The organism is Rheinheimera sp. 4Y26 (assembly GCF_025245835.1).
Lineage (GTDB): Bacteria > Pseudomonadota > Gammaproteobacteria > Enterobacterales > Alteromonadaceae > Pararheinheimera.
Window position 1 is genome coordinate 400,129 of record NZ_JAOBWS010000001.1, and the last position, 115,343, is coordinate 515,471.

Here is a 115,343-nt window from a genome sequence, read left to right on the forward strand (position 1 = left end):
AGCGCCATTGCCACCATAAGTAATCAGCTCTTCCGGGTGCTGCGCCACTGCAGGGTCTAAGTTATTGTCTATCATCAGCATAATGGCGGCCGCTTGCTGGCATTTGGCTGGATAATCGCTGATAGCCCGGGCTTTAATTTCATAATCCGGCTTAAAGCGGTACATATAAATACGGCCAAAGTCGTTGAGTTCTTTGGCAAATTCTATGGCGAGCTCTGCATGCCAGGCTTTGGGGAAATACCGCAGTGCATTACGCACCGCCAGCTGTTTTTCCGCTTTGGTTAAAATGTCTTTGCGCTTGGGCGCACGGTTCGCAGCCACAGGGTAAGCTTTGGCGGCTGGCAGTTCGGCCGGAATACCTTGTTTGATTTGATCCTGAAAAGTCATCTGTTGCACCCCTTATTCATTCACCGCAAAGTCGACCTTCAAGGCCTGGGTTTTGACCAGTTTGATCATGGCGTCGATATCCGGTTTTAACAGCCGGTCTTCTTCCAGTTTGGCCACTTTGGCACGGATAATGGCATGATTTTCTTCAATTAAATCTGAGCAGGTGTTAGGGCGGCGGAACTCAATGGCCTGGGCTGCGTACATCAGCTCTATTGCCAGAATTTTTTCCAGGTTGCCTAAAATCTGGTTCAGTTTACGGCCTGAGATACTGCCCATCGACACGTGATCTTCCTGACCCATAGAGGTTGGTACGCTGTCGGCTGAAGGCGGGAAACATAAAGATTTGTTTTCAGTCACCAGTGCAGCAGTGGTGTATTGCGGGATCATCAAACCCGAATTTAAGCCACCGGCTTTGGTCAGCAAACGGGGTAAACCGTGCAGGCCTTCGAGCAGCAAATAACAACGGCGGTCGGAAATATTGCCAAGTTCAGCGGCGGCAATCGAAGTGTAATCCAGCACCATGGCCAAAGGCTGACCGTGGAAACCACCACCTGACAGCGCTTCTTCGCTGCTAATCACAATAGGGTTGTCGGTCACTGAATTCATTTCAATTTCCACCAGCTCTTTGAGGTGGTTAAAAGCGTTGCGTGAGGCGCCATGTACCTGCGGAATACAACGCAGTGAATAAGGGTCCTGCACCCGGGCGCAGCCGGTGTGAGAGGCCATATTTTGTGAATCTTTAAATAACCGGCGCATGCGTGCGGCTACCTGAATATTGCCGGCAAAAGGGCGGATTTCGTGCAGTTCCGGCCGGAACGGCGAGCCGCTGCCTTGCATACCTTCAATACTCATGGCGCCTGCCACATCGGCTAAATTCAGTAAGTACTGCATTTTGGTCAGCGCAGTAATGCCGTGAGACAAAATAAACTGGGTACCGTTAATCAGGCCCAAACCTTCTTTGGCTTGTAATTCCAGCGGTGCTAAACCGTGCTGTGCTAAGGCTTCGCGCGCTGTAATGCTGCCATTGCCTGCCCAGAACTCACCTTCACCAAGCAGTGGCAGGAATAAATGTGACAGCGGGGCTAAGTCGCCGGAAGCGCCAACAGAACCTTGTTCCGGCACCACCGGGATCAGATCCAGTTCAACAAACTTCAGCATGCGCTCTATCACTTCCAGCCGCACGCCGGAATAACCCTGGCTCAGGGCATGTACTTTGGTGATCAGCATCAGCTTGGAAATAGCTTTAGCAATAGGTTCGCCCACGCCAACAGCGTGAGTAATCAACAGGTTTTTTTGCAACAGCGCAGTTTCAGCAGGAGAGATTTGGGTGTCGCACAAAGGGCCAAAACCGGTATTAATGCCATAAATGGCTTTACTGGACGCTGCCATTACATCCACACAGCTGCGGCTTTGGTTAATTTTTGCGATAGCTTCAGCACATAGTTCCGCTTTAATGCTGCCATCGGCAATGCCGTTGACTGTGGTTAAGTCCAGATGATCAATACCGTATTTAAATGCCATGGTTTGTTCCTTAAATCTCTTGTGGAGCTGGTGCCAAAAAGGCGCTTGATAACCAAATGCTAGCTTGTGCCAGATGTTTTATAAATACATAATAATCGTATCTTATTCCGGATTTATCGAACTAAAAGGCGGTTGAGCAATGCAGGTGCATGACGTTGATTTACGGCTATTGCGTATTTTTGTCACTATTGTCGAATCCGGTGGTTTGTCAGCAGCCGAATCCAGGCTGAATATTGGCCGTTCTACCATCAGCACCCATTTATCTGATTTGGAAATCCGCTTAGGCCTGACGCTGTGCAAGCGCGGCCGTAGCGGTTTTGAACTGACAGACGCTGGCCGTATTACCTATCAGGCATCATTAGAGCTTCTGCAACAATGCGAAACCTTTGCCAGCACAGTGGCGGGCTCCAAACACCATTTATCGGGCCGGGTCACTATTGCCATTATTGATACTCTGGTCAGCGACCCGCGTTGTGGTGTGGCACAGGCGATAGCGGCGCTGAAAGATAAAAGTAACAATCTGCAGTTTGATATCCATGTCTGTGAAGCGCGGGAAGTGGAAACCTCGGTGGCCAATGGCCGTGCTTTGGTAGGTATTGGCGTCAGCCGCCATCATATCCGCGGTTTGAATTATGAGCCTTTGCATCTGGAAACCAACTATCTGTATTGTGGCCATGGCCATCCGTTATTTGATTGTGATGCCAAAGATATCAATACCTTACTGGCACAGGCTGAAGTCATTACCAGTAACTATATGCGCGATAAAGAAATCCGGAACGACGGCCTGAATTACCAGCACAGCGCCAGTGCTTATCACGACGAAGGCATTGCCCATTTAATTTTATCCGGCAAGTTTATTGGTTATTTACCGGAGCATTACGCCAGTTATTGGGTGGAAAAAGGCCTGTTTCAGGCCATCAGACCAGAAAAATATCATTATCAAATTCCGGTGGTGTTAATCACCTCCAAAACCAATGCCACCTCACCGCTGGCGCAGGCCACTATTAAAACCATCAAGGCTTGTCATAGTGGTTAAGGGCTATCAGCAGAGGCCAAAGTTGTAAACTTATCACAGGGCCGGTTTCAGCTGGAGATGAGCTCAGCTGCAGCCCTGAGCCCGGATAAATAAGCACCATGGGCAGTGCCGGCATAATTGCGCTCTGTGGCTTCGCCGGCAAAAAACAGCTGATTATTCACCGGACTTGCCAGTGCATCGCGCATTTGTGGGTTAGAGCCAAGCGCCTGATACGAATAAGAACCACGGGCAAAAACATCAGACGCCCAGCGGGTGATTTGATAGGCCACAGGCTGGGGGATGTTATTGCCAAAGATGGTTTTAAGTGTGGCCATGGCACTGGCTACTATCCCGGCATCGCTTAATTTTTCAATGGCACGTCCATGCTCTGCGGCATTAAAACCCAATAATACCGGCACTTGTGCCGCACGCATAAAACTGACCCATTCAGTCCACTCGCCATGCTTTGGCGCAATATATTCAAGCCAATCAACATCTTTTGGCCAGAATGCCTGGTTAAAGCGCAAATAACATTTGTTTAAAACGCCCATGCCAAGCTTGTCGATGGCCGCAAGCTTGGCCGCCGGCAATTCAGGCACAAAGCGCACTGATTGGTGCTGTAACACGCCAAGGGGTAGGGTGATTAACACCTGATCGGCAACAAAGCTGGCTTGTGTTGTTCGCACCTGTACAGCTGTTGCGCTGTAATCAATGGCAGTGACCTGTTGCGCCAGTTTGACAGCCAAGTTTTTGGCCAGATAATCGGTGATCACGCCAAAGCCCGCGGCAAAAAGTGCATCATCACCGCTGAAAAATTTGCCGTTGTCAAACCAATGTGCAGAAAGCTCACTGGCACTGCCGGCATATTCCTGTTCATAGCCGGACGATAAACAAAAATTGAATAACGCCATTGCTTCGGCATCGTGTTTGAACTGCTGCCTTAGCCCGGCAACCGCTTGTTGCAGCGACAGATCCTGCTCTGCTTGTTGCGCCTGCGCCAGTGTTTTCAACAGCTGTTGTTGTATGCTGTCGAGCGCTGTTTCTTCCTCGCCACTGAGTAAATGCCCTTTGCCATGGTAAGTAGCGGCGCGCTGATAACTGGTCAGCCAGCGTTTGGCGTTTATTTCATCGGCCAGCGTTGTCAGCGGATTGCCGTTTACACCGTGGATCCAGCTGGCTCCCAGGTCCAGGGGCAGATCCGGCCAGGCTCTGCTGGTGTTGATACGCCCGCCAATGCGTTCGCGTGCTTCGAGCACAGTCACCTGATGGCCATGGCGCTGACATTCGCGTGCAGCTGCAAGCCCGGCAAGACCAGCCCCAATCACCAGAATACGCTTTTTGCCTTTGCCGGCGGATTGATGTTGCTTGTTCATTGTGATGCCGCAGGCAGCTGTGCTGGTGGCGCCAAATACCAGCAGCAACAGTTCAATAAAATCACGTCTGTTCATATCGCCTCTTTTTACAAAAACCGCCAAAACGCCAATCACGCAAAAAACCGCAAACAGTTGCCAGCGCAGAACCGGTAGCTCAGCAACTGTAGCAGCGGGCCAGCATTACAGTTGAGTTTTAGTTATAGCCGCTGTTGCCTTTGCTTGTTTTAGCTGCCTGAGCATGCCTGAACGGAGTTGCCACTTTTTCGCGGCAGCAGATTGAGTATAAAAAAAGCCCGGCATTTGCTACCGGGCTTTGTCGCTAAAGGCTGCGGCTGATTTTTAGAAGCTGATATTGTAACGCACACCAAACTCGCTGGCGTCGTTGCTTAAAATACGCAGTACATAATCACCAGTATTTAAGCGGGCGTTGTCGTAACGTTCGTCAAACACGTTGTGACCGTACAGTGCTAAAGTCCAGTCGGCGTTGGCTGGGCTGTAGGCAATATCAAAGTTGACCAGCTCGCGGCTTTGCACCAGCGTTAAACGGCCAGGGTCTGAGCTTGGTTCGCCGTACATGTCGTCACGGAACGAATAGTCGAGGCGGGCTGTGATAGTTGCGCCACTTGCTAAGGCAAATTCATAAGAAGGGCCAATGGCGGCGGTGAGTTCTGGTGTCAGTGGTGCTACCGGCTTCACCCCGTCTTTTTCGTCAACATCCACATCTATCCAGCCAATGGCGGTGTGCAGTTTAAAAGCGTCTGTGGCGTACCAGGTACTTTCCCATTCCACACCGCGTGAGGTTTGGCTCACCACCAGGTTGGTGGTGCTAAAACCACCGGCAGCCGTGGTGCTCACCTGATAAGGTAAATCTTCAAACTCGGTATTAAACAGTGCAATACTCATGCTGAAGGTGTCGGTGAGCTGGCCTTTGATACCGGTTTCGTAGTTCACAGCGGTGATGTTGTCGCTCGCCACTAAACAAGCCGGGTTACCAAATAAACAATAAGGCCGCGCCGGGAACTGACCCGACTGATAACCACTCTGGATGCTGCCGTACAGGTTCATGCCGTTTTCCAGGCGGTAGCTGGCCGATAAGTCGTAACTCATCTGGCTCCATTCGTCGCTGGCAGCAAATGGGCCTATGCCAACATCTGCCAGCACTTCTTTTTTGTCTTTGTTAAAACGCAAACCACCGGCGAGGCGCAGTTCGTCCGTCAGCTGATAACCCACGTTGGCAAATACAGCGCGGCTGGTGGAGGTTTGATCCAGCTCCAGTTTGTTGGCACCGCCGTTAAAACGTGAATCGGCGCCCTGACGGTTTTTGCCTTCTTCTTCAAACCAGTACAAACCAGACACAAAATCCCAGTCACCGTACATACCACTTAGTTGCCATTCCACTGAAGTTTGGTCGGCTTCGCCGCGTTCCGGATAGTGGTCCAACACATAAATAGTACCGTCATCATCTAAACCTGCTTTGTATTCTGAACTGCGGTTACTGAACACCGCTTTGGTCGTCAGCTCATCATTCAGATTCCAGTCGGCGGTCAGTGACAAACCGCTGGCTTTATTGTTGACCTCAGTTACTTCTTTGGTGCCGGTGGCATTGTCATAAATATTGGCGGCCAAATCGGCGTTACGCAGCGGGCCTGTTGGGGTTGGTGCACCAAAACGCATACCGCTGTAATAAGCGCCGGTCGGCACTTCGTCAATCAGCACAGTGTAAGGGCGCAGGCCGCCGTCGCCGTCATTGGCATCTGCGGTGAACACCAGGCTAAAGTCGTCATTGGGTGTTAATTTTGCCGAAAAACGGCCGTGCGCTTCTTTGGTTTCACCCACATCATATTTAGCGTCCGGCACATTAATAAATTTGCCTAAACCATTACGCTGGTTGTAACCGGCGTTCAGGTTCACCGCCAGCATGTCGTTTACTTCGCGGTTGGCAAAAAGTTCGGTTTTTAACCGGCCACGGCTGCCGCCCTGCAGCGTCAGTTTGGTGAGCGCCACTTCATCCGGTTGTTTGGTAATAATATTAATGGCACCGCCAATAGAGTTACGGCCATATAAAGTGCCTTGTGGGCCACGTAATACTTCGATTCGTTCAATGTTACCCAGGTTCCAGTTCTGACCGACCTGACGGCCAAGATAGACCCCATCTACATAAACGCTGACGCCAGGATCAGTGGTAATTAAGTGATCCTGCAAACCAATGCCACGGATAAAAGGGTTGGCCGATGAGGTATGGCCGGCAGAAAAACCAGTGACATTGAGGTTGGGCACAAATTTACCCACGTCGGTTAAATCGCTGATGCCTTGTTTGGCCAGCGCATCACCATTAAAAGCGCTGATAGCCACAGGCACTTCATAAATGACCTGGGTGCGTTTAGTGGCGGTAACCTGAATGGTCTCAATTTTCTTTTCTTCGTTTTGCTGCACCTTCTCTTCGTCGGCCAGCGCCATGCCGGAAAAAGCAGTGGCAATAGCAACAGCGGCAAGGCTGAGGCGGGTATTCACCTTGGGTAGAGTGTTGGGATGCTGTTTCATGCAGAGCTTCCTTGTTATTTTTTCGGGGGGTTGTGTGATCAGCAATCACGGATGTGCTGCGGGCAAAAACAAGGCGCCTGTGGCGCCTTGTGTTCTGTCATCACAGCATCAATGCATCAGCTGTTAATAAAAGCTTTTCTTAAACTCAATGCCCACCATGCGCGGTTCGTTGACAAAACCGGTCAGGTTGGCAAAGTCCACTGCACCTTTAACGTTATCTTCGTCGGTAATGTTGCGGCCGTATAACGCCACTTCGTAGTTACCGTCGTAGTTCTGATAACCAATACGCAGGCCTGCTTCCATATTGTCGTCGGTTTTGAATTCAACAGAGTCATACAGGAACAGGTTGGTTTCGCCCTGGAAAGCCACATCAGTGTAGAAGTAGATTTCACCGGTTTTAACCGGAATGTCGTAACGGGCGTTCAGCGTCAGGATAGTTTCAGGCGCTTGTGGGAATGGGTTGCCATTGACATAAGCCAGTGTTTTGGTAAAGGGTGGCGTACCCACCGTGATGGTGTCGTCCAATGCCGTACACATGCCTGAACCGCAAACACCAACACGCAGGTTAGGGTCTTTTAACTCAGTTTTGTTGTAGCTAAAACCACCACCCAGCGTCAGGTTGCTCAGTGCACGCCAGTCTGCGTCAATTTCAAAACCATAACCTGTGCCTTCTTCCGCGTTCACCAGCGAGTTGCCGTTGTTGTTGCCACCAATAGCTGACAGCTGCATATCGTCGATGTTGTAATAGAACACAGCACCGTTTAAGCGCAGCGTGTTACCCAGTAAGTCTGATTTGGCACCCACTTCAATAGAATTGATGGTTTCAGATTTGGCTGTGGTTGGATCTTCTTCAAACGCCACGTTACGACCCTGAATAGACTGGGCGCGGAAGCCATTGGCAAAACGGGCGAATACTGAAGTTTGATCTGTAACACGGTAGTTAGTGGCAAGCTCCCAGCTCACCTGGCCGTCGCTTAAGTTTATAGGGGCGTAGTTTTGAATTTGCGCCACACCAATCACTAAAGCAAAACCATTCACATTCTGCTCGCCGACATCAAAAGATTTTTTGTCGTGGGTGTAACGGATACCACCAGTCACATCCCAGCGGTCATTCAGGTTGTAGGTGCTCTGGCCAAACACAGCCCAGCTTTGGTTGTCATGGTAGACTGAAGTTTGACCAAAAAAGCCGTCGATACTGGTGACACCAAAAGAAGAGTCAAAATAAAAGGCACCGACCTGCCATTCCAGCGCAGCGGCAGTGTCGCTGGCTAAACGGAATTCCTGGGTAAACTGTTTTAAGTCTTTCAGTTGATCTTCAGTCACTGCATTGCCAACAGCAGAAGGACCCGGACCAGCCTCAGTACCACCGTCGATATCACCACGGCCATTACCGTCGGCCTGTTCGTGCGCGGTAATAGAAGTGAAGGTCATATCATTCAGATCAAAATCCAGTTTTAACGACGCACCTGAGTTGTCATATTTCTGGAAGTTGTTGCCGCCATCATATGCCACGTTGTCGCGGTCATAATTGGCATTCAGTTCATTGCTGCCTTTGGTAAAAACGTTACGGCGGAAAATAGACGAGGTACCGTCTAATTTACGACCATGCACGTTTAGTAATGCGCTGAGGTTACCGGTTTCATATAAAAATTGCAGGCGGCCGGCCGTTTCATCAAAACCACCCATCACGTCGTTTTCATTGGTAAAGGTGTTGTTGATGTAGTGGTCGCGGTGTTGTGACAATACAGAGACCCGGGCTGACAGCTCGTCAGTCAGGCCAGAGCCAACAGCGGCTTCCACATTACGGGTGCCATAGTTACCTAAAGAAAATTTGGTATAAGCATCAAAATCCTGCCGTGGTTTAGCGGTGCTGAATTTGACAATACCGGCAGTGGTGTTGCGGCCGAATAAAGTGCCTTGTGGGCCACGTACTACTTCCACCTGCTCAATATCAAACAGCGGGAAGCTTTTTAAAATCACGTTTTCCAGCACCACGTCGTCCATAATCACCGACACCGGCTGTGAAGCGGCCAGGTCGAAGTCGGTGTTACCTAAACCACGGATATAAAAACGCGGCGCGGCACGGCCGTTCGATGATTCAGCAAATAAACCCGGTACTTTTACGCCCAGCGCCTGAATGTCATCACCGGCAGAAAAAATAGCATCAAACTTTTCGCCCGATAAAGTGGCGACCGAAATAGGCACTTCCTGTGTACTTTGCACGCGTTTTTGCGCTGTCACCATAATACGTTCAAGTTGTTGATCATCCTGTTTGGCTTTGTCACTTTCCTGCGCCAGAGCGGCAGGAGAAAGACCAACAGTGGCAGCGATTAAAGCGGCCTTGATCTGCAGAGCTAACAATGATTGTTTGCTTTTCATCAGTGGATACCCTTAGTTTGAGCCCGATTGGGGTGGAGCGTCTGTGCGCTTTTTCAGTTATGACCTGAGCGATAACAGTGTATTGAAGCAACTGCTTAGGTGTAGCAGTTTTCACGCTGCCCGCCAGCCCGACAGTATTGGAGTGACCACAATACTGTCTGATAATCAACAGCTAATATACCATTAATTCGTGATAACTGCTTGTTATTGCAGGAGTTGGCAGCATTTGGCTGCATATTCGGGATAAATGTCAGAAAAAGGCTAACTGCAGGGAGCAGGCTTTAATCTGTTGTTGAAAAGAAGGAAGCCAGCGGTCGCCGGCGCAACTCAGGGGGTGGTTATTTCGGCTGCCATAACTCAAATTTATTGCCTTCGGGGTCATAAGCCCAGCCAAAATCGCCGTAGTCACCGGACTCGCGTTGTTCATCCACCCGCACACCTGCGGCTTTGAGTTGCGCCAGCATGGCGTTTAAATCCGTCACTCTGTAGTTCAGCATCATTTGTTGTTCCGGTCGGCCAAAATAATCGCTGCTGTCGGCAAAAGTTGACCAGACAGTTTCATCCTGACTTTGCGCGATAAAACTGCCATAAGGACTGCCCGGCAATAAAGGTACGCCCAGATGTTGCTGATACCAGAGCGCCAGTGCCATAGGGTCACGCGCTTTTAAAAACACACCGCCTATCCCTGTTACTTTTTGCATTGCAGAGTCTCTTTTGCTGTTGATACCGGGCTCAGTTGTAGCATGTTTCACCTGAAAAACCAAAGCGCGTGCAAGTGCGGGGGGAAGGGGAAGTGCGGGGAAGTGCAGCCGGTGCTGAAGCTGCTATCTACAGTGCGCACCTTTAGCTTGCGGCACGCCATCGCTAAATTGCCGCTTCTGGTGGTAAAAAAATGACCAGCTATTTATCTGCCAAACGGAATGCAGTACCTTGTTTTATTAAAATGCTGTGATTTGCCGGAGATGTTGTTGTGAAAGGATGGCCAAAGTCTGTATTAGCGCTGTTATGTGTTGCATTTAGTCTGCAAGCCAACGCTTGTCAGCTGCGCTTTGCAGCTGAAACCGATTTTCCGCCGCATCTGATTAAAAACGACGAGCAGCACTGGCATGGACAAACTGCGGAACTACTGCAGGCCCTGGCAGCAAAAGTGGGTTGTGACATTGACTATCGCTCAAGCCCCTGGCTGCGTTCGCTGATGCAATTAAAAAGTGGCGAACTGGATGTGATCAGTCACCTGTACCGTAACGCCGAGCGTGAAAAAGATTATTATTTTCTCGGTCCGCATCATCTGGAAGCCATTTGGTTGATTGGCAAAGCGGCGGATTTTAAAGAAGTCAGAACCTTAACCGATACCGTCAATCTGAAGCCGGCCCCCCGTATTGCAGTATTAAACGGCGCTTATTATGGTGAGGATTTTGCTGCGGTTCAGCGCAACCCGGGCTTTGCGGCTTTATTGGTGCCCATCAGCAGTATCCAGGACAAATTAGCGCTGCTCAATGCCGACCGGGTGGACGCCATTCTGGAAGACCGCTCAGTGCTGTACTACTGGCAACAGCATAAACAAAAAAGTGCCGATTTATACCAGCCTATAGTGCAGGTTTATCAGGCGCCGGTTTATTTTGGCTTTAGCAAAAAAAGCATTAGTGCGGCAGAGTTTGCCAAACTGCAACAAGCCTGGCTGGCGATGGAAAAAGACCAGACAGTGCGTCATATTCAGCAAAGGTATCAACCACAACTCTAATAACAAATACACCGACAGCCAGTTTTGGGGTCAGCGGTTTGAGTTGTTATGCGTAGTACAGTGCTGTGGTTTCTGTAATTATGAATAGTAGTTCTGAATAAGAGTGGCTACCCATCAGCAGCCTTTTGTCCTGCTACTCCTCTTGTCACAGACTTTATTGTGTTTGCAAATCCTGCAACGGACTTAGCAACTGACTGATGCTGTTGGCTTCAGTGTGCAGCATGATTAAACGACAGCCCAACTGAATGGCTTGTTGCTGCGCCTGTTGTCTGACTGTGGCATTGGCAATTTGTTTAAATTCGGCAGCAGGAAAGGCGCCTATCACCCGACGGATTAATTCAGCGCCGGCAAAGCCAATGCTATAACGCAGCACCTGTTGCAGAAATTTTTCCTGATAAGCGCTGTTACTAAACAGCGGATCGCGGCAATGCTGCCGGCACAAATTTAAAAAGGTTTTGGCAAAATGCAACCAGCATTCTTTGATTTGGTTGTGCAGATAGTTTTGTTGATCCTGAGCGCGTTTGGGTTCGCTAATGACTCCGGGCGCAGCGCAATATTGCAGCATCAGACTGCCAAAAAATATACCTAAATCAAAACCGACCGGGCCATAACAGGCAAATTCGGCGTCTATCACTTTAATGTCGTCACCACAGACAAAAATGCTGTTACAGCCTAAATCACCATGTTGCAGAGCCTGTGGGCAACTGCGATAAGCGGCGCGTAACGAGGCGACCTCCGCCTGCAGTTTTTCGTCCTGCCACAGCTGACGGGCCAGTTGTTGTAAATGTTGCTGATGCTGGTTGCGCTCATGATTGATATAAGGGTCGCTTAATAACAAATCCTCCACTACCTGCTGCGCCTGTGGGTTATTAAATTTTTTCAGTGCAGTATTTTTACCGGCAATATCAGTGGCAAAGTCGCTGCTGAAAAAACTGTTGTGCGCCAGTAGTTGCGCCAGCTGTTCGGCAAGTTGATGAAATTGCCGGCCACTGGCCAGGGTCTTACTCAGTAGCTCGTATTGATCTAAATCCTCCAGCAGCATAGCGGCCTGCTCCGCATCATAATGCAGCACTTCCACCACATGGTCCGGCGAGGCTTTGCCCAGCTGAATTAAAGCTTCGGCTTCAATCCGTAACCGGTCCAGGCTCAGTGGCCACTGTTCGCTTAAACCACGCGCCACCGGCAGTGCCTGTTTCACAATCAGGCTGGTGCCAAACTGATTTTTTACCCGAAATACCTGATTCATATGGTTGTCGCCAAAGCTGACACTGGTCAGTTTGCTGTGTACACCAAATAACTCACTGTGGTCATTGGCAAAAATTGCGGCATCATCCGGGGTAAAACGTTGGTATTGCGGCATAAGGTTAACCTGTTTTCAAAGATAAATTATCATCGCAAAGCTCAGGGGCTGCGGCAATGGCTTTGTGACCAGCTTTGTTGTTGCTGTGGGGTTGATGTTGCGCCAGAGCGGTGCAGGCTATCGTCTGGCATGATGGCGGCATTGGGAAAAATCGGTGACAATAACGCCAATTTCAGCACAAAAGCGTGGAGTAAAAGATGTACGCCAGCAATTTTAGTCTTGAACTGTACCTGCAACGTATTGGTTATCAGCAGCCGGTACAACCGGATATTGCCACTGTCACAGCGCTGATGCAGCAGCAGCTGCGCAGCATTGCCTTTGAAAATCTTGATGTGCAGGCGAAAAAAGTGGTGTCGCTCGAGCCTGAGCAGATAGTTGCAAAAATTGTCGGCAATGACGGCAAAGCACGCCGCGGTGGTTATTGTTACGAAGTGAATGGCCTTTTTGCCATGGCGATGACGGCGCTGGGGCTGGAGTATCAGTTTGTGTTCTGCCGGCCGATGTTTTACCCGATGCGCCGGCCCAAAACCCATATGGCGCTGCTGGTGAAAGTAGAAGGGCAGCAGCTGTTGTGTGATTTAGGTTTTGGCAGTTATGGTTTGCGGGCGCCTATTGCTTTGTCGCAGGTGAATTTAGCGCAGCAACAGGATTTTGACCTGTTCCGCTTAATCAGTCCTGAGCCTGGCCAGTATGTGCTGCAGGCGCAGCTGGATAACAACTGGGTCAATCAATACGGTTTTGATTTATACCCGGCTGACTGGCTGGATTTTATGCCGGCCAATTTCCTGAATTCGACCCACCCTGACACTATTTTTGTGCAAAAACTGCTGATTATTCTGCAAACAGCACAGGGCCGTAAAATGCTGGTGGGTAACGAATTTAAACAAACAGTGGCCGGGGTGACTCAGGTGCAGCAGGTGGAAGCGGCGCAGGTTGCTGCTTTGCTGGAAGCTGAGTTTGGCTTAAAGGCCTGACGTCTTTGCCAAAGCTCTCCATCAATGTCTGGTGTGGCGCTCGGTACAAGGTGCTTTTGCCCAAAGACAAAGCCTTGCTTCGGCCAGGTGCAAAAAATAACAGGCCAACGCCATAGTGTGGCCTGTTATTTTTGTTTTATGCTGCTGTGGCAGATAACCAAACGATTGCTAAAACAATCGGCAAAACAAGCAACAAAACAACAATAAATCAGTGTTTTTGTGCTGCTGTAGCAGCCAAAAATACTGAAGTTGCCGGCAAAACCGGCTTTTCCAGAAGGACTATCCAGTGTTTAAACCATCTCTGATTGCGTGCAGCCTGACGCTGCTGCTGGCCGGTTGTGCCAGTACGTCCGGCACTTCATCAACCAGCGCTGTGGCCACAGACCCAGCCGGGCGCGCCCAGCAACTGGCCCAACAAATGTTGATTGTGGATACCCATATCGATGTGCCTTATCGTTTGCAGGACAAATGGGAAGATGTCAGTGTGGCCGCGCCCGGTGGTGAGTTTGATTATCCGCGTGCCAAAGCCGGTGGTTTAAATGCACCTTTTATGTCGGTGTATATTCCGTCCAGTTATGAAAAATCCGGCGGCGGTTATCTGCTGGCCAATCAGTTGATTGACAGTATGGAAGCGCTGGTTGGCCGGGCGCCGGACAAGTTTGCCATGGCTTATAACGCCGATGATCTGGCTGAGCATTTTAAAGCTGGCAAAATTTCGCTGGCGCTTGGCATGGAAAACGGCACGCCTATCGATGGCAAACTTGAGAACCTGCAGCATTTTTATCAGCGTGGTATTCGTTACATCACGCTGGCGCATTCGGAATCAAACCATATTTCCGACTCCAGCTATGATATGCGTCGCAAATGGAAAGGTTTAAGCCCCTTTGGTGAACAAGTGGTGGCTGAAATGAACCGGCTTGGCATGATGATCGATATTTCGCATGTGTCCGATGACGCTTTTTATAAAGTGATTCAGCTGACCAAAGCCCCGGTGATTGCCTCACACTCGTCGCTGCGCAGTTTTGTGCCGGGTTTTGAACGCAATATGGACGATGCCATGATCAAAGCTCTGGCGAAAAACGGCGGTGTTATTCAGATTAACTTTGGTTCATCTTTTGTGGTGTCACAGGCCAACCAATGGGGTTTGCAGTTTAAAGCTGCGCTGGCTGCCGCGCCCAAGGGTACTGACGAAAAAACCTTCAGAGCCGAATATCTGAAAAAACATCCTTATCCATTTGCCAATGTTGACACTGTGCTGGATCACATTGATTACGTGACCAAACTGGTGGGCGTGGATTACGTTGGCATAGGCTCAGATTTTGACGGTGTTGGTGATTCGTTACCTGAAGGCTTAAAGGATGTGTCTATGTATCCGAATCTGATTGCCGGCCTTATTCGCCGTGGCTATAGCGAAACCGACATAGAAAAAATTCTGTCCGGCAACTTGCTGCGGGTTTGGCGTCAGGTGGAAGCCCAGGCCAAAGCTCTGCAAGGGCGCTGATCGTCAGCAATAACACAAAGGCGCCTGGTGGCGCCTTTTTTATCTGTTGCACTCAGATTGGCCGAGCCGCAATTCTGCCACTAAGCTGATTAACAAAGCTGTGGTATGGAACTGTTGATGATGCGCCGTTTTTTACTGTTGTTAATCATTGTACTCAGCTGGCCTGTGGCGGCAGATAATATCAGGCTGATGACCAAAAGCTGGCCCGGTTACACCAATGAAGATGGCAGTGGTGGTTATTTTGAACTGGTGCAGCTGGTGTTAAAGCCCAAATCCGGTGAACTGCAACTGGAGTTCAGTAATTTTAACCGCGCTCTGGGACTGGTGGAAAAGCAGCAGGCGGATCTGGTGCTGGCGGTGACCAAAGAAGATGGCCATAAGCTGTTATTGTCGGAAGAACCTATTGATTTAGATACTATTATGGCTGTATACGGCCCTGGGGTGCAGCTAAGGGCGCCGTTAACCGTAAAGCAGCTTTCTGAGCTGAGGCTGGCCTGGGATCTGGCTTATAACTATGGTGCAGCGCTTGGGTTGTCGGTGCCAGGCTACGAAGTACACTCGGTGCAGCAAGGTCTTGAAATGGTAATTAAAGGCCGCATTGATGTGTATCTGGCCGAACAGGCTGATTTAAAAGAAAGTGGCCAGCCGCTGTTGCAAAAGCATCAGCTGGTGCAACAAGAAATACTACAGGTGCCTGTTTACGTTGGTTTTTCCCGCTCTGTACGCGGCGCTATGCTGAAAAAACGCTGGGATAAAGGCATGGCGGCATTACAGCATTCCGGCGCATTACAGCAGTTGTATCAGCGTTATCCGGGAATGCGTCTGCCAACACTTGCAGCAGCCCTGTGATTGAATATTCCGGAGTTCGTTTGTTATTAGCTATAGACCACGTTGCCATTATTTGCAGCGATTACCAAAAATCAAAAGTCTTTTATAGTCAAACGCTTGGGCTTAAAGTCCTGGCGGAACATTACCGCGCCGAACGCCAGTCCTGGAAACTTGATTTAGCCTTGCCGGATGGCAGTCAGCTGGAGTTATTTTCATTTCCCGATGCGCCGTCAAGGCCAAGCCGGCCTGAAGCTCAGGGTTTGCGCCATTTAAGTTTTGTGGTGGCTGATGTAGCGCAAACAAAAAGCTGGCTGGAAGCGCGGGGCATAGTGGTGGAACCTATCCGTGTTGACCCTTATACCGGCAAAGAATTTACTTTTTTTGCCGATCCGGACGGCTTGCCGCTGGAAATTTACCAGCGCCGTTAACCGCGCTTTTTCTGTCTTTGTGCTTTCCGGAGCTCTGGTTCCGCAGTTTAAGGTGCTGTCGCCTGCAGACTATTGCTGCGCTGTGCCAGTTGCTGGCTGTTACCCGCTACCGGCAAGGCGGCCTGGGCTTTATATTGAAAACGCTGAAAATCATAACCCAGCAGTTCAGCCACTGTGCTCGCCACCTGATGTTGCCACCAGGTGGTGCCGGTGTTTTTGATACCCTGAGCCACAATGGCCGGGCCAAGCGCGGCCAGCCAAATCTCGTCCGAACCTTCGACTGCAGCCGAAACTGTTAGTTTTTGCAGATAACCAGCCATAGCCCGCACACTGCCGTGATGCGACCAGCTGTCAGCATGGCGGCCGCGGCCGTGATCTGTGGTAATCAATAAGGTGGTTTGATCGCGGTAAAACGGGTCGTTTTGCAGTTGCTGCCACAGCTCAGCAATAAACTGGTCGCTGCGTTTGGCCGCCCATAAATACTGATCGTACTGGCGGTCGTGGGCAAAATCGTCGGTTTCACCATAAGCCACATACAACAGCCGGGGTTTTTTCCGCTTCAGATATTCCAGTGCAAACTGGTGGGTAAATACATCCAGCCGCACCGAAGCCCATGGGCTTGGGGTTTGGCGTTGTAGTTTATTCAAAAGTATCAGCTCTGGGGTCAGCTCGCCGCTGGCACTGCTAAAACCGGCATTCACCGGCAATTGGCTGCGTGGCACATTCAGAATAAAAGGCAACATATCCCAGGAGCCAAAAGCCGCGACCTGACCCTGTAAACCCGGTTGTTGATTCAGCCATTCCAGCACTGTGACATTGGGGTTGTACCTGCGGGCATTGCTGTGCAGGTTGGGATCGGCCACCCCGCTCAGCATTTCGTTATAACCAGGGTAAGACACCCTGGCTTTGTTACTGACATTCATCAAGGATCCCTGATGACGGTCGCCGACTAATAAACCTTGTTTTTTAATCACCTGATGAAAAAACGGCAGTAAATTTTCCGCTTTATTGCCCTGAAGCAGCGGGCTTAATAAGCTGCTGTTGCGCACATAACGACTGTCATTGGCAAGCTCCGCGTCGGCGCCATAAAACAATTCCTGCCAGCGCAAGCCGTCGATACTGACCAGCACCACTTTGGGGCTGAAGTTGCTGTTTTTTAGCTGCGCGGCCTGTGCCTGCTGGCTCAGGGCACACAACAATATCAACAGCAGTGGCCAGATCATGTGCTGCCAACATCTTTGGATAGCGCCTGCGGATAAGGGCAAAACAGTTGGCGCATCACACAAATTTTGCGGTTGGGTGAAAAGTGCAAAGCAGATTCGGTTCATCAGTTATCCCCGGTTGATGCAAGGTTTCACGTGCAAAGTGTTGCGCCCGGGCATGACAATTTGGTGCGATTTTTATAACCAAATGATGAAGTTTCAAAAAGTTGGCAGGGCAAAGGCAGGAAATTCTGTGATAAGGTGCTGCTTTTTGCAGCCAGAGATTTCCAGATGTCCAGCGAGTTCAGCTTTCAGCAGGCTTTTGAGCAATTCAGCACGGCCCTTGCCAGTGTGGTGTTTTATTCATTTGAGGTGCAGGGGGTGGCCATACCGGTCACAGTGTTATGGCTGATGTGTGGTGCCATTGTCTTTACCTGTTATCTGGGGTTTATCAATATCCGTGGTTTTCGCCATGCGCTGAGGGTAGTGCGCGGTGATTTTGCCGATAAAAACGACAAAGGTGAAATCAGCCAGTTTCAGGCTTTATCAGCTGCGTTGTCGGGCACTGTTGGCACCGGCAATATTGCCGGTGTGGCTGTTGCTATTACCCTGGGTGGGCCTGGCGCTACTTTCTGGATGATAGTGGCTGGTTTTCTGGGCATGACCACCAAATTTGTCGAATGTACGCTGGCGGTAAAATACCGGCAGATTTTGCCCGACGGTACTGTGGCCGGTGGTCCTATGTATTACATCAAAGCCGCTTTGGAAAAATACCATTTGCCGAGGCTTGGTAAATTTCTGGCCGGCTTTTTTGCCGTGGCCTGTGTCTTTGGCTCTGCCGGTTTTGTACATGTCAATCAGGGTTTTGTGCAGGTAAAAACAGTGACAGGTTTTGATAATGCCTGGCTCTTTGGTTTTATCTATGCCGCGCTGGTGGCACTGGTGATAGTGGGCGGCATTAAAAGCATAGGCCGGGTCACCAGCAAACTGGTGCCTCTGATGTGTGGTATTTATCTGGCCGCAGCCCTGGTGATTATCGGCCTGCACTGGCAGGACATTCCGGCCGCGCTCTGGACCATCCTTAAAGGTGCTTTTGCCCCTGAAGCCGCTTATGGTGGAGTGATTGGCGTGTTAATTCAGGGCTTTCGCCGTGCCGCTTATTCCAATGAAGCCGGTATTGGCTCCTCGCCTATTGCCCATGCAGCCGCCCGCACCAATGACCCTGTTTCCGAAGGTTTTGTTGGTTTGTTAGAGCCTTTTATCGACACTGTGGTGATTTGTACTATTTCCGCACTGGTCATTATTTTAACCGGCGCCTATCTGCAAACCGGGCTGGATGGTGTGCAGCTCACATCTTCGGCTTTTGCTTCTGTGTTTGACTGGTTCCCGCTGGTGCTGATGGTGGCTTTGTTGCTGTTTGGTTACTCCACTGTGGTGAGCTGGGCTTATTATGGCCAAAAAGGCTGGGGCTTTTTGTTTGGTGAACACAAATACAGTATCCGCGCTTATAAGGTACTGATTTGTGCTGTGGTGGCCATAGGTGCTGTGCCTAACGTATTGGCAGTGTTTGATTTTATTGATTCGATGATTTTCCTGATGGCGGTGCCGAACATTCTGGCCTTGTATTTGTTATTGCCGGAAGTGAAGCAGGATCTGCAGCTGTATTTACGTAAAATGGCCAGCGCAGCACAACACAAATCAGCGTCAGTGGCAGAGCTCAGATAATTCCACGCCGTGGCTCGACAAAGTTCTGTGTGGCAACAACACTGAAATCATAACCTGGAGGTGATTGTGCAGAACTTGGGAATTTTGTGGCAACAGTATGGACGCTGGATTGGTTTAATTTTGTTATTGCTGGCGGCAAACCTGGCGCTGTTGCTGGTCAGCAAAACCAGTGAGGTGGGTCTGGGGTTTGAACTCTGGGCTTATCTGCTGTTTGATCTGCTGTTGGTATTGCCGCTCTGGTTATTGCTGGCGCGGCTGGAACATTACCAGCAACAACAACAGGAAATCGCCGCTTTATCGGCCCAGCTCGATGCCTTAATGCAGCAGGCACATTTACCGCTGTCACAACAAGACAGCCTGATCGGCAAACTGACGTTATTACAGCAAAATCAGCAGGCTCAGGCGCGCCGTGAGCAGGAAATCCGCCATCTGGTGCGGGTGCAGGGCCTGATAGACCACGACCTTGCTATTGGTAATCGCATCTATTTTGAAAGCAAGCTGCAGCATTATCTGAACGATCCACAGGAAGCCTCGTCCGGCGCTTTGTTTTTAATTCAGGTCAGTCATCCGGAAATGTATCTGGAATTGCCGTTGCAGGTGCAGCGGCTGGCCGGTTGTGCCGAGTTATTAACCCAGCTTTGTGCCCATTTGCCCCAGACTGTGCTGGCCCGCATTGCCGATAACGATTTAGCTGTGTTGCTGCCCGGGCTGACGCAAAAAGATGCCGAAACCATGGGCGACCGGATGGCCTCTATTCTCAGCCGCTCCAGTTATTTTGCCGATTATCTTGATTTTGACGTGCTGCATATTGGTTATGTGATTTATCAGCAGGGGCAGGGCAGCTATCAGCTGATGGCCGAAGCCGATATGGCGCTGAAAACAGCACAGTTACAGGGGCCCAATGCCGCTTATGGCTTTTACCCAAGCCACAAACCAAAAATTAAAGGGTCGGTCTGGTGGCGCACTGAGCTCAGTAACGCCTTAAAAGAACAGCGGCTGATTTTATCTTTTCAGCCGGTGTTTTCGTGGGAGCAACATGATGTGATCCAGCATGAGGTACTGGTGCGGCTGCAAAGCAGTGAAGGCGATAAACTCAATGCCGCAGTGTTTTTGCCGATGGCGGCCAACTGTGGTTTAACCCAGGCTATTGACCAGTATGTGCTGCTCAAAGCCGCAAAATTATGCCAGCTGGAAAACTTCGGCAACAACAGGTGTAGCGTCAATCTGGCGGTGGAAACCCTGCTCAGTAAAGACTGGTTGCAATGGCTGGGTGAGATGCTGGCGCAAGGGCAAATTAACGGCCGGCAGTTTGCACTGGAAGTGGACGAATACCATCTGCAAAAAAATTACCGCAAGTTAAAACCTGTATTAGCCCATTTGCAGCAACAGGGTTTTGCGCTGATTATCGACCATGTGGGACTGTCGATTGAAGCATGCCCTTATCTGGATGAGCTGAAAATTGAAGCCATTAAATTGCATCCTTCTGTGGTGCGGCATCTGGATTTACAGCTGGAGCAACAGTTGTTTGTGCGTGGTTTAATCAGCTGCAATACCAGCAAAGGCGTGCGGGTCATCGCCACTGGGGTGGAAAATCTGAAAGAGTGGCAGGTGCTGCAAAAACTCGGTGTCAGTGGCGCTCAGGGTTATTATTTCAGTCAGCCGTTGTCGCGTATTATTCCGCAGGACCAGCCGCATTAAGTTGTGGCTGTAACTGTTGATACTGCTGCTGGTTAATCAAACCGCGATAATAAAGGCCTGCGAGCCCCTGCAAACCGCCGGTGTGGAAAAATGCAATATTGCTACCCGGCGCAAAATCTCCTTGTTGTGCCCATAACACTAAACTTTGCAGTGCTTTGCCGCTGTATACAGGTTCGGTGTAAATCTGCTGCTGCGTTAAATCCAGACAAAACTGCAGGGTTTGCGGCGTAAATTTGCCATAAGGCTTTTGGCTTTGCTCCTGGCGCAGCTGCCAGTTCTGCGGCGCAGCAACCGGCACTAACTGGCGGATGCGATCCGGCAAAGAGGCATCTTTCACCACCGAAATCCCCAGTACTGCAGTGTTTGGATGAGCGGCGCTTAAGCCGGCTAGAGTGCCGCCGCTGGCGCTGGCGCAGGCAATCAGGCTGGCGGAGCCTGAAGGCGTTTGTAAAATGGGAAGTTCAGCCAGCCCGGGCAGCGCCAGAGCACTGCTGCCGCCTTCGGGAACCATCAGATAATCCGGGTATAAAGTGCAAAGTTCAGCCAGAAACTCAGCCTGCTGCCTGTTGCGGTATTGTTCAGGCGACACAAACTGCAGCTGCATGCCGAGTTCAGTACAACGTTGTAACGTTGGATTATGCAAATCAGCCTGATGGGAACGCACTATACCAACAGTGGCAAAACCAAAATGCTGACCGGCTGCAGCTAAAGCAACCAGATGATTGGAAAAGGCTCCACCAAAACTCAGAATTCCTTTTTTGTTATGTTGTTGTATTTGCTGGATGTGATACTTTAGTTTTAACCATTTATTCCCGGCGATGTCAGGCACCCGGCAAGCGAGTGTGGCAATCCAGATTTGGACTTGCCGCGCCCTTAGTTGGGGGTCAACAAGGAGCTGCCATTGCAGCTGATAAAACGGATCGGACATTTCAGCACCCCGGGGAACAACAAGCAGCAGATTATACATAGTCTCAGGACTGAATCATGTTTGAAAAGTTAACCGGTATGATCAAGTTTGGTCAGTCCCGTACCAAAACTGCGGCACATGTGGCGGCCGTGCATTTGCACAATGATTATCTGAAACTGGTGTTATTACAAAGCGCCGGTTTAAAAGTGCTGAAAGTAGAAACCCTGCTGCCCGGCAATAACGACAGCCCGCAGAGCATGCTGCTGCAGTTGTGCAGTGAGCTGCCCGCTGGCACCGAACTTTGTCTGGTACTGAGCAGCGATAGATATCAGCTGGTGCAGCTGGATAAACCCGCCGTCAAAGCCGAAGAAATGTTACAGGCGCTGCCCTGGCTGGTGCGGGAACTCACCACAGTGCCGGTTGAAGATATGTTATTGGATTATCTTGACTTACCCGAACATACCAGCACTCAGGGCGCCCGCATCAACGTGGTGGTGACGTCCAAAAGCAGCCTGCTGGAGCTGTGCCGTGCTTTGCAGCGTAAAAATATCCATCTTGCCAATATTCAGCCGGAAGAGTGGTTGCCGCGTAACTTTATTCCGGTACAAAACAGCGCTGTGATGTTGTTGGTGCATCAAGCAGGGCAGGAACTGAGCCTGCAGATCATCAAGCAGGGGATGCTGTATTTTTCCCGCAAATTGCGTGGTTTTAACCGTATTGATCAATACGAAATGACCGAACTGCGCCAGGGCATGCTGGATAATTTATTGCTGGAAGTGCAGCGTTCACTGGATTATTTCGAAGGGCAGCTGCGCCAGGCGCCGGTGAAAGAAATTTTATTCCAGATAGCCAGCCCACAGCTGCCGGACATAGTGCGTTATTTTGCCGACAATGGTTTTAGTCAGGTTGGTATGCTGGATTTAGCCAGCCAAATGCCCAAACTCAGCGCAGCTGAACAACAGGATTATTGGTTAACCATGGCAGGCGCCATGGAGTTGATCCTAGCCGGGGAGCAGACCAATGAAGCTCAGGGTTAATTTATATCAGGCGGCATTACAGCCGCGCCACGACAAAATGACGCTGCCTGAGCTGATCAGAGCCACATCACTGGTGCTGTTGTTATTGCTGGTTGGTGGTGGTTTTGCTTATCAGCAGTTAAGCACAGCCAGAGCACAATTTGAGCTGGCGCAGACCCAGCAACAGCACAAAGTCAAAGAGCTGGAGCTGTATCAGCAGGCGCTGTCGGCCCGTCAGCCGTCGGCGCAGTTACAGCAACAAGCCAGTGTGCTTAAGCAAAGTATTGCGCAAAAGCAGCAGCTGCTCGGTTATCTGCAACAGGAAAATAATAAAACGCCACCGCAATATGCCAAAGTGATGCAGCATCTGTCTGACATAGACCCCAAAGGGCTGTGGCTGACCGGTTTTGCTTTAGGCGGCAGTGAACAATTTGAAGGCATCACCAAAGATGCTGAGCTCGTGCCGCGCTGGTTAACAGCTCTGGGCGCAGCGCCAGGGTTGCAGGGGCTGGAGTTTAGTCTGGTCAAACTGGAGCCGGTGGCCGAAGGTGCATACCGGCAGTTTTTGGTGTCGGCCAAAGCAAAAACAACGCAGCATTTAACCGGTTTATTGCAACAACCGGCAGCTGCAACACCTGCAAACACAAAGGCAGAGCCGGCAACGTCCACGCCTGCAGCAGAAGCTGCACAGCAGCTTAATCAAAACGCTAGCAGCGGGGGGCAACCATGAGCCTGATGCAACAGTGGGAAGAGCGTTTTTTACAGTTTCAGCTGCGCGAACGTTATTTCATCAGCGCCGCAGTGCTGGTGCTGCTGTTATGGTGTGGTCTGTTGTATGGGGTTGAGCCGCTTTGGTCAGAAGCGCAAAAACAGCAGCAACAATATCAGCAAACCAGCAAACAGCTGCAGGTGCTGCAACAGCAGATAGATGCAGTGCAGCAGGTGTTACAGCAGGATCCTGATGAGCAGCTGCAGTCAGAAATTAACGCCATGAATACACAACAACAGCAGTTGCTGGAACAAATCCGCGCTATGACAGGCCGTTATATTAGCGGTGCACAAATGGTGCAGCTGCTCAAAGACGTGCTGGCCAGCCAGCAGGGCGTCAGCCTGCTGGCGCTGGAAAATCTGCCGGCAGAGGCTGTGGCTTTGCCGGGCATGGAGAGCAGCCAACCGCTGTTATACCGCCACGGCACCAAACTGGTGTTTGCCGGCAGTTATGCTGCTTTACAACAATTACTGACGCGACTGGAACAATTGCCATGGCAACTGCACTGGTCGCAACTGCGCTATAAAGTCAGTCAGTTTCCCAAAGCTGAGCTTGAGCTTGAACTTGAAACGGTAAGTGAACATGACAGCTATCTGCAAATTTAAGCTGGCGGCGCTGTTGTTGCTGTGCAGCAGCGGCAGTATTGCCGATCCAACAGCACCTGAAGCCCAGTTGCAGCCAGAGGGGGCAACGGCACAAGCGCCCGAGTCCGTACCCAGGCTCAGCTTGATCCGCAGTGATGGTCGCAGCTATCAGGCGCTGATTAACGGCGTGCTGGTCAAAACCGGCGACAAAGTGGGGCCTTATCAGGTGCAGCGTATCAGCGCCGGCCAGGTGATACTGCAGCAAGGTGAAAAGCGGCTGCAGCTGAATTTATTTAACAGCACAACAAAGTAGTGAACCTTATGCGCACAAAACTTAGTTTACTTGCCAGTATCATCGCGCTTAGCGCCTGTCAGAGTATTGAAGCTCCGAAGGCGGCCAGTAACACCAGTGCTGAACTTGGCAAATTACAACAACAGCAGGCCGCGCCAAAAGCTGCGCCGCTGCAGGTGCCGGCCGCAGTCACAGACGACCTGCTGACCCCCATGGCGCCGCCAACAGCCAATTTGCTGTTGCCGCGTATCAATGTGTCGGCGCTGAATGTGGCGATGCCCGACTTTTTTGCCTCCCTGGTGGCTGACACTGAACAAAGCATAGTGGTGCATCCTGATGTGCAGGGGCAAATCAGCCTGCAACTGAAACAGGTCACTTTGCCGGAAGTGATGCAGGTGGTGCAGCAGATGTACGGTTTTGATATCCGTCAGCAAGGTAACGTCTGGCAGGTGTATCCGGCCGGCCTTCGTACTGAAACCATAGCGGTCAATTATCTGTTGATGCAGCGCATGGGCATGTCGTCTATTGCGGTGAACTCAGGCGGGGTGTCGCAGGACAGCCAGAGCAACAGAAATGGCAATAACCGCAATAACCAGAGCGGCCAGAATAACCAGAATGGTTTTAACGACAACAACCTCAATAACGGCCAGCAGAATAATCAGCAATTTAACGGCAGTATGATCCAAAGCGGCAGCAAAACCGACTTCTGGAAAGATCTGGAAAAAGCGGTGGCCGGTATTCTGGGGGGCGGTGAACAACGCACAGTAGTGGTGTCGCCGCAGGCCGGTTTAGTGACAGTGCGCGGCATGCCGGATGAAATTGCCGCAGTCAGGGCTTTTTTAACCCAGTCAGAGCAACATCTGCAGCGTCAGGTGATTCTGGAAGCCAAAATTATTGAAGTGACCTTAAGTGATGATTATCAACAAGGCATCAACTGGCAGAATGCGCTGACCAATATCGATTCCACCAGCTTGCGTATCAGCAATGCCGCCGGTAACTTTGGCAACCCTATTAATACCGCCATTGGCGGCCTCACCAGCATTTCGTTCCAGAATGCTGACTTTAACGGTGTGATCAGCCTGCTGGAAACCCAGGGGGATGCACAGGTGCTGTCAAGCCCACGCGTGACCGCAATTAATAACCAAAAAGCGGTGATTAAAGTGGGGCAGGATGAATATTTTGTCACTGAAATTTCCAGCAATACCACCACGGCCGCCAATGGCGTGCAAAACACTACACCTACTGTGATTTTGCAGCCGTTTTTCTCCGGCATAGCGCTGGATGTGACACCACAGATTGACCAGAACGGTCAGGTGATTCTGCATGTACATCCGTCTGTCACTGAAACAGCGGAGCAAACCAAAACAGTACAGCTCAGTGATGAAAAAATTGTGTTGCCACTGGCGCAAAGTAATATCCGCGAGTCGGACACTATTATCAAAGCCAGCAATGGCGAAATTGTGGTGATTGGCGGCCTGATGCAAACGGTGATCAACGACACCGAAAGTGGTGTGCCTGGCCTGATGTCGATACCTGTGGTGGGTTCGTTATTTAAATCGATGAGCAAAACCGAAAAGAAAAAAGAGCTGGTGATTTTACTCAAACCTACAGTAGTGCAAAGCGGCGTCTGGCAGCAGCAAATTCAGCAGTCGGGCAGTCAGGTGCAGGACTGGGCGGCGCAGCGGTAGCAGCCGATGATGTACCTTGCGCACTACGGCATGAGCGCAGCGCCTTTTGGTCTGACGCCCAACACGGCATTTTATGTGGATTTACCTATCCATCAGCAGGCGATGGCCGTGCTGAGTGTGGCGCTTTCGCAAGGTGAAGGTTTTATTAAAGTCACGGGCGAAGTAGGCACAGGTAAAACCCTGCTGTGCCGCAAATTATTGCAGGAAGCGCCGGAGCATTTTGCGCTGGCTTATATTCCGGATCCGCATTTGTCGCCGCTGGAGCTGCGCTGGGCTTTGGCGCTGGAGCTTGGCTTAAAACATTCCGCCAATATCGACCCGCAGCAGCTGACACAACTGCTGCAACGCCAGCTGGTGCTCCTGGCGCAACAGCAAAAACAGGTGGTGCTGCTGATTGATGAAGCTCAGGCATTGCCCGATGAAACTTTAGAAGCCTTGCGGCTACTGACCAATCTGGAAACCGAACAACGCAAATTGTTGCAGGTGGTGCTGTTTGGCCAACCTGAGCTGAATCAGCGTCTGGCCTTGTATCAGTTCAGGCAGCTGCGTCAGCGCATCAGCTTTTCTTATGATTTGTCGGTATTAAACCGCAATCAGGTGGCCTGTTATGTCAATGCCCGATTGCAGCTGGCTGGTGCGTCGCCGCTGTTTAGCCACAGCGCTTTGTGGTTATTGCATTATTACAGCCGGGGTATTCCAAGGTTGATTAATATTCTGGCGCATAAAGCGCTGATGCTGGGCTATGGCAAAGCCTTGCAACGTATTGGTTGTTATCAGATTATGCAGGCCGCCCGCGACACCGACGATGTGCGCTCAGGCACTGGTTCAGGTTTTTGGTGGCCGCTGCTGGCACCAGCAGCGCTGTTGGTGTTGTGGTATTGGTTACCGGGAGGCGGGTGGTGAGTGTTATTAACCAGATGCTGAAGGACCTTGACCAGCAACAAGGCAAAAAAGGCCCGGCTGTAGTGAGCCAAAGGCCCAGCCTGCCGAGGCCACCAGGGCGCAGCAACCAGTTGTTATGGGCGTTTGGTGTTTTGCTGGTGATTGGCGGTGGCTTTAGCCTGCTGGCGCCAGAACGGCTAAGCCACATGCTGGCGCTGTTATCGCCACAACCAGAGGTGGCTGCGCCTTTACATACAAGTCCAAATACAGGCCCAATTACAAGGCAAGATGCAAAGTCTGACAGCAGCCAGAGCCAGGCGTCCGTCGCTATAGCGGAGCAAGAGCCGGTGGCAACAGCACAAAGCCAAAATGCAGCGCCGCAGCAAAACCAAAGCATATCCAATCAGTCAGAGCCTGCGGCAACAAACGCGGCCGAAGCTGGAGCAGAAGCCCCGGCAGCGCCGCAGGCCGGGACCGCTGCAGCCCAAACCGCGACGCCACAAGCTGAATCAGGACCAGCTGAAGTGCGCTCAACCGAAACTGCAGCAGCCGAGCCCGTCACGGCCGCAGCCGCACTGCCTGAACCAAAAGCTTTGGCAGTCTGGCCTTCAGAACCAGAGGGCAGCAGTCAGTTATATCCGGCAGCCAAAGCCGAAACCTTTGCCGCTGAACAAAGCCCAACCCAAGCGGTAGCGCCTTCCTCGATGCAGGTGGAGCAGGTGGTGTTTGATAAAACCATGCAGTTAGCGCAGCTGAAACAACAGGCAACCGCGGCCCTTGCCAGCGCCAGTTATGCTGAGCTTGGTACAAAAGCACAGCAATATATTGAGCTGTCGCCCAATGAGGTGTTGGGTTATGAGTGGCTGGCGGAAAGTTACCGCCAGTTGCAGCAGTGGCAGGCGCTCGGGCAGTTATTGCAGCTTTGTGCCGGCACCGGCTTAAGCTCTGATGGCCTGCAGCTACAGCAGGCCCGGCTTTTTAGTCAGCAAAAAAACTGGGGTGGCGCTGAAAGTGCGCTTGCCCAGCTCAGTAGCAAAGCTATCACGCCAGAAGTATTACAACTCAAAGCCAATGCACTGCAGCAACAACAAAAACTGCCGGAAGCTTTGCTGGCCTGGCAACAACTTACCAGCATTCAACCCGGTTTTAGCCGCGGCTGGCTGGGGCAGGCGCTGGTGCTGGAGCAACTTGGCCAGTTAGCGCAGGCCAAACAGGCGTATCAGCAGGCATTAACAGCAGGTGGTTTGTCCGCCGCCACAGTGCAATTTATTCAGCAACGTTTAGCCACAGCAGAGTGAACCGATGCAAAGACCCCGTTTAAAAATGCGACTTGGTGATTTGTTGGTGCATGAAGGCATCATCACCGAACAACAACTAAGCCGTGCTCTGGCCGAACAAAAAACCACAGGTCGCAAACTTGGCGCCAGTCTGATTGATTTGGCGTTTTTAACTGAAGACCAGTTATTACAGTTTCTGGCGCAGCAGCTGAATGTGTCCTTTTTAGATATCAGCCAGCGCCGTATCGACCCCAAAGCAGCGCAGTTATTGCCGGAAGTGCATGCCCGCCGGTTAAGAGCCCTGGTGCTCGAAGACAGAGGTGAGTCGGTATTGCTTGGCATGAGTGACCCGGCCGACTTATCCATTCTGGATCAGATAGCGCCGCTGCTAGAACCCAAAATGATTGAAATTGCCGTGGTCAGGGAAAGCCAGTTGATTGAGGCTTTTAACAATTTATACCGGCGCACTAAAGAAATTGAAAGCATTGCGCATCAGCTGCAGGAAGAATACGAAGACACAGATGCCATTGATTTTTCTGCATTAAGTAGCGACAACGACAAAGACAACACCATAGTGCGGTTGTTGCAGTCGTTGTTTGAAGATGCGGTGCAGGTGCGGGCGTCCGACATTCATATTGAACCCGATGAGCAGGTGCTGCGCATCCGGCAGCGGGTGGATGGTGTGCTGCAGGAAAGCATTTTAAAAGAAACCGGCATTGCCTCTGCTTTGGTGCTGCGGTTAAAGCTGATGGCTTCTTTGGATATTTCGGAAAAACGCCTGCCGCAGGATGGCCGTTTTCAAATTAAAGTCAAAGGCCACACCATTGATGTGCGGATGTCGACCATGCCGGTGCAGTATGGCGAGTCGGTGGTAATGCGTTTGCTGGACCAGTCGGCCGGTTTATTGTCGCTGGATGAAACCGGTATGCCGGAGCATTTATTAACGAAGCTGCGGCGTATTATCCAGAGCCCACACGGTATGGTGCTGGTCACAGGGCCAACAGGTTCGGGCAAAACCACCACTTTGTATGGCGTGCTCAGTGAGCTAAACCAGGCCGGCGTAAAAATTATTACCGTGGAAGATCCGGTGGAATACCGCCTGCCACGGATTAATCAGGTGCAGATTAACCATAAAATTGGCCTTGATTTTGCCAATGTGCTGCGTACCAGCTTGCGGCAAGACCCGGATATTCTGATGGTCGGTGAAATGCGCGACCAGGAAACGGCCGAAATGGGTTTACGCGGTGCTTTAACCGGTCACTTAGTGTTGTCTACTTTACACACCAATGACGCTGTCACCAGTACCTTGCGCCTGATTGATATGGGCGCGGCGCCTTATCTGGTGGCCAGTGCTTTGCGCGCTATTTTGGCGCAGCGGTTAGTGCGGCGTATTTGCCCACATTGTAAACAGCCGTATCAGCCTGATGAGCTCGAACACACCTGGTTAAAACATTTTAAAGCACGGGATGGTCTGAAATTCTGGCAGGGCCGTGGTTGTCAGTCCTGTAATTACAGTGGTTATAAAGGCCGGGTTGGGGTGTTTGAACTTTTGGTGATCAACAAACCGCTGGCCGATGCCCTGAGGCGCAACGACGCCGAAGATTTTGCCCATATTGCCTATCAGAGCAGTGACTTTAAAACTCTGGGCAATATGGCGCTCGACTACGCCCAGCAAGGTATTACCACACTGGAAGAAGTGATTAAAGTGTCGGAATATGTTGAGCTTGATGATTTGGCGCAATCAGAAGGAGCCGTGAATTAATGGCCAATTTCCGTTATGCCGCCCGTGACAGTCAGGGTCAGCTGCAAAATGGCGTGCTGGACGCGCCCAGTGAAATGGCGGCAGCGGATTTACTCAGCAGGCGCGCTCTTATTCCGCTGAAAATAGAGCAGCTGCCTGAAGCCGGTAGTTCGGTCTGGCAATTGAAGCTTGGCGGCCCACAGGTAGGGCTGACGGAGCTGATTGTATTTTCGCGCCAGATGTATTCACTGATGAAAGCCGGTATTCCTATTATCCGCGCTATCCGTGGTCTGGCTGACAGCACAGCGTCGAAATCGCTGCGAGTGGTGTTATCTGACCTTGCCGATCAGCTGGAAAAAGGCCGCAATTTGTCGGTGGCGCTGGCCAGTCACCCCAAAGTATTTAACCGGCTTATTGTCAGTATTGTGCATGTGGGGGAAAACACCGGCCGGCTGGACGAAGCGTTTTTGCAGCTGTCGGATTATTTTGAGCAGGAGCAGGAAACGCGCAAACAAATTACTCAGGCCACCCGTTATCCGATTTTTGTGTTAACCGCTATTGTGATTGCCATGGTGATCCTGAACATTCTGGTGATCCCACAATTTGCCAATATGTTTGCCAAATTTAATGCCGAGTTGCCCTGGGCCACTCAGGTGCTGCTCGCTACCTCCGGCTTTTTTATTAACTACTGGCCCTGGTTATTGCTAGGCACAGCAGCCGGCGCTTTTGCGTTATTCCGTTATTTACAAACCCCTTCCGGCAGTTATCGCTGGAGCAAGCTCAAACTCAGGTTGCCTATTATGGGCGACATTATTAACAGAGCCACCTTGGGTCGTTATGCCCGCAGTTTTTCGCTGATGCTTAAAGCCGGGGTGCCGCTTACTTCAGCGCTTAGTCTGGTGGCAGATGCTGTGGATAACGACTATATGGGCGAAAAAATCCGTGAAATGCGGCGCAATATAGAAAGAGGCGAAAGTCTGGTGCGGGTGTCGGGCCAGAGCAATTTATTTACCCCGCTGGTGATGCAAATGCTGGCGGTTGGTGAAGAAACAGGGCAAGTCGACGATATGCTGCAGGAAGTAGCGCTGTTTTATGAAAGGGAAGTGGCGTTTGATTTAAAAAGCCTGACCGCCAAAATCGAACCTATCCTGATAGTGATAGTGGCGGTGATGGTGTTGATCCTGGCGCTGGGTATCTTTACCCCAATGTGGGATATGCTCAGTGCCTATAAAAAGAGTGGTTAAAACAGCACTTGGCAATACAGCCAAAAGCTGTCATTAATTACTGATATAACACAAAATAACTTAACTTCTAATTTTCTGGAGCAGACCATATGAACAGCATGTCGGGCCGGCAACAAGGTTTTACCTTAATTGAGCTTGTGATCGTCATTATTATTCTCGGTTTATTAGCAGCCACTGCTTTGCCACGTTTTTTAAATGTGACTGAGCAGGCGGAAAACGTTTCAGTAGAAGGCACAGCCGGTGGTTTTGCATCCGCTGTTGGTTTAGTTCGCGCTGCCTGGGAAGTGGCAGGTCGCCCTGTCGGCACAGGTGGTGTGGTTGATGTGAACTACGATGGCGTCAATGTGTCAGTTGCTACCGCCAATGGTTTCCCGGCTGGTGGTGTTACAGCTGCCAACCTGACAGCAGCTGCTTGTCAGACGGTATTAAATACCATTTTCCAACAATCACCGAGTTCCAGCACCACAGCGGCCACTGCTGCTGAGTTAGCCGCTGTGAGTTTTTATGTGCGCACTGCTGGTGGTCTTTGTATTTACCACCAGACAGCAGGTTTAACGGCAGCGCCAACAGACAATAATTCCAGCAATGGTTTTACCTATAACCCGGTTACCGGGCAAGTGACTTCATTTTTAGAAAAACCATAATTGGTCGATAAAGTTGTGCTGCAAGGCTGTTCTGCACCTTGCAGCAGTTAATCTAAGTACAGAGAGTCGTTATGAAAAAAAATCAGGGTTTTACCTTAGTTGAGCTGGTGATTGTGATTGTGATTCTGGGCATTTTAGCCATCACAGCTGCACCTAAGTTTTTAAATTTATCCGGTGATGCCAAAGCCTCGACCTTAAGCGCGTTAAAAGGCTCGCTGGAGTCGGCCAATGCCATGGTTTACAGCAAAGCCATTTTGCAGAGCAAAGAAAAGGGCGCTACCGGCACTCTGACCAACCCGGCAGTTAATGTGGTTTATGGTTATCCAAAAGCGACTGCGGCTGATTTGGGATTAGTGATTGAGCTGTCAGCTGACGAATGGACTGTTGATGCCACAAGCCTTGCCGGAAAGGTGGTCATTACGCCAAAGCCGCTGGTTTATAAAGCTACAGCAGCTGAAGCTTGTCAGCTGATTTATTCAGAATCAACTGCAGCTGGTGTGAAACCTGTGCTTGAACTTCAAACACAAGGCTGTTAATCCAGCCTGCAGGTCAGGATGTTGCTGATGAATGCAAAAACAACCGGCTTTACTTTGGTGGAACTGGTGGTGGTTTTGCTGATTGGCGGCATTCTGGCCGTCACCGCTTTACCCAAATTTTTTAGCGCAGATGCAGAAACAGTACTGGCACAGCGTGATCAGCTGTTAAGTTTAAGCCGGCAAATTCAGCTGCAAAGTATGCAGGATACTGCAAGCCTCAATAGCACTTGTCCAACACTGGTGATTACTTCTGCAACAGCAGGCCCTGCCAGCACAGATCCTTGTTTACCAGCCGCCGGTTTTTCCTTTGATGCCAATAATCCACAACACATTGATTTAAGCCAGGCGAACGTAAGCGTCATCACTGGTGTATTGCCGTTGTTATTAAGATTTGACAGCTGGGGCCGGCCGCAAGGCAGCTGTGCCGGTGGTTGCCAAATCGACCTGACCAGAGCAGGGCAGCAGGCCAGCATTTGTATTGCCGCCAGCGGATATCAAAGCTCATGCTAAATCCCATGTTCAGGCTAAAGCCGATGTCAAAGCTGATGCGAACACCAGCGCAAAAAAGGCAACGCGGTTTTACCCTGATTGAGCTGATTATTGGCATGGTGGTGCTGGCGATTGCCATTTTAATGATTAGCCAGATTATGGGGCCTATGCTGGTGCGCAGCACCGAACCCTGGCATCAGGTACGTGCTGCCGAACTGGGCCATAGCCTTATGAACGAAATTATGGCGACGAGTTTTGATGAAAATTCCAGTCGTGGTAATACTTTATTACGCTGCAACGAAGCAGGTGCCAGCGCCTGTATTACCACTTTACCCAGTTGTCCTGCCTCTGGTTTATCTTTTGCCACTGAAGAGGCCAGCCGTGATCTCTATGACGATGTTGATGATTTTCATTGCCTGAATGTAAATGGCGCCAGCCTGGTCAATGTGCTGAACCAGAGTCTGGCAGCTCAGTATCAAAATTATCAGGTGGCGGTGCGGGTCAGTTATGCCGGCAGCGAGCTTGGCCTGGCCAACAACAGAGCAAAAAAAATAACCCTGACAGTAACCACTCCTGGCGGCGAACCTATTGTGTTTGCCGGTTATAAGGGGAACTGGTAATGCCGTTGCCTAAGCCTGGTCACTTAAACTGGTATCAGCGGGGAGTCACCCTGGTAGAGCTGATTGTGGTGATGCTGCTGTTGGGCATTCTGGCGGTGGGGCTGACCAGTTACTTGCGCTTGGGCGCCGGTATGTATATGGATGCCAATGCTGTACAGCAGGTGTTGCAACAAAGCCGTTTTGCGCTGGAGCGGGTGGTGCGTGAAGTGCGTGCTGCGGTGCCCGGCAGTGTGCGGGTGAGCGCCAATGCCGATAATTCAGTGAGTTGTGTTGAATTTGCGCCATTGGCACAAAGTGGCATTTACCGCGACTTGCCGCTGTATCCGGACCGTCGTAACTGGATAGGTGTCACCAGTTTAAATACCAACTGGGAGGCCCAGCCAGGCCAGCGCCTGACAGTGTATGCAACTGATGCCAGTCATCTTTATGCATTAAATCAGGGCCGCAGTGCTGATGTGGCTGCGGTGCAAAATGCACCGGATGATGCCGACGGCAATGCCCATACCAGCAGGGTGAGTCTGGCTAATGTCGGCGCGCTGCAGCCCAGTTTTGTCACTGAATCGCCGCAGCGGCGCTTTTATCTGGCGGACCAGCCGGTCAGTATTTGCCGGGTTGGCGCTGAGCTTCGCCGTTACAGCAATTATGGTTTTTTAGTGGCGCAGCCGTTACCGCCGCTGGTCAGTGGTGAATTACTGGCAGTAGGGCTTAACAACAGTAGCAGCGAGGCAGTGTTCAGTTATAGTGGCGCCAGCCTCAACCGCAGCGCTATTTTGCATTTATTCTGGCGTTTTAGTCCGGCGGTATCACAAGGGCAGGATTTGTTTTTTAACCATGAGGTGCATATTCCGAATGTACCCTGATCAGATGTACCCTGATGTTTTATGGCAAAAACAACACCAGCGCGGCAGCGCTCTGGTGATGGCGCTGTTTGTAATTGTGCTGATGTCGGCGCTGATTTTATTTTTAGGCCGGCAGCTTATCAGCAGCAGCATTGCTGTCAGTTATGAAGTGCAGGGCAACAGGGCCTTTAATGCGGCGCAGTCGGGTTTGCAAGCCGGTTTAGTGCAGCTGTTTCCACTGACAGGCACTGGCAGCTGTGCAGCAGTCAGCCCCAATATTAGTTTTACCACCCCAGGCCTGAGCGGCTGCAGCGCCACTTTAAGCTGCCAGCAGGTGCAAAACCCCGATAACAGCAGCCGGCCTTTGTATGCATTGCAAAGTGAAGGCCGTTGTCTGGCAGGTGATATCAGTACCAGCCGGGTGGTGCGGATGGAGGCTTATTAATGCGTGTATTGCTGCTGCTATTAACATTCTGGTCGGCCTGGCTTCATGCCGAAGAATGTGCCGATATCTGGCCAAGGGCAGTGACTGAATACAGTGCTGTGCCGGCATCTGTGAGTTATGCGCCGGCCAATCCAACCAGTATCAGTAGTTTTTCCGGCCAGTTTGGCCCGGGCGACTACAGCACCGGCAGCAGGGTGATCCCTAATAATACGGTGCTGACCACAACGGGCGCCACCACCCGGATTTTTGTTAATGGCGACCTGCAACTCAATAACAGCGTGTTATTAAATGCCGGTGGTCCGCCGGAAAATCTGCTGATTGTGGTCACTGGTAATCTGACGGTTTTTAATAACTCAGTGATCCGTGGTTTTGTGCTGGTGGGTGGCGCTGTGTTCTTCAGTAATAACGCCAGTATCAATGGCGGTTTAACCGCCAAAGGGGATATCAGCGGTTGGAACAATTCCAATGCCATCTATAATGCGGCGGCTCTGGGGCGGCTGGATGGTGGTGTGGTTTGTGGTGCCACTTTGAGCTGTTTTAACGATGATTTTCAGGCCGGCAGCTTAAATCTCAGCAACTGGTCGGTGAGCCGCAGCAGTGGCAGTTACACACCAGCCATTAATAATGGCCGGTTAAGAATGACGGAAAATGTTGGTAACCAGTCTACCGCAGCCAGTTTTCAGCGGTTGTTTCCGGGTGATCAAAACCTGGTGGTAGTTGAGTTTAATCAATACGCTTATGGCCGTACCACGGCTGAAGGTGCAGATGGCATGGCGGTGGTGTTGTCTGATGCCGGTATCACACCACAACCCGGTGCTTTTGGTGGCCCGCTGGGATACGGCAGTAAACCTGGTATTGCTGGTTTTGCCGGCGGCTGGCTTGGTATAGGGCTGGACGAATATGGCAATTTTTCGGCCGAAGGCGGCCCCAATAGCCCGGGCCGGCGCAAACAGTCAGTGGCTTTGCGGGGTTCCGGCTCTGGTACCACCGGCTATCGTTATCTGGCGGGAACCTGTAGCAACGGCACCACCAACACCAATACCGATTGTTTATCTCCTACTGTGGATAACAATAATAACGCCGCACATCGTTACCGTGTGACGATAGATTCCCGCCTGAGCGGCCAGGCCATGGTGAAGGTGGAGCGGCGCGTCAGCGGCACTTATCAGACGCTGATTGATAACTTTAATGCGCTGACCGCCACCGGACAGTCGCAGGTGCCGGATAAATTTATTTTGTCTGTCACCGGCTCCACCGGCGGCTCCAATAACATTCATGAACTGGACGACTTGCAGATTTGTGCGTTAAAAAGCGAGCCTGTCGGAGAGCAGATTGACCACTTTGAGTTTGTCTATTCAGGTCAGCCGTTAACCTGCAAAAATGAAACCTTGACCATTAAAGCCTGCAAAAATCCGGCTTGTACTGAATTAGTGACCGGCACTGTGACTGCCACCCTAAGCCCAACGTCGGGCTGGGTGAGCGGCACCGGTTTATCCGGCAATGTCATCACTTTTAGCGGCGGCAGCGCCACCGCCACCTTACAGCAGACCACGCCAGCCACAGTGAGAGTGGGGGTGAGTTCCTCTGTACCTATGACCAAACCGCTGAGCACAACCTTGTGCAACAACGGCAGTTCACTGTCAGCCGCTAACTGTAATCTGACTTTTGCCGATGCCGGTTTAGTGTTTGAAGTGCTGGATAAACTGGCAGCCAAACCGGAAACTGGTATTAAAATAAAGGCGGTAAAAACTGCGGACAATAGTCAGCAATGTGTGCCTTCTTTTACCAATGTCAGCCGCACTGTGCGTTTTTGGTCGGATTATGTCAGTCCCGTCACACCAGCGGCCAGCCCGCTGCAGCGGGTTACAGTGAATAATCAGACCATTGAAAGCAGTTTTGCGACAGGCCGGGATTTAACACTGAGTTTTAATGCCAGTGGTGAAGCCACTATTGCGGTGAATTACAGCGATGCTGGTCAGCTCAGACTCAATGCCCGTTATACTGGTTCTGTGGCCACTGGCGACAACGGCCTGATACTTGATGGTAAAGATTTATTTGTCAGTTACCCGGCTGGTTTGTGTTTGCAGGCGGCTGTGCATTGTGCGGTAGCAGACGAAAACTGTACAGTGCTGAGCAAAGCCGGTGTGAATTTTAATACCACCATCAGCGCCCATGGCTGGCAAAGCGACGCTGACCCCAATTTTTGTGATAACAGCACCACCCCATCTTTTAGCCTGAATAATATTCCGCTCCAACATAAACTGCTGGCGCCCGCTGGCGGTGTTGCCGGCAATTTAACCCCAGGCCAATACAATCACACAGCCTCGGCCAGTGCCAGTACCACAGTAGCGGTGAATATTGATGAAGTTGGGGTATTTCACCTTGGCAGTAACGAGCTGAGTAACCTGCCTTATCTCGGCGCCAGTATCAAATTAAAAAGCTCAATGCCAAATGCAGTGCCTGCGCTTGGCCGGCTGGTACCGGCCAGTTTTGTGCTGGCGAGCAGCAGTGTAAATCCGGCCTGCGGCAACTTTAGTTATATGAATCAATATGCAAATTTAAATTTTGAGCTGGAAGCCCGCAATCTGGCCGGCGTGGTGACCAGCAATTACCGGGATGGCTTTGCCAAAGCCACAGCCGCTTTAGTGGCGGAAAATAATAATGATGGGGTAAACCGCGGTAACAGAATGATCGTCGGTAATCCGCCGCTGCCCAAGTTGCTGAACTGGGATGCAGGCAAAGCCCGTCGAACCAATTTACCTTTTACTTTAGCCAGATTGGCAGTGCCTGCTACTACGCCCAGCACAGCGCTGCCGGACGGGCCATTTACCAGGCTGAAATTAGGTTTATTGCTCGACGATCAGGATGGCGCTCAAACCAAACTCAATAATTTGGATCTAAATGCCAGCACCACAGCGGATTGTGAGGCAGCAGGTAATTGTGACGCCAAAGCCTTACATAACAACACCCTTGACTGGCGTTATGGCCGTTTGCAGCTGATGAACGCACTGGGCTCGGAGCAGCATAATCTGCCGGTGCAACTTAGAGCCGAATATTTTAATGGCAGTTTATTTGTGCTGAACGATCAGGATTCCTGCAGCCCGGTGCAGCCCACGCGTTTAATCATCGACAGCACGGGCCGGCCTGCGATCACAGCATCAGGCACAAACGCTCAGTTGCAGCAAGGTTTAAGCAGTGCTTTTGATTTGTTATTAGGCGCGCCCGGGGTAGAAAGCCGTTATCCGCTTGAGTATCAGTTAAGTGACGCGCCCTGGCTGCAGTACGACTGGAACCCAAACAATGGCCCGACGCTGGAAAACCCCAAAGCTGAAGCTGTGTTTGGCAGTTTCCGGGGTAATAACAGGCAAATTTTCTGGCGGGAGAATTAAAAACGCAACCAAAATGCGGCGCTGCAGTCATAGCTGCAGCACCTGCTATGCAGTGCATTGGCGCGGTGCTTGGTTTAATTTTGTAAATGTGTAAGATAGAGCTATTTTCTTGGCGCATTGTTACTTAAAATATGCGCACTTTTTTGTCTTGTCGGGACCCACTTGGCTGATTTCAGCGCCCCCGACCGTTGTTGGCGCCCCATTAAGTAGGATTAATTCTTTTCATGTTAAAAAAATTACGCGGTTTATTTTCCAACGACCTGTCAATTGACCTGGGCACTGCCAACACCCTGATTTATGTAAAAGACCAAGGCATAGTGCTGAACGAACCTTCAGTGGTTGCGATTCGTCAGGAACGCGCCGGTGGTCCAAAAACAGTGGCTGCGGTAGGTCATGCTGCCAAACGTATGTTAGGCCGTACCCCTGGCAATATTAAAGCTATCCGTCCAATGAAAGACGGTGTTATTGCCGACTTTTATGTCACCGAAAAAATGCTGCAGCATTTTATCAAACAGGCACATAGCAATAGTTTCCTGCGCCCAAGCCCGCGCGTGCTGGTTTGTGTGCCTTGTGGCTCTACCCAGGTAGAACGCCGTGCCATCCGTGAATCTGCCCAGGGCGCCGGTGCCCGTGAAGTGTATTTAATTGACGAGCCAATGGCAGCGGCCATTGGTGCCGGTTTGCCGGTATCTGAAGCCACAGGTTCTATGGTGGTGGACATTGGTGGTGGTACCACTGAGGTCGCTATTATCTCGTTAAACGGTGTGGTGTATTCATCTTCAGTGCGCATTGGTGGTGACAAGTTTGACGACGCCATCATCAACTATATCCGTCGTAACTACGGCATCCTGATTGGTGAAGCCACAGCGGAGCGGATTAAAACCGAAATTGGTTCTGCTTACCCAAGCGACGAAATTCTGGAAATTGAAGTGCGCGGCCGTAACCTGGCTGAAGGTGTGCCTCGCAGTTTCACCATGACCAGCAACGAAATTCTGGAAGCCTTACAAGAACCTCTGGCCGGTATTGTATCTGCCGTGATGGTCGCGCTGGAGCAGTCTCCGCCAGAGCTGGCGTCTGATATTTCTGAGCGTGGTATGGTGCTGACCGGTGGTGGCGCTTTATTGCGTGACTTAGACCGTCTGTTGATGGAAGAAACCGGTATTCCGGTGGTGGTTGCCGAAGATCCACTGACCTGTGTGGCCCGTGGTGGTGGTAAAGCCCTGGAAATGATCGATATGCACGGCGGCGACGTGTTCAGTTACGACTAACTGAACACGCAGCGCAGGGTTAGCCATGAAACCTTTACTTGATCGTGGCCCATCGTTGCCACTGCGGTTGTTTTTTGCCCTGCTGGCGAGCATTGGGCTTATTACCCTTGATCATTACACCAATAGCTCAGTACAACTGCGGGGTTACCTGACGGCAACCGTCAGCCCGCTGTTTTATCTGGCCAACCTGCCACAGGACATGGTGTTTGGTGCGTCCGAACAATTTATGTCCCAACAAAAACTGCTGGAAGAAAACCGCACCTTAAAAAACACCCTGCTGTTACAAAACGGTCAGCTGCAACGTTTTCAGTTTTTGCAGCAGGAAAATGACAAATTACGCGCTTTGCTTGGCGCCAGCCCGGTGACTGAAGGCAAAAGATTAATTGCCGAAGTGCTGGCGGTGTACAGCCATCCGTTTAGCCATCAAATAGTGCTGAATAAAGGTTCGCGCGACGGTGTTATTGTCGGTCAGCCTTTGCTTGATGATTTAGGGGTGCTCGGGCAAGTCGTTAGTGTTGGCCCTACCAGCAGCCGGGCTCTGTTAATTGCTGATAACACCCACGCTATGTCAGCCCGGGTAGAACGTACCGGCCAGAGTGTGGTGGCTGAAGGTATTGGCCAGTCGGACTCGCTGCGGCTGATTCATTTACCTCACAGCACTGATATTACCGAAGGCGACAGGTTATTAACCTCGGGGCTGGATGGGGTTTTTCCGGAAGGTTATCCGGTGGCCAAAGTGGTACGGGTGCATCGCGATGCCCGTCAGCCGTTTTTGCAGGTGACAGCTGAACCTTATGCCAAACTGGACCGCATTCGTTATGCCTTGTTAGTCTGGCCACACCGTGGCATCAGCAGCGCGGACCCACAAATAGTTGAAGAGCTGAAACAAGCCGAACAAGGACAGGACTGATGCAAAACTCCTGGCGTTTTTTAATTATTCATCTGACCTTGTTGCTGGCGTTATTGCTGAACGTGATGCCGCTGCCTTCAGCAGTGAAGTTATTCCGCCCTGACTGGCCTTTGCTGGTGCTCTGTTATTGGGTGCTGGCGCTGCCCAACCGCGCCAGTATCGGCACTGCTTTTGTGCTGGGTTTTCTGGTCGACGTGATGGTGGGCACAGTGCTTGGCGTCAACGCTTTTGGTTATTCGCTAATTTGTTTTATTGTGGCATCTAACCATTTGAAAATAAGAAACTTTTCGGTGCTGCAACAAAGCCTGTTGGTAGGTTTATTGCTGGCGCTGTACCATCTGGTGGTGTTCTGGTTCAGTCATTTCCTGACCGGTGTGTATTTCCGGGCTGCTTATTTGTGGCCTGTGGTCACCGGCATGATTGTCTGGCCTTATTTATTCTGGTTTTTACGCCGCACCAGGCGTCAATTTAAAATTCAATAATATGTCCAAAATAGCCCTTGCTTCTGCTTCCCCCCGTCGCCGTGAACTGTTATCCCAGCTTGGGGTTGAGTTTGAGCTGGTGCGTGGTGATATCGACGAAACTCAATTGCCCGGTGAAGCCGCCACCGACTACGTGCTGCGACTGGCCCGGCAAAAAGCCGCAGCCGGCCTGGCTGCCCAGCAAAGTGCCAGCAAATTGCCGGTGCTGGGTGCCGACACTATTGTGGTGGTGGACGGCGAAGTGCTGGGGAAACCTTTGGATCAAACCGACTTTTTACGCATGATGCGGTTATTGTCCAACCGGCAGCATCAGGTGTACACCGCCATTGCACTGGCAACAACAGAGCAAATCTGGTCGGACACTGTCAAAACCGAAGTGTGGTTTTGTGAATTGTCTGAGCAGCAGATGCTGGATTACTGGCACAGCGGCGAGCCGGCCGATAAAGCCGGTGGTTATGGCATTCAGGGGCTGGCCGGGCGTTTTATTCCCAAAATTGCCGGCAGTTATTTTGCGGTGGTCGGGCTACCCTTATACGAAACCGCACAACTGCTGACCAAGCTGCAGGACAACTGATGAGCGCAGAACTGTTATTAAACGTCACGCCAAGTGAAACCAGGGTGGCGCTGATTGAAAACGGCGTATTGCAGGAAGTGCATATTGAACGTCAGGCTAAACATGGCCTGGTTGGCAATATTTATATCGGCAAAATCAGCCGGGTATTGCCGGGCATGCAGGCTGCTTTTGTCGATATCGGCCTGGATAAAGCCGCCTTTTTACACGCATCTGACATAGTGCAGCGTGATGCCAACGACATTGAAATGAAAGTCAGTGCCGTCAAAGACATCCGCTTGTTGGTGCATGAAGGCCAATATTTGCTGGTGCAGGTGGTGAAAGACCCGCTGGGTACCAAAGGCGCACGGCTTACCACCGACATTACGCTGCCTTCGCGTTATCTGGTGTTTATGCCGGGTTCCCCTCATGTCGGTGTGTCACAGCGCATTGAAAGTGAAGAAGAACGTCAGCGGTTAAAAGACATAGTCAGCAGCTGCCTGGACGATGACAACGGCGGTTTTATTGTGCGTACCGCCGCCGAAGGCGCTTGTGAAGTCGAGCTGGTGCAGGATGCCCGCTTTTTGAAAAAGCTGTGGAGCAAAATTCAGAAACGCAAACAAAAACACCGCAAAGAAGCCATGTTGTATGAAGATTTAACTTTGGCTTTTCGTATTCTGCGGGATTTTGTTGGCAGTGACTTAGAGCGGGTGCGGGTGGATTCCAAACTGACCTATCAGGCGCTGCACGCTTTTACTGAAGAATTTGTACCAACCATGACGCCCAAGCTGGAATATTATCCGGGTGAAAGGCCGGTCTTTGATTTATTTGACGTGGAAAACGAGATTCAGCGGGCGCTGGATAGAAAAGTGCCACTGAAAAGTGGTGGTTATCTGATTATTGATCAGACCGAAGCCATGACTACCATAGACGTCAACACCGGTGCTTTTGTTGGCCATCGCAACCTCGAAGAAACCATTTTTAACACCAATATTGAAGCCACTCAGGCCATAGCGCGCCAGCTTCGGCTGCGCAATTTAGGCGGCATTATCATTATCGACTTTATTGATATGCAAAGTGAAGAACACCAAAAACGGGTGTTACACAGCCTGGAAGTAGCGCTGGCGCGGGATAAAACCAAAACCAATATTCATGGTTTTTCTGCCCTGGGTCTGGTTGAAATGACCCGTAAACGCACCCGCGAAAGTTTAGAGCATGTACTTTGCACTGAATGCCCGGTTTGTGATGGCCGCGGCACCTTAAAAACAGTGGAAACCGTTTGTTTTGAAATTTTGCGTGAAATTGTCCGGGTCAACCGCGCTTATGCCGCTGATAAATTTACTGTTTATGCGTCACCTGCTGTTAAGGATGCGCTCATTAACGATGAGTACCATAGCATGGCGGAACTTGAGGTATTTATTGGTAAACAAATCAGTGTGGTGATAGAGCCGCAGTACACCCAGGAACAATTTGATGTGGTGATGATGTAGTGCAAAAACTGCAGCGTTTTGCGTTTTTATGCCTGCACCATGGCTGGCCTTTGCTGGCTATGGCGCTGGTATTATTGGCCACAGTAGTCACACTGCTGCGTCTTGGCCTGCCTTACGCTGAAGGTTATAAAACCGATATTGAACAACTGATTGCCGAGCGCTACGGCGCCAAAGTGCAAATAGGCCAGCTCAGCGCCGGCTGGCAAAGCAGTGGCCCGGCTTTATTGCTGCAGCGCTTGGCAGTGCAGGATGGCAAGGGCCAACCCTTGTTGCAGGTGGGCGAAACCCGGATCCGGCTGGATTTTTGGGGCAGCCTCAGCAGTTTGTCACTTAAAGCCGAACATTTTGAACTCAGCGGCCTGAAGTATCAGCTCGACAGCCGGCAGTTATTAACGCAAAAAACCGACAACAGCAGCGACGAACCTTTACTCGGCGCTGTGGAACAACTGTTATTCCGGCAGCTGAAAAACTTTACCCTGGTCGACAGCGAACTGCGGCTGAAAAGTGAATTTACCCCCGATATTGTCATCGCCATTTCGCGGCTGGCATGGCGCAATGAAGGCCGCCGTCATCAAGGCTCAGGTGAAGTGGCTATTCATGGTGTGACCACTAACACCAGTTCTTTTGTACTTGATTTATATGGTGATTCTTTAGCAAAAAGCCGGGGCCAGTTGTATTTGTCCAGCCGTGAGCTGGACGTATTGCCCTGGTTTGAACAGCTGCTACCGCAAAGTAAAAAACTCAGCCGCGCCGATATTAACTTTCAGGCCTGGGGGGATATTGAAGCCGGCACCTTACAGCAAATTCAAATTCAGCTGGCGCAAAACCGCCTGGTATGGCGCCATGAAGGCAAAACGGAGCAGCTGAGTCTGGGCCAGGGCCAACTGTTGTGGCGGCCAACAGCAACAGGCTGGTTGTTGTCATCATCGGCCTTAACTTTGCAAAGTGGCGAACAAAGCTGGCACGATTTACAGCTGCAGCTGTCGCATGAACAAGGCGTTTACAGTGGCGCGCTGCAACAGTTTCAGCTGTCCGCCATGGTACCACTGGCGCGTTTATTGGCAGAAGATTTATCGGCGTTACAATCAATTCTGGCCTTTGAAGCCGACGCCAGATTAACCCAGCTGGCGCTGCGCCTGAGCGACAACGGCTGGTTTCTGGGCGGCGATTTTATTGATTTAACCTCAAAGCCGGTGGACGATGTGCCGGGGTTAACCGGCGTCAGTGGCCACTTTAGCGCCAGCAAAGATTATATCCGCCTTGATTTAACCGCCCAGGACGGTGAGCTGCGTTGGGGCGATGCTTTTAGCCGTGCCACCCCTTATCAGCAGCTGACAGGTCAGCTCGAAGTGGTGCAGCAGGACGGCCAGTGGCGGGTGCAAATTCCAAGGCTGGCGCTGCGTCACCCACAGCTGGAACTGGATGCCGAAATGGTGCTTGAGCTTGGTGACAAAGCCGGTATGACCTTGCTGGCTGAACTACGCTCTGTGCCGGTTGCCGACGCGCAGCACTATTTCCCGGTGCGGCATATGCCATCCTCTGTCATTGATTATCTGCGCCCGGCGCTTATCAGCGGCCATATTCCACATGCCAGGGTGTTGTGGCAGGGCGCTTTTGCCGATTTCCCTTATCGCGGTGGCGAAGGTAAGTTTCAGGCCTTAGCGCTGGTCGACAATGCTGAGTTTTCGTTTGATGCCAACTGGCCCGACATTAAACAGATGCGCGCTGAGCTGTTGTTTGAAAACGCCTCGATGTTGATCCAAAGTCAGGCTGGCTTGTTGTTTGAGCTGGAACTCAATGACGGTGTCACCGCCAGTATTCCGGATTTATTTCATGCCGATAACCTGTTGATTGATATTCAAACCCAGACCAGAGCTGAAGGAGTGACAGCGCTGATGCTGGCATCGCCACTCAGTAGCTCAGTGGGAGCCACCCTGGATTATCTTGGTGTGGATGGCCTGCTGGATGCCAAAGTCAGGCTGGATATTGGCTTAAAAGAAGCTGGTGTAGTGGCGCGTGGCGATGTCGACTTTTTTGCCAACAACCTGCATATCAAAGCCCCGGCAGTTGCGGTGGAGCAGGTTGAAGGACGGCTTAGTTTTATCAACGACCAAATCAGCAGTGAGCAGCTGAAACTGGTCAGTCAGGGCATTCCTTTGCTTGCCAGTTTAAAAGGTGCACAGCAGCAGGATGGTTATCAGCTGAATTTAACCGCCAAAGGTGAACATGAAACCGGCAAGCTGCTGGCGCTGGTGGCCGAACCCTGGCAGGAGCTTGGCACAGGTACGGCATTTTTTGACTGGCAGCTGGATATCAAGTTGCCGGATGAAGGTTTTACCTATCAGTCGACTGTGCTGGTGGATTTAGCCGCGGCTGAACTGCGTTTACCCGAGCCTTTTGGCAAAACACCGGCCGATGGCGCCACAGTGCTGATTGAAGCTAAAGGCAATCAGCAAGGCTCGGATATCACCCTCAAATATGGCGACGCTTTACGTTTTCTGGCACGGCTGGAGCAGGACAGCGGTCAAATCAGCGCAGCTTTATTAAGTCTGGGCCAGGCCAGTGCCCAGCTCAAACCGGGTTTTGAAATTGAACTGGATTTAGCCAAAGCCGACTTTGTGCCCTGGCTGAACTTGATTGAACAACAAATCAGTTCTGCCGGCGATGACAACAACATGCTGCCGCCTTTGTCGCTGGTCAGCGGCAAAGTGGCGGAGCTGCATTTATTTGATGACGTGTTTTTGCATAAAACCCGTTTTAACCTGACGCCGGCCAACGATCACTGGCTGCTTGATTTAACCGCCACCGAAGCCAAAGGGCAGCTCAAGCTGTTTCATGATCTGCAAACTCAGGGCATTCAGGCCAACTTAGAGCGACTGGCGCTGGTATTTGCCGATCAGGAAGCCAAAGACTTAGCCGCAGCTGAGTTAAAAGCAGCGCTGTTACTGGACCCGGAAAGTGCAGAAAAACCCGATTATGCCACGCTGGAAGCTGAAGCTTTTGCCAAACTGACGCCGATGAACTGGCTGACCGAGTTACCGCCGCTTGAAATCAGCTGTCAGCAATGCACCATAGGCCATTTCCGACTGGGGGAGCTGAAGCTGAAAAGTGTCAGTGATGGCCAAAGCTGGACGTTGCAAAGTTTTAATAGCAATTACCAGGGCCATCGCTGGGACATTCGCGGCCAGTGGCAGCGTGATCAGCACATAGGCCAGTCCAGTTTCAGCGGTAAGCTCAGCAGCCCGTCTTTTGGTCAGTTGCTCAGTGAATACGATATCAGCAGCAGTTTGGCCGGCAGCAAAGCAGAGCTGAGTTTTAGCGATGTGGCCTGGCAGGGCGCGCCATTTCAGTGGAACCGCCACAGTCTGAATGGTGAGCTCAGCTGGCAGTTTGGCGATGGTTCTTTGTCGGATGTCAGCGACGGCGGCGCGCGGATTTTTTCGTTGTTAAGTTTAGATTCGCTGGTGCGTAAGCTCAGGCTGGATTTTCGTGATGTGTTTGCCAAAGGTTTTTTCTTCAGCAAAATGAGCGGCAGCATGACGCTGACCGAGGGTGTGGCTTATACCAATAACACCGAAGTGATTGGCGCGGCCGGCGACATCGAGATGCGTGGTTTTGCCAATTTAAAAGCGCGGCAGCTGGATTATCAGATGAGTTTTTCGCCCAAAGTCACTTCCAGCATTCCGGTGATTCTGGCCTGGATGGTCAACCCTGTTTCTGGTGTAGCGGCTTATGCACTGGATGAAATGTTTCAGTCGGCGGAAGTCATTTCAAAAATTAATTTTACCGTGACCGGCGATTTGGATAACCCTGTGGTGACCGAAGTGAAAAGGGACAGTAAACAAATTACCCTGCCCAAAACCACACCTGAAGCGCCCAAACCATTATTGCCGGTTGACCCGGCCGCGCCTGTGCCGCTCAAAAGGGAGTTATTACAGGAGCAGCCTGCGGCCACCAATAACGACAGCTTTCAGGCCTTACCGCTGATGATAGAGGCGAAGCCGCAAAATCAGCCAGAAGCTCAGTCAGAAGCTCAGCCGGCAGCAGATGAACCTGTGATTGAGCCTTCAGAAGCACAGCAACACCAGAGTTACCAAAGCCAGCAGGAGCCAGCCGGATGAACCAGAGCCAGACCTCAGCGCACAAAGTGGCAACAACTCAGTGGCGGCTGGTGGCGCTGCAAATGTGTAGTCAGCCTGATGCACAGCAAAACCTTCAGGCGATTCGCGCGCAGTTGCAGGCACTTCCCCAAAAACCAGCAGGGCTACCACAGCTGGTGGTATTGCCCGAAGGTGCTTTATGTTTTGACGGTGCGGCCGATGCCAATTTACAGTTGCAGGAGCCGTTAGGTCAGGGCCAGCTGCAACAGCAGCTGGCAGCGCTGGCGGTAGAGTTTGACACTTATTTGCTGGTCGGTACCTTTCCAACCACCACCAGTGATGCGCAGCGTTTTGCCGCCAGCAGCCTGTTGTTTTCACCTGCTGGCGAGCTGGTGGCAGATTATCAAAAGCTACATTTATTTGATGCCGCAGTGGCCGATAGCACAGGCCGTTATCTGGAGTCAGCCAAAACCCAGGCCGGCGCTAAACTGACAGTGGCCGATTTAGGCGAGCTGAAGCTGGGGCTGGCCATTTGTTACGATATGCGTTTTCCGGGGCTGTTTCAGGCGCTTAGCAAAGCTGGCATGAATGTGCTGGCCTTGCCTTCTGCCTTTACCACAGTGACGGGCGAGGCACATTGGCATACACTGCTCAGAGCGCGCGCCATTGAAAACCAGAGTTTTGTCATAGCACCGGCGCAAACCGGCACTCATGCCAATGGTCGTCAGACTTATGGCCACAGTTTAATTATCGACCCCTGGGGTGTGGTGCTGGCCGATGCCGGTACTGCCGTGGGGGCAATCAGCGTTGATATTGATTTACAACAAGTTTTCAGTCTTCGTCAGCGGATGCCGCTGGCTGAGCATAACCGTTTTTTAAGTGAGCTTTTATGAATAATGCCGTCATTATGCAGACCGTTGAACAGAACCTGATTGAGGCCAGTGACTTAACTGCCGCCGATCTGAATCAGACTTTGGGTTTTCTGTTTTCACATCAGCTGGATTATGCCGATTTATATTTTCAGTCCAGCGTGCATGAATCCTGGGTGCTGGAAGATGGCCTGGTGAAAGACGGCTCTTTTAATATTGAACGAGGGGTGGGTGTACGCGCCATCAGCGGTGAAAAAACCGGTTTTGCTTATGCCGACGACATCTCTGCGGCTGCGTTAAAGCAGGCGGCCAGTGCTGCCCGGGGTATTGCTGCTGTGGGTCAGCAAGGCCAGGTGCAGGCGTTTAAAAAATCCGGCAACAGCCAGATTTACCTGCCGGTGGAGCCGCTGCAAAGCCTTGGTAACACTGAAAAAGTAGCGCTGTTACACCAGATTGAAGCTTTTATCAGAAGCCTGGATGCCAAAGCCGAACAGGTGATGGTGAGCCTGTCCGGTGTCTATGAAGAAGTGCTGGTGGCTGCCAGCGACGGTACTTACGCCTCTGATATCCGCCCGCTGGTGCGGCTGAATTGTTCGGTGTTATTAAACGACAATGGCCGGCGTGAACGTGGCGGCGCCGGTGGTGGTGGCCGTACCGACTACAGTTATTTTTCTGAGCTGGTAAACGGTGAACCCCGCTGGATGGGGTATGCCCGCGAAGCGGTGCGTCAGGCGCAGGTGAATCTGATAGCGGTGGATGCGCCGGCCGGTATGATGCCGGTGGTGCTGGGTTCAGGCTGGCCTGGTGTGTTGTTGCACGAAGCTGTCGGTCATGGCCTGGAAGGGGATTTTAACCGCAAAGGGGCTTCCACTTTTTCCGGCCGAATTGGTGAACAAGTGGCGTCCAAACATTGCACCATTGTCGATGACGGCACTTTGGCGCATCGCCGTGGTTCGATGAATATTGATGATGAAGGCACGGTGAGTCAGCATAACGTGTTGATCGAAAAAGGTATTCTCAAAGGTTATATCCAGGATAAACACAATGCCATGCTGATGAATGTGGCGCCGACCGGCAATGGCCGGCGTGAGTCTTTTGCCCATTTGCCAATGCCACGGATGACCAATACCTATATGCTGGCCGGCGACTATGAGCCGGAAGAAATTATCGCTTCGGTGAAAAAAGGCATTTATGCGCCCAACTTTGGCGGTGGTCAGGTGGATATTACCAGCGGTAAGTTTGTGTTTTCAGCCTCAGAAGCTTATCTGATTGAAGATGGCAAAATTACCACACCGATCAAAGGCGCTACCTTAATTGGTAACGGCCCTGAAGCGATGCAGCAGGTGTCGATGGTGGGCAATGATTTAGCGCTTGATACCGGGGTTGGTGTTTGTGGCAAACAAGGCCAGAGTGTGCCTGTAGGTGTGGGTCAGCCAACCTTAAAACTCGATGGTATGACAGTGGGTGGCACTGCCTGATTTGCCATGAGATGCAGCATAAAAAAGCCAGCTGTTGCTGGCTTTTTGCTGTTTGGTTCAGGTGCAGGCCTGGCGAACAAAAAAAGATGCCTGCAACCAGCCGCTGACAAAGCTGCACAGCTTTGCTGCTTAAGGCTGAGTTTTGTCCAGCTGCTGTTGTAACTGCAAAATTTCGCCGTCCAGAGATTTAATTTCAGTGTCGTAGGCCTGCACCACAGCGGCCATTTCCTGCGCCAGACTTTGCAGATAATTGGCGCCTGCCACTTCATTGTTTTTCACTGTCATTTGTTTGTCGCGGATGGCGTTCATTTCTTTATTACGTTCAGCAATTTTGTCTTCTTTCTTTTTCGTCAGCTGCTGAATTTTGCGTTTCAGTTGCCGCTGCTGAATATAAAGATCCACTTCATTCGGGTCTTTTTTTACCACCACATTCGGTTTGTTTTCCCGCTGTTGGCCCACTGTGGTGTAGTCGGTGGTTTGGGCGTCCTGACCACAAGGAGTTTGACTAAAGGTGGTGACACCGTCTTTTTCACATTTATACACAGCGGCTTGTGCACCTGGCAGGGCGCAAGCCAGCATAAAAGCCAAAACTTGAACTGGTTTCATAAATACAAACATCAGGGTTGGAGGTTAGATTGCTGGCGCCGAGTATGGCATATTCCGGTCTGGCGCTTAAGTTTTTTGTCTGGTTGCTGCCGGAACCGCCGTTATTTTTCCGGAATTTCGGGCGAAAAAAAGCGCGCAACAACGCCAACCTTTTGCCTAAGCAGGCTATTTCGCACATAATAGCCCGACTATAACAACGCAGAGACTTCCGTTATCTCGCTGTCAGCCGCAACCTGGCTGCATTATCCACGAGAACAGATCGCACTTATGTTACAAAATTTGCTGAACAAACGCCGTCTGGCGGCCTTATCCCGAACCGCTATTGATGCTGCTGCAGTGCAGGTATTTTGTTCTGCCACTGAATATAAAGAGCGGGTGCTGTCCCTGATAGCACAAGCGCGTCAGCGTATTGTGATCACAGCCTTGTATTTACAGGCCGATGAGGCCGGTGAACAAATTTTGCGGGCCTTGTACCAGGCCAAACAACAGAACCCGGCACTGGATGTGCGGGTGTATGTGGATTTTCACCGGGCCCGCCGTGGTTTGATTGGTCAAAGTGGCGGCCGTACCAATGCCGACTTCTACCGTGCTATTGCTGCTGAATATAAAGAACAAATTTTAATTTATGGTGTGCCGGTAAAAAAGCGCGAACTTTTTGGTGTGTTGCACTTAAAAGGTTTTGTGTTTGATGACAGCCTGTTTTATAGCGGCGCTTCACTGAACAACATTTATCTGGCTGAACAGCAGCGTTACCGTGCCGACCGTTATCTGCAGATCGACAATAAACAGCTGGCTGATGCATTTGCCGCCGGCCATCAGGAGGCTTTAGGCAATCTGGATGTAATTCAGAGTTTGCTGGCTCCGGAGCAGGACATCGCCCAGGCTTATAAAGGTGCACACCGCAGCTGGTTAAAACATGCCCGCAGTTGCCGTTATCCGCTTAAAGGTCAGTCGCAGCCCGGGCCATTAAATGCCAGCTTGCTGATGGGCATGGGACGGCTGAATAACCAACTGAATCAAAGCATTCTGGCGATGCTGGCGCTGGCTGAACGCGAAGTGTTAATTTACACCCCTTATTTTAATCCGCCGCCAGTGTTGGCCAAAGCGCTGCGCAAATGTTTAAAACGGGGAGTGAAACTTTGTATTGTGGTGGGTGATAAAACGGCCAACGACTTTTATATTCCACCGGAGCAAAAGTTTAACCGTATTGGTGGTTTACCTTATCTGTACGAAACCATTTTGCGCAAGTTTGTGAAAAACAACCAAAAATTCATTGATGCCGGTTTGCTTGATGTGCGGTTATGGCGCCATGAAGACAACAGTTATCACCTCAAAGGTATTAGTGTGGATGGTGTGCGGCATTTGTTTACCGGCCACAACCTGAACCCCCGTGCTTTTGCGCTGGATTTTGAAAACGGCATTCTGGTAGACGACGAGCTGGGACAGCTGCAGCCACAACTGCAGCATGAGCAACAGATTATTCTGGCCAATACCAGCATCATCCGTCATTACACCCAGATAGAAATGATGCGGGACTATCCCGAGCAGGTAAAAAAACTGCTCAGTAAAATCAAAGGGGTAGGCGTCGATTTAGTGTTAAAACGGCTGATTTAATCAGCCGTTTTTTTTGCTGCTGTTCTGGTGCTTGATGTTGTTGGCCTGTGTCGGGTTCCATGTTTTGTATTGGCCGTTTCAACACTCAGTGCTGCACTGCGGCTGATATTCTTTCAGTGAAGAAAAACAAAAAATAAGGACAATGATGTTGTTCGTTCAAAAACGCAGTGGATTCACCCGCCTGATGTTGTTGCTTGCTGTTTTTACTCTGCCGGTTCAGGCGGCACCTTTTGTGCCGGACCTTAAGGCGCTGCAGCAGGTATTGCAAGCCAAAGCACAGCAACCAGCCACAGCAGTTGCTTTGCTGGCGCAAGGCAATCAACTGCTGTGGAGTTATGGTTATCACCCACAGCAGACATTAACAGGTCAGCATCAGCTGGTGATTGCCTCCATCAGCAAACAAATGACCGCAGCTTTGGTGCTGCAGGCTGTAGCTCAGGAACGCTTGTCGCTGGATGCGCCTGTTGCCCACGTGCTGACAAAAGATGCAGCGCGACTTGGCACCATTACCACCCGGCAGTTGCTGAATCACACTTCAGGCGTTGGCACTGCCGGAGCAAAGCCTGGTCAGAACTTTCACTACAGCAATGAAGGCTATCAGCTTCTGGCCCAAGTGCTGGAAAGCATCTATGCCGAACCTTATGCCGCCCAGGCAGCGCGGTTATTTCAGCGTTGTCAGATGAGCGCCAGTTTTGCGCCCACAACGGCAATACCGGTTAGTTCCGCAGTGAAGCTGGTGACAGGGCAAGCCTTAGTAAACGGGCAATGGCGGGCGGTGAACCCGGATGCTTTTGCGCTGCAGAATGTGCCGGCCGGCGGTATTGTCAGTAGCGCTGCCGATTTAATACGTTGGCAACAATGTTTGTATAAAACCGACTTATTACCGGAATTTCAGCGTATGCAGCTGGTGGCATCCGGATCCAAACGCAACAATCATCGTTGGGGTGAAGTATTTTATGGTCTGGGGATACAAATTTTAAAGCAGGATCAGCTGCTGGAATGGAGCCATGGCGGTTATCTGCCGGGTTATATGCTGACCTTGTTATATTACCCACAGTTTGATCTGAGCCTGGTGGTGTGGCAGCCACAAAGTGGCGACGGCAAAAATCCGGCGCAGGATTTAGCCTTGCAGGACAAACTGCGTGCCGTGTTGCGGGCGCAGTTAATCTCGGCCAACACCAACAAAGCGCAAACTTCAGCAGGAGCCTTGTGATGCAACTGGCGATTTATCAGGTAGATGCTTTTACCAACCAACTCTTTAGTGGCAATGCTGCCGCCGTGGTGCCTTTAACTCAGTGGCTGGATGATGCAAAGCTGCTTGGCATAGCGCAGGAAAACAATCTGTCGGAAACGGCCTATTTGCTTGAGCTGGGTGATGGTCATTATTTTATCCGTTGGTTTTCGCCTATCACTGAAATTGATTTTTGTGGCCACGCCACTCTGGCGTCGGCTTTTGTGCTGTTTCAGTTAAAGCCTGAACTCACGGAGCTAAGGTTTAGCACCAAAGTTGTTGGCGATTTAACGGTCACAAAACAAGGCGACTGGCTGCAGATGAATTTTCCTAAGCGCCCAGCGCAGCCGGTAGCTGAGGTGCCTGCTGCTTTATTACAAGGTCTGGGTGTTGCCCCGCTGCAGATACTACGCAGTGAACAGGCCTGGTTTGCAGTTTATCAAGACGCTGCCACTGTTGCCGCTTTAATGCCGGATATGCAACTGCTTAAACAACTCGGCCCCTGGGATGTGGTGGTAACAGCGCCAGGCACTGGTTTTAAAGAAGGCCAATACGATTTTGTCAGCCGCTATTTTTGGCCGGCCAATGGTGGTGATGAAGATCCGGTGACAGGTTCTGTTCACGCTGGTCTGGCGCCTTATTGGGCGGCGCAGTTGGGGAAAACTGAGCTGCTGGCGTATCAGGCGTCCAAACGCGGTGGTGTGTTGCGCTGTCAGTTACAACAAGACAGAGTGCTGGTATCGGGGCAGGCGGTGTTGTATCTGCAGGGGCAAATTCAGATTTAGTTTCTGCACCGGAGCTTTAGCTGTTGATGGGGTGCTTGCCAATAAAAAACGCCTGAGCAATCAGGCGTTTTTTTATTGGCAGAGTGCAGGGCCTGTTGTTGCGTCTTGCAGCACGTAGCGGCCAGCCGCCTTGATTATTCTTCCAGAATAAAAGGTTTGATCAGCTGAAACAGCTCGCGGAATGCTTTTGGCGGCTGGTTTTTTTCCTGCTCTTTTTTGGCGTTACGAATAAGGGTGCGCAGCTGCTGTACATCCACCTCCGGATATTCGGCGACAAATTCAGTCAGGGCGTCGTTGCTGGCAATCAGCTTGTCACGCCAGTCTTCCACCAGATGGAATTTGCGGGTGGCGGCCTGATTGGTGTTACGCACCACAGCCAAAGCCCGTTGCAAAGGTTCCAAGTCGCGGGTGCGCATTAAGCGGCCGATAAACTGAATATGACGGCGTAATGCTTCATGTTTACGTACCAGCTTGTCAGCCAGTTGCAGCGCGTCCAGTAATTCGGCATCGAGCGGGAGTTTAGCGCGGTTGGCGGCACTTAAAGCAACCAGCTCTTCACCCAGCTCCTGCAGGGCCTGCATTTCTTTTTTGATCTGAGTTTTGCTTTTGCCTTCTTCGCGGTCCCAGTCGTCGCCATGGGTAAAATCGGTAATATCTGCCATAAGTCTGTTTTTTCCACCATAAAATTGCGGCAAGTATATCAAAAAAGCCCTGCTGCGTCGCATTGAAGCTGCGGCAGCATCTGCAAGGCTGTGATAAGCTTGCGCCAAAGCGTGACAAACGGAAATAAAATCAGCGATGAGCAGCAATTCTCCTACCATTTGGCAAGAAATTGACGAAGTCAAAGCCGCAGTCAGCCAGGTGCTGGCCCATGCCAAACAACTGGGCGCCAGCAGCGCCGAAGCTTCGATGAACCGCACCCGGGGTTTAAGTGTCGAAACCCGCCACGGTGAAGTGGAAACTGTTGAATTTAATCAGGATGGTGGCCTTGGTATCAGCGTTTATGTTGGCCAGCGCAAAGGTTCGGCCTCAACTGCCGATTTAAGCCCGGCTGCACTGAAACGCACCGTAGAAGCGGCTATTGATATTGCCCGTTATACCTCGGAAGACCCTTGCGCCGGTGTGGCCGATAAAGACGCGCTGGAGTTTTCACCACCGGATTTGGATTTATTTCATCCGGGGGATATCAGCACTGAGCAGGCCATTGCCATTTGTATTGCTGCTGAAGAAGCCGCTTTTGCCACAGACTCACGTATTACCAACTCTGATGGTGCGTCTTTTTCCTCCCATCAGGGGCTCAAGGTGTATGGCAACAGCCATGGCCAGTTGGTGGGTTACCCCAGCAGCCGTCACAGTTTCAGCTGTTCAGTCATAGGTGAAGAAGGCGATGACATGCAGCGGGATTACAGCTACACAGTCAGCCGTGAATTGGGTTTATTGCTTGATCCGAAACAAATTGGCCGCGAAGCAGCGCTGGAAACTGTCAGCCGCCTCAATAGCCGCAAACTGGGCACACAAAAAGTGCCTGTCATTTTCCGCGCTGATATTGCCAGCAGTTTGTTTGGTCATTTAGTGTCGGCGATCAGCGGTGGTGCTATTTACCGTAAATCCAGTTTTTTACTGGATAAAGTCGGCCAGCCGGTGCTGTCGTCAAAAGTGAATATTATTGAACAACCGCATTTACTGCGTGGCCTGGCCAGTAGTCCTTTTGACAGCGAAGGGGTAAAAACCCGGGACCGCCAGATCATCACAGATGGTGTGTTAAATCAGTATCTGACCACCAGCTATTCAGGCCGCAAACTGGGTCTGCCAAGTTCAGGTCATGCCGGTGGCATTCACAACTGGATGGTGAGCCACGGGGATGCCAATTTAGCCCAGCTGCTGCGTGACATGGGCACAGGTTTACTGGTGACCGAGCTGATGGGCCAGGGCGTGAATAGTGTGACCGGCGATTATTCGCGTGGTGCTGCTGGTTTTTGGGTGGAGAACGGCCAAATTCAGTATCCGGTGTCGGAAATTACCATTGCCGGTAATCTCAAAGACATGTTTTTTGATATAGCCGCCATTGGCAACGACGTGGATAAAAGAGGTGGTGTGTTAACAGGCTCTGTGTTGATTGGCCAGATGCAAATTGCCGGGCATTAAGCCTGACCTTTAAACAAAAAAACCAGCTGCGGCTGGTTTTTTTGTTTTTCTTAAGGCCATTTTTAGCGAAGCTTTAAACGACAGTGATCTGGCTTAACTGCTTATTTGACTTAGATGATTATGCAGATGTAACCAGTGGGCGGCCTGATAATCTGCGGTATTTAAAGCACCATAAGCAAAATGCGGCGCTAAGGTTACACCACTGCTGCTTTGCTGAATAAAGGCCTCCAGCGTTTGCAAAAGTGCGGTCAGCGCTTGTTGTGCATCCTCGTTTGGCTCAAGTGCCGCCATACCCGGAATAGGCTCGGCCAAAGGATGGGTCATAACCCCCGCAGCTTTAAAGCTAAACAGCGCCAGTTTGCCGGCTGTGTGCTGAAACAGCGGCGATTTTTGCACAGGGAAACCTGTTAAAGAACCCTGAATACTCTGGGCGCAGTGCCGGAAAATTTGCGCTGGGTTCCAGTCGCCGCTGCTCGCCAGAGTTTTGCCTTGCAGGCTTTTAAGCTTTTGATAAAGCTCAGTTAAATCAAAGTTTCTGCCATTACCAAGCACTGTGCCGCCAAGGGCTACACCGGCCACACTGAGGCTGCTGATAGCGATAAATTGTCTTCTGTTCATGGTTTTGCCCCTGAGGCGGTGATTGTTGCGGCTGCAGTTCAAACTAAACAAATGCGGCTGCAATTTGAATGTATTCAGCCGGTTGTCAGCCAAGACTGGCACAATGCCGCTTTTTTTGCAGTATGCCCTGAATGGCGCTGTCGCTGCCAGTATTGCCGCTTGTGTTGCTACTGCTGTTGTAGCAGCACAGAGAAATTCCAGCGTAGATTTTGTTTTTCTTATGATAAACTTGCACGTCACACTGCATAAAAACAGCGGTTACAGGCGTTAAAACGGGAAATGTTATGAGCCAAGTCAATATTCTGTGTATCAAATGGGGCAAAAAATACGGCCCGGATTACGTAAACAAGCTGTACAACATGGTCAGCCGCAACCTGACATTACCATTTCGTTTTATCTGTCTGACAGATGATGCGCAAGGTATTGATGCCAGCAAAGTGGAAGTAAAAGATATTCCTAAAGTAGGTTTTGCCGATTTTGATAACCGCGAGCCATGGAGTTTTGGTCACGGCTGGTTAAAAGTCACCAGTTTTGCCGACCCTTTATACGATTTAACAGGCCCGACTTTGTTTATTGACTTAGACGTGGTGATTGTTGGCAATATCGATTGTTTTTTTGAGCCTGAAGGCGAGTTCCGTGTCATTAAAGAGTGGGACAAAAAAGATGAAACCGGCAACACCTCAGTGTACCGTTTTAACATTGGCGCCCATGCCGATTTAATCGAAAACCTGAAGAATAATAAAGACAAAGTTCTGGCTTCTGTGCGTAATGAGCAGGAATATGTCACCAGCTATCTGAACAAACAAGGCAAGTTGCAATACTGGCCGGCCGGCTGGTGTGTCAGCTTTAAACGTCATTGTATGCCAAAAGGCATTATGAGCTTCTTTAAGCCTGCCACTATTCCTGAAGGCGCCAAAATTGTCGCTTTCCACGGTAAGCCAAACCCGCCTGATGCCATTTTAGGTGTCAGCGGCAAATGGTACCGCCGTGTGCTGCCAGTGCAGTGGGTTGCGGATCTGTGGCGTTAAGCCGGGCGCTTATTGCATGAAAATGAAAGTTTTTGTGATTAACCTCGACCAGTCGGTCGAGCGTTATCAGCATGCGGTGGCGCAGTTTGCACCTTACCCGGACATTGTGGTGGAGCGGATCAGCGCTGCCGACGGCCGGGTGATGAGCGAAGCGCAACTCAGCCAGTATTATTCGCTGGAGCTGAATAAAAAGCACTATCACAAAATGCTGCGCCCTGGTGAAAAAGGCTGTTATATCAGTCACATCTGGTGCTGGCAGCAAATTGTGGCTCAGCAGCTCGACTTTGCCATCATTCTCGAAGACGATTTTATTCTGCAGTGTGATTTAGCCGCGCTGGTGGATGCCATTCGTCAGCTGCAGCAGCCCTGGCATTATCTGAAACTGGCCATGCCAAATAAGCAGCAGCCGGTGTTAGAGCGCACGCCAATGGCCCATGACTTTTCGCTGGTGCATTATCAAAAAATGCCGGTATCTACTGTGGCGCAGGCGGTGAGTCTGGCTGGTGCCAAGTTGCTGCTTGAGAAGATGCAACCCTTTTACCGCCCGGTGGACGTGCAGCTGCAATACAGCTTTGATTTAGGCATTCAGGTGATGGGCGTGCAGCCATTGCCGTTTCGGCCCGAGCTGGAATTTGAAAGCCTGATCAACCCGCACCAGAAACAAGCTGTGAACAGGCCGTTGTTTTATAAAAGCCGGTTATGTTTTAGCTGGCAGAATTTATGGCATAACCTGCGGCATTACGGCTTGTTTGCTTATCTGCAGGCGAAAAAATAACGCTGATTGTTGGCGGATTGATTGCCCAAACTGCGGCCATAACTGCCGAAATATAAAAAAGGAGCTGATTTCAGCTCCTTTTTTATTGATGCTGCCATACCATCGACACAGCCTGATGGCGCTATTCTGGTAATGTACTGCTGTGCGCAGTATGATCACGCCATCTTTATTGTGCTGGATTAGTGTTTTGTCGCGACTTTTATTTCCTCTGGGCATTGTGACCTATAGCCTGCTGCTGTATCTGCTGCGTTTTCCGATGTTGCTGTTGTTTATTTACCGCAGTAAAGCCGATCCTGCTTACCGGCAGCGTTTTGCCGAACGTTTTTGTTATCAGTCTATTCCGGCGCGGGCAGCCGGTGGCATTGTGGTGCATGCAGTGTCTATGGGCGAAGTCGTGGCGGCAACGCCGCTGATTAAACAGTTGCTGGCCACTTACCCTGATTTACCCGTCACAGTCACCTGCACCACACCCACAGGCTCAGCCCGTATCAAAGCCAATTTTGGCGACAAGGTTTTTCATTATTATTTGCCTTTTGACACCCCGGGCAGCAATCAGCGTTTGCTGAAAAAATTGCAACCGCAGTTGATACTTTTATTGGAAACTGAACTTTGGCCCAATCTCATCCGGCAATGTCACCAGGCGGCTATTCCTGTGGTGTTAGTCAATGCCCGTTTATCAGCGCGCTCTGCCCGGGGTTATCGCCGTTTTATGCCGCTGGTGCAGCCAATGCTGGCGCAGCTGACGGTGATTCTGACGCAGGACAATAACAGCCGCCGCCGTTTTTTAACCTTGCTTGGCATCAACAACGCCAAACAAGACAGCGGCCAGGAAGTGATACCAAAGGTACTAAACACCGGCAATCTGAAATTTGAAGTGCAGCAAAACGCTGCGCTGAAGCAACAGGCAACAGACTTTCAGACGCAGTTGCAGGGCCGTGCGGTCTGGGTGGCCGGCAGTACACATGCCGGTGAAGATGAACAAATTTTGCAGGCATTTGGTCAGGTACTGGCTAAAAAACCCGACACGCTGCTGATATTGGTGCCGCGCCATCCGGACCGTTTTGATGCTGTGGCAACACAGATCACACAGGCGGGGTTTTCGCTGGTAAGACGCAGTAGTCTGCAGCCATTGTTGCCCACAACTCAGGTGTTGCTTGGCGATACGATGGGCGAACTGATGCTGTGGTATCAGCTGGCCGATGTGGTTTTTGTCGGCGGTTCGCTCATTGAGCGGGGCGGTCATAATCCGCTGGAGCCGATGAGCCTGGGTAAAACTATTCAATCCGGCCCTTATGTGTTTAATTTTGCGCTGGCTTTTAAACAGCTTGAGCGCAAGCGGGCGGTGAGTTTTGTGAAGAATGCCGAAGACCTGGCACAAAGTACGGTCAATTTGCTGGATGATGAGGCAAAACGCCAGCAGATGGCGGCGCAGGGTTTAGCGCTTTACCAGCAGCAAGGCGGCGCTACCGCCAGGGTACTGCAAACAGTGACAACTTTATTGCCAACAACAGGAGCGCACCATTTGCAACAGCGCGACGGGACAAGCGAAATTTGGTTCGACCCGCAGTTATTGTCTGCCGGTGGTTTTGCCAGGGCTGATAAAAAACTGTTTCAGGCGGCATTCTGGCAGCGACAAAATGCGGTGACAGGCCAGTCGAGCGGGCGTAATACGGTGTGGTTTGTCAAAGCCAATAGCGAACAATGGGTACTGCGTCATTATTACCGCGGTGGTTTAATTGGCAAAATTAACAAAGACTGGTTTTTTGCTGTACCACTGGCCAAAAGCCGTGCTATGGCAGAATTTGCCATGTTGCAGCAGATGGTGCAGCTGGGGTTGCCGGTCCCCAAACCAGTTGCAGCCTTATATACAGCCAGGGGTTTAGGCTACAGTGCTGATATTCTGCTGGAGCTGATCCCGGGCAGCATTGATATTTGCCATTTATTGCAACAACGGGCGTTAACAGCAGAGGAGTGGCAGCAGCTTGGCGCTATGTTAAAACAGTTTCATTTGGCTGGGGCTTATCACTCAGATATGAATTGCCACAATATGTTGCTGGACCCACAAGGCAAATTCTGGCTGCTGGATTTTGATAAATGTGCCTTCCGCCAGGGGCAGGATTGGCAACAGGGTACGATGGACAGGTTGTTAAGGTCGTTACGCAAAGAAGCCAGGTTAGCAGGTGAAAAAGCACAGGCCTTTTATTGGCAGGAAACTGACTGGGCCTTATTGCTGCAGGGTTATCAGACGCCATAAATCACTGCAGTTGTTGTGATGTGCCTTGTGCCAGAGTTGTTTGTCTGAAGTTGGCGCAAGCCGGGTTGGCTAGCCGAGAGCTGTGAGCAGTAAAATCAATCCATTAAAAAGGGCGCCTGTTGGCGCCCTTGCTGTTTTTATTTCTGCTCAGTAAGGTTTACTGATAAGAAGTGTTCAGTGTTACACCAGACGCTGAAGAGTAACCACGGATACCGATATGGTAAGTGGCTGCTACAGGGTTAGTGAAGCTACAAGTTTCGTTGTTACCGGTTTTGTATGGACGGCAATCGTAAGTGCTGGTGGTTGGGTTGGCACCACGACGGACATAGAGGTCGGCATCACCTGTGCCACCGCTGATGCTGATGGTCAGGTTCGTTTTTCCGCTTGGTACTGTCAGGGTGTAATATTTCCAGCTGCCTGAAGTCACACTGATATTGGTTACCTGAGCTGTTGTTGGGGAAGTGCCACCGCCGGTAGTGCCGGCAGCTTTAGCCACTGCAGCAGCGGCGTCAACAATACCTGTGCCACAGCTGGTGCATGTGGCCGGGAAAGCGCGGGTGGTGGTTTTTAAGATAGATTCCACTTCATCCGGCGTTGCCGTTGGTTTTTTCTGCATGATCAGTGCAGCAACACCAGCGACGTGCGGCGCAGCCATAGAGGTACCCTGAGAATAACCGTAGCTGTCTGAACCAGGTACTGTAGTACCGGTGTTGTAAGTAGACAGGATACCGTTGCTGTCGTTGGCTGAGTTCATGGCGCCGCCAGGAGCTGCTACGTCAATTGAAGTACCGTAGTTAGAATAATAAGCACGGCCACCATTGCGGTTGGTAGAAGCTACGTTGACCACACCGGCACAGTTGCCCGGGTTGTAGTTGTTGGCGTTGTCGTTGTCGTTACCTGAAGCAATAACCACCACAGTGCCGCGTGAGCGGGCAGAGTTAATGGCAGCCTGAGTGGTTGAGTCACAGGCACCTGAACCGCCGAGGCTCATGTTAATAACTTTAGCCGGGTTCGGGTTGGCTGGTACGCCAGATACGGTGCCGCCTGAAGCCCAGATAATACCGTCAGCGATATCTGAAGTGTAACCACCACATTTACCTAATACACGCACAGGCACAACTTTGGCCTGATAAGCCACGCCAGCAACACCAGTACCATTATTGGTTACTGCAGCAATAGTGCCTGCAACGTGTGTACCGTGCCAGCTGGAGTTCTGAGCCTGAGTCGGGTAACCGCTACCACAGGCACCAACTTCAACCCAGTCACCTGGATCGCGGGCGTCTGAGTCACGGCCGTTGCCATCATTACCGACAAAGCTGTCAGAAATCATGTCGTAGCCAGGCAGGATATTGGCATTTAAATCGGCATGTGGACGGTAGCCGGTATCTAATACCGCAACCACCACGCCTGAACCAGTGGCGCTGTCCCAGGCGGCAGGCGCACGCAGGCCACCTGTTGTTTCATAATAATGCCACTGGCTGGCATATTGGGTGTCGTTTGGCACTGCATTAATAGTTAAAATACGGTCTTCTTCAACCTGCGCAACGTTGCCGTCTTTGGCCAGGTTGGCCATCATTTCTTTTTTCTCTTTTTCACTCAGACGACGTTCTGCACGCACGATGTGACGGCCACCGACAGCACTTTCACGCACATATTGCAGTTCGCTACCAGCCAGTGCTGATAAAGTTTCTTCAACGTGTAACTTTGCATTTAATGCCTGTTCTTGTTGCAGGCTGTTTTCACCACCCTGAGTCTGACCTTTCAGAGACACAATAAACTGAGTGTGCAGCTCCTGAGCAACTTTTGCATTGCTCAGGGTTGGTACTGTTAACAAATCTGGTACTTCAGCAGCCTGAGCAGATAAACACAGGGCTGACAGGGTCGCGAGGGCGATTTTATGTAAATGGAACGCTTTGTTTTGCATGGAAATTCTCACAACTTGTTTTTTGGTTATTTGCCTGGATTTTCCTGCCGTAGTTTTTATGAATGGGGCAGGCTGCGCAATAATTCATCAATATGTTACCAATGTAAAGAGATGTAATTTAACATTTAATCCTTTTATAGGTACTGCTTAGAGCGGATGTCGGAACATCCGGTTAAACCGCCGCCAGTTGCACTGCCACCTGATCTCGCTGTAAGCCACAGCGGCTCAAGCTTGTGTTACAAATAGTTACAACTGTATGCAATTTAGTAAACGGAATAAGTTATATCAAAAAGTAATAAAAAAAGATCGCGGTTGGATCTGTTTTGTCATCAAATTGGCATTTTTAGCAGATAACGGCGTTGAAATTGCCTTTCTGCAGACAGTCGCCGACAATAGCGCTTTTATGATGATTAAAGAGTGCAGATGCTGATGCAGCAGTGGGATGTAATAGTGATAGGAGCCGGTGCTGCCGGCTTATTTTGCGCCATAGAAGCCGCCAAAAGAGGCCGCAAAACGCTGGTGCTGGATAATGGCAAACGTATTGGCCGTAAAATTCTGATGTCGGGTGGTGGCCGTTGTAACTTCACCAATATGTACGCCAGCCCGGCGAATTTTTTATCGCAAAACAAACACTTCTGTAAGTCTGCCTTAAGCCGGTATACCCAGTGGGATTTTCTGGCGCTGGTGCAGCAATACCAGATCCCTTATCACGAAAAAACACTGGGTCAGCTGTTTTGTGACAACAGTGCCAAAGATATTGTCGACATGTTACAGCAGGAATGTGACAAAGCCGGAGTGCAGATAGCACTGCAGCAGGAGATCCAGACTGTTGCATTTAACGATGGCCAGTATCAGTTGCAAACAAACGGCCTTAGCCGCAGTTGCCAGAGCCTGGTGGTGGCCAGCGGTGGTTTAAGTCTGCCCAATTTAGGCGCCACTGCGTTTGGTTTTCAGCTGGCCGAGCAGTTTGGTCTGAAGGTGTTGCCGGTGCGCGCCGGTTTGGTGCCGCTGACCTGGCAACCGGATGACAAAGCAGTTTACGAAGAAATCAGCGGTGTGTCTTTGCCCGTCACTGCAGAGGCCAATGATGTGCTATTCCCGGAAGATATGTTGTTTACCCACCGTGGATTAAGCGGGCCGGCCATTTTGCAGGTGTCATCGTTCTGGCATCCGGGCGATGAAGTGGTGGTGAATTTATCACCACAGCAGAGTGTATTGGATTTCCTTAGTGAAGCGCAGCAAAAACATCCGGAGCAGGAACTGAAAACTGCACTGTCACGGCTGTTGCCCAAAAGGTTGGTGGAAAAGCTGCTTGAACAAAATCTGCTGACTAACCAGCCACTCAAAGCACTCAATGCTAAAAGCAGCCAGCGCATTGCCGGCTTATTACATCATTTTGTGTTTAAACCCAATGGCACCGAAGGTTACCGCACCGCAGAAGTCACCCTGGGTGGGGTTGATACCGATGAGCTGTCCTCCAAAACCATGGAAGCAAAAAAACAACCGGGTTTATATTTTATCGGTGAAGTGGTGGATGTCACTGGTTGGCTCGGTGGTTATAACTTCCAGTGGGCCTGGAGCTCTGGTTGGGTGGCCGGGCAATATTGTTAAAAATCCAGAGTTTGCTGAGGTGTTATTGCTGGTACAGCAAACTGCAATCTTGCCGTTGGCTACTCTGTTGAACTTGTTGTTGCGTTTTTTAATGCCGGCAGTCTTGCCGGCGTTTCCTGCTGAATTTGACTGAACTTCACTCCGCTATTTTATTGTGTCTGTAGCTGTTGTTAGTAAAGTGTTTGATTTAATAACATTTTTAATCGTCTAAAACTTTTACACCCCTCTAGCGCTTAATTATTAATCATCTGTTTTGGTTCAACTTTTTTATCTGGCACGGCGAATGCTGTATTAGCAATGGATAAATTAGGAGGACCTATGATTAACAGGACATTCACGCTGAAATCTCTGGTGCTGGCATGCTGTTTGGTCAGCACTTCTGCTCTGGCCGGCCATATCAGCGGTGGTGAAGGCCATGGCGGCGGTGGCGGAGGCGATGACTCCGAAGATTTTGTTGACTTAAAAACCTGTAAGTTAACCGACATGGAGCTCACCTACCTGCGGGCTTTGGAACCGGCAGGCCAACCGCAACTGCCGGTCCCGCCGGAACTGGCGCCCGTCTATGCCGAGGCCTGTTATGGTTTTGTGGTGGGCAACAATAGTGATATGGCGTTACCTATCGACAACCTGGGTATAGACAATGATGGCTGGTTTAATACACCAACAGGTCTTTGGGCCGATGGTGCTTTTGATCCGGAATTACTGGATTTAGATGATGACGGTGATGCAGATGACCCGGGTTGGGTTTATATGGGTAAAGATGAAGGTCAGGGTTTTAAAGGTGCCATTATTCCCGATCCTGATCCGGATGACGATGTTGATCAGGAATATAAATTTGTAGACGATTTATTCAGCTGTAGTGCAACTGTGGATGGTACCTATGGTACCTGTGTCAATTTTATCTCCGGTTTCTGGAAGTTTACCCCACCTTCCACTCAACCTGAATTGTTGATTGACCTGCTGGGCGGCTCGTTTTTTGACCAGGTTGCTGTGGTGTTTAAAGGCGGTAATGGCTTTGCCATTTACAATTTCACTTTGTCCCAATTAGGTTTGGATCCGATTTTGGCAGGCGACATTAAATATGAATTTGGTGGTAAATTTGACCTGTCGCAAACAGTCGTGAACACAGGGGGCAGTTCTGCCGGCTTATCTAATATTTCACTGTGGGCCCGTGACCCCTTCCTGCCCACTCAGGTGTCTGAACCTGGTTATCTGGCGTTGTTAGGTATAGCGCTGTTGGTCTTATACCGTCGTCGCCAGTTGCGTTGTTAGTTGTATTAGTGCTGTTGTACTGTTAAAGCCGTTCTCCGATGTTAAATCCCGGCCAGATGCTCAGGCCGGGATTTTTTTTTCGATAATTTTTTGCCTGTGCCGATCAAAAAGTAACCGCTTCCAGCCCTTGCTACATCAAGCTTGTACCTTGTTCCCTAAATTTTTACATTTAATTACGACTGTAAAAATTGTTGTAATACCCTATTGCAGTGATGAGTCGAATATGTCATTTATTAAGCATAACCTAATGTAGATTTGCGTTAGGCTTTACAAAATATGCGGCAGGATGCCCCACAAAACAACACACACCCTTGACACATGCAACAGGAATCGTAGTTATGAATTTCAAAAAAGTGGCTCCAATCGCAGCAGCAGTGCTGGCGGCCGTTAGTTATACCCAGGCAGCTCAGGCGTCAGATCGGGTCATCCTGCAAGTAGACAATGCCAACAAAGGTATTGTAACCGCATTATCACGCCAGTTAGGCGGTGAAGTGAAACTGGAAGCTGATGGTTTTATCTCTGTTCAGTTTGAAGGTAAAACTTTTGACGAAATCAAAGGTATTTTAAAGAACCCACATATCAAACTGGTGGAAGAAGACTTTAAACGTACGCCAATGGCGCTGTATAACGATGACGCTGGTAACCCGATGCTTGACCAGCTGACACCTTATGCTGTTTATCAGTCTCAGGTAAAGCAAGTGGCATTTAACCTGGGCACAGCACCAAAAGTTTGTGTGATTGACTCAGGTCTGGATCGCAGCAACATCGACTTCGAATGGGGCAGCATCACAGGTGATAACGACAGCGGCACTGGCAACTGGGACGTGAACGGTGGTCCACACGGTACGCACGTTGCCGGTACTATTGGCGCAGCCGATAACGGCGTGGGTGTTGTGGGTATGGCACCAGGCGTGCCAATGCACATCATCAAAGTATTTAACGCTGAAGGTTGGGGTTATTCTTCAGACCTCGCTTACGCTGCACAAAAATGTAAAGCTGCCGGCGCGAAGATCATCAGCATGAGCTTAGGCGGTGGCGGTTCAAATACCACTGAATCAAACGCATTCCAGAGTTTTGTCGATGGTGGTGGTTTAGTGGTTGCAGCTGCAGGTAACGACGGTAACAACGTTCGTTCATACCCTGCCGGTTACCCTTCAGTGATGATGGTGGGTGCCAACGATGCTAACAACAATATTGCTGATTTCTCTCAGTTCCCAAGCTGTACTTTAAATCGCACTACAGATGAAAAAATCTGTGTGGAAGTCACAGCTGGTGGTGTTGACACACTGTCAACTTACCCTGCAGGTATGGCAACAGTGGCCAGCCTGACCACCAACAACGGTGCTTTTGCTTCTTCTGCCATGGAAAACGTTGGCACAGCTTCTGGCTCAACTTTCTTCATGGGCACAGCTGAAACTGTAAACACAGGCGCAGCCGGTAAAATCTGTGTGATTGACCGTGGTGTGATCTCTTTCCATGACAAAGTGAAAAACTGTCAGACTTCAGGTGGTATCGGTGCCATTCTGATCAACAACACCGCCGGTATGTTATACGGCACTCTGGGTGAAGGCACTGCCAACACCACCAGCATCCCTGCAGTAGGTGCAGCTTTTGAAGACCGCGCAGCTCTGTTAGCGGCCACTTCAGCCACTGTTGCCATTGAAGGTGGTGATTATGGTTATATGAGCGGTACTTCAATGGCAACTCCGGCAGTTTCAGGTGTGGCAGCTCTGGTATGGTCTAACCACCCAAGCTGTACTGGTCAGCAAATCCGTTCAGCCTTAAAAGCAACGGCGAAAGATGCAGGCGCTGCCGGTAAAGACGTGTACTTCGGTTACGGTATTGTGCAGGCCAAAGCCGCGCATGACTACCTGACTGCGCAGGGCTGTGGTGCAACTGGTGGTGGTTCAACAATTACGCTGGCGACTACTTCGTACAATAGTAAAGGCAAACGTCGTGTTGACCTGAAATGGGCAAACGCCACTGGCAGTTCTGTGGACGTGATCCGCAATAACGTGAAACTGGTAACGACAGCCAACGACGGTTTATACACAGATACACTGTCAGTGCGCGGTACTTACAACTACAAAGTTTGTAACGCCGGTACCACAGTATGTAGCTCTACTCAGACAGTGGTTTATTAATCCCTGTTGAGCTTACCGTGTTTACAAAGAGGGTAAACACCCGCATCACTGCACAACAAATGCTGTAGTGCACCGTGCAGTGATGCACCAAGTTGTTGTTAACGTAAAGGCAGCCGGTTGGCTGCCTTTTTTTATGCTGACGGGAAAATCAGTTAAGCTGTGTGGCCTTGTCACAGCCGATTGATCACAACACAAAGCGGGGAGATGGATGTTCAAAGTATTGTTGGGGGTATCCCGCTGGAATTTTCTGAGTTTAACCTTGCTCACCATCGCTTTGGCAGCAGTTACCGCAAGGTATCAGGGGGCAGAGGTACAACAGCTGCAACTGGGATTGGTGTTGTTGCTGGCGCTTTGTGCCCATATCTGCGTCAATGCCTTTAATGAATATTTTGATTTCCGTTCTGGTCTGGATTTGCTGACCAGCCGCACACCTTTTAGTGGTGGCAGCGGTACTTTGCCACAACAGCCAACTTATGCCGGGGTAGCGCTTTTGCTGGCGCTGGTCACTTTATTATTGGTGATTGGTATTGGGCTATATCTCACCTGGCAGCTGGGCGCGCAGGCATTATGGATTGGTATTCCGGGCGTGTTGTTGCTGTATAGCTACACCCAATATTTGCAGCGTTCGCCTTTATTATGTTTGTTAGCGCCAGGTGTGGGTTTTGGTGTATTGATGTTTTTAGGCGCGCTTTGGGCGCTGGGAGCACAACTGACGGCAGGTGCCGGGGTTATCGCTGTTATTTTGCTGCTTTTGTGCAGTAACTTATTGTTGCTGAATCAATTTCCGGATGTAGAAGCGGATCGTCAGGTGGGCCGGCGACATCTGCCGATAGTGCTGGGGCTGGTGCCGAGCACCAGGTTGTTTGCGGCTTTTTACCTGCTGCTTTATCTGTTGCTCAGTCTGGCGGTATGGTTTGGGCTTTTGCCCTTGTTATGTCTTGGTATGCTGCTGACCTTGCCGCTATTTGTGCTGCTGTGGCTGCATATCAACAATGCTTTAGAGCAAAACACTGATTTAGTGCCGGCTTTGGCGCTGAATGTGCTGCTGGTGCATTTATGTCTTTTATTGTTACTGCTGGCTTTATACTGGAGCAAAACCGCTACAGTGTGATATCCGGCCTGCATGGCTGTTATACCATGTGATACAGGCCGGCATCTTCAGTTAACGGTGCAGATCGCCGGCTTGTTCCGGCTGATACACAATAGCGTTGATGCGGATCTTCTGCGCCGGATCAGCAGGGGTTGGCCAGGCAATTTCATCGCCAACCGCCAGACCCAGAATAGCGCTGCCTACAGGTGCCAGCACCGAAATTTTTTCGCCGCTCTGATCCAAATCCTTTGGATACACCAAAGTGAAAGTCTGGGTTTGTGAGGACGAGCCCACGCTAAAGCTGACTTTGCTATTCATCGTCACCCGGTCGGGCGGCATTTCAGCAGGTTCAACGATAATAGCCCTTTCCAGTTCCTGTTCCAGCTGCTCCACTTCGGGGCTGTGTGGTGGTAACTGGCTCAGCAGATGCTCAAGTCTGGCAATATCAAGGCTGGATAACATAATGTCTGGTTTTGGCTGCATAACAGCTCCTTTTATTGGTGTTGGTTGAGTTTTTTCAGTTTATGCAACTGCAAATAACTGCAGTATGTGAGTTAAAAATCCGGGAAATTCCTGTATTGCTCACTGGCGTTGTATTGTTTTTGGTCGTCGGCATTTTGACCGCAACAATAGGGATAAATTCAGGACAGGCCGGCGCTGTCCGAAGCGCCGGCTCAGGCAGGGCAGATAACTGGCAAGACAGCTAACAAAATAACTGAAGGATAAAACGGGGCTGTGGTTGCCAAAACGCACTCCGGTAGCAGCTGTCATTGATACCGGCACCATAAAACATTTAACCGCGCAAGGCAACGTAGTGGCGGAGTGTGCGTCGCCTCAGAGCCATGTTGCGGCCAGCAGTTCACCGCATCACAGCTGATAACGTGCCATTTCCTGTTGCATCTGATCGGCCATCAATTGCAGCTGATGACTGGCGCTGCTTAATTGCTGACTTTGTCCGGCGCTGTGTTCCACCGCACTGGCAATTTTTTCCATATTGCCGCTGATCATGGACGACACTGTGGCCAGTTGTTCGGTGGCGCTTGCCAGCTGATCGTTCACATCAACAATGCTGGTAATAGCGGCGCAGATGCGTTGCAGCGCAGTGCCTGCTTCATCTGAGCAATAAATAGTGCTTTGGGTGTCTTGTTCGCTGGCTGCCATGGCTTGTACGGCAGTGCCGGCACCCTGGCGGATGTCTTCAATTCTTTTGCTGATATCCTGGGTGGAGCTTTGGGAACGGCTGGCCAAAGTCCGTACTTCGTCGGCCACCACGGCAAAACCACGGCCCTGTTCACCGGCTCTGGCGGCTTCGATAGCGGCGTTGAGAGCCAGTAAGTTGGTTTGTTCGGCAATACCGCGGATCACGTCTGTGACTGTACCCACAGCTTCACCGTGGCGGTTCAGTTCGGTAATCAATTCAGCCACATCGTGCAGTTTATGCCCCAGGTGGCTGATGGCATTTTTGGTTTCAGACACCGCCTGTTCGCCATGGGCCGCTTCGGCAGTGGCGTCGCGGGTGGCCTGAGCTGCAGTTGTGGCGCTGCGCGCCATATCTTCACAGGTTGCCGACATCTGATGCACAGCTGTGGCCACCTGAGTAGTCTGATGCATCACATCCTGCAGCGTATGCTGACTTTGGTTGCTGTGCTGCTCCAGCTCCGTCGCCTGAGCGGCCAGCCGGGTCGCCAGTTTGCGTTGCTGCGCTATCATATTGCCTAATGAAATGGCCAGTTGTTGCAGTGCAAACAATAAACTTTGTGGCTCGGCCTGTTGTTGGTTGTTGAAGCGGAAATCGCCGGCCGCCACCTGCTGCACCATGGCAACAGCTGTGGTCACTTCACAACCCAGCAGTTTTAAAATCCAGCGCCGGATAAAAAGCGCCAGGCCCACCGTCAGCAATAACAACAGCACAATAAGCCCGCCAAGCTGTAACGCAAAACTCTGAAATTCCTGCTCTACATCATCAATATAAATACCGGAGCCGACTAGCCAGCCCCAGGGTTTAAAGGCGCTGACAAAAGACAATTTTAAATAAAGTTCGCTGCTGACGCCGCCTGTAGCAAGCGGTTTAGGCCATTGATATTCCACAAAACCTTTATCAAAACGCTCCACCACCTGCACAGCGCTGCTAAAAAGGTTGGCGTTATCAAGCGGCGCGGTAAAACTGCCATCAAGGTTGCGCATTAAGGTGGCGCGGTTAAAGCTGTCTTTATTCAGCACTGTGCCGTCCAGCGCCGGTACTGTCGGGTGCATAATCATGCCAGGCAGGGGTTTGCTGAGGTCGTTGATCCAGACATATTCAGTGCCGGAATAACGCAAGGCTTTGAGCGCCGCTATAGCTTGTTGTTGTGCTTGCTGCCGGTTGAGCTGGCCTTGCTGTTCCAGCTGGTAATAATGCGTCAGCAGCGACTGTGCGCTGTCGACCACAGCCTGTACTTTACTTTCCCGCCCCTGCATCAGGCTGTGTTGTAATGAAGTTAAAGTGACAACAATCACCAGCACAAAACCAAAAAAAGTTAATAAGGGTATTAATAACAGCCTGCCACCTACAGTGCTTAAAAATGCCATATCGCCCTCCAGCGCTACTGATTTATGCTTTGCAGCACAATCCGGGATCCGGTTAAATCATAGCGGCTTATCATGTTTTTTCCTGTGAGCGCAGCGGGGGGCAAAGGCTCAGGCGGGCTTGGAATTGTGTTGCTGTGGGGAATTTAAATAGCAGTAGCAGCTGTTGGTGCTACTGCTGTGTGATGCTCAATCTTAGCGCCCGGGTTTTACAATCAGCACATCATGATGCAGATGTTGCAGCACTTTTTCGGCGGTGTTACCCAGCAACAAACCGGACAAACCTGTGCGGCCAATACTGCCCATCACCAGTAATGAGGCTTTGAGTTTTTTGGTGACTTGCTGAATTTCCTGCTCCACGACACCGGCCTGCAGATGAAGTTGATAATGGGTCAGTTGTTCTGCGTTGGCAAAAGCTTCCAGTTTGGCCTGTAACGTCGGCGCGGACTTTTCCAGCACTGCGGCACCTGAGGTTAAGTCCAGATCCTGCAACATCGGATTCACCGGTACCACCTGTACCAGATGCAGAATGGCTTCATTATGTCTGGCAATACGCCAGGCAAACTCGGCAACTTTGCGGTTCAGTTCTTGCTGCACCGGGCTGTCGTTTTGTAAGTCTACGGCCGCTACCACAGCTTTATGCTGACGTTGTGGTTTGTCACTCATCAGCAACAGCGGAATATGCAGCGCCCGGATCAGTTGCCAGTCGGTTGGGGTATAAAACAGTTGTTCGGTTCTGTGACCGGCTTTAATCACCAGATCATAATGTTGGTCAGCACAGAGGTCGCGAACCCAGCTGGTGATATCGTCCTGATGCACGGCAAACACTTTATGTGGGGCCTGTGACAGCTGATGGGCCGACAAGGTTTGTTCAACCAGAGCGGCAATGGTGGCGGTGTTGCTGATGCCGGTTTTTTCGACAGTGTCGTGGCTGATAAAAGCGACAAAATGAAAGCTGGCAGCATTACCTTTCAGTAAAGCAGCCGCTTTATCCAGCATGGGAGCTACATCTTTACTGAAATCCCAGATAATCAGTATCTTACGCATGTTTACCTCCTGATAATTACCCATACCCTAGCCGTTGCAACCTAAGTGGTCAAATTTTGTTCGCCATTATGTGTTGAGATATAAGGTCCGTGAAAATGCGATGAAGCCGCAAGCGGTTACTGCTAAATTTAGCGCACGCCCATATAAGCTACAGGAGAAGTGATGCAACATCTTGATCCAGGCCATACATCTGTCATAAAGATGATGATTGAGCCCCGAATTGCCGATTTGGGTGATTTTTCAGTGCGGCGGTTATTGCCGGTGAAAGAACGAAAAACTATCGGCCCCTGGATATTTTTTGACGAAATGGGGCCGGCCGGATTTGCGCCTGGTTCTGGTATTAATGTTCGGCCCCACCCGCATATAGGCCTTGCCACTGTCACTTATTTATTTCAGGGCGAAATTTTGCATCGCGATTCACTTGGCAGCTTGCAGCTGATCCAACCTGGTGACATTAACCTGATGGTGGCCGGAAAGGGCATAGTGCATTCAGAGCGCGAGCGGCCAGAAGTCACAGCCACCGCCCACAGTCTGCATGGGTTGCAGTTGTGGCTGGCCTTGCCGCTGGCCGATGAAGAAACAGACCCGGCTTTTTATCATATTCCGTCGCTCCATATTCCGGCGTTGGATATCAACGGGGTCGCGGTCCGGGTGCTGATGGGCACGGCTTATGGTGTCAGTTCCCCTGTGCCGGTGTTTTCCAACACTTTGTATCTGGAGGCATTTTTAAAACCTGGTCAGCAGCTGGTATTGCCTCAGGCCGCTGAGCTTGGTTTATATCTGCTGTCGGGTCAGTTACAGCTGAACGGTCAGCCGTTGCAGCAGCAGGTGCTGGTGGTGCCCGATACAACACAACAGCTGACAGTGACAGCCCAAAAAGAAGCGCGTATTGCGTTGATTGGCGGAGATGCCATAGGCCAGCGTTTTGTTAACTGGAACTTTGTCTCCAGCAGCAAAGCACGGATTGAACAAGCTAAACAAGACTGGCAACAGGGCCGTTTTGCCAAAGTGCCCGGCGATGAAACGGAATTTATTCCTTATCCGGTGTCTTAGCGGCAAGTGTGCGCCAAACAAGGTAAAATGCTGTTTTTTGCGGTAAAGTTGCAGCGGCATTTTTAGCCGGTGCCTTTTCGCCCACTTTTTTGGCAGGTGTATTGTTGTGATAGCCCATAAATATCAACCTATCGTTTTTGCCTTTTTTATGGCTTTATTGATGTCTTGCCTGATGTCGCTGGTGATTAGTCTGTTTAATGTCGGGCTGGTCGATAACATCATCCAGATTTGGCTGCGTGCCTGGTTGTTTGCTTTTGTGGTGGCTTTTCCGGCAGTGATGCTGGTGGCGCCGTTGGTCAGGCGGCTGGTGGCCCTGGTGGTGAAACCACAATAAAACTGCGGAATAACCTGCCCTGCCGGTGCAGTTGTGGCGCTGTGTTACTAAGGACGGCAGAAAAATTAAAGTGCAATTTTGCCCAATAAACAGACCGTTTCCTACTTTAGGAAAGTCTGTTACAGTGAGCCGCTATTTTTGCTTATCAGTGTTGGCTGCCTGCAATCTGTGATCAACACAGCAGCTGCTGCACTGATGGCTGCCAGCATAATTCAGGATGAATGGGTTCGTTAATACAGGGAGTGTGTGGTGGATTCTTTTACCTTACAAGTCGGCTCTGCGCTGGTCAGCGCCATTATGATGATCAGCCTGTTTTTGTTATATCGCGCCAGTTCGCGTGAGTTGTGTCTGCTCGACTGGAGTGTTGCCGGCCTGCTGTTTTTCCTGCGAAATTGCCTGAGTGTGGCATATTTTCTGCCCCAGCTGACCAATCTGGTGTCTGGCGCACTGGTGAATGCGTTATACCTCAGCGCCCATGCTGCCATTCTGGTCGGGGTGCGCCGCCATCTTGGGCTCTGGCCCGGCTGGCCGCTGGTTGGTGCTCTGGCCATACTGGTGCTTGCGCTGAATCTTATTCCTGCAGTGCAACAGTCGGTGGCGCTGCGGCTGATGTTGATGTTGCCGCTGGTGCTGCTGTTGTGTCTTGCCACTTTATATACGTTATGGCGGGCGCCTGATCCGCAGATGCGCTCTGTGTATCTGTTATTGATGGGCATTGAGCTGCTATTTAGCCTGCAGTTACTGGTGAAGATTGTATTGGTGGCGCTGGATCCGGATATGCCGCTGACGCTGGCCGGCGATGAGTTGCTGCAAACCTCGGGTTATCTCGCCATGTCTGCTTTTATTATGTTAACAACTATGGCCTGTGCGCTGATTGTGATCCGCCGTCAGGAGCTGGAACTGCGCCGCGCGTCCGATACAGATCCACTGACCGGCTGGTTGAACCGCCGTGCGCTGCAACGTATTGCCAGTCATGAATTTGCCCGTAGTGACAGAACAGGTCAGCCCTGTGCAATCTTAACTTTTGATATTGACCATTTTAAGAAAATTAACGACAGCTACGGTCATGCGGTGGGTGATGAAGCATTAATCCATGTCACCCGCCTGGCGCAGGATGTACTGCGCGGTTACGACTATCTGTTCCGGGTTGGCGGCGAAGAATTTGTCATTCTGCTAACCGACGTCCAAAGTGCGGAACTCAGTGCAGTCGCGTCCAGACTCAGGCGCAAAGTGCTGAAACAGCCGCTTATGTGCGGGCAGCTGCAAATTCCGGTGACAGTCAGTGTGGGTTATGCCGAGCGGCAACTGAATGAAGATTGGCAAACTGTTTTAGACAGAGCAGACCGGGCTTTGTATCACGCCAAAGACCATGGTCGCGACAGGGTCAGTTTTTATAACGCTCACAATATGCTGGAATGGCTGCGCTGATACTCAGCCTTTTGCATAAAAACAGCAGCGATTGCACTTTTAGCAGCGATCCTGCTCGTGCAGGCAATGCCGCTAACCCTTGCTGTAGCGGGTAAAAGTTTTTATATTGCTGCGGTTTGTGTTTTGCCACAATGGCGCACTCATATAAAGATTCAGATAAAAACTTAGAATAAACATCAGGATAATGCTGCATTTTGCTATTGGGTAGCAGTTGTGGTTGTCGGAACAGGGATTGTCATGCGGTATTGTGGGCTGTTGGTTTTAGGGTTGTTGGGTTCAGCGGGTGTGCCGGGCTCTGAGCGCCAGTTTAGTGTGAATGAATGTGCAGCGCTTGAAGCGGAGCGGGTGGCCATTCAGGCCAAAATGCGCAGTGGTTATGATGTCAGCGAATATAACTTTCTCAATGGCCGCGAGCTGAAGTTATTTCAGTTACAGGCCCGTCATTGTGTGCATCCGATCCCGGATGAGCAGGCGGCGGCAGCTTATCTGGCGCCACATAAAACGCAGCGGCAGCAACCAAGCCCAATTCGTGACGAATTCCCGCTGATGCAGGCCAATAATGCAGTTTTTGCCGGGGCTATGGCCAAAGCCTGGGATAATTTTTATCAGATGCCGGTGCAGTGCAGGGTACATCAGCAAAGTGCAGAAGATTTTGTATTTTGTGCTGAAGATAAATTGCGTCAGCGTCAGGCCTTTTTGGAGCAATGGCAGCAAACACAATCGGGCACTGAGCTTGCCGGTACAGCAGCACAGAGTTTGCAAAACACCGGGTCGCAGCAAGCCGGTCGCAGCGGATTTCAGCCACAGAACGCCGCTGATAGGCCGTCCTATCTGGCTGAGCGCAGTCTGAACCTAAATCAGACGTTGTCACCACAGTCGCAGCACAGACAAGACGGAGCTGTGGCTGAGTTAAAACCACAGTCAGGCACTTATCGCGAACCTGTGATGACACCACTACAAATAAATAATTCTGCCCAATTGCAGCAGTTCAGTGGTCTGGGACTGGGCGCTTTAGTGATGTTTTTATGGATGAGCTGGTGGTTGTGGCGCCGTTAACCAAGCCTAAAACTGAGCTTGAACGAGCTATGGCTTAGTTTGCTGCCTGTGACCAGCGGACAAAAATAAAAAGGCCGGGCACTCAGCTTGCTGCCCGGCCATCATCTATGCACTGTGTTGCTGCCGTTTAAACCACAACCGGCACTAAGCTGCTGACTAAACCAATGGCAGCGCCAAATACACCGCCCCATACCACCAGCCAGCCCAGATGCCGGGCTATCAGTTGTTGCATCAGTTCCTTTACCAGTTGCGGCGTCAGTTCATCCAGTCTGGCCTGCACCAGGGCGGCAATTTTCGGTTGCAGCTGATTGATATTTTCTGCCGAACTTAATTGTTGTTGCAGCTGTTGTTGTACTGCTTCACTTGAGGCAAGTTCAATCAGGGATGCACGCAGATTATCAACAAAAGGCTGTTGCAGCGGCAATAACATCTGAGCACCGCCGAACATCGCCAGCATGCCGCCTAACGACGACTTTTGCACTGTGTCGAGCAAAGCGGTAAAAGCCGGATTTAAGTCGATGCTTTCAATCACAGGTTGCAGATTCAGCTGCATGGGTTCTGTGTCTGCGGTGCTGGCGGCAAGACGGCTGAAGTTATCCTGACTAAAAAACTGTTGCATCAACAGCTGATGCAGCGCCAGTTTTAATTCGGTAAAGCGTGCTGGTATCACACCTGAGCCATACAATAGCGGCACTTTTTCAAACAACATATGCACGGCCAGCCAGTTGGTAATGGCGCCGGAAAACGCAAATAAACCCATAGCCCAGAGCCAGGGCAACTGCAGCAGATAACCGCCGGCCATAGTGAGCAGTGCCAGCAGGTTGGTGATCATACTTTTATTCATGGTATCCCCCGGGAAAAACAACGGCGGCAATTTTAGAAAGCTCAGTCGGCAAGCACAAGAGTGCAGGTGCGTTTGATCACAGTGCTGGTTAGCAGCTTGAATAAATCGCTGGGCGATAGGGGGTAAATTTGGCACACTCAGTAGCTATCCTTTGCACAAAACCGGGAGTGTGATGTGGCTGTAACGGCGTTTTTTCCCTTAAGAGCCTTAGGCAGAATTTTATGGTTATGCAGTGCCTTGTTCAGCCTGCAACTGCAAGCTGCAGCAGCTGCTTTTGCGTTTTTACCTGAACAGCAGGTGTTGCCAGAGCTTAGCAGGCTGGAACAACAAGCCGTTGCTGAGCAAAAACAGTTATTGCTGGTGCTGGGGGCAACCTGGTGCCATGACAGCGTGGCTTTGCTGGAACAATTTAACCAACCTGCGCTAAAAGCTGCGCTGCAACAGCGTTACCTGCTGGCTTTTGTTGATGTGGCTTATCTCGAATTTGGCGCTGCCACTATGACAAGTTATCAGCAACCGTTGTATTACGGTACACCCACAGTGTTGATGATTGACCCTGTCAGTCGCCAGCTGCTGAATAAATCCACTGTGATGCACTGGACCAACGCCGCTAAGCTACAGCTTGCTGAGTATCAGCAGTATTTTTTAACAGACCAGGTGCAGCGGCAATATGCCAAAGAGCAGATGCAACTGGCGGCTATTCCGGCGGCTGTGCAACAACAAATCCATGATTTTGAACAGCAGCAGGCAAAAGCGCTGGCGCAGGCTTATCTGCAAGTCGGGCCTTTATTAAAAGCTTATAAAGAGTCGGGCAAACCGGCCAGCGATGAATTTAAGCAACGCTGGGACCAGCTAAAAGCCTTTCGTAGCAATATTTTGCCGCAAGTTGCACTGCTGCAGCAGCAGGCCATCAAGCTTGCGCCCGGTGAGATACTGACATTGCCAGCGCCTGTGGCAAACTTCTGAAACCACAGGCATTGGCGTGAATGGGAGCGTGCGGGCGCCGGAACTCTTTGGCGCTCCAGGCTAAGGTGAACAGTCTGAGCTAAGGGAGATCGGCCTGAGCGTCCGCTGTTTTGGCTGTTTGGCCCAGCAAAAATTGCAGTGGTATCGCGAGGCGCTCAGCCCAGGCTTGCTCTGAATGTTCAGCCCCAGGAAAAAACTGGCTTTGCCACAGCGGCGCCCGGTAACCCAGTTGTTGCATCAGTTGGTCAACCTTCTGTTGCAGTGGCGGATACATGGCATCCAGCGTCTGGTCGCCATAATCAAAATAAATTTTATGTTTGCCAGGTTGCGGCAGCTTGTTTTTCAGGTAGGCCAGGAAAGCCGCAGGGATAGGGTTGTTGTCGCTGTGAAACACACCAGGCCAATGAGTAGATAAACAGGCCGCGCCACCAAACACCTGTGGATATTCAGCTAAGGCATAAGCCGAAATTAACCCGCCCATGCTCGAGCCCATCACAAAAGTGTGGGCGCTGTCGCGGTACACCGGATAATGGTGGTCGATATAAGGTTTTAATTCAGTCACCAGAAATTTCAGATACTGATCTGAATAGACCTGACGCTGAAACAGTTTTTGGCCTGGCTGACGGTCCAGCTGATACAGCGCCTGCTGAGTGTTGGCCGGCAGAGCCTGAAAGGGCGCCTGCGGGAAATATTCGGCATGGCGGTTCAGCCCGGCATTATGCACAGCCACCACAATAAAAGGCTGTACTTTGCCGTTGTTTATCAGTTGTTGTGCTACTTCATCCACCCGCCATTCCTGCTTGTTCCAGCTGCTGCTGGCATCAAACAACATCTGACCGTCGTGCATATAAAGCACAGCATATTTCTGCTTGTTGTTGCGGCCAAATCCTTGTGGCAACCAGATATCGACAGTACGTGGCGGCACCAGTGCTGATGGAAATTGCTCCAGCCGCTTTATGCTGCCGGCACTGACTTTGGGCGTAGCCGCTGCAACACAGCTAAAAACTGCAATCACAAGCCATAAGCCAAGGCGTAATAACATCTGGTCAGCTCCGTTTGGGTGGAAAAATGCAGTATAAGTGAAAAAATTTGCGCCAGGGCCGGCATACGATTGCAGCGTTATTGCCGTTTGATTGCAGCCTTGCCCCCTTTAGCCATAACAAAGGGCGGCCAAAGGTTGCAGCGTTTCAGTCGCATGACAAAACGCCAGTTGTTGCTGTGCTTTTTGACTTAAAAAGCCGCCTTGGATCTGAGCAAATTCGGCAGGCATTGCGGCCAACAGATAACGCTGCAACAACAAAGTTGTCAGCTTTTGATGCGCCTCCGAAGCCAGCATCTGTTGTGCATCCTTGTTGTGATGCCAGTAGCTGAGCAACTGGAATTGCTGGCCATGTTGAAAAAAGCTCACGCCAAGACAACCCGGCTGCTGTTGAAAAAATTGCAACAGTAGGGTGTTGGCGTAAGCCTCAAGTTCAGCCTCTTTACCCGGTAAAATAGCGGCCTGCCATAACAAAATTTTCATGCTAATACCCTCCGGCTGTTCCATCCAGATACAGGTTAAACCTTGCCGTTATGGCAAGGTCAAGCGGGTTGACGTTGTATTTATCCTTTTAAATACCTTCTGTTGCTCTATAGACTATCAGTCGCTGTGATTACATATGTTGTGCCTGCTATCTGCGCCGTTGTTTCGCATCTGATAAAGCGCCGATTTGCACTCAGGCAATGGTGTTTTGATGTTGCCGCAAGCCGCTATAAATAACGTTGAGTAACAATATGTCGAATTTTTTTGCGCCAAAACTATTGATTGCAACGACCGGAGCCTTCTGGCAGCTGGTGAGTTTCCGGGTTCTTGTGATGTTAACGCTTGCGCTTTTATCAGCTGCAGCCTGGTTGTTGCATTATCCTGTAACCTCCTGGTACTGGCTGACGCAGGTGCTGCTGTTGCTGTTAGCGACCAATCTGGCGCTCCCTTTATTACCAAAGCATTGGCGTCATACTCAGGCGGTACTGGCGCTTGGTTGTGCGCTGGATTTTCTGGCGATTTTCAGTTTGTTATGGCTGTCAGGTGGCGTCAGCAATGGTTTTATTGCGCTGCTGTTATTACCTGTTGCCGTGACAGCGGTATTGCTAAGCGCCTGGGTCAGTTACCTTTTTGCGCTGGCCGCTATCAGCAGTTATGGGATTTTGTTGTGGCAGGGGGATTTAACTGTGCTGCTGCAGTTTGACACCGGCCTGGGGGATCATGGTTTGCATCAGCATCTGATGCAGCCTTTTTCACAGCATATGTGGCAAATGTGGGGCGCTTTTATTATTGCCGCGCTGCTGCTCTGTTGGTTTATCAGCCGGCAAACCCGGTTGATCCGGCAACAGTCGCAGCAGTTAAATGTGTTACAACAACATCAGTTACGTCAGGAACAAGCACTGGCCATTGCCACCTACGCCGCCAATGCCGCCCATGATCTGGCTTCTCCTATTCAGAATCTGCTGTTGCTCACTGACGAAATTGCCCCAGAGCTGCAACAACATCCGGTATTGCCTGAGATCCAGCAGCAATTAACACGTTGCCAGCAGATTATTGCCCAGCTGCGACAGCATGCCGGCGACTGGCGTGATCTGCAGGTTGCAGAGCTGTATCCGGTGTTATTACAGAGTCTGCAATCCTGGAGTGTCACCAGGCCCGAGCTGGACATCAGGTTGACAGAGCACAGTGATCAGAGCCATTGCCGCATCCCGGAAGCGACAGCTGTTGCTTCGGCCGTTTTTCAAATTCTGGACAATGCCGCTCTGGCCAGCATCAGGAATCAGCAGCCCAAACTGCAGTTGGAACTTCAGCTTAATCAGCAGCAATTGAGTCTGCGTATTGTCGATTGTGGTGAAGGCTTATCTGAGCAGCGGCTGGCAGAACTTGGGCATGTACCGCAGCATAGCGAGCAGGGCCTCGGCTGGGGACAATTTTTGGCCAACATTTCCATTGAGCGGCTTGGCGGCAGGGTGCAAAGACGCAATCTGCCGCAGGGCGGGCTGGAAACCTTGATCAGCTTTAAAGACCAATACTGATGAAAAAACTGGTGATTGTGGATGATGATGTGGCGCTGCTCAGCACTTTACAGCGCCGGTTAACTCAACCCGGCTGGCAATTGACCGGTTTTTCTGAACCTGTCAGTGCTTTGCAGCTGGCCGCACAGCAGGCCGACTTGTATTTGCTGGATTTACGTTTTGCCCGGCAATCGGGGCTGGAGTTTATTGCTGTGCTGCGCCAACAGCTGCCGCAATGCCGTATTGTGGTGCTGACCGGTTATGCCAGTATTCAAACCGCAGTGCAGGCGGTGAAGCTTGGCGCCGACGACTATCTGACCAAACCGGTGGATTTTCAGTTACTGAAACAAAGTTTGTTTGGCCAGGAAGCTGCGGCTGCAACCACAGCTGCCACTGAGCCGGACTTTTTGTCACCGGAACAACTGCAGTGGGAGCATATTCAGCGGGTGCTGGCCGAGCACCAGGGCAATATATCCCGCACTGCCGACAGCCTGGGTATGCACAGGCGCACCTTGCAGCGTAAATTACTCAAACACAGACCCAACTGAGGCTGGCCATGGTGATGCGACAATTTGTCGCATTCATCTGCCGGCCTGAACTCACTACTATGACGGCATTTTGAATGATTTCCCTGGTGTTAAGGTGCGTCTATGCCGTTCCAATTTTCTCTGCGTTCCGATGCTGTTGCTGTTTCAGCCTGCACTTTTTCTACTTTAGCGTTTTATCTGGTCAGCCTGCCCCTCTTTGCGGCCACCGATATTGAACATATAGAAGTTGAAAGCAAGGCGACAGCGGCCAGGCCATGGTCTGTGACAGCAACAGAGCTGAAAAACCAGATCGCAGCGAGCAGCGATACTGCCAGCTTATTAAGCCGTTTTGCCGGGGTTTCAGTAAAACAGGCTGGTGCTGTGTCGGGGTTACCCAGCATTCGCGGCCTGGCCGATGATCGCATCCGGATACAGCTTGACGGTATGGATCAGGTGGCTGCCTGTCCAAATCATATGAATCCGCCACTGTCTTATCTGGCGCCTGCTGCTATTGGCCAGATTCAGGTGTATGCCGGTGTGTCACCGGTTAGTGCCGGCGGTGACAGTATTGGCGGTACTATTGTTGCAGAGTCTTTGCCCCCTGAGTTTTCCACCCAGCCACAGTTGAGCGGCGCTGTGGGCGCTTTTTATCGCAGTAATAATCAGGCGCGCGGTGGCAATCTGCTGCTCAGCCACAGTTCGCAGCAGCATTTTTTGCAATACAGCGGCAACTGGAGCAAAGGCAATAATTACCATGCAGCGGCTGATTTTAAAACACAACAAGCCAGTGGCCGGCCCGGACATCTGATTGCTCTGGATGAAGTGGGTTCCAGCGGTTTTGAAACCCAGAATCATCAGCTACGGCTGGCGCGGCAGCAGGGTGTTGATCTGGTGGAATTACAACTGGGTTATCAGCAGATGCCTTATCAGGGGTTTGCCAATCAACGTATGGATTTGCTGAAAAATCAGCAACACAGTGTGAATCTGAGTTGGCAGCGTGACACCAGTTTTGGCCAGCTGCAAAGCCGGCTGTATCGGGAAAAAGTGGAGCACAGCATGGACTTTGGGCCGGACCGGCAGTTCTGGTATGGCAGTCTGGCGCTGATGGGTAAAGCCTGTGGGCCTGTACGCTTTCATGGCGACCCGGCCGGTACCTGCGCCGCCGGTATGCCGATGCACTCTGAATCGGTGAACAGCGGTGTTCATGTCAGCAGCGATATTGCACTGACTGAGCATTCACTGCTGCGCCTTGGCAGCGACTTTCAGCAATTAAAACTGGACGATTACTGGACTGCGTCTGGTGGTGCTATGGGCCCTGGTACTTTTTTAAATATTAACCAGGGCGAGCGCCGCCGGATTGCGCTTTTTGCCGAACATGAGGTGGTGATTCACAGCGACTGGCTGCTGCAATATGGCGTGCGTTATGAGCAGGTTGCACGCAATGCCAGCCCGGTTCGGGGTTATTCAGACAGCAGCAATGCCATGGGCATGCAGGCTATGCAAGCCGCGCAGTTTAACCTGGCCGATCGCAAGCTTAGTGATGACAATCTGGACCTGACTGTACTGAGCCGTTATCAGCTCAGCCCAGAGTTTGAGCTGGAGCTTGCGGCAGCACAAAAAAATCGTTCGGCAAATTTATACGAAACCTATGTCTGGTCGGGTTGGGCTATGGCCGCTTCGATGAATAATCTGGTGGGGGATGGTAATGGTTATGTTGGCAATCTCACGCTTCGCCCGGAACAAGCCCGGTTGCTGGCGTTAAGCCTGAACTGGCAGAGTCTGGACCACAAGCAGCAAGTGTCGGTAAAACCTTATGTCACCCAAGTGGATGACTATATTGATGCCGTTGCCGCCAACAACAGCTGGCAAGCAGGGCAGTTTAATATTCTGCGTTATCAGAATCAGCAGGCTGAGCTTAAAGGGGTGGATCTGACGCTGCAGACTGAGCTGGCTCAGAATCAGAGCGGGCGCTGGCAACTGAGTGCTATCGGCAGTTATCTGGATGCACGCAACACTGTAACAGGGGATGGTCTTTATCAAACACAGCCATTGCATGGCCGCCTGACGTTAAGCCATGCCATTGGCGGTTGGGACAACAGCCTGGAGTGGCAGCTCAGCAAGCGCAAAAGCCGGTTGTCCGTGATTCGTGGTGAGCAGGCCACAGCGGGCTATGGCCTTGTTGCACTGAGGGTCAGCCATAGCTGGCCGCAGCTGAGACTGGATGCTGGCGTTGAAAACCTGCTGGATAAGCTGTACGCGCAGCCGCAGGGCGGTGCTTACACGGCGCAGGGCATGACCATGTCACTGAACGGTATCCCCTTTGGCATTCCGATGCCGGGCATGGGCCGCTCTGTTTATGCGGGTTTGAATTATCAGTTTTAAACTGGTGGTGACTTGTTCTGATACCGTGCTCACCCATCAGGATTCACTCGTCGCATCCTGCGACTCGCCCTTCGGGCAGCGCGTTGCGCTGTGCCAAAACGCTCCCGGCGTTTACTCGTATCATCCTGATACTCGCCCTGCGGGCCGGCTGCGCCGTTCCAATTTGTTCCAGACAAATTGGTGGTCGAAGAAGGTTCAAATCTGTGGGAACCCCAAACAAAAAAACCACCGCAAGGGTGGTTTGATTGTTTGGCGCACCCATCAGGATTGACTCGGTACATCCTGTACCTCGCCCTACGGGCGTTGCTTCGCAACGTCCCAAACGGCAGTCCTGCCGTTTGGTCGAACAACAGGTTCTCATCCGAAAGGGTACTATAAATGCAAAAACCACCTGAAAAGGTGGTTTTGACATTTATGGCGCACCCATCAGGATTCGAACCTGAGACCTCTGCCTCCGGAGCGGAAAAAAGCCAATTAAATCATAAACTTCCATGTACCACCATAAACAAAGTTGAGCTATAACTGTCTGAAACATATCTGGTTTTTTTAGGCGGTTTGTTCTTCATCGTTCATTCATTTTCACGGCTGCACGATAGAACTGCTACATAGGTGCTACATGGGAGAAAACTGAGTGGCAATCAGGGCGAAAATTAGCAACACGTCCATCAAGAATTTCAGGCCGGAAGACCAGCGTTTAAATGACACTGAAATCACCGGTTTTCATGCCCGTATTACGCCTGAAGGGAAAATCCACTATTACCTCTATTACCGGCTTAATGGTAAACAAGTGAATTATAAGCTGGGCAGTGAAGGGCAAATTACACCAGCACTTGCCCGAGATCTCGCCAAGCAAAAAATTGGTGAAGTCTCCAAAGGTACTGACGTTCAGGAAGTGAAAAAACAAGAACGGATAGAGCAGAAGCAAGTTGAGCTTTCGACACTTCGAAAGTTTATCGAATCTAAATTCGCCCCCTGGCTTTATTCCCAAAATCCAAAAACGGCCAAAGCGCGCATTGACGTTTTTAACACCAGCTTTGCCCATCTGATGGATTATCAGTTAGCCGATATCAAACCGCATCTAATTGAGCAATGGCGCATCGAACGCAAGGCCAAAGGCAATAGCAATGCCACCATTAACCGGCAAATCACTAATCTGCAAAGCTGTTTAAGCCGAGCTGTGGAGTGGGAGGTGATTGAAAAGCATGAACTGAACAAAGTGAAGCGCTTGCCGGAAGACAATTCCAAAATTCGCTACCTGTCCAAAGTCGAAGAAAAGGCACTGCGCGCCACCATGCGCGAGCGGGACGCCAGAATTAAACAAGAGCGCAGCAACGGCAATAAACATCGGGAAGAGCGCAATTATGAATTGTTGCCCTGTTTAAGCAGCAAAACCTTTGCTGATCATCTGGAACCCATAGTGCTGCTGGCAATGAATACCGGCATGCGGCGCGGCGAAATTCTTAGCCTGTGCTGGGAAAACGTCAGTTTTGATACAAAAACACTGACAGTGCAGTTTGAGCATGCCAAATCAGGCAAAACCCGCCATATACCGCTGAACGGTGAAGCGTTCCGCACTTTGCAAAGCTGGCAAGCCGACACCGGCAATACTGGCATTGTGTTTAAAGGCCAAAACGGCAAAGCCATGACCGACATTGGTAAAGGCTGGGACAAACTGCTGGAAGATGCCGGTATCAGCAACTTTCGCTTTCACGACCTGCGCCACCACTTTGCCAGCAAACTGGTAATGGCTAGTGTCGATTTAAATACCGTTCGTGAACTGTTAGGACACGGCGATTTAGCCATGACCTTACGTTATGCCCATTTAGCGCCGGAGCATAAAGCGGCTGCTGTGAATTTGATTGGTTAAGGATTGATATGGAATATTACCGTTTGGGTTCGGCTGCCAGAAAATTACATCTGAGCGAGGATGAATTATGGGATTTGGCCGAACAAGGAAAATTAACTTTTTCAGCCTACGTACCAGAACAGGTTGGCACCATCTGCAATCAGGAATTGTATGGTCTTGGCACTGGCACGTTATCGGGTTACACGACTATCCCAAAATGGGCTCTCAAAAGTTTGTATCTACGTAAAACATTCAGAGTAGAGCAAATTGCAATTGAGCCCTCTCATCAAATTTCAATAACTAGCCGTGCTAATCCGTTCAAGGCTGACTTACCTAATAAGTATCTAAACGGATGGATTGTCGACCAAAATGAAAAATTCCAAAGTCAGAATGGTTTTTTCTGGATAGGGCTTAGGGAAGCTAATACAGGTTCTGACTTTTTTTCCGCACTTCAATTTATGATTGGTCAGCCACAAGCTGTTCAGGAAAGTGAAGGTCGAATAAATCTGATCGAAAAGCAGCTTTTAGCATCGAAGCAACTTGAAACTTCACATATTGAGATTTCGATTGAAGAACTCAGAGTGTCAGAAACTTGTATCGTTGAACTTAAAAAAGTTTTGCGAATGTCAGACATAGATATCGATGACGGTAAAAGAGAATTCGACAAGTTGATTGTTAGAATGATGCAGCTTTTTCCAGAACACAAGCCTAGTCAACTTTGGGCAGTGTTAAAAGCCGACAGTATCAGAGCAGATCGTCTTTATGACACTGAAGAAATTTTAGATGAAGTTGGCACAGACGAGTTGATTTGGAGTGATCGGCATGGAAAGCCGATAACCTTGAAAAAGAAGAGCTTCTATAATCTAATAGACCGGCTTATTAAAGCCTAATTTGCGATTATTTTTAAGATGATCGCGGTGGGCAATGGCTATACAATAATTAATAAATCATTACGGACGTGTGCATGCAGTATACAGGGCTTTTCGAAAGTGCAGTGAGGATGACTGAGGAGTTAGGGTTAAAATTAGTAATGCCTAAACAGTTTTTTTGCAGTGAAGAAATTTCAAGCGAAAAATTACATGCTATGGTTAGTGCGTTTGTTCCTTTTTTCAAAAGTAATGGATATTTTTCATCGAAGGATTTGAATAAGAACTGTGTTCAAGTTCATATAGCTGCTCAGAATTTATTCAAAGAAATGTTTGGTATTGATAGTTATTTAACTATAGGTAGCATGCATGGGGATGGTTTCGATTACTGCGCGATCTCTTACGAAGAAATAAAATCAGAAATAAAAAAGCCAAATTTAGCTCAGGAATTGCGTGCTCATATATGGTTGACACTTTCTGATGGTTCTATCTTTGATTGGACTGGGCTGGCATGGTATTTAGAAAATTGCGGAATTACTGCACCTTTAGAAGAATGTGCCATGCATATCCCACTCAATACCACCATGAAAGAATTAAGATATAAACCATTTTTAATAGGTAAAGATTATCTCGTTGTGACGGGTACAATTCGTGATTATTGAGCATTGAAAGTATTAAGTAAGGCGATTTGTAAACTGCCAATTTCATTTTTTACAACTCCTCAAATGACTCCTAGGAGTAAATGACCAATTTAAAGTCCTCCGTGAACAACAACGAACACGGAGGCAACCATGCCAAAATTCGAAAACAAGAAAGTCCTGTCAGAAATCGAAACCGCTGAATACATCAGCATGAGCCGTTCTTTCCTGCGTCAGTCGCGGATGGAAGGGAATCGCGAGAACCGCACGCCTGCGCCGCCATTTATCAAAATTGGCCGGTCGGTACGTTACCTGAAAGATGATTTAGATCTGTGGTTAAGCAACTTGCAGAAGTTCAGTCACCTGAGCCAGTGCGGAGGTGCTTCGGTATGCTAATCCGTCATCCAAAACTATCTCCAATGGTTCAAGTGTTGCTGAATTGGTTTGTGGCAGATCCTAACAATGCCATTGAATGGTGTACCAGCGTTGGCCGAAGCTGTGGCGAACTTGTCGTCATTGGAACAGCTCCGGCTCAATCCCTAAAGCCTTCACTGAATACCTTGTTGCAATATGGGCTATTACAGCAAACGGAAGTGTTTTTTAACGGGCTACGCTGGTCACGGTTATCTGTAGCCGCCGATGTTAGTTTTCTTGCGCTAACGGAGTGTGCCGATGACTGCGCGTAGACCTTCTGAGCTTGAACGCTTGTTTCAGCAACTGGATGAAGTTGATTCCGCCTTTTATTTGTCGTTGCACCCAGACGACCGCAAGTTTTTGCATAAAAGGTTGGAAGGCTTGCCCTTTGCTATTCAGAAAATTTTGTTTAACAAATACCGCTCAACGGCAAATATCGTTAAAGCGAATATTGAGCTTCGGTTGGTGACGACTGAAATACACCGCATATTGCCGGTGATATTCCGTATTAATTTTGATATGTGTGAGAAGCAAAGGCGTGATTTAGCAGAAGAGCATTCGCGCCGAATGAGCCGGATTTTATTGCGAGAACTCAACACAGCCCGTTCGCTGTTGTTACCGGAATTTCTGAAAACTTCCGAAATCGTTTCAGAAACTCATTCAGAAAATGCACTCGCGGTTTCAGAAAACCTCAACTCAGTTTCTGAAATCATTTCTGAAACCGTTCTGAAAAATTCCGAAATAGTTTTAGAAATTCCAGAAACAGTTTCTGAACCAGTTTCAGAAAATTTCCTGCAATTTCCAAAGGCATTTCAGAAACCCGTTAACGCGCAAGTCCGCACCACTGCCGGAGATTCCGGAAATATTCCTGAAGAAAACTCCGTTAACGCACAAGTGCGGAGAAGGGCGGAACAGTCCGCATATTTTGCCTGTGCAAATTATATGAAACAGCTTGGTTTACAGCCGCCAAAACTCACGCGCAAAACAGGTTTTGCCGGTTGCCTGAAACGGTTGCAAGACGTGAAGTGGTGGTGCAGGCAACTTCGCCAGGTACAAAAACGCAAAAAAGAACAGGTAATGGCATTACTTGGAAAAGTCAGTAAAAGGGCTGGTAAATATTGCAGTGATTTAACTTTGAAAAACCGCTTAGCGGAAAAAGCAGCGTCCGCTGATTACATGGAACGCACTTTTATCGTGAACCAAGATCAGCAGCGTTTTTCACTAAAAGAAATTGCCGATAAAAACGTATCGAATCCAACAATCCGCAAAGGCGAGTTAATGACGCGCATGCGTGGCACCGAAGATATTGCCAAAGAGCTGGGGCATATTGGCTCTTTTGTCACCTTAACTTGCCCGTCTAAATATCACTGCGCTTTTGCCAGCACAGGCGACAGAAATCCAAATTGGAATGGTGCCACGCCTTACCAAGCCCAGCAGTATTTAAACCGAGTTTGGGCAAGAATTCGGGCAGAACTGGCACGACAGGAAATAGCTATTTATGGCCTGCGCGTGGCCGAGCCACAGCATGACGGCACACCGCATTGGCATATGATGTTGTTTATGGCACCCAAGCATTTAACAGCTTTTAGTGCCGTGGTAATGCAATACGCGCTGGCCGAAGATGGCGACGAAAAAGGCGCACAGGAAAACCGCGTTAAGCTGGTGGATATTGACCCAACCAAGGGTTCTGCCACTGGTTATATTGCCAAATACATTTCTAAAAATATCGACGGTAAAGGCATAGATACTGATATTGATGGTGGGGATGCCAATGTTGCAGCGCAGCGGGTTGAAGCATGGTCAAGCTGCTGGGGCATTCGCCAGTTTCAGCAAATTGGTGGTGTGCCGGTAACGCCTTGGCGTGAACTGCGCCGAGTAAAAGAAGGTAATGAACAGGACGAGCAGTTTGAAGCTGTGCGTGTAGCCGCAGATAAAGGCGACTGGAAAAGTTATGTGCAACTGATGGGCGGCGTGTTCTGTAAGCGCAAAGACCTGCTAATCCGGCCTTATTACCATATTGAAGCAGACCAACAAACCGGACTGATTAAAACCAGCTGGTTTGATAACGTTATTGTGTTAAAGCTTAAAGGTGTTCTTTATGCAGGTCAGGCAATTATCACCCGCCTGCACCAGTGGCGACTGGAACAGGCCGTAGGCCGCTCTTCGCCTTTACTTGGAGTTCTGTAAATAACTGTACTGATGATTTTGAGTGTTTTTTGTCAATAGCGGGCTAAATGCCTTTTGTTTTGCCTTAAGGCATCCAAGCAAAGGTTTCAGAACTACTGATTAAACACTTAGAAACATACCATAAGTTCAAGTTAAATAGCTGACATAAAAAGTGTCTAGCTAAGCCTGTGAAGTCCGGATTATCCTTTGTAAAGTTCTAAAACTAAGTTCGATTTGACGTCGGTAAATATGCTTTGATAGAGATTGGTCTAATTTATATGGTTGTATAAATTGGACTTTTTTGCTAAAAATCGCTAAATATAAAACGTATTCTGCAAAAGGAATGGTATTCAAAAATGGATTCTGGAACAAAAGGAAAAACGGAAAAAAAACGCTCAAGTTTTTTCGATAGTGATAATGCATTACTTTTTTGCGCTCTCTTCATTATTGGTTTTCTTCTCATCGCGGTTTATCAATACTTCCAGCCAGAGACAAACGTTTCACATGAATGGTATTTCAAGTACCTGTTGATTTTTTTGAAGGAAGCGGGAATCGCATTAATGATCGCTTCTGTTTTGGCGTTCACAGTTGAGAGCATAAACAAGAAAAAACAAATCGAAGAAATTAGAGTTTTTAATTCAGAGGTAAGCCGCAACGTGCTAGAAGCGGTATATCGAACTATAGTGCCAGAATCGATATTTGAAGAGATTAAGAGAAGTACACTTGAACAATGTTTGCTGAAGAAAAAATCAAAGCTTGAATACCACCTCAGCCACACTAAAGAGTGCATTACTCTAATTCCTCCTGATTTGAAGGGCAACGTCTTGCAATGCGAGGTTACAACATCTTACGTTTTAGAGAACATATCTGAAAATGATAAGCAACATACGGTTATTTATGAATTATCTTGCGATTTAGACTCGCGTCTCGCTGCACACATGGTTATGAACCAAGTGATCATTGGCGATAAGTCTTTATCGAAGGATGAAATTAAGGCATTAATTCACCAAAATCCCGCAACTAATGGCATTCGTTTTGAGTATCCGTGTTTGGTTAAAGCCAACAGTAGCATAGAAGTTTTTTTTGCGGGTACGACTTACAAGCGACTAGAAGATACGGAAGTTTGGACTACCGTTTTACCTACTGAGTCAATGGAGCTGGAACTCTTTTTCCCTCAAGATATTGACGTATATGCCGATAGTAATCATAGTAAGGAACTAAAAGAGGAGTTCCGTAATCAAAAGGTCTACAACAAGACTTTCAGGCTGGATTATGGTATATTCCCATACCAAGGGATTTCTTTCTGGTGGAGAAAAAGCGTTCGTGCCCACCATGAAGACGCAAAAAAATAGGTTCTGTTTAGGCTAGCAAATTTGCTGGCTGAAGTTATATTTTTTACTTTAATTTTTTGAAAACTAATGCCAACAGCAGTAATTATAAGAGTTGCGTGAATGTAACCTCTGCGTTGGATAAGGGAGATACTTATGTATGCAAGATTAGCTGTAGGTGTTCGCGATTCCAAATTAGCAGTGGGAGTTAGAGACCAAAAGGCTAATGTCGGGGTTCGCGACTGACTGATTTAATGGTAATTAAATTAAATGCAACTTCAAAAACCCGCCTAAAGCGGGTTTTTTTTACTTCAGTATGAATCATATTTGAATTATTTCTCGGCAACTCTATGGCTGTAGCGTCTTGTTCACCCCCCCCCAAAAAAACTAAGCCCATCCAGACCGCGACGTTAAGCTGCTTAGCTCTGTGGTTCTATTTGCAGTGGCACACTGAATTCGACCACCTGATAAGGTATATGTTATGACTGGATTAGGTAAAAACTAACGTTAGCAATTCAGGTAAAGTGAAGATTCTTTTTTCAAAAATCGACTATTTCCAGATCTGTATGTCGCTCAGATGGCACTAAGGGTTTATAAAAACAATATACCCAAACCATCCAAATGCTATAACCGATAACACACGCACCAATCCAGATTTAGTCTGCCGTGAGCAATCCGAAATCACTGGTAGGGTATTGACCAGTAAAATGATCACGCCGTAAGCAATAACTACCCAAATCGCAAAAGTGAAAACAGACCCATTTAGCTGATTCATTGCTTCCGTTGCATTGCTCATTATTTCCCTCTTCGCTCAACAGTTATGAGCCCATTCTGAATACAGAGATTTCAAGTTACAACACGGGATAATGACTTGGAAGGTGTTTTTGCTCACCAAAACAACTTTTTTCAGCCGACGGTTGCTATAAATCTGCTACATAGGTGCTACATGGGGAAAGTGACAGGTACAAAAAAACCACTTGAGTTGCCTCTAAGTGGTTGATTTATATGGCGCACCCATCAGGATTCGAACCTGAGACCTCTGCCTCCGGAGGGCAGCGCTCTATCCAGCTGAGCTATGGGTGCGCGACGGCGGCCATTGTATTGTGCCTTGTGGCGCTTGTCCAGACAGAAAGTGGCGCAGGGTCTTGATTGCTGGTTGATTAGTCAAAAAATGACCAGTGGGGTTTTTCTGTCTGTTGCATGTTGGAAATAACAGGATGTTGTGGCGGGGGAGGCTGACTGCAGGCAAAAAAAGCCGGCTCAGTTGAGCCGGCATTTGGCGTGTTGATTTATGCCTTTAATTTCCAGTGCACCTGCTGTTCGGCAAAAAACGGCACTATCGGGCTGCCGTCCGGCAGGGTGATTTCGGCCGGAATAGTCCAGTCTTCTTTCACCAGCGTAATGGTACCGCTGTTACGCGGCAGGCCGTAGAAATCGGCGCCGTAGTGACTGGCAAAAGCTTCCAGTTTGTCCAGTGCGCCTAATTCGTCAAATACCTGAGCGTACAGCTCAATGGCACTCCAGGCGCTGTAACAACCGGCGCAGCCGCAGGCTGCTTCTTTTTTATGTTTGGCGTGTGGTGCCGAGTCTGTGCCTAAAAAGAACTTTTTATTGCCACTGGCCACCGCAGCACGCAAAGCTTCCTGGTGAGTACGGCGTTTGAGAACCGGCAGGCAATAGTTGTGCGGGCGAATGCCACCCACCAGCATGTCGTTGCGGTTCATCATTAAATGCTGTGGCGTAATAGTGGCGGCCACGTTGTCAGAAGCGGCCAATACAAAATCCACCGCATCTTTGGTGGTGATATGTTCCAGCACTATTTTCAGTTTGGGAAAGTTCGCCACGATTTGTGTTAAATGCTGCTCGATAAACACAGCTTCACGGTCAAAAATATCAATATGTGAATCAGTCACTTCACCATGAATTAAGAACAACATATTGTGTTCTGCCATGGCTTCCAGCACAGGGTAGAGGCTGCTTAAACTGGACACACCTGAGTGTGAGTTGGTGGTGGCACCGGCCGGGTATAGCTTAGCAGCTAATACCCCAGCGGCTTTAGCATCGGCAATGTCCTGCGCTGTGGTCTGGTCGGTCAGATAAATGGTCATCACAGGTTCAAAATTGCTGCCTGCCGGGCGGGCGGCCAGAATACGTTCGCGGTAGGCCTGGGCTAAAGCACCAGTGGTGACTGGCGGAACTAAATTGGGCATTACCACAGCACGGCGGAAACAACGGGCAGTGGCCGGCACTGTTTCTTTGAGCATATCACCGTCACGGAAATGTAAATGCCAGTCATCAGGGGTTTGAATGGTTAAAGTCGTCACGCCATGCTCCTCAAACTTGTTAAATTAATCTGCCGGAAAATTGCGCCAAGTGTATCATTAAGCAAGTACTTTGCGCTTTAGCAAAAAGCGAAGTGCGTCAGATTCCCCTTCATTTCAGCTTAGGATCAGGCATGGCGACAACGTTGTTCTCCCGCTGGCAATGGCTGCTACTGACTTTGTTATTGTTGCTGTTTGCACTTTGCACCGAATATCTGGTGTTTCAGGACAGGCAGCGCCAGCAGCAGGTGCAACTTAGGCATGTGGCAGCAGCAGCTGCAGAATTGCGTGCCTTGCTGGAAACTGAAGTCAATTCGTCATTGTATTTAAGCCAGGGCCTGGTGGCTTATATTCAGGCGTCGCATGGCCAGGTGCGCGATGAAGAGTTTGCCTTTTTATTGCCGAATCTGGTGGCGCAGGCGCGCCATATCCGCAATATTGGCCTGGCGCCAGGCAACAGGATCAGCATGATTTATCCGCTGCTGGGCAACGAAAAAGCACTGGGGCTTTATTATCCGGATTTAGCCGATCAGTGGCCCGACATCGCCGGTTTAATTCAGCAGCGTCAACCCTTGCTGGTTGGCCCGGTGCAACTGGCGCAGGGTGGCGTGGGTTTTATTCATCGTATTCCGGTATTTTTGCCCGACGAGCGTTATTGGGGCATTGTCAGCACAGTGTTGGATATTGAGTCGGTTTGGCTGTTGTTGCGCCAGCAGGCCGAAACAGCAGGTGTAAAAGTGGCGCTGCGGCGCGTGGCCGGGCAACACTGGACAGAGATGCTGGTGGGTGAGCAAGAGCTGTTTCAGCAAGACGCTATGTTGTTTGATTTAACCATTTCCGGTGCCAAATGGCAGCTGGCGGCGGTGTCGGCTGAGCCGTTCGCTTTTGCCGGCGGCTGGAGCCTGCGGCTGCTCGGCTGGTTGATCAGCCTGTTGTTGTTATCGCTGGTGGCAGCCATTTTTATCGCCAACAGCAGGCTGGCGGTGACTGCCAGAGCCAGAGAGCAAAGTGAAGCTTATGCCAGCACAGTGCTTGATAACGTTGCTGACGCTATTGTGGTGCTGGACAGGTTTGGCCGTATTGAAAAAATTAACAGGGCTGCCCAGAGTCTGCTGGGTTATCAGGCAGCTGATCTTTGTGGTCAGCCTTACCGGTTGTTGTTTGCAAAAAGCTGCACTCTGGATGAACTGGCCGGCGGTGCTGAACTGGATGTGCTGCAGCAAAATGGCCAGCCGGTGCTGGTGGAGCTGATGCTCAGCCAGATCCGCGACGCGAAGCAAGGTGGCACTGTATTGCTGCTGCGTGATATTCGCGAGCGTAAAAGAGTGGAGCGGCTGAAAAATGAATTTGTCTCGACCGTGAGCCATGAACTGCGCACGCCGTTAACCGCTATTCATGGCGCCCTTGGTTTAGTGGCCGGTGGTGCTGTCGGTGTCATTACACAGCCACAGCAGCAGTTACTGGATATAGCCCGGCAAAATTGTGAACAGCTGTCGATGCTGATCAACGATATTCTGGATATAGAAAAACTCAGCGCAGGTAAAATGTTGTTTCAGTTACAACCGCTGGGCGTCAAGTCTTTGTTATTGGAAGCCAAAAACCGCAATCTGCCGCTGGCGCAGCAAAAAGGCATTACTCTAACTGTGCAGCCTGATGTTGATCCTGAACTGAAAGTGCTGGTTGACGACAACAGGCTGCAGCAGGTGTTTGCCAACTTGCTGGCCAATGCCATTCGTTTTTCACCGCCACAGGGCGAAGTGCAGTTGCAGGCGCTGCGTCTGGCTGACAAAGTGCGGATCCGGGTGCTGGATCAGGGGCCTGGTGTGCCGGCGGATTTTTTACCGCGGCTGTTTCAGAAGTTTTCGCAGGCTGACAGCTCAGACAGCAGGCAACTGGGCGGCACCGGCCTTGGACTGGCTATTTGTAAAGAACTGCTCGAACGCATGGGCGGCGACATTGGTTATCAGCGCTTGCCTGAGGGCGGCGCCTGTTTTTATTTTGATTTGGCCTTAACAGAGTCCGGGCCGGACGCCTGATGGAGTAACAATGCAAAACGCTTTTCCCTGGTTAGATTTGTTGGCGGTGTTGTGGTTTTTATTGTTGTGGGTGGGTTATACCCTTTTTGCTAAACGCAAAGCCCGTACTGTCAGTTGCTTAAGTTTTGAACTGCGGCGTAAACGCACCGACTGGATGCGGCAGATGTTAACCCGCGACAATAAAATGGCCGATGTGGCGCTGATTTCAACGCTGGAACGTAATGTCAGTTTTTTTGCTTCCAGTTCTATGCTGATCCTGGCCGGTTTGCTAACCGCCATAGCGTCCAGTGACAAAATTGCCCAGGTGCTGTTGCAGGTCATGCCCTGGCTTGATCATACCGACGGGCTTTTACAGTTTAAGTTGTTGTTTTTAGGTCTAATTTACGTCTTTACCTTTTTCCAGTTTACCTGGAGTTTGCGCCAGTATGGTTTTGGTGGTGTGCTGATTGGTGCTGCGCCCGATGGCAAACATTTAGCTGAAGCCGAGGTGCAGCTCTACGCCAACAGAGCGGCCAAAGTCATTGATCAGGCGGCACATTCATTTAACTACGGCCTGCGGGCTATTTATTTTTCGCTGGCAGCTTTGGCCTGGTTTATTAATGTCTGGCTTTTTATGTTGTCCACCGTGATAGTGCTTTTGGTCATGAAACACCGGGAGTTCCACTCCAAAGCCCTCAAAGCGCTGCAGGAAGTGTAAGTAGCTGCATCAGCAACACAACTCATCCAACTCAGGCAGGCTCCAATCCCTGCCTGCCTGCTTGTTTATTTCCTGATGGATCACAGAACGCCGTTTGTCCCGGCAAAAGCGGGCCTGTACAGCAGTTGTCAGACCTGTTTTGAAAACAGAATTCAGTTTCAATTCATCAGGTAAACTATAAAGTCCTAATATAGTGTTTTCCCCAAGCTGTATATCGAGGTTCTTTATGTCTGAGCACACAACACAAGCTGGCAAAAAGCCGGCAAATTCGCGCACATTCAACACTGTATTTACCCCTGTTTTATTAGCCGGCAGCTTGCTGACGCTGGCCGCCTGTGGTGGTGGTGGATCTGACGACAGCGCGCCAGCCCTGACCACAGCCACTTTTGGTTTGCAGGTCAGTGACGCGCCGGTAGACGACGCCGCGGCTGTGGTGCTGTGTTTTAATGCCATCGAGCTGGTGGGCAACGGCAGTGCCACCCAAAGGTATCTGATTGGTTCAGATGCAGTAGCCGCAGCACCGAATAATCTGTGTCAGAACGCCCAGGGCAATGTGATTGCCAATAGTCGTGGTGTGGATTTATTAAAATTACCCGGTGCGATGGCAGAGTCTTTAGTGTCGGGTGCTACAGTGCCGGCCGGTAATTACGGTCAGCTGCGGCTGGTGCTTAGTGAAGGCTCTTATATTCAGCTGAAAGATGGCAGCAAAAAAGCGCTATCGGTGCCTTCCAACGAGCTGAAGTTACTGGGTCCAACCTTGTCGGCCGGTGGTACTTTTAGTTACACCCTGGAATTTGATTTACGCAAAGCCGTGGTGAATAACAAAGCAGGCCAGAATTATCAGTTAAAACCAACAGGGCTGCGTCTGGTGGATACCAGTCAGATTGGTCATTTAACAGGGACCGTTAGTGAAACTTTATTGATCAACAATCAATGTACTGTAGCACCAGCTGACAAAACCAAGCCTGTGGGTGTGGTTTATCTGTACAAAGGCGCCGACTTAGCCCCGGCCACCCTGGGGGATTACGGCGGAATTCAGGCCAACCTGCCTTATGCCAGCGCGCCAGTGTTGTTTGACGGTGCGGCCAGCTACAACTATCAGATAGGTTTTATTGATGCCGGCACTTATACCGCTGCTTTTAGCTGCAATACGGTGGACGATCCGGAGCAAGCTGATGTCATCACGTTTCTGGCCACTAAAACCCAGGCCATCAGCGCCAATAAAACGCCTGTGGTGCTGAATTTCTAACTGAAGCTATTGCGAAAGGCTCGTCAAAAAAGCCAGTCTGATAACAGCACAAATAAAAAACCGCCGTTGGGCGGTTTTTTATTCAGCTATAACGCCGCAGTTAGTTATAACTGGTTTCAAAAGCTTTAATCACCCGCGACACGCCATTGACATGGCGGGCAATTTCAACGGCTTTGTCGGCTTCACTGCTGCTGACCAGACCCATTAAAAACACTTCGCCGTTTTCAGTGACAACCTTGATATTCAGTGCGCTGACTTCTTTGTCACCGACCAGCAGGCTTTTTACTCTGGTGGTGATCCAGCTGTCGCGGCTGCGGGTGGTAAAAGAAATGGGGTTACCCACCCGGATCTGGTTTTGCACATCTTTCACTCCCTGAATGGGCTGCACCAGCGAGGTGGCCAGCTCAACTAAGTCCTGGCTTGGCGCCTGACCGGTGAGCAGCAAAATACCGTTGTAGCTGTTCACGTTGATTTGTGCACGTTCTTCCAGCGTTTTGTTTGCTTCAAGTGCCCGCTCGGCTTTGACCACTATGCTGCTGTCGTCAATTTGTGAGCCCAGAGTGCGGCGGTCAGACGCTGAAGTCACGGCAGAAGCACCACCAGCCACCACTGCGGCGGCACAGGCTTGTAACAGCAGCGTCAGACTGACAATTGCAGTCAGTTTCAGCAGAGGTTTTACATCAGACATCATCATCTCCTTGGTTATTCGTCGTCTTGTTGCGGGAACAAGGTGTTGTCTATCAGTTCACAGACACAATGTAATAAAAAGGCGTAACACTCAAAAATACGTGCAGGGCGGTGCGCCGGTACTCTGAGCTCAACATCGGTATTGCCGAGTAATCCCGACAGCTCGCCGTTGTTGTCGACAGTTAAGGCAATCACCGTCATATCTTTGGTCAGCGCCGCTTCCACTGCTTTGATCAGGTTGTGTTCGTGCCCCGTTAAAGACAACACCAATAAAATATCGCCATCCTGACCCAAAGCCCGCACCTGTCGCGCCAGATAATCCTGATGCTGGTTGTCGCTTTGCAGGCCGGACAGTTCGGTTTGCAGCGCTAAAGCCGGCAGGCAAGGGCGCTCGGTTTCAAATTGATCCAACAGCAGCTGGGAAAAATGGCTGGCCAGCGCCCTGGCTGCACCTTCACCACAACACAATACTTTGCGATCGCTGACCAGCGCCTGAACTATAGTCAGGGCTGCGGCTTCAATAGGCTCAGCCAGCGCTTCGCCTGTGGCTATCATGGTCTGGATATTCTCGGTAAACAGCTGCCGGATGTGTTCTTGCATGCGCGATGGTCCTGCCTTGTTCGTTAAAATGCGTTTTTAATCCATTCGATTTGGTAGGGGCTGTCACCGCTAATAGCTACCACATCAAAACGGCAGTCCGCCTGTTTTTGCTGTTGCTGTAAAAACCAGGCGGCGGTTTGCCTGAGTTTTTGTTGTTTACTTAAGGTGACTGCGGCGGCGGCGCCACCAAAGCTGTTGTTTTGCCGGTATTTTACTTCAACAAACACCCATTGTTTTTGTTGCTGGCAGACTAAATCCAGTTCACCAAAACGACAACTGACATTGCGCGCCAACAGCGTTAGCCCTTGCTGCTGCAGGTAATTCAGGGCTAAGTCTTCAAAAAAAGCACCTTTGGAGTTGCCACCCTGCATCTGGCTATTGTCCTTTAGTTGTTTTTTGCCGCGTCCAGCGCCGTTAATTTGCCTTTACCATAACGGGCGACCGTTAATTGCCGCTGAATATTCTGGTCTTTGCCAAGGCGCAAACTGCCGGTCAGGCCGTGGTGCAGCATGGCCGGAAACTGCTGTTGTTGTTTCAGCCGGCCAATCAGCGCCATAGCGTCATAACCCATGGCAAACAGCCGTTGTGAGGTTTCATCCTGCTCGGCAAAAAGTTGTTCATACTCGGCGCGCAGCGGCAGCTGTGGCTGTTGCGGCACCAGCCAGGGTATTTCAGTTAAGGTCATGCCGGCTAAATCACGGATATCGGTGCGATCGATGGCCAGACTGTGGCTGCGTGAACTGGCATAAATAGGTAAGGCCGGTGCTGTCGGGCTGACGCTGACATCAATAAAAGGTTTAAACAACCGGGTTTGGGTTGGGTCGGCCAGCAGATAAATCGCGTCCACATCCTGTCTGCTGTGCATTTCAGCATTGACAGTGCTACCGGCATATTTACTGATTTCATTGACCCGCTCTGTGCTGGCGGCTGTTTCTAAAAAGGTGGTGATGAGGCTGCGCAGCTCATCCTGAGTGTTAAAACTGTAACTTTCTACTTTGTCGCCGTTTTTTTCCTGCCACAGCTGCTGGAAATGCTGCGCCATGCGCTGGTTAATCGGGCTGCGGGCGCTGATCAGCACCGGATGCTGATAATGGCGCTGCTGGAATAACTCCACCATTTGCGCCGCTTCATCTTCGGCACTTAAGGCAAAATAAAACTGGTCAGGGTTTGGCTGGTTATTATCCTGTTTGCTGTTTAAAAACAGCGTAGGCCAGCGCCAGTTGGGCAGCGTTTGCAGTTTATCCACATCTTCTCTGAGCAGCGGACCAACCACAAAATCAACCTGAGTTGTTTCCAGTGCGGCCAGAATTTGTTCCGCGCTCTGGTTGCTGTCGATAAAATGCAGGCTGCGCGCCGGGGTCTGGGTGCTGGCGGCGACCATCCCCAGCTGCACTGCTTCACCCAGGGTTTTTAAATTGCCGGATAAAGGCAAAATCACCCCCAGGCGGGCTGGCTGATAAGCCGGTGTGCTGGCAAGTTCAGTAATGGCTTTGGGTAAAGCTGACAACTCTGGCATGCCCGGATGGCGTTGTTGCCAATCGTCCAGAGCCTGTTGCATGGCTTGTTGCTGACCGGCAAAGGTGACGGCAATTTCCACCAGATTTAACCAGGCAACAGCGCGGGGCCGGGCGTTTTTGGCAAGCACACTGCGCTGCTGCGGGCTTAACTGCACCAGATTTTGCCAGAGCAAATTTTGCAGTTCTGCGTCGGCACCGGCATTGCCGGCCAGTTCATCCTGGGCAAACAACCAGCGTAACGCACTGAGTAACTGTTTGTTGTCAGATAAAAAATTGGCAGCCAGTAGGGTAAATTCAGTGCGATCCGCAGGCGCAACGTCTGTTAGCGCATTCTGTTCCAACAATAATTCAGCGGCGGCAAATTGCTGATTCACCAGATAACTTTGCAGCAAAGGCAGCATATTTTGCTGACGGATCTGGCCATAAGCAGACAAGCGTAAGTTGTGGCTAATGGCCAGGCTGCGCTCTGGTTTTAGCTTTTCTTCCAGCAGGGTTTTGGCTTCCTGCAGCAAGTCGCGTTGTTGTTGTTCAAAAGCATCAGCGGCGATAGCTGTCACTGGTTGTTCCACCTGCTGATAACTGACTTCAGCGGCGTTTGGGTCCAGTTTAAAAACTTCGGCCTCTGCTTCGGGCTTTTCCGGCGCAGCAACAGTGGTTTTGGTCACTGTAGCAGGCTCAGGGGCGGGCGCCGGCGTTTGGCTGCAACCGGCCAGAATAACCACAGCACCCAGCACAGGCGCAATGGCCGGGCCAAATGCCGAATGAACAGAACACCAAAGTGGGAATTTGCTGGATTTCACAATGCACAGTTACAATAGCCGACGAATGGCTGTCATCTTATACCATTTCTGTGACCGGATCACGCCAGCCCCGGGGCTGAGTTGTTGTTCTGGCTGATTTTTTGCCGCGGGCCCCTTGCCTTGCCAGACAAAGGAAAAACCTTATGACTTCTGCCCACCCAAGCCCGGCTGCCGGAACTTTGTATATTGTGGCCACCCCTATTGGCAACCTGGACGATATCAGCCAGCGTGCGCTGAAAACCTTAACTGCGGTGGCCTGGGTAGCGGCTGAAGACACCCGCCATAGTGGTAAGTTACTGAGCCATTTTAATATTTCGGCGCGTTTTCTGTCGTTGCACGACCATAACGAAAAACAACGGGCCGCCAGTTTGCTGCAAAAACTGCAGGCCGGTGACGATGTGGCGCTGGTGTCTGACGCCGGTACACCACTGATTTCTGACCCGGGTTACAGCCTGGTGCGGTTATGCCGCGACGCCGGCGTGCGGATAGTGCCTGTTCCTGGCCCCTGCGCTTTAATTGCCGCTTTATGTTGTGCCGGTTTGCCCACTGACAAATTTCATTTTATCGGCTTTTTACCAGCCAAATCCGGTCAGCGCCAACAGGTACTAAAAGACATTCCGCCTGCGGTGGGCACTGTGATTTGTTATGAGGCGGCGCGCCGCGTCAAAGACACTCTGGCCGACGTGGCTGCTGTGTATGGTGAAGAGCGCGAGCTGGTGCTGGCCAAAGAGCTGAGTAAAACTTTTGAACATTTTTGCCATGGCACTGCGGCCAGTATCACCGCCTGGCTGGAAGAGGATCCGCAGCGTTGTCAGGGGGAAATGGTGCTGATGATAGCGCCGCCTGCCACCAAAGCCGACGATGATATCAACGCTGTGGCGCAGCAAACCTTAAAGCTGCTGATGGCGGAATTACCGCTGAAAAAAGCGGCAGCCTTAACGGCAGAAATTCATGGTGAAAAGAAAAACGCCTTATATAAGCTGGGGTTAAGCTGGGGCGCTTCGGAATAAATTTATATCGAAGCAGCTGCTACTCTGTTGGCAGTTTCAAGGATACAGGCAAGGCTTAATTTGGTTTTTTGTCTGGCGAGGCAGTGTCTGGCGGCGCTGCCAACAGTTGTTGGATGCGTTGCAGATGCGCCTGCGCGTAATCAGGAACCAGCTTTTTTTGTACCCGGCTGAATTGTATTCTGGCTTCTGCCTGTTGTGCGCTGCGCCATAAAGCCTCAGCCTGGTGCAGAATGGCCAGATTGTGCAGCAGGCTATATCCCTGCGTCAGATACAATTGTTCGGCCTGCTGCAGGTGCGGCAGGGTGTCACGCCATTGACCAATGTTTGCCAGGCTGCGCGCCAAATTATAATGGGCTTCGGCTATTCGGGCCTGTTGCTTAAAACCGCTGATTGCCTTCAGTGCTTTTTGCCGATAGGCCACCGACTCGTGCAGCAGATTGAGTCTGTGACTGTAATGCCCCAGATTGTTATACAACTCGTATAAAAACACCGGATCTTTGCTCTTACGGTACTGTTGTTCCAATGCTTTTAACGCGGCATAACCCTGTTCGTCATTGCCTGTGGTGTACATCTGTACATTCAGCAGCAGCACCATGGTGAAAGGATTAAAATCTGCCTGATGTAAATCAGCGAGCAGGGTGGTTGCCTGTTGCAGGAAATACGCTGATGCCTGGGTATTTTTTCGTGCATAGAGCAGCTTTGCTAAATAGATATAAAGCCGGGCGCGAAAATGGGCCGGGCCCTTTTCTGTCAGCTGTTTATCTGCAACCAGCTGGCTGGTCAGGGCAAATAACTCTTGATCTTTTTGCAGTTCAAACAGGCTGTCGAGTTTGTACAACGTCAGTTCATACCAGGGCAAACTACCTTTTGGGGTGCTGGCGAGTTTGGGCTCTAACGCATCCAGACAAGGCTGGCCTGAGATCTGGCAGATTTGCTGTATTGACGCAGGCTCTGCAGCTGCAGGCAGCGGAGTATTGATGAGGGCGATCAACAGCACAGCACCAGGTAACAACAGCAACCTCATAACGTCACCACCTGAAATCAACGATAGTCAGATTGCATCATGCCAGCAATTGGGCAAAAACTAAATTTGTTGTTGGTTCTGCACCAGCTTCACCACCACATCAATAGGGCAGACTTCAACACAGGTGGGTTTGTCATAAAAACCAACACATTCAGTGCATAAGTCGGCATCAATCTGGTAAATCCGCTTGCCCGGACTACCGTCCGGGTTTTGCAGCCGCTGCAATGAAATAGCGTTATTCGGGCACTCGGGCGCGCACATATCACAATTAATGCAGTCGGCTAAGATAGTCAGCGCCATCAGGCACAACCCTGCATTTGGCTGTCAGATGGCGGCAGATCGCGGATAATCAGCACAAAATCTGCCGACATGCCGCCCGGCAGCTGCAATTGCACCTGATGACCGGCGCCAGGCGCACGCTGGATCGGCAAACCTTGTTTATCCCAGAGTTCAGTCAGACAAAGTTGCTGGTTGCCCTGGGGTGACATCAACAGCAAGGTATCACCAACTAAAAACTGATTTTTCACTTCAACCCAAACTCTGTTACTGCCTTCGACAGGGCCTGTGATTTCACCAACAAACTGCTGTTTGTCGCTGGTGGAGGCGCTTTTGTCATAGTTTTGCAATTCGCTGATGGGGATATGGCGGCGTAAAAAACCTTCGGTATAACCGCGCGATGCCAGACCATCGAGCTCATCGAGCAATGCCGGATTAAAAGGCCGGCCAGCCACCGCATCATCAATGGCACGACGGTAAATTTGCGCGGTGCGGGCGGCATAATAAAACGACTTGGTGCGGCCTTCGATTTTTAAGCTGTGTACGCCAGCTCGGGTCAGTCTGTCCACATGCTGCACTGCTCTTAAATCTTTGGAATTCATAATATAAGTGCCGTGTTCATCTTCAAAAGCCGGCATCAGCTCACCGGGTTTTTGCGGGTCACTTAAAAGAATAATATCGTCAACCGGCCCGTTTTTTTGCATCTCAGTTGCCGTTTTGGCCGGCACAAACTGCCCGACGGCGTTTTCAGTGGCTGTTGTCACCTGATAAGGCCAGCGGCAGGCATTGGTGCAGGTGCCCTGATTCGGGTCACGTTTGTCCATATAACCGGATAACAAACAGCGGCCGGAATACGCCATACACAAGGCGCCATGCACAAAAACTTCCAGCTCCATGCCGGGCACTGTGTTGCGAATGTACTCAATTTCTTCCAGCGCCAGTTCGCGCGACAAAATCACCCGGCTGATGCCCTGCTGCTGCCAGAACTGTACCGCAGCCCAGTTCACCGTATTGGCCTGAACCGACAGATGCAGTTCCATCTGCGGGAAATGCTGCTGCATCAGATAAATCACGCCGGGGTCGGACACGATAAAAGCATCTGGTTGCAGTTTGACCACTTCAGCAATGTCTTCCACCAGGGTGTCGAGCTTGGCGTTGTGTGGTGCGCTGTTCAGCACACAATAAAACTTTTTGCCAAGGGCATGGGCTTCAGCAATGCCAATCGCCAGATTGGCTAAATCAAACTCGTTATTGCGCACCCGCAGGCTGTAGCGGGGCATACCGGCATACACAGCGTCGGCGCCGTAGGCAAAAGCAAAACGCATGGCTTTGAGTGTGCCTGCTGGTGATAACAGCTCAGGCTGAAAGGCTGTGGCGGCAGAATTTTGCATCAAAAGCACCCCGTTTAAAAAAATGGCGCGAAGTTTGGCAAAAAGCGGCGGCAGAGGTTTTGATCAGGCGCAAACTTTGTTGCATTGGCTGGCATTCAACAGCGGGTAAAGGCTGATTGGGGTTGTTATGGCTGCACCACTACAGTGCATAGATGACAGTTGTTGCGCTGCCCTGGCGCAGCATCCTCGTTGTGAATACGTATTCATGTTGTTTCTGGTGCAAGCACTGGTTAATTAATAGGCTGGGTAAATAAAAAAAATGAAATGGCTCAGGATGATGCAGTAACAGTCCCCGCCATTAGGATTAGACAAAACGGGGACATGAATATGTCAGAGTTTAAACGAAGTGCCTTGATGCTGGCGCTGGCTGCGGCCGGTGTCTGCCCCTGGTTGGCTAGCGCCGACACCACAGCTTTGCAGCAAAACAGCAATCAACCGGCACAGACGCCAACCGCAGTTGAAAGCAGCAGCAAAAAAACCGACAAAGAACAAATTGAAGTGATTGAGGTGCGCAGTTTTGCCGGCAGCCTGATTCAATCGCTGAACGTTAAGCGTTTTAACGACACAGTGTCTGAAACCATTTCGGCCGACGACTTAGGCGCTTTGCCTGATGTGTCTATGGCGGATGCGTTAACGCGTTTACCCGGTGTGTCGGCGGTACGAACCGGCGGCCAGGCCTCGGAAATTAATATCCGCGGTATGGAAGGCGGTTTTGTGTTTTCTACCCTCAATGGCCGCGAGCAGGTGTCGACCAGCGGTAAACGTAATATCGAGTTTGACCAATATCCTTCTGAGTTAATTAACTCGGCCGCCGTATATAAATCACCCAAAGCTTCGCTCATTGAAGGGGGGGTGGCAGGTTCGGTTGAGCTGCAAACGGCCAGCCCATTAAAAGCGGCCGAACAGCATAACTTTGTGGTCAATGCCCGTGGCAGTTTTAACGACAGGGCCGATGAAGTGTCGGACGCCACTGAGATGGGCGACAGATTTAGTTTTTCTTATCAGGGCAAATACCTCGACGACACTTTAGGTTTGTCTTTGGGTTATGCCCGCTTGTTCCAGCCCAGCGTGTCCACCCAGTTTGTTGGTTTTAACTACAACAATGAAAAAGATGTTGATGGCGTAAAGGGCGACAGCACACCGGCTGAACTCATTAGTGAAGGTTTTGAAATGCAGCACCGCGGCGGTGAAGAAACCCGCAACGGTTATGTGGCTGCACTGGAGTGGGCGCCGGATGAAAAGCTCACCATCAAAGCCGATGCTTTTATTTCTAAGTTTGACACCAAAGCTTTTGCCCGCGGTTTTCGCGCCAAGTTTGAAAGCAGCGGCGCCATTATTGATAACGCCATTATTAAAGACAATCTGATGATTGGCGGCACCATCAAAAGGGCCAGCGATGGCAACACCCGTGTTGAAATGGTTAATGACGACAACACCGACTTTGACGAAGTGCGCAGTTATGGTTTTAACACCGACTATCAGCTGACTGATGATTTATCGGTGAACCTGGATATCGCCCATTCATCGTCCAGCAGTAACTTCAGAAACGGTTTGCTCTGGTCGCTGGCGTCCACCGACGCCAATGCGGCTAAGCCGGTGGTGGATCCTAATGTGTCTATTACCTATCTGCTGAACGGGCTGGATCTGCCCAGCATAGGTATTAATCAGGCGGCATCCTTTACTGACATTAATAAAATGCTGGTCAGTAAATATGGTATTTACCCAACGCTGAATACCGATGAAGTAGATGCTTATCGCCTTGATTTTACTTATAAAATTGAAAATCCTGTCATCAGTTCACTCGAGGCCGGCCTGCGTTATTCCGAGCGTGATTACACTAATGATCGCCAGGTGTTTGAGTTTGGTGCCGACAATATGTTTTTGGCCAGCGAAGCGCCGCTGCGTCTGACCCAAGACATGGTCAAAGTGGTGAATTTTAAAGGTGACTTTGCCGCTTTCCCAAGCTACCTCGCCATCGACTTAAATAAAGCGCTGGCCGCCTGGTTCCCGAACGGCATTCCACAGCCAAAACAAACCTGGGGTAATGGTTATGCCGGTCTTGCCAATCCGGTGCCGGGCGGTAAGTCCACGCCATGGAGTGTGTTTGAAAGTGGTGATGTGTATGAAGACGTCACCGCCGCTTACCTGATGGCCAATATCGACACTGAAGTTTTTGGCCTGCCGCTGACCGGTAACCTGGGGGTGCGGATGGTGGAAACCAAACAACAAGCCACCAACTTAACTTATGTCGATGGCGATGCCAGCCAGGGCGCGCAATATATTACCGACGAAGCAGGTTTAGTGTCAGACGATTATGCACCTTCCATTGTGGGCATGAAGTACCGCGATTATTTACCTCAGCTCAACCTGAACCTGGCACTGACCGACAATGACCAGCTGCGTTTTGCCGCGGCCAAAGTGATGTCGCGCCCGCCGATTAACCAGTTATCGGCTGTCACTACTTTTACCATTGGCAGTAATGGCGATGTGTCGGGCAGTGCGACTAAAAGCCCGTTTTTAAAGCCGTTTTATGCCGAGCAGTTTGATCTGTCGTACGAGCGTTATTTTGAAGACTCCAGCGGCGCTTTGGTGGCTGCGGTGTTTTACAAAAACATTAAATCTTTTATTCAGCAAGACACTATCACCGACTTTGATTTTGCTGCGGCCGGTTTCCCGCTGCCTGCTTATGTGCCAGGCACTGAACCTGGCAACCCAGACGGTTTACCGCCGCGCACACCGAATCCGATTGGCGATTATTCCACTGCAGTCAACAACGACGAAGGTGGTTATATCCGTGGGGCAGAGCTTGCTTACACCCAGGTATTTAAGTTTTTGCCTGAGTTCTGGCAGGGGCTGGGCCTGAGCGCCAGTTATTCCTATACCGAAAGTGAAATTTCCACTGAGGTGCAAAACGGCCGGCAAAGTTTTAAAGCCGACTTAAAAGGCTTGTCACCCAATGTGTTTACCGTCACCGCCTTTTTTGAATATGAAGGTTTTGAAACCCGCTTAAGTACAAGATTCCGCGATGATTTTGTGTCGGATCAGTCGGCGCTGCAGGATCAGGAAATCCGTTATGAAGCAGAAATGGTGATGGATTATCAGGCCTCCTATCAGGTGACAGAACAACTGGGGCTGTTGTTCCAGGTGAATAACCTGCTGGACGAACCAACCAAAAGTTACTGGGGTGATACCGCCTACACCGGCACTATCCAGTTTTTTGGCCGCCAGTATTACCTGGGCGCCACTTACAGTTTTTAAGGCTGGCTGTTGCTGCGGGGCAAAAGCCCCCGCCTAAACCGAATACACGGAGTGAGCAAAATGAATAAAATGTTGTTAGTCAATCTGGCCAGCCTGGGCCTGACTGCCATGCTGCTGAGCGGCTGTGGTGGCACAGGTTCAGATACAGCGCCGGCCCAGTTATTATTAAGCTGTAATGTGCCGCAGGTGCCCAATGCCCAGGGCACAGCCTGTGTCGATCCACAACCGCTGAAATGTCCGGCGCCACAGTTCCCAGATGCGCGTAACGAAAAATGTATTATTGGTTATAACCCCAAGTTACCTGAGCCTGTGCTCTATGCAGGACAAAATCAGGCCCTGGTGTTTTTTAATAAAAAAGGTGGTTATGACGGTTACCGCCTGCACACCTGGAATAACGAAACCTGCGACGCTTATACCACCGACTCTTTAGCAAAATCCTGGGACAATGGCCTGGAAATCAGTGGCATCGACCCTGTATACGGCGCTTATTGGCTGCTGAATTTAAAACCCGGTGTGAAAGGTAAAGCAGGTGCCTGCGGTAACTTTATTATTCACGTTGGCACTGACGACGCCGGCAAGGCGCTGGGTGCCAACGACGCCAAAATGGATTTAGGGCCAAAACAACCGGAAAAACTGGTTGCCATGAGCTGGACCTTTAACGCCAATGCCTCGGTGTATATTTACCCGATAGATTCATTGGGCGTGCAGATTGCCGACAATGCCGCCCACTGGCTGGATCGCAGCACTCTGGTGTGGAATGGGGATACCGCCGGCGTTAGTAAATTTAAATTGCATCACAGTGCAGCGGCTGATTTAGCCATCGACAGTGACACTTTAACCATCAAGGGTGAAGCAGTGGAGCTGACGCCTTCAGCCTTAACCGACGGCCAAAAGGCGCTGGTGCCACATCTGGCCAACTGGCCGGCTTACAAAACCAATGTCAGCGCTGATCAAGCCAAAACCATGGTGAAAAATCAGCTGGTACTGGCTTCTTACGACTCGGCCAATAAACTGATTGGCGCCTCTTATGTGCAGGCAGCCAAAGTGCTGGATGATTTATACACCAGCGCCGCCAATGACGCTGATGAGGCAACTTTGGGGGTGGTGTATGATGGGAGTAACATCAAAACCTCAGTCTGGGCACCAACAGCACGCAGCCTGAAGTTAAAAGTGTATAACGCCGCCAAAGCCTTAACCGCTACCCATGCCATGACTTTCGACAGCAATACCGGTATCTGGTCATACAGCGGCGCTGCCGCCAGCTTAAACCGCGCTTTTTACCGCTTTGAAGTAGAGGTCTACCATCCGCTCACGAAAAAAGTTGAAGTGATTGAAGCGACCGACCCCTATTCGGTCAATACCGCCACCAATGGCCGTTTCAGCCAGTTTGTGAACCTTTCCGATGCCGACACTAAACCAGCGGCCTGGGATAACCATGAAGTCCCATCTGCCGGCAACCCTGAAGATATCGTGATTTATGAAGGTCATATCCGCGACTTCAGCGCCCGCGATACTTCAGTCTCTGCGGCCAACCGCGGTAAATATCTGGCTTTTACCGAAACCGACTCAGCGCCGGTGCAGCATTTAAAACGTTTAGCTGACAGTGGTTTAACCCACTTTCATCTACTGCCGGCCACAGATATGGCAACAGTCAATGAAGACGCCAGCAAAAGGGTGGATTTAACCTCCACCGTGGCTGAGCTTTGCAAAATCAACAGCAAAGCAGCGGTCTGCTTGGAAAATGGCGCCAGCAAACTGGAAGATATTTTTAAAAGTTATCAAAGTTCGGGTGAAAACGCCCAGGCTTTAGCCGACGCCATGCGCCCAAGCGACAGCTTTAACTGGGGTTACGACCCACATCATTTTAATGTGCCTGAAGGCTCTTATGCCTCCAGCCCTGAAGGTGTGGCCCGTATTAAAGAAATGCGCGCGATGAACCAGGCGCTGCACGGCCTTGGCCTTAGGGTAGTGCTGGACGTGGTGTACAACCACACCAGTTCGTCGGGTCTTTTTGATAACTCAGTGTTCGACAAATTAGTGCCGGGTTATTTCCACCGTTATAACGCTGTGACAGGCGCGATGGAACGTTCTACCTGCTGTGAAAACACCGCCACTGAACACAAAATGATGCAGAAGTTTGTTGCTGATTCTTTAGTGCTGCTTGCCAAAGAATATAAGTTTGACGGCTTTCGCTTTGACATCATGGGCCATCATCCAAAAGATGCCATTTTAGCAGCGCGCGAAGCGGTGAAAGCCGTGGATGCCGACAGCTATTTTTATGGTGAAGGCTGGAATTTTGGTGAAGTGGCCAACGATGCCCGTTTTGTGCAGGCGCGCCAGGCCAATCTGGCCGGTACTGAAGTGGGCACTTTTAACGACAGGCTGCGTGACTCAGTGCGTGGTGCAGCGCTTTTTAGCAACAACGCTGATGTGGGCAAACTGCAACAACAAAACTATATCGAAATTGGCTTAGCCGGCACCTTAAAAGACTTTGTATTAAAAGACTATCAGGGCAATACAGGCACAGCTGGTGGTGTGATCTGGAATGGTCAGCCAGCAGGTTATGCTGCTGATCCGGCTGACATTATTAACTATGTGTCCAAACACGATAATGAGTCCTTATGGGATAAACTGCAGCTGGAGCTGGACGCAGATATCAACATCGACAACAGGGTGCGTATTCATAATATGGCGCTGGCGATTCCGATGTTGAGTCAGGGCATTCCATTCCTGCAAATGGGCGATGACTTACTGCGCTCTAAATCACTGGACCGTAACAGTTATGACGCCGGCGACTGGTTTAACTTTGTTGATTTCAGCAAACAAAGCAACAACTGGAACGTGGGTTTACCGCTGGCGCAAGACAACAAAGCCAACTGGACCCGTATTGCGCAGGTAGCCAATAACCCCAATACCACGGCTTATCCGGAACATATCGCTTTGGCATCTGATGTATTTGCCGAGTTTTTGCAAATCCGCAAAAGCAGCCCGCTGTTCCGTTTAACCACGGGCGCTGATGTGATGGCGCGGGTGGGTTTTCACAATATTGGTAAAAACCTGACCCAGGGCCTGATTGTGATGAGCATTGACGACGGCACTGGCCTGACGGATTTAGACCCTGCCCATGATGCCCTGGTGGTGGTGCTGAACGGCACAGCAACGGAGAAAACCCATAAAGTGCCTACAGCTCAGGGTTTTGTGCTGCACAGCGTGCAACAAAATTCAGCGGACTCAAAGGTGCAGGACAGCCGCTTTAATACCGTAGGCAACGACGGTGAATTTGTGGTGCCGGCTTACACAGCCGCAGTTTTTGTGAAGCCACAACAAGGGGCGCAGGGCACTGGCCTTAAAGCCGATGCCACTATGGGCGCGCCTGATATTGCGCCTTATGGCTTAACCACTGTCTTTGTACGTGGTGGCATGAATGGCTGGGGTGAAGTGGATGCCTTTAGTTATGAAGGTTCAGGGGTTTACACTGCACGGGTGACTGTATCAGCCGGAACCCATGAGTTTAAAGTGGCTTCAGCGGACTGGTCGACGGTCGACTTTGGTGCCAAATCAGGCGAACAAGAGGTGCAGTTTGGTGTGGCACAAACCTTAAACCGCTCTGGCGCGAACCTCAAAGCCAACTTTAATGCCGGTACCTATGTGTTTACACTGGACGCCAGTGAGCCAACAGCACCAGTGCTGATGGTCAGTGAATATGTGCCTTATGGCAGTACCAAAGTGTATTTACGCGGTAGCCTCAATGGCTGGAGTGAAAACAATCCGTTTAACTATGCCGGTAACAACAGCTACACAGTGACTGTAAATCTGGCGGCCAGTAACTACGAGTTTAAAGTGGCTTCCGCCGACTGGTCGACCGTTGATTTTGGCGCCGCTGCCGGTGATGGCGTGGATGTAGTGTTAGGTGCAGCAAAACCGCTGGGCCGCAGTGGTGCTAACTTAAAACTGGCACTTGCCGAGGCTGGCAATTATCAGTTTAGCGTCAATGCCAGCGACGCAGCAGCGCCGGTATTGACTGTGACTAAACAGCCATAACGCGCTTTGCGCAAAAAACAAAGGCCGGCTTGATTGCCGGCCTTTTTGTTTGATGTTTAACATCAGCTTAAGCTGTAGTTGGCTCATAAGAACCTGAGTGGGTGTTTTAGTTTGGTGCGGCGATATCTTTGATATCCACATGGCCTTCACCTTTGCGATCATAGGGGGCCAGCATTTTTGCCACTTTAAAAGATTGTTCTGCCCGGGCAAAACTAATCAGCGGCATACCATTACAAACCACTTTATCCACTGCGGTCTGAATTTTGATCCTGTTTTCTTTCAGGGCGTTTTTCAGGCCAAGTCTGTCATCCTGACGGGTTTCGGTGCAAACTTTCACCAAAGCGTTGTAGCCAAAAGGTTGTTGCTCAGTCTGACCTGCGCCAGCCTGGAAGGCAAAACACGCAACCACCAGAGCTGTAGCTAACGAGAATCTTGCTTTCATCTGCGTTTCCTCTGAGTGATGTGATCCCTGCTGATCACGACTGCAGTGTGGCAGAGCCGGCGTTTGGAAACAGGCTGGTTGTGACTAATGGGTGAAGTTTTGAGCCTAAGGGACAAGCGGCAGAAAATCAGTGACGGACGTCACTACAGAGGGATTTTAGTCGTCACTTTTCACTATCCGACCGGGTTAAATCGACTGACCACAATATTGCAGGGAAAAGCTACCGTCTTGTCTGAGCTGAATAATCCGGCCCTGCTGACCGCCGGTGTCGCTGTGACAAAAGCGGATCTGATGTTTGCTGGCAAAAGCCTGTACTGCGGCCAGATTCTGCTGGCCTACGGCAAAATAATCCCGTTCACCACTGATGCTGGCGCCGCCAAATAAACGCCATTGCCATTGCCAGTGCCGCGCCGGTGCCAGCTGCGTTACTGCACGGTACAGCACCGGCAGACTCTGGTCGGCAAATCGATAATCGGCCGTCAGCTGGCCCCGGCCAGATGGCAACACCAGATGGCAAATGGCCAGATGACCACTTTGGCTGTGGCTGGCGCATACCGCCACACAAGAGCCGAGCAGGGTTTGGATCAAAGGATAACCGGCCCCGACATACAACTCACCGGGTTGCAGATAAAGTTTGCCAGGGCGTGACCAGGCGCTATTGGCAAAATCTTTGTCGGACGGCGCTGAAGACATCTTGGTACTGCTTTGTTTGCTGTTGTTGATGCAGGTGTAGCAGTGAAGCCGGTAAAAAAACGTACAAAAATGTACAGCGGCGCAGGAAGAATGCGCCACTGATAGTGGAAATGTATTTTAAAACAAATGGTTAGGTGCTGGTGCCGCTGCGGTTTATTTTTCAGCCGACGACAGATTTGGCTTTATGTCTGAGCATCTGTGCCGGCAGCAATAAAATCACTAAATTAAATAGTCGCGTAATAATGACTGCAGCTCACGTTTAAAACGGCGCGACACCGGCACCAGACTATGGTCGGTCAGTTCCAGCAAATAGACCCCGCGCTGCAAACTCAGCTGTTTCAGATGGTGCAGATTCACCAGCGTCGAGCGGTGAATTTGCACAAAACATTTGGGTAGTCTGGGCAAAATAGCTTTGAGGGTATCGCGCACCACGTGATTGCCGTCCGTGGTGTGAATACACAGATAATTGCCGGCTGATTGGATCATCAGCACACCGGGTTCATCCAGGCTCAGCATCGAATGGCCATTGTGAAACTTCAGTTTGGCCGGGTAGGGGCTGTAACTTTGTTCCGGCTGCTGGCGCAGCAAACTGTGTGCATTCATTAAAGTGCGCGCCAGATGCAGCCGGCTGACCGGTTTTAATAAAAAATTAAAGGCATAACTTTCCACCGCGTGATATGCGTCCTGCTCCCTATGGCTTTGGGCTATCAGCAGCGGTGGCTGATAAGGGGTTTTGTCACTGAACAGCAGCTGCTCGTCGGGTAAACCCGGCAAATGCATATCCAGAAAGATTAAGTCGGGTGGTTCTTTACACTGCTGCTGCAGTTCGTCGTAGTCGTGACAACAGCTTTGCAGCTGCAAATTGGGGTAATAACTTAACAGACCTAACAAGTGACGGCAGGATTGCAGATCACTGTCGGCGACCATCAATTTTAGCGTCGGCATTCCTTGCTCCAGCTCCGGTTTCAGGTGCCTCAGTATAGGCAATGGCCTTTGGCAGCCCCAAGACACATACCGCTAAAAATCATTCGGTAACAATAAGTTAAACTGACTTGTTTGGGTTATATTTCTGTGATTTTCTTGCACCGGCAAACTCAGATTTTATGAAAATCGCTAACGCTGATACTGTTCTGCTTACAAATTTTCACATTTTAGGGAAGCCCTTACATTGTGCTGGCACTGCAGTGCTGTCAACTTAAGCGGCCAGTTGGCAGAGGCAGCATAAAAAAAAGCCGGTGCAGGCACCGGCTTTATTCAGTCAGCATACAAGATGGCGGGTTTTGTGTGCTGTTAGTTCACTGCGGTTTTTAAACCGCGGCGGATCAGCAGCGCATCTGTGGTTGGCTCCTGACCACGGAAGTTTTTATAAGCTTCCATTGGTGGCAGGGTGTTGCCAACAGATAAAATGTGTTTACGGAAGTTCACGCCGTTTTCCAGTTTCAGGCCACCCTGCGACTGCACAAAAGCGTAAGCGTCTGCTGCCAGAATTTCTGACCACATATAAGCGTAATAACCGGCTGAATAACCGCCGCCAATAGAGTGGCTGAAGTAGGTTGATTTATAACGTGGTGGCACTGCAGCAATGTCTACACCGTGTTTTTTCAGTGCGTCTTGCTCAAATTTTTCCACGTCAGGAATTTCAGTGCCTGGTTTTAACGCATGCCATTCCATATCCACTAAAGCGGCCGCCATATATTCCAGAGTGTCAAAACCCTGGTTAAAGCTGCGTGACTTCATAATTTTTGCCAGCAGTTCAGCCGGAATGGCTTCACCGGTTTTGTAGTGTTTGGCGTAGTTGGCAATCACTTCAGGATAAGCTGCCCAGTCTTCCTGGAAGGTTGACGGGAATTCAACAAAGTCACGTGACACTGAAGTGCCGGCCAGCGTTGGGTATTTTACTTTAGAGAAAATACCGTGCAGGCCGTGGCCTAATTCGTGGAACATGGTCGTGACATTGTCATAGCTCACCAGCGTTGGTTCACCGGCCGGGCCTTTTGGAATGTTCATCACGTTCACAACCACAGGCTTGGTGCCGGCTAAGTCGCTTTGATCCACAAAAGAGCTCATCCAGGCGCCACCACGTTTGCCGTCACGGGCAAAATAGTCAGCGTAGAAAATAGCAATGCTGCTGCCGTCGGCGTCAAACACTTCATAAGCTTCTACATCCGGGTGGTAAACCGGTAAGTCAGGGCGTTTTTTGAAGCTAATGCCAAAGAGTTTGTTCATGGTGAAGAACACACCGTCGTGCAGTACACGGTTAAACTCAAAGTATTGTTTTACTTCGTTTTCGTCTAAGTCGTATTTGGCTTTACGGACTTTTTCAGCATAGAACTCCCAGTCCCATGGCTGCAGCTCAAAATCACCGCCAGTAGTTTTGATCATTTCCTGAATGGCAGCAGCTTCGAGCTTGGTGTTGGCAACCACAGCCGGCACCATGCTACCCAGCATATCCATGACCGCCTGAGGTTTTTTCGCCATGGCTTTTTCCAGCTGGTAATCGGCCCAGCTGTCAAAACCTAACAGTTG

The 115,343-nt window shown here is 50.4% G+C and carries 94 protein-coding genes and 1 tRNA gene (2 of these 95 only partly in view); 63 read left to right on the forward strand and 32 right to left on the reverse strand.

Going from position 1 to position 115,343, the window contains the following annotated elements; genetic code table 11:
• Positions 1-387: the 5' end (the start) of a urocanate hydratase gene (locus tag N3Z11_RS01690; protein WP_260655410.1), read on the reverse strand. Its footprint begins 1,611 nt before the window's first position; only the first 387 of its 1,998 coding nucleotides appear in the window; its start codon is at positions 385-387; the stop codon falls past the left edge of the window.
• 12 nt (positions 388-399) lie between these two features.
• Positions 400-1,908 (reverse strand): histidine ammonia-lyase, encoded by a 1,509-nt coding sequence (gene hutH / locus N3Z11_RS01695; RefSeq protein WP_260655411.1) that lies wholly within the window; start codon positions 1,906-1,908, stop codon positions 400-402.
• Positions 1,909-2,047: 139 nt separating this feature from the next.
• Between hutH and N3Z11_RS01700 the strand changes: the two genes are divergently transcribed.
• Positions 2,048-2,944, forward strand: coding sequence for a LysR family transcriptional regulator (locus N3Z11_RS01700; RefSeq protein WP_260655412.1), 897 nt, complete (start codon positions 2,048-2,050; stop codon positions 2,942-2,944).
• 47 nt (positions 2,945-2,991) lie between these two features.
• Here the strand turns inward: N3Z11_RS01700 and N3Z11_RS01705 are convergent, their stop codons facing one another.
• The 4 genes from N3Z11_RS01705 to N3Z11_RS01720 form a co-directional block, all read right to left on the reverse strand.
• On the reverse strand, positions 2,992-4,371 hold the full coding sequence (locus N3Z11_RS01705) for a flavin monoamine oxidase family protein (protein ID WP_260655413.1): 1,380 nt from the start codon (positions 4,369-4,371) through the stop codon (positions 2,992-2,994).
• Positions 4,372-4,635: 264 nt separating this feature from the next.
• Positions 4,636-6,837, reverse strand: a complete 2,202-nt coding sequence (locus N3Z11_RS01710; RefSeq protein ID WP_260655414.1) for a TonB-dependent receptor — start codon at positions 6,835-6,837, stop codon at positions 4,636-4,638.
• Positions 6,838-6,960: 123 nt separating this feature from the next.
• Complete coding sequence (locus N3Z11_RS01715; protein ID WP_260655415.1) at positions 6,961-9,216, reverse strand: TonB-dependent receptor; 2,256 nt, start codon at positions 9,214-9,216, stop codon at positions 6,961-6,963.
• A gap of 338 nt (positions 9,217-9,554) precedes the next feature.
• Positions 9,555-9,917 (reverse strand): VOC family protein, encoded by a 363-nt coding sequence (locus N3Z11_RS01720; RefSeq protein WP_260655416.1) that lies wholly within the window; start codon positions 9,915-9,917, stop codon positions 9,555-9,557.
• A 269-nt stretch (positions 9,918-10,186) separates the two neighbouring features.
• Here N3Z11_RS01720 and N3Z11_RS01725 point away from each other — a divergent pair, with 269 nt between their 5' ends.
• Positions 10,187-10,957, forward strand: a complete 771-nt coding sequence (locus N3Z11_RS01725) for a substrate-binding periplasmic protein (RefSeq protein WP_260655417.1) — start codon at positions 10,187-10,189, stop codon at positions 10,955-10,957.
• A gap of 154 nt (positions 10,958-11,111) precedes the next feature.
• Here N3Z11_RS01725 and mtnK read toward each other — a convergent pair whose 3' ends face one another.
• Positions 11,112-12,317: an S-methyl-5-thioribose kinase gene (mtnK, locus tag N3Z11_RS01730; RefSeq protein WP_260655418.1), complete on the reverse strand. Its 1,206-nt coding sequence runs from the start codon at positions 12,315-12,317 to the stop codon at positions 11,112-11,114.
• A 197-nt stretch (positions 12,318-12,514) separates the two neighbouring features.
• On the opposite strand from mtnK, the gene N3Z11_RS01735 reads away from it, so the two are divergent.
• The 4 genes from N3Z11_RS01735 to N3Z11_RS01750 all read left to right on the forward strand — a co-directional run bounded on the left by N3Z11_RS01735 (position 12,515) and on the right by N3Z11_RS01750 (position 16,048).
• Entirely contained in the window at positions 12,515-13,291 is a 777-nt protein-coding gene (locus N3Z11_RS01735; protein ID WP_260655419.1) for an arylamine N-acetyltransferase family protein, read from the forward strand.
• Positions 13,292-13,577: 286 nt separating this feature from the next.
• Positions 13,578-14,792: a dipeptidase gene (locus N3Z11_RS01740; protein ID WP_260655420.1), complete on the forward strand. Its 1,215-nt coding sequence runs from the start codon at positions 13,578-13,580 to the stop codon at positions 14,790-14,792.
• Positions 14,793-14,909: 117 nt separating this feature from the next.
• Positions 14,910-15,641, forward strand: coding sequence for a substrate-binding periplasmic protein (locus N3Z11_RS01745; RefSeq protein WP_260655421.1), 732 nt, complete (start codon positions 14,910-14,912; stop codon positions 15,639-15,641).
• 20 nt (positions 15,642-15,661) lie between these two features.
• On the forward strand, positions 15,662-16,048 hold the full coding sequence (locus tag N3Z11_RS01750) for a VOC family protein (protein ID WP_260655422.1): 387 nt from the start codon (positions 15,662-15,664) through the stop codon (positions 16,046-16,048).
• 47 nt (positions 16,049-16,095) lie between these two features.
• Here the strand turns inward: N3Z11_RS01750 and N3Z11_RS01755 are convergent, their stop codons facing one another.
• Positions 16,096-17,271, reverse strand: coding sequence for an alkaline phosphatase family protein (locus N3Z11_RS01755; protein WP_260655423.1), 1,176 nt, complete (start codon positions 17,269-17,271; stop codon positions 16,096-16,098).
• 270 nt (positions 17,272-17,541) lie between these two features.
• Here N3Z11_RS01755 and N3Z11_RS01760 point away from each other — a divergent pair, with 270 nt between their 5' ends.
• On the forward strand, positions 17,542-18,975 hold the full coding sequence (locus N3Z11_RS01760; protein WP_260655424.1) for a sodium:alanine symporter family protein: 1,434 nt from the start codon (positions 17,542-17,544) through the stop codon (positions 18,973-18,975).
• Between the two features lie 66 nt (positions 18,976-19,041).
• The gene (locus N3Z11_RS01765) at positions 19,042-20,673 is read left to right on the forward strand and encodes an EAL domain-containing protein (RefSeq protein WP_260655425.1); all 1,632 of its coding nucleotides are present in this window, start codon (positions 19,042-19,044) and stop codon (positions 20,671-20,673) included.
• On the opposite strand, the gene N3Z11_RS01770 is transcribed toward N3Z11_RS01765, so the two are convergent.
• On the reverse strand, positions 20,648-21,601 hold the full coding sequence (locus N3Z11_RS01770; protein ID WP_260655426.1) for a 1-aminocyclopropane-1-carboxylate deaminase/D-cysteine desulfhydrase: 954 nt from the start codon (positions 21,599-21,601) through the stop codon (positions 20,648-20,650). The two genes, N3Z11_RS01765 and N3Z11_RS01770, sit on opposite strands and share 26 nt — an antisense overlap.
• Before the next feature lie 56 nt (positions 21,602-21,657).
• On the opposite strand from N3Z11_RS01770, the gene N3Z11_RS01775 reads away from it, so the two are divergent.
• The 24 genes from N3Z11_RS01775 (at position 21,658) to tldD (ending at position 49,182) form a co-directional block, all read left to right on the forward strand.
• Positions 21,658-22,617: a hypothetical protein gene (locus N3Z11_RS01775; protein WP_260655427.1), complete on the forward strand. Its 960-nt coding sequence runs from the start codon at positions 21,658-21,660 to the stop codon at positions 22,615-22,617.
• On the forward strand, positions 22,601-23,326 hold the full coding sequence (locus tag N3Z11_RS01780; RefSeq protein WP_260655428.1) for a PilN domain-containing protein: 726 nt from the start codon (positions 22,601-22,603) through the stop codon (positions 23,324-23,326). The genes N3Z11_RS01775 and N3Z11_RS01780 overlap by 17 nt, the downstream gene beginning before the upstream one ends.
• Positions 23,323-23,970 (forward strand): type II secretion system protein M, encoded by a 648-nt coding sequence (locus N3Z11_RS01785; protein WP_260655429.1) that lies wholly within the window; start codon positions 23,323-23,325, stop codon positions 23,968-23,970. The genes N3Z11_RS01780 and N3Z11_RS01785 overlap by 4 nt, the downstream gene beginning before the upstream one ends.
• A complete protein-coding gene (locus N3Z11_RS01790; protein WP_260655430.1) occupies positions 23,948-24,262 on the forward strand; it encodes a hypothetical protein in 315 nt (104 codons plus the stop codon). Before N3Z11_RS01785 ends, N3Z11_RS01790 begins: the two co-directional genes overlap by 23 nt.
• 8 nt (positions 24,263-24,270) lie before the next feature.
• Complete coding sequence (mshL, locus tag N3Z11_RS01795) at positions 24,271-25,929, forward strand: pilus (MSHA type) biogenesis protein MshL (protein WP_260655431.1); 1,659 nt, start codon at positions 24,271-24,273, stop codon at positions 25,927-25,929.
• 6 nt (positions 25,930-25,935) lie between these two features.
• The gene (locus N3Z11_RS01800) at positions 25,936-26,832 is read left to right on the forward strand and encodes an AAA family ATPase (RefSeq protein ID WP_313771320.1); all 897 of its coding nucleotides are present in this window, start codon (positions 25,936-25,938) and stop codon (positions 26,830-26,832) included.
• Positions 26,829-28,109, forward strand: coding sequence for a hypothetical protein (locus N3Z11_RS01805; protein ID WP_260655432.1), 1,281 nt, complete (start codon positions 26,829-26,831; stop codon positions 28,107-28,109). Before N3Z11_RS01800 ends, N3Z11_RS01805 begins: the two co-directional genes overlap by 4 nt.
• A 4-nt stretch (positions 28,110-28,113) precedes the next feature.
• Positions 28,114-29,850, forward strand: coding sequence for a GspE/PulE family protein (locus N3Z11_RS01810; RefSeq protein WP_260655433.1), 1,737 nt, complete (start codon positions 28,114-28,116; stop codon positions 29,848-29,850).
• Positions 29,850-31,073 (forward strand): type II secretion system F family protein, encoded by a 1,224-nt coding sequence (locus N3Z11_RS01815; protein WP_260655434.1) that lies wholly within the window; start codon positions 29,850-29,852, stop codon positions 31,071-31,073. The genes N3Z11_RS01810 and N3Z11_RS01815 overlap by 1 nt, the downstream gene beginning before the upstream one ends.
• Positions 31,074-31,162: 89 nt before the next feature.
• Positions 31,163-31,717: a prepilin-type N-terminal cleavage/methylation domain-containing protein gene (locus N3Z11_RS18010; RefSeq protein ID WP_313771321.1), complete on the forward strand. Its 555-nt coding sequence runs from the start codon at positions 31,163-31,165 to the stop codon at positions 31,715-31,717.
• A gap of 71 nt (positions 31,718-31,788) precedes the next feature.
• Positions 31,789-32,253, forward strand: a complete 465-nt coding sequence (locus tag N3Z11_RS18015; RefSeq protein ID WP_313771322.1) for a type II secretion system protein — start codon at positions 31,789-31,791, stop codon at positions 32,251-32,253.
• Positions 32,254-32,280: 27 nt separating this feature from the next.
• On the forward strand, positions 32,281-32,763 hold the full coding sequence (locus N3Z11_RS18020) for a prepilin-type N-terminal cleavage/methylation domain-containing protein (protein ID WP_313771323.1): 483 nt from the start codon (positions 32,281-32,283) through the stop codon (positions 32,761-32,763).
• 23 nt (positions 32,764-32,786) lie between these two features.
• Positions 32,787-33,362 (forward strand): prepilin-type N-terminal cleavage/methylation domain-containing protein, encoded by a 576-nt coding sequence (locus N3Z11_RS01835; RefSeq protein ID WP_260655435.1) that lies wholly within the window; start codon positions 32,787-32,789, stop codon positions 33,360-33,362.
• The gene (locus tag N3Z11_RS01840) at positions 33,362-34,222 is read left to right on the forward strand and encodes a PilW family protein (RefSeq protein WP_260655436.1); all 861 of its coding nucleotides are present in this window, start codon (positions 33,362-33,364) and stop codon (positions 34,220-34,222) included. The genes N3Z11_RS01835 and N3Z11_RS01840 overlap by 1 nt, the downstream gene beginning before the upstream one ends.
• Positions 34,212-34,646: a pilus assembly PilX N-terminal domain-containing protein gene (locus N3Z11_RS01845; protein ID WP_260655437.1), complete on the forward strand. Its 435-nt coding sequence runs from the start codon at positions 34,212-34,214 to the stop codon at positions 34,644-34,646. Before N3Z11_RS01840 ends, N3Z11_RS01845 begins: the two co-directional genes overlap by 11 nt.
• Positions 34,646-38,035 carry a DUF6701 domain-containing protein gene (locus tag N3Z11_RS01850; protein WP_260655438.1) on the forward strand — a complete coding sequence of 1,130 codons (3,390 nt, stop codon included), beginning with the start codon at positions 34,646-34,648 and terminating at the stop codon, positions 38,033-38,035. The genes N3Z11_RS01845 and N3Z11_RS01850 overlap by 1 nt, the downstream gene beginning before the upstream one ends.
• Positions 38,036-38,259: 224 nt before the next feature.
• A complete protein-coding gene (locus N3Z11_RS01855; RefSeq protein ID WP_260655439.1) occupies positions 38,260-39,303 on the forward strand; it encodes a rod shape-determining protein in 1,044 nt (347 codons plus the stop codon).
• Between the two features lie 25 nt (positions 39,304-39,328).
• On the forward strand, positions 39,329-40,213 hold the full coding sequence (mreC, locus tag N3Z11_RS01860; protein WP_260655440.1) for a rod shape-determining protein MreC: 885 nt from the start codon (positions 39,329-39,331) through the stop codon (positions 40,211-40,213).
• Positions 40,213-40,695: a rod shape-determining protein MreD gene (gene mreD / locus N3Z11_RS01865; protein ID WP_260655441.1), complete on the forward strand. Its 483-nt coding sequence runs from the start codon at positions 40,213-40,215 to the stop codon at positions 40,693-40,695. The genes mreC and mreD overlap by 1 nt, the downstream gene beginning before the upstream one ends.
• Before the next feature lies 1 nt (position 40,696).
• Positions 40,697-41,269, forward strand: coding sequence for a nucleoside triphosphate pyrophosphatase (locus tag N3Z11_RS01870; RefSeq protein WP_260655442.1), 573 nt, complete (start codon positions 40,697-40,699; stop codon positions 41,267-41,269).
• On the forward strand, positions 41,269-42,735 hold the full coding sequence (gene rng, locus N3Z11_RS01875; protein WP_260655443.1) for a ribonuclease G: 1,467 nt from the start codon (positions 41,269-41,271) through the stop codon (positions 42,733-42,735). Before N3Z11_RS01870 ends, rng begins: the two co-directional genes overlap by 1 nt.
• Positions 42,735-46,856, forward strand: a complete 4,122-nt coding sequence (locus tag N3Z11_RS01880) for a YhdP family protein (protein ID WP_260655444.1) — start codon at positions 42,735-42,737, stop codon at positions 46,854-46,856. The genes rng and N3Z11_RS01880 overlap by 1 nt, the downstream gene beginning before the upstream one ends.
• On the forward strand, positions 46,853-47,728 hold the full coding sequence (locus N3Z11_RS01885; protein ID WP_260655445.1) for a carbon-nitrogen hydrolase family protein: 876 nt from the start codon (positions 46,853-46,855) through the stop codon (positions 47,726-47,728). The genes N3Z11_RS01880 and N3Z11_RS01885 overlap by 4 nt, the downstream gene beginning before the upstream one ends.
• Before the next feature lie 14 nt (positions 47,729-47,742).
• A complete protein-coding gene (gene tldD / locus N3Z11_RS01890; protein ID WP_260655830.1) occupies positions 47,743-49,182 on the forward strand; it encodes a metalloprotease TldD in 1,440 nt (479 codons plus the stop codon).
• Between the two features lie 129 nt (positions 49,183-49,311).
• Here tldD and N3Z11_RS01895 read toward each other — a convergent pair whose 3' ends face one another.
• Positions 49,312-49,788, reverse strand: coding sequence for a DUF4124 domain-containing protein (locus N3Z11_RS01895; RefSeq protein ID WP_260655446.1), 477 nt, complete (start codon positions 49,786-49,788; stop codon positions 49,312-49,314).
• Positions 49,789-50,055: 267 nt separating this feature from the next.
• Here N3Z11_RS01895 and pssA point away from each other — a divergent pair, with 267 nt between their 5' ends.
• The 3 genes from pssA (at position 50,056) to N3Z11_RS01910 (ending at position 53,418) form a co-directional block, all read left to right on the forward strand.
• The gene (gene pssA / locus N3Z11_RS01900; protein ID WP_260655447.1) at positions 50,056-51,402 is read left to right on the forward strand and encodes a CDP-diacylglycerol--serine O-phosphatidyltransferase; all 1,347 of its coding nucleotides are present in this window, start codon (positions 50,056-50,058) and stop codon (positions 51,400-51,402) included.
• Positions 51,403-51,547: 145 nt separating this feature from the next.
• Positions 51,548-52,615, forward strand: a complete 1,068-nt coding sequence (locus N3Z11_RS01905) for a serine hydrolase (RefSeq protein WP_260655448.1) — start codon at positions 51,548-51,550, stop codon at positions 52,613-52,615.
• Positions 52,615-53,418, forward strand: coding sequence for a PhzF family phenazine biosynthesis protein (locus tag N3Z11_RS01910; protein ID WP_260655449.1), 804 nt, complete (start codon positions 52,615-52,617; stop codon positions 53,416-53,418). The genes N3Z11_RS01905 and N3Z11_RS01910 overlap by 1 nt, the downstream gene beginning before the upstream one ends.
• A gap of 134 nt (positions 53,419-53,552) precedes the next feature.
• Here N3Z11_RS01910 and yjgA read toward each other — a convergent pair whose 3' ends face one another.
• A complete protein-coding gene (gene yjgA / locus N3Z11_RS01915; RefSeq protein WP_260655450.1) occupies positions 53,553-54,080 on the reverse strand; it encodes a ribosome biogenesis factor YjgA in 528 nt (175 codons plus the stop codon).
• A gap of 136 nt (positions 54,081-54,216) precedes the next feature.
• Between yjgA and pmbA the strand changes: the two genes are divergently transcribed.
• A complete protein-coding gene (pmbA, locus tag N3Z11_RS01920) occupies positions 54,217-55,563 on the forward strand; it encodes a metalloprotease PmbA (protein ID WP_260655451.1) in 1,347 nt (448 codons plus the stop codon).
• Between the two features lie 93 nt (positions 55,564-55,656).
• Here the strand turns inward: pmbA and N3Z11_RS01925 are convergent, their stop codons facing one another.
• Positions 55,657-56,181 (reverse strand): DUF1569 domain-containing protein, encoded by a 525-nt coding sequence (locus N3Z11_RS01925; RefSeq protein ID WP_260655452.1) that lies wholly within the window; start codon positions 56,179-56,181, stop codon positions 55,657-55,659.
• 284 nt (positions 56,182-56,465) lie between these two features.
• On the opposite strand from N3Z11_RS01925, the gene N3Z11_RS01930 reads away from it, so the two are divergent.
• The 3 genes from N3Z11_RS01930 to waaA all read left to right on the forward strand — a co-directional run bounded on the left by N3Z11_RS01930 (position 56,466) and on the right by waaA (position 60,238).
• Positions 56,466-57,209 (forward strand): hypothetical protein, encoded by a 744-nt coding sequence (locus N3Z11_RS01930; protein ID WP_260655453.1) that lies wholly within the window; start codon positions 56,466-56,468, stop codon positions 57,207-57,209.
• Between the two features lie 16 nt (positions 57,210-57,225).
• Positions 57,226-57,984 (forward strand): glycosyltransferase family 25 protein, encoded by a 759-nt coding sequence (locus N3Z11_RS01935; protein ID WP_260655454.1) that lies wholly within the window; start codon positions 57,226-57,228, stop codon positions 57,982-57,984.
• Between the two features lie 187 nt (positions 57,985-58,171).
• Positions 58,172-60,238: a lipid IV(A) 3-deoxy-D-manno-octulosonic acid transferase gene (gene waaA, locus N3Z11_RS01940; RefSeq protein WP_260655455.1), complete on the forward strand. Its 2,067-nt coding sequence runs from the start codon at positions 58,172-58,174 to the stop codon at positions 60,236-60,238.
• Between the two features lie 157 nt (positions 60,239-60,395).
• Here waaA and N3Z11_RS01945 read toward each other — a convergent pair whose 3' ends face one another.
• Complete coding sequence (locus N3Z11_RS01945; RefSeq protein WP_260655456.1) at positions 60,396-62,162, reverse strand: S8 family peptidase; 1,767 nt, start codon at positions 62,160-62,162, stop codon at positions 60,396-60,398.
• 429 nt (positions 62,163-62,591) lie between these two features.
• On the opposite strand from N3Z11_RS01945, the gene N3Z11_RS01950 reads away from it, so the two are divergent.
• From N3Z11_RS01950 to N3Z11_RS01965, 4 genes are all read left to right on the forward strand, one after another.
• Positions 62,592-63,773: an NAD(P)/FAD-dependent oxidoreductase gene (locus N3Z11_RS01950; RefSeq protein ID WP_260655831.1), complete on the forward strand. Its 1,182-nt coding sequence runs from the start codon at positions 62,592-62,594 to the stop codon at positions 63,771-63,773.
• 318 nt (positions 63,774-64,091) lie between these two features.
• Positions 64,092-65,045 carry a hypothetical protein gene (locus N3Z11_RS01955; RefSeq protein WP_260655457.1) on the forward strand — a complete coding sequence of 318 codons (954 nt, stop codon included), beginning with the start codon at positions 64,092-64,094 and terminating at the stop codon, positions 65,043-65,045.
• Positions 65,046-65,383: 338 nt separating this feature from the next.
• Positions 65,384-67,189, forward strand: coding sequence for a S8 family serine peptidase (locus N3Z11_RS01960; protein WP_260655458.1), 1,806 nt, complete (start codon positions 65,384-65,386; stop codon positions 67,187-67,189).
• A 208-nt stretch (positions 67,190-67,397) separates the two neighbouring features.
• Positions 67,398-68,300 carry a prenyltransferase gene (locus N3Z11_RS01965; protein WP_260655459.1) on the forward strand — a complete coding sequence of 301 codons (903 nt, stop codon included), beginning with the start codon at positions 67,398-67,400 and terminating at the stop codon, positions 68,298-68,300.
• 51 nt (positions 68,301-68,351) lie between these two features.
• On the opposite strand, the gene rnk is transcribed toward N3Z11_RS01965, so the two are convergent.
• The 3 genes from rnk to N3Z11_RS01980 all read right to left on the reverse strand — a co-directional run bounded on the left by rnk (position 68,352) and on the right by N3Z11_RS01980 (position 71,891).
• Positions 68,352-68,762: a nucleoside diphosphate kinase regulator gene (gene rnk / locus N3Z11_RS01970; RefSeq protein ID WP_260655460.1), complete on the reverse strand. Its 411-nt coding sequence runs from the start codon at positions 68,760-68,762 to the stop codon at positions 68,352-68,354.
• Positions 68,763-69,146: 384 nt separating this feature from the next.
• Positions 69,147-70,847 (reverse strand): methyl-accepting chemotaxis protein, encoded by a 1,701-nt coding sequence (locus N3Z11_RS01975; protein WP_260655461.1) that lies wholly within the window; start codon positions 70,845-70,847, stop codon positions 69,147-69,149.
• Positions 70,848-71,039: 192 nt separating this feature from the next.
• The gene (locus tag N3Z11_RS01980) at positions 71,040-71,891 is read right to left on the reverse strand and encodes a universal stress protein (RefSeq protein ID WP_260655462.1); all 852 of its coding nucleotides are present in this window, start codon (positions 71,889-71,891) and stop codon (positions 71,040-71,042) included.
• Positions 71,892-72,053: 162 nt separating this feature from the next.
• On the opposite strand from N3Z11_RS01980, the gene N3Z11_RS01985 reads away from it, so the two are divergent.
• The 4 genes from N3Z11_RS01985 to N3Z11_RS02000 all read left to right on the forward strand — a co-directional run bounded on the left by N3Z11_RS01985 (position 72,054) and on the right by N3Z11_RS02000 (position 75,762).
• Complete coding sequence (locus N3Z11_RS01985) at positions 72,054-72,944, forward strand: pirin family protein (RefSeq protein WP_260655463.1); 891 nt, start codon at positions 72,054-72,056, stop codon at positions 72,942-72,944.
• Positions 72,945-73,050: 106 nt separating this feature from the next.
• Complete coding sequence (locus tag N3Z11_RS01990) at positions 73,051-73,278, forward strand: DUF2798 domain-containing protein (RefSeq protein ID WP_260655464.1); 228 nt, start codon at positions 73,051-73,053, stop codon at positions 73,276-73,278.
• Between the two features lie 249 nt (positions 73,279-73,527).
• Positions 73,528-74,706 carry a GGDEF domain-containing protein gene (locus tag N3Z11_RS01995; protein ID WP_260655465.1) on the forward strand — a complete coding sequence of 393 codons (1,179 nt, stop codon included), beginning with the start codon at positions 73,528-73,530 and terminating at the stop codon, positions 74,704-74,706.
• A 237-nt stretch (positions 74,707-74,943) separates the two neighbouring features.
• Complete coding sequence (locus N3Z11_RS02000; protein WP_260655466.1) at positions 74,944-75,762, forward strand: hypothetical protein; 819 nt, start codon at positions 74,944-74,946, stop codon at positions 75,760-75,762.
• A gap of 127 nt (positions 75,763-75,889) precedes the next feature.
• On the opposite strand, the gene N3Z11_RS02005 is transcribed toward N3Z11_RS02000, so the two are convergent.
• On the reverse strand, positions 75,890-76,606 hold the full coding sequence (locus N3Z11_RS02005) for a DUF445 domain-containing protein (protein ID WP_260655467.1): 717 nt from the start codon (positions 76,604-76,606) through the stop codon (positions 75,890-75,892).
• Between the two features lie 174 nt (positions 76,607-76,780).
• On the opposite strand from N3Z11_RS02005, the gene N3Z11_RS02010 reads away from it, so the two are divergent.
• Positions 76,781-77,572, forward strand: coding sequence for a thioredoxin family protein (locus N3Z11_RS02010; RefSeq protein ID WP_260655468.1), 792 nt, complete (start codon positions 76,781-76,783; stop codon positions 77,570-77,572).
• A gap of 79 nt (positions 77,573-77,651) precedes the next feature.
• On the opposite strand, the gene N3Z11_RS02015 is transcribed toward N3Z11_RS02010, so the two are convergent.
• Together N3Z11_RS02015 and N3Z11_RS02020 are read right to left on the reverse strand one after the other, a co-directional pair.
• Entirely contained in the window at positions 77,652-78,614 is a 963-nt protein-coding gene (locus N3Z11_RS02015) for an alpha/beta hydrolase (protein WP_260655469.1), read from the reverse strand.
• A gap of 108 nt (positions 78,615-78,722) precedes the next feature.
• Complete coding sequence (locus N3Z11_RS02020; protein WP_260655470.1) at positions 78,723-79,094, reverse strand: antibiotic biosynthesis monooxygenase family protein; 372 nt, start codon at positions 79,092-79,094, stop codon at positions 78,723-78,725.
• A gap of 251 nt (positions 79,095-79,345) precedes the next feature.
• Here N3Z11_RS02020 and N3Z11_RS02025 point away from each other — a divergent pair, with 251 nt between their 5' ends.
• The 9 genes from N3Z11_RS02025 to N3Z11_RS02065 all read left to right on the forward strand — a co-directional run bounded on the left by N3Z11_RS02025 (position 79,346) and on the right by N3Z11_RS02065 (position 90,799).
• Positions 79,346-80,629 carry an ATP-binding protein gene (locus N3Z11_RS02025; protein WP_260655471.1) on the forward strand — a complete coding sequence of 428 codons (1,284 nt, stop codon included), beginning with the start codon at positions 79,346-79,348 and terminating at the stop codon, positions 80,627-80,629.
• A complete protein-coding gene (locus N3Z11_RS02030) occupies positions 80,629-81,156 on the forward strand; it encodes a response regulator transcription factor (RefSeq protein WP_260655472.1) in 528 nt (175 codons plus the stop codon). Before N3Z11_RS02025 ends, N3Z11_RS02030 begins: the two co-directional genes overlap by 1 nt.
• A gap of 102 nt (positions 81,157-81,258) precedes the next feature.
• The gene (locus N3Z11_RS02035; RefSeq protein ID WP_260655473.1) at positions 81,259-83,517 is read left to right on the forward strand and encodes a TonB-dependent receptor; all 2,259 of its coding nucleotides are present in this window, start codon (positions 81,259-81,261) and stop codon (positions 83,515-83,517) included.
• A 631-nt stretch (positions 83,518-84,148) separates the two neighbouring features.
• Positions 84,149-85,384 (forward strand): site-specific integrase, encoded by a 1,236-nt coding sequence (locus tag N3Z11_RS02040; RefSeq protein WP_260655474.1) that lies wholly within the window; start codon positions 84,149-84,151, stop codon positions 85,382-85,384.
• An 8-nt stretch (positions 85,385-85,392) separates the two neighbouring features.
• Entirely contained in the window at positions 85,393-86,253 is an 861-nt protein-coding gene (locus N3Z11_RS02045; protein ID WP_260655475.1) for a hypothetical protein, read from the forward strand.
• A gap of 74 nt (positions 86,254-86,327) precedes the next feature.
• Positions 86,328-86,891, forward strand: a complete 564-nt coding sequence (locus N3Z11_RS02050) for a hypothetical protein (RefSeq protein WP_260655476.1) — start codon at positions 86,328-86,330, stop codon at positions 86,889-86,891.
• Positions 86,892-87,020: 129 nt separating this feature from the next.
• Positions 87,021-87,263 carry an AlpA family transcriptional regulator gene (locus N3Z11_RS02055; protein ID WP_260655477.1) on the forward strand — a complete coding sequence of 81 codons (243 nt, stop codon included), beginning with the start codon at positions 87,021-87,023 and terminating at the stop codon, positions 87,261-87,263.
• 399 nt (positions 87,264-87,662) lie between these two features.
• On the forward strand, positions 87,663-89,468 hold the full coding sequence (locus N3Z11_RS02060; protein WP_260655478.1) for a replication endonuclease: 1,806 nt from the start codon (positions 87,663-87,665) through the stop codon (positions 89,466-89,468).
• A 335-nt stretch (positions 89,469-89,803) separates the two neighbouring features.
• Positions 89,804-90,799 carry a hypothetical protein gene (locus N3Z11_RS02065; RefSeq protein WP_260655479.1) on the forward strand — a complete coding sequence of 332 codons (996 nt, stop codon included), beginning with the start codon at positions 89,804-89,806 and terminating at the stop codon, positions 90,797-90,799.
• Positions 90,800-91,781: 982 nt separating this feature from the next.
• Here N3Z11_RS02065 and N3Z11_RS02070 read toward each other — a convergent pair.
• Together N3Z11_RS02070 and pyrC are read right to left on the reverse strand one after the other, a co-directional pair.
• A tRNA-Arg gene (locus N3Z11_RS02070) sits at positions 91,782-91,858 on the reverse strand.
• 206 nt (positions 91,859-92,064) lie between these two features.
• Positions 92,065-93,099 (reverse strand): dihydroorotase, encoded by a 1,035-nt coding sequence (pyrC, locus tag N3Z11_RS02075; RefSeq protein WP_260655480.1) that lies wholly within the window; start codon positions 93,097-93,099, stop codon positions 92,065-92,067.
• A gap of 131 nt (positions 93,100-93,230) precedes the next feature.
• Here pyrC and N3Z11_RS02080 point away from each other — a divergent pair, with 131 nt between their 5' ends.
• The 3 genes from N3Z11_RS02080 to N3Z11_RS02090 all read left to right on the forward strand — a co-directional run bounded on the left by N3Z11_RS02080 (position 93,231) and on the right by N3Z11_RS02090 (position 97,078).
• Positions 93,231-95,132 carry an ATP-binding protein gene (locus N3Z11_RS02080; RefSeq protein ID WP_260655481.1) on the forward strand — a complete coding sequence of 634 codons (1,902 nt, stop codon included), beginning with the start codon at positions 93,231-93,233 and terminating at the stop codon, positions 95,130-95,132.
• 10 nt (positions 95,133-95,142) lie between these two features.
• The gene (locus N3Z11_RS02085) at positions 95,143-95,829 is read left to right on the forward strand and encodes a DUF599 domain-containing protein (RefSeq protein WP_260655482.1); all 687 of its coding nucleotides are present in this window, start codon (positions 95,143-95,145) and stop codon (positions 95,827-95,829) included.
• A 226-nt stretch (positions 95,830-96,055) separates the two neighbouring features.
• Positions 96,056-97,078, forward strand: a complete 1,023-nt coding sequence (locus N3Z11_RS02090) for a DUF4382 domain-containing protein (protein ID WP_260655483.1) — start codon at positions 96,056-96,058, stop codon at positions 97,076-97,078.
• A gap of 100 nt (positions 97,079-97,178) precedes the next feature.
• On the opposite strand, the gene dolP is transcribed toward N3Z11_RS02090, so the two are convergent.
• Genes dolP through N3Z11_RS02110 form a run of 4 tightly spaced genes read right to left on the reverse strand, consistent with a single transcriptional unit; the run spans position 97,179 to position 100,682 of the window.
• The gene (gene dolP, locus N3Z11_RS02095; protein ID WP_260655484.1) at positions 97,179-97,766 is read right to left on the reverse strand and encodes a division/outer membrane stress-associated lipid-binding lipoprotein; all 588 of its coding nucleotides are present in this window, start codon (positions 97,764-97,766) and stop codon (positions 97,179-97,181) included.
• Between the two features lie 14 nt (positions 97,767-97,780).
• Entirely contained in the window at positions 97,781-98,365 is a 585-nt protein-coding gene (locus N3Z11_RS02100; protein WP_260655485.1) for an SIS domain-containing protein, read from the reverse strand.
• A 23-nt stretch (positions 98,366-98,388) separates the two neighbouring features.
• Positions 98,389-98,736, reverse strand: coding sequence for a YraN family protein (locus N3Z11_RS02105; protein WP_260655486.1), 348 nt, complete (start codon positions 98,734-98,736; stop codon positions 98,389-98,391).
• Between the two features lie 14 nt (positions 98,737-98,750).
• Positions 98,751-100,682, reverse strand: a complete 1,932-nt coding sequence (locus N3Z11_RS02110; RefSeq protein ID WP_260655487.1) for a penicillin-binding protein activator — start codon at positions 100,680-100,682, stop codon at positions 98,751-98,753.
• 143 nt (positions 100,683-100,825) lie between these two features.
• Between N3Z11_RS02110 and rsmI the strand changes: the two genes are divergently transcribed.
• Positions 100,826-101,692 carry a 16S rRNA (cytidine(1402)-2'-O)-methyltransferase gene (gene rsmI / locus N3Z11_RS02115; RefSeq protein WP_260655488.1) on the forward strand — a complete coding sequence of 289 codons (867 nt, stop codon included), beginning with the start codon at positions 100,826-100,828 and terminating at the stop codon, positions 101,690-101,692.
• 55 nt (positions 101,693-101,747) lie between these two features.
• On the opposite strand, the gene N3Z11_RS02120 is transcribed toward rsmI, so the two are convergent.
• Genes N3Z11_RS02120 through yegQ form a run of 3 tightly spaced genes read right to left on the reverse strand, consistent with a single transcriptional unit; the run spans position 101,748 to position 104,383 of the window.
• Positions 101,748-102,716 carry a hypothetical protein gene (locus N3Z11_RS02120; RefSeq protein WP_260655489.1) on the reverse strand — a complete coding sequence of 323 codons (969 nt, stop codon included), beginning with the start codon at positions 102,714-102,716 and terminating at the stop codon, positions 101,748-101,750.
• A gap of 60 nt (positions 102,717-102,776) precedes the next feature.
• Positions 102,777-103,016, reverse strand: coding sequence for a YfhL family 4Fe-4S dicluster ferredoxin (locus tag N3Z11_RS02125; protein ID WP_260655490.1), 240 nt, complete (start codon positions 103,014-103,016; stop codon positions 102,777-102,779).
• Entirely contained in the window at positions 103,016-104,383 is a 1,368-nt protein-coding gene (yegQ, locus tag N3Z11_RS02130) for a tRNA 5-hydroxyuridine modification protein YegQ (protein ID WP_260655491.1), read from the reverse strand. The genes N3Z11_RS02125 and yegQ overlap by 1 nt, the downstream gene beginning before the upstream one ends.
• Positions 104,384-104,710: 327 nt before the next feature.
• Here yegQ and N3Z11_RS02135 point away from each other — a divergent pair, with 327 nt between their 5' ends.
• Together N3Z11_RS02135 and pulA are read left to right on the forward strand one after the other, a co-directional pair.
• A complete protein-coding gene (locus N3Z11_RS02135) occupies positions 104,711-107,641 on the forward strand; it encodes a TonB-dependent receptor (protein ID WP_260655492.1) in 2,931 nt (976 codons plus the stop codon).
• A gap of 60 nt (positions 107,642-107,701) precedes the next feature.
• Positions 107,702-111,682, forward strand: coding sequence for a pullulanase-type alpha-1,6-glucosidase (pulA, locus tag N3Z11_RS02140; RefSeq protein ID WP_260655493.1), 3,981 nt, complete (start codon positions 107,702-107,704; stop codon positions 111,680-111,682).
• A gap of 106 nt (positions 111,683-111,788) precedes the next feature.
• Here the strand turns inward: pulA and N3Z11_RS02145 are convergent, their stop codons facing one another.
• From N3Z11_RS02145 to N3Z11_RS02160, 4 genes are all read right to left on the reverse strand, one after another.
• Positions 111,789-112,124, reverse strand: coding sequence for a DUF3718 domain-containing protein (locus tag N3Z11_RS02145; protein WP_260655494.1), 336 nt, complete (start codon positions 112,122-112,124; stop codon positions 111,789-111,791).
• 186 nt (positions 112,125-112,310) lie between these two features.
• Positions 112,311-112,817, reverse strand: a complete 507-nt coding sequence (locus N3Z11_RS02150; protein WP_260655495.1) for a chemotaxis protein CheD — start codon at positions 112,815-112,817, stop codon at positions 112,311-112,313.
• Between the two features lie 219 nt (positions 112,818-113,036).
• Complete coding sequence (locus N3Z11_RS02155) at positions 113,037-113,762, reverse strand: LytR/AlgR family response regulator transcription factor (RefSeq protein ID WP_260655496.1); 726 nt, start codon at positions 113,760-113,762, stop codon at positions 113,037-113,039.
• Between the two features lie 345 nt (positions 113,763-114,107).
• Positions 114,108-115,343, reverse strand: partial view of a M3 family metallopeptidase gene (locus tag N3Z11_RS02160; RefSeq protein WP_260655497.1) — the 3' portion only. It continues 1,119 nt past the right edge of the window; only the last 1,236 of its 2,355 coding nucleotides appear in the window; its start codon lies off the right edge, out of view — the gene reads right to left on this strand; the stop codon is at positions 114,108-114,110.

Coding starts and splice junctions, on each gene's coding strand:
- N3Z11_RS02015 (WP_260655469.1), bottom strand. CDS start 78,614: ATGTTATTACGCCTTGGCTTATGGCTTGTGATTGCAGTTTTTAGCTGT.
- N3Z11_RS01960 (WP_260655458.1), top strand. CDS start 65,384: ATGAATTTCAAAAAAGTGGCTCCAATCGCAGCAGCAGTGCTGGCGGCC.
- N3Z11_RS01810 (WP_260655433.1), top strand. CDS start 28,114: ATGCAAAGACCCCGTTTAAAAATGCGACTTGGTGATTTGTTGGTGCAT.
- N3Z11_RS01710 (WP_260655414.1), bottom strand. CDS start 6,837: ATGAAACAGCATCCCAACACTCTACCCAAGGTGAATACCCGCCTCAGC.
- N3Z11_RS01885 (WP_260655445.1), top strand. CDS start 46,853: ATGAACCAGAGCCAGACCTCAGCGCACAAAGTGGCAACAACTCAGTGG.
- hutH (WP_260655411.1), bottom strand. CDS start 1,908: ATGGCATTTAAATACGGTATTGATCATCTGGACTTAACCACAGTCAAC.
- N3Z11_RS01755 (WP_260655423.1), bottom strand. CDS start 17,271: ATGATCTGGCCACTGCTGTTGATATTGTTGTGTGCCCTGAGCCAGCAG.
- dolP (WP_260655484.1), bottom strand. CDS start 97,766: ATGTCTGATGTAAAACCTCTGCTGAAACTGACTGCAATTGTCAGTCTG.
- N3Z11_RS02020 (WP_260655470.1), bottom strand. CDS start 79,094: ATGAAAATTTTGTTATGGCAGGCCGCTATTTTACCGGGTAAAGAGGCT.
- N3Z11_RS01985 (WP_260655463.1), top strand. CDS start 72,054: ATGCAACATCTTGATCCAGGCCATACATCTGTCATAAAGATGATGATT.
- mreC (WP_260655440.1), top strand. CDS start 39,329: ATGAAACCTTTACTTGATCGTGGCCCATCGTTGCCACTGCGGTTGTTT.
- N3Z11_RS01800 (WP_313771320.1), top strand. CDS start 25,936: ATGATGTACCTTGCGCACTACGGCATGAGCGCAGCGCCTTTTGGTCTG.
- mtnK (WP_260655418.1), bottom strand. CDS start 12,317: ATGCCGCAATACCAACGTTTTACCCCGGATGATGCCGCAATTTTTGCC.
- N3Z11_RS18010 (WP_313771321.1), top strand. CDS start 31,163: ATGAACAGCATGTCGGGCCGGCAACAAGGTTTTACCTTAATTGAGCTT.
- N3Z11_RS01925 (WP_260655452.1), bottom strand. CDS start 56,181: ATGAACAGAAGACAATTTATCGCTATCAGCAGCCTCAGTGTGGCCGGT.
- yegQ (WP_260655491.1), bottom strand. CDS start 104,383: ATGCAAAATTCTGCCGCCACAGCCTTTCAGCCTGAGCTGTTATCACCA.
- N3Z11_RS02035 (WP_260655473.1), top strand. CDS start 81,259: ATGCCGTTCCAATTTTCTCTGCGTTCCGATGCTGTTGCTGTTTCAGCC.
- N3Z11_RS01965 (WP_260655459.1), top strand. CDS start 67,398: ATGTTCAAAGTATTGTTGGGGGTATCCCGCTGGAATTTTCTGAGTTTA.
- N3Z11_RS01950 (WP_260655831.1), top strand. CDS start 62,592: ATGCAGCAGTGGGATGTAATAGTGATAGGAGCCGGTGCTGCCGGCTTA.
- N3Z11_RS01760 (WP_260655424.1), top strand. CDS start 17,542: ATGTCCAGCGAGTTCAGCTTTCAGCAGGCTTTTGAGCAATTCAGCACG.
- N3Z11_RS02155 (WP_260655496.1), bottom strand. CDS start 113,762: ATGCCGACGCTAAAATTGATGGTCGCCGACAGTGATCTGCAATCCTGC.
- N3Z11_RS01855 (WP_260655439.1), top strand. CDS start 38,260: ATGTTAAAAAAATTACGCGGTTTATTTTCCAACGACCTGTCAATTGAC.
- yjgA (WP_260655450.1), bottom strand. CDS start 54,080: ATGGCAGATATTACCGATTTTACCCATGGCGACGACTGGGACCGCGAA.
- N3Z11_RS02045 (WP_260655475.1), top strand. CDS start 85,393: ATGGAATATTACCGTTTGGGTTCGGCTGCCAGAAAATTACATCTGAGC.
- N3Z11_RS02150 (WP_260655495.1), bottom strand. CDS start 112,817: ATGTCTTCAGCGCCGTCCGACAAAGATTTTGCCAATAGCGCCTGGTCA.
- N3Z11_RS01700 (WP_260655412.1), top strand. CDS start 2,048: ATGCAGGTGCATGACGTTGATTTACGGCTATTGCGTATTTTTGTCACT.
- N3Z11_RS01835 (WP_260655435.1), top strand. CDS start 32,787: ATGTCAAAGCTGATGCGAACACCAGCGCAAAAAAGGCAACGCGGTTTT.
- N3Z11_RS02100 (WP_260655485.1), bottom strand. CDS start 98,365: ATGCAAGAACACATCCGGCAGCTGTTTACCGAGAATATCCAGACCATG.
- N3Z11_RS01785 (WP_260655429.1), top strand. CDS start 23,323: ATGAGCCTGATGCAACAGTGGGAAGAGCGTTTTTTACAGTTTCAGCTG.
- N3Z11_RS02135 (WP_260655492.1), top strand. CDS start 104,711: ATGTCAGAGTTTAAACGAAGTGCCTTGATGCTGGCGCTGGCTGCGGCC.
- N3Z11_RS02105 (WP_260655486.1), bottom strand. CDS start 98,736: ATGCAGGGTGGCAACTCCAAAGGTGCTTTTTTTGAAGACTTAGCCCTG.
- N3Z11_RS01705 (WP_260655413.1), bottom strand. CDS start 4,371: ATGAACAGACGTGATTTTATTGAACTGTTGCTGCTGGTATTTGGCGCC.
- N3Z11_RS02005 (WP_260655467.1), bottom strand. CDS start 76,606: ATGAATAAAAGTATGATCACCAACCTGCTGGCACTGCTCACTATGGCC.
- N3Z11_RS01735 (WP_260655419.1), top strand. CDS start 12,515: ATGTACGCCAGCAATTTTAGTCTTGAACTGTACCTGCAACGTATTGGT.
- N3Z11_RS02125 (WP_260655490.1), bottom strand. CDS start 103,016: ATGGCGCTGACTATCTTAGCCGACTGCATTAATTGTGATATGTGCGCG.
- N3Z11_RS01910 (WP_260655449.1), top strand. CDS start 52,615: ATGCAACTGGCGATTTATCAGGTAGATGCTTTTACCAACCAACTCTTT.
- N3Z11_RS01845 (WP_260655437.1), top strand. CDS start 34,212: ATGTACCCTGATCAGATGTACCCTGATGTTTTATGGCAAAAACAACAC.
- N3Z11_RS02000 (WP_260655466.1), top strand. CDS start 74,944: ATGCGGTATTGTGGGCTGTTGGTTTTAGGGTTGTTGGGTTCAGCGGGT.
- N3Z11_RS01815 (WP_260655434.1), top strand. CDS start 29,850: ATGGCCAATTTCCGTTATGCCGCCCGTGACAGTCAGGGTCAGCTGCAA.
- N3Z11_RS02085 (WP_260655482.1), top strand. CDS start 95,143: ATGCAAAACGCTTTTCCCTGGTTAGATTTGTTGGCGGTGTTGTGGTTT.
- N3Z11_RS02030 (WP_260655472.1), top strand. CDS start 80,629: ATGAAAAAACTGGTGATTGTGGATGATGATGTGGCGCTGCTCAGCACT.
- N3Z11_RS01935 (WP_260655454.1), top strand. CDS start 57,226: ATGAAAATGAAAGTTTTTGTGATTAACCTCGACCAGTCGGTCGAGCGT.
- N3Z11_RS01745 (WP_260655421.1), top strand. CDS start 14,910: ATGATGCGCCGTTTTTTACTGTTGTTAATCATTGTACTCAGCTGGCCT.
- pmbA (WP_260655451.1), top strand. CDS start 54,217: ATGAGCAGCAATTCTCCTACCATTTGGCAAGAAATTGACGAAGTCAAA.
- N3Z11_RS02050 (WP_260655476.1), top strand. CDS start 86,328: ATGCAGTATACAGGGCTTTTCGAAAGTGCAGTGAGGATGACTGAGGAG.
- tldD (WP_260655830.1), top strand. CDS start 47,743: ATGCAGACCGTTGAACAGAACCTGATTGAGGCCAGTGACTTAACTGCC.
- N3Z11_RS01930 (WP_260655453.1), top strand. CDS start 56,466: ATGAGCCAAGTCAATATTCTGTGTATCAAATGGGGCAAAAAATACGGC.
- N3Z11_RS01945 (WP_260655456.1), bottom strand. CDS start 62,162: ATGCAAAACAAAGCGTTCCATTTACATAAAATCGCCCTCGCGACCCTG.
- rnk (WP_260655460.1), bottom strand. CDS start 68,762: ATGCAGCCAAAACCAGACATTATGTTATCCAGCCTTGATATTGCCAGA.
- pulA (WP_260655493.1), top strand. CDS start 107,702: ATGAATAAAATGTTGTTAGTCAATCTGGCCAGCCTGGGCCTGACTGCC.
- N3Z11_RS02120 (WP_260655489.1), bottom strand. CDS start 102,716: ATGAGGTTGCTGTTGTTACCTGGTGCTGTGCTGTTGATCGCCCTCATC.
- N3Z11_RS02055 (WP_260655477.1), top strand. CDS start 87,021: ATGCCAAAATTCGAAAACAAGAAAGTCCTGTCAGAAATCGAAACCGCT.
- N3Z11_RS01775 (WP_260655427.1), top strand. CDS start 21,658: ATGTTTGAAAAGTTAACCGGTATGATCAAGTTTGGTCAGTCCCGTACC.
- N3Z11_RS02025 (WP_260655471.1), top strand. CDS start 79,346: ATGTCGAATTTTTTTGCGCCAAAACTATTGATTGCAACGACCGGAGCC.
- mreD (WP_260655441.1), top strand. CDS start 40,213: ATGCAAAACTCCTGGCGTTTTTTAATTATTCATCTGACCTTGTTGCTG.
- N3Z11_RS01955 (WP_260655457.1), top strand. CDS start 64,092: ATGATTAACAGGACATTCACGCTGAAATCTCTGGTGCTGGCATGCTGT.
- N3Z11_RS02090 (WP_260655483.1), top strand. CDS start 96,056: ATGTCTGAGCACACAACACAAGCTGGCAAAAAGCCGGCAAATTCGCGC.
- N3Z11_RS01850 (WP_260655438.1), top strand. CDS start 34,646: ATGCGTGTATTGCTGCTGCTATTAACATTCTGGTCGGCCTGGCTTCAT.
- N3Z11_RS01975 (WP_260655461.1), bottom strand. CDS start 70,847: ATGGCATTTTTAAGCACTGTAGGTGGCAGGCTGTTATTAATACCCTTA.
- rng (WP_260655443.1), top strand. CDS start 41,269: ATGAGCGCAGAACTGTTATTAAACGTCACGCCAAGTGAAACCAGGGTG.
- N3Z11_RS01840 (WP_260655436.1), top strand. CDS start 33,362: ATGCCGTTGCCTAAGCCTGGTCACTTAAACTGGTATCAGCGGGGAGTC.
- N3Z11_RS01770 (WP_260655426.1), bottom strand. CDS start 21,601: ATGTCCGATCCGTTTTATCAGCTGCAATGGCAGCTCCTTGTTGACCCC.
- N3Z11_RS01720 (WP_260655416.1), bottom strand. CDS start 9,917: ATGCAAAAAGTAACAGGGATAGGCGGTGTGTTTTTAAAAGCGCGTGAC.
- N3Z11_RS01980 (WP_260655462.1), bottom strand. CDS start 71,891: ATGCGTAAGATACTGATTATCTGGGATTTCAGTAAAGATGTAGCTCCC.
- N3Z11_RS02080 (WP_260655481.1), top strand. CDS start 93,231: ATGGCGACAACGTTGTTCTCCCGCTGGCAATGGCTGCTACTGACTTTG.
- N3Z11_RS01715 (WP_260655415.1), bottom strand. CDS start 9,216: ATGAAAAGCAAACAATCATTGTTAGCTCTGCAGATCAAGGCCGCTTTA.
- rsmI (WP_260655488.1), top strand. CDS start 100,826: ATGACTTCTGCCCACCCAAGCCCGGCTGCCGGAACTTTGTATATTGTG.
- pssA (WP_260655447.1), top strand. CDS start 50,056: ATGTTACAAAATTTGCTGAACAAACGCCGTCTGGCGGCCTTATCCCGA.
- N3Z11_RS02065 (WP_260655479.1), top strand. CDS start 89,804: ATGGATTCTGGAACAAAAGGAAAAACGGAAAAAAAACGCTCAAGTTTT.
- N3Z11_RS18015 (WP_313771322.1), top strand. CDS start 31,789: ATGAAAAAAAATCAGGGTTTTACCTTAGTTGAGCTGGTGATTGTGATT.
- N3Z11_RS01870 (WP_260655442.1), top strand. CDS start 40,697: ATGTCCAAAATAGCCCTTGCTTCTGCTTCCCCCCGTCGCCGTGAACTG.
- N3Z11_RS18020 (WP_313771323.1), top strand. CDS start 32,281: ATGAATGCAAAAACAACCGGCTTTACTTTGGTGGAACTGGTGGTGGTT.
- N3Z11_RS01905 (WP_260655448.1), top strand. CDS start 51,548: ATGTTGTTCGTTCAAAAACGCAGTGGATTCACCCGCCTGATGTTGTTG.
- N3Z11_RS01895 (WP_260655446.1), bottom strand. CDS start 49,788: ATGAAACCAGTTCAAGTTTTGGCTTTTATGCTGGCTTGCGCCCTGCCA.
- N3Z11_RS01780 (WP_260655428.1), top strand. CDS start 22,601: ATGAAGCTCAGGGTTAATTTATATCAGGCGGCATTACAGCCGCGCCAC.
- N3Z11_RS01790 (WP_260655430.1), top strand. CDS start 23,948: ATGACAGCTATCTGCAAATTTAAGCTGGCGGCGCTGTTGTTGCTGTGC.
- N3Z11_RS02145 (WP_260655494.1), bottom strand. CDS start 112,124: ATGAAAGCAAGATTCTCGTTAGCTACAGCTCTGGTGGTTGCGTGTTTT.
- mshL (WP_260655431.1), top strand. CDS start 24,271: ATGCGCACAAAACTTAGTTTACTTGCCAGTATCATCGCGCTTAGCGCC.